The following is a 114765-nucleotide window of genomic DNA, read 5'->3' on the forward strand; positions in this document are numbered from 1 at the left end:
GCTGAGGGAGCGTGAACTTCTTCGGGGCACGGTGATGCCAGTAACGACGCACCGTCCGACGACCCAGCTCGTGGGCGGCAAGCAGCAACGCGATGGGAGACTTCGTCGTTCGCACCCACACCGTACGAAAACAACACTACCTACGGTTTAGCTAGCAACGATAAGATTTCTACAGAGCTAGTTTTGTCCCCTTCGCTCGTGTTTTTGGACAAAACGAATCGGACAGTATGGCGCCAAGCGGAGCCGCTTAGGCTGTCTCTCAGTTCACGGGACAGCGCCCTGCGGCGTTGGGTCGAAACTGCGCCAATTGGCATAGCGGTTGCTCCCTCTGCGGATCGTCCGATTGGTTTCCGCGAACTAAGGAGCCCAGCATGCCCCCCGCCTGGAGTGACAAAGACGAACGCCAGTACGAGCACATCAAGCAGAATGCTCAGCAGCGCGGCAAGAGCGAGGAACGTGCCGAAGAGATTGCCGCCCGCACGGTGAACAAGCAGCGGCGCAGTGAGGGCCGGACGCCGAACAAGACGACCCAAGGTACCGGCAACCCTAACACGGGGCTTGAGGACCGGACCGTCGACGAGCTCCGCAACCGCGCTGCTGAGCTGCAGATCGAGGGGCGGAGCAAGATGAACAAGCAGGAGCTGGTCGACGCGATCCGCAGTAAGAATTAGGGCCGCAGCGATTGCCGTGCTTCATGGGCAACGTGGCTAGGGGACCGCCTCGACCCAGACCATCAGCCCGTCGGTGGGGTTCATCTCAACCGTGCTGCCGCCGGGGACTTGCTTGCTCTTGCGGTGGCGCAGCAGCACGAGCGGCTGATCGGGTTCGACCGTGACGGTGCCGTCCGAACCGGCGACCCGGCCGCCCCAGCCGACGTCGGTCTTGCCCTCGAGCCACCCGGGAGGGTCAGTAAGGTAGCGCGTGGTGATCTGCCTGCCGGGCCCGTAGGTCAGCGCCCAGCGGTCCTGGCTCGCCTTGGCAAGCGCGAAGTTGAAGATGAAGGGCTCGCCGCCGGGCAGCGGCTGGCCACTGTTGTCGCGGAAGGGTTCGGCGTAGTGGACCCCGCCGGTTGGCATGCCCGACTCGGGGATCTCCGACGAGAGCGCCCAGGCGATCCGGTAGCGGCCGGTCGCGGGGAGCTGCAGCCGCCACCGCCAGACCATCGAGTCGTAGGCGGGCAGCTCGACCGCGTAGAGGTGGTCGTTGTCGGGGGCGTCGATGTAGTGCAGTTCGTTGCGGGCGGTGGTTAGTTCGGTCCGCACGCAACGGAGTTCGTGTGACGTCCGCCAGTGGGAGAGCGCAATCGCAACGATGGCCGTAACGAGCAGCAGGCCGCGGAGCGAGAAGCGGGGCGGGCCTCGGCGGACCGGGGGCGGGGTCGGTTCGGTTGGCTGCACGGCTTTCGGTCTGGCTGGGGATTAACCGCCAAGCTGGTGGTGGGCGGGGCAGGGGGGATGCCCCATAGTGTATGCGGGCGGAAGAGGCGGCGGGTACTCCGGGAGGGCGCCAGCACGGCGCAATATTTGCCTAGCTGTTGGCGTCTTGATACGATGATACGCTGGGGTTTTTGCGGCGGATGCGCGTCCCGTGGCCCAGCCCGGCGAGCCGTGAACACCACCTTGCCTTCCTAACTTCCCGGCGCGAAACGCGGTCCCTGGAGCGAGTGATGTTTGGTGAGTCCACCGAACGATGGAGTCTGCCGCTGGGCAGCTGGCGCGGGATCCCGTTGCGGCTGCACCTGTCGCTCTTGGTGGTGGCGGTGGTGGTGACCGCCACGACGGCCACCAGCAACCCGGTGGGCGGAGCGATCCTGTTTGGCGTGGTGCTGCTGAGCGCGATGCTGCATGAGGCCGCGCACCGCGTCGCGGCCTACCGCCTGCACGGCGCCACCCAGCCGTTGACGCTGACGCCCATCGGCGGGCTGCGGCTGCCGAGCGTGGCGTCCGACCCCGAGGCGCAGCTGCTGGTGGCGATGGTCGGCCCGCTGGTCAACCTGACGCTAGTAGTGATCTCCGCCGGCGCGTTGGCCTACACCACGAACAACCTGGCCGAGGTGTTCTCGCTCACGCTCCCGGCCGGGATGCTGACAGGCCCCCCAGCGGCCACGGCGCTCAAGTCCGCGCTGTGGGTCAACTGGCTGATGTTCCTGTCCAGCCTGATCCCCTGCTTCCCGTTCGATGCGGGCCCCGCGCTGCGGGCGCTGCTGTGGCCCATGCTGGGCCGCACGTCGGCCGATGTGTTCGTCGCCCAACTGGCGCGGGTGATCGGCTGGTCGCTGGTGGCGGCCGCGGTCATTGTGCTGCAGGCCGCCCCCGACTTGGCGGCGTTGGCTAGCACGCTGCTTGGCACGCTCGGCCTGCTGGTGGTCTGCAGTTCGCAGCACGAGCTGGCTCACGCTTCGCGAACGCCGGGAGTCGCGCTGAGCGGGTTGCTCGAGGGCGCCCCCCGCCCGGTTGGCGCTAAGCACGCGCCGTCGCGTCAGGCAGGCATCGCACTTGAATCCGCGCCGGACGAACAGTGGCGGCCGCAGGGCCTGCTGGCGGCCGACGAGGAGCTCGACCCGCTCGAGGGCCCCGAGGAAGACGAGGTGGTCGACGACATCCTCGCCAGGCTGCACACTCAGGGCGCCGAGGCGCTTTCCGAAGAGGACCGGCGGATCCTCCAGCGCGCCAGCCGACGGTACCGCCAGCGGCGGGGCTAAAAGGGTTGAGCCCGGACGCCGCCGGCCGCAGCACCGTCACCCCCCTCCCAACCGACAGGCCGAGCCGTCCGAAAGCGGTTCGGATGCCCGCCCGGCCCGGTGCCGCACACGCCGCGGTGTAGGCTTCTGATGGGTCCCACGGACGCGGACCCCGCCCCACCCCGCCACTTGTGCCGTCGTGCCTCGCTCTATTGCACCTCCCGCCGACCCCGCGCTCCCGGCCAGCAAGCCGCCGGGCACGCCCACGCCGTGGGCCGAGTCGCCGGACGTCGAGCCGCTGGTGCGGCGGCTGGAGAAGGCGTTCGGGCAGTCGTTCTTTGTGCTCGACACCGCCAACGACACCGTGCACCACACGTCGCCGGGCGATTTGCTGTTTGACGTGCACGCGCGGCTGCCGCTGTTCGACCAAGTGGCGCGGTCCGGCGTGCCGGAACTGGTCGAAGACTTCGCGCCGCTGATCACCCTGGCGGTCCCGCTCTACCTGAACGACACGCCGTCGGAGCGGGTGGCGGTCTCGACCTTCCTGACCACCACCGACTACGACGACCAGCAACTCGCCGCCGCCGCCCAGGCGCTCGGCGCCGCGCCGACCCAGGCCGCGGAGTGGGCTCTCGCCCGCGAGGCGTGGAACCCGCGGGGCGTGATCGAGCTCGCCAAGGCGCTCACCGTCGCCGCGGTGCAGAACGCGGTGGCCGCCGAACAGCGGGAGCGGATGGCGGAGGTCTCGTCGCACCTGCTGAGCACGTTCGACGAGCTGAACATGCTGCACCGGCTGACCGAGCGGCTGTCGATCGCCAGCTCCGAGGCCGAGCTCGGCAGCCAGGCCATCCAGTGGCTGGCCGACGTCGTGCCCGTCGAGGGCATCGTCATCGCCAACCTCCCCCGCGAATCGCACCGCGCCGACGCCGACGAGCAAACCCCGCCGCTCACCATCGCGCAGAGCTTCGGCCCCGCCCGGCTGTCGGCGGAGGACCTGCCCCCGCTGCTCGACCGCCTCGGGCCGCAGGCCCGGCACACGTGCGTCGTGCTGAACGCGACCGACACCGCCAGCGGCGACTGGCCGGCGCCTGGCGTGCGCCAGCTGATCTGCGTGCCGGTCCGCAACGGCGACCACACCCTCGGCTGGGTGCTGGCGTTCAACCACACCGGCGCCGACTCCGACCGGGCCTTCGGCACCGTCGAGGCCAGCCTGGTCTCGAGCGTGGCCGCCATCCTCGGCGTCCACGCGGGCAACTGCCGGCTGTTCGAGGAGCAGAAGGAGTTCTTCTCCGCGATGGTCCGCGCGCTCAGCTCCGCGATCGACGCCAAGGACCCCTACACGTCGGGCCACAGCGAGCGCGTCGCCGAGCTGTCCGTCTGCCTGGCCGAGGAGCTGGGCTGCGGCAAGGCCGAGGTCCAAACCCTCTACCTGGCCGGCCTGCTGCACGACATCGGCAAGATCGGCATCGAGGACCAGGTGCTCCGCAAAGTGGGCCGGCTCACCGAGGCCGAGTACGAACACATCAAAACCCACCCCGAGCTGGGACACCGGATCCTGCGGGGCATCAAGCAACTCGACGAGGTGCTGCCGATCGTGCTGCACCACCACGAGGCCTGGGACGGAACCGGCTACCCCGCCGGTCTGACCGGCGAGGAGTGCCCCCGCCTGGCCCGCATCCTGGCCGTGGCCGACTCGATCGACGCCATGGGCAGCGACCGGCCCTACCGCGCGGGGATGCCCGACGAGAAGCTCGACGAGATCCTCCACAGCGGTGCCGGCCGGCAGTGGGACGCCGAGGTGATCGACGCCGTGTTCCGCGTCCGCAATCAGGTCCGCGCCATCTGCCGGTCCGGCCATCCGCCCGCCACGCCCGCCTTCGCGCAGGCGTGGCACATCTAGGCCACGGCCGATTCCGCCGCCACGCGGCATCCGCCATACTCTACAGTATGGCCCGCCAAGAGATCCCCCGCGAAGACCTGCTGCGCGACGCACGGGCGTTGGTCGTGCGCGGCGAGCTGCGTGTGCAGGACCTCGCCGAGCACGTGGTGATCGGGTTCCGCGCGAACGGAGCGGCGAGCGTCTACTTCGGCGAGGACCCGGCGCTGCACTTCACCTCCGACTGCCGCCTGCGCCGCGCGTTCATCGACAACGACCTCTACAAGGCGGTCGACGCACGCCTGGTCCGCATGCGGCGGGTCCGCACCAAGGGCGAGGTGCAGCTGCAGAGCCGGCCGCTGACCGATACCGAGCAGCAGGAACTGCTCGACCAACTCAGGGCGCAGCTCACGCGGCTCGAGCAGTCGCTCGCCTCCCGCGCGTACACGCTGGTCGGCCAGATCCCCTCCGACGGCGACCTCCCCGCCCGCGCGCAGGGCTGGCTCAGCGCCGCCACTGCCCGACCGATCGCCGTCGCCGACAACCCCAACGCAGCCTAGCCGCGGCCCGACCGTGCCCAGGCCCGACCCCTCCTGGGATAGCTACTCCATCCGGCTCTCCTTTCGATTGTGCTGAATCGGTTCCGTCCGATTCGTTTTGTCCAAAAACACGAGCGAAGCGGACAAAACTCGGGGCCTATCTCTCCCTGGATTGTCGTAAGTGCTTTTCAGTTCATCAGTTGCTCGAAGCGCCCCCCAAAAGGCCGCCAGAGTTGTGTCCGATCGCGTCCGCACCAGGGGACCAATCGGACAACACGCCGCCGCCCGCCGCCACGCAAACCAACCGCGCAGCAGCCACCACAGGCGCCGCCCGCATTGAGCCCGCCCGCTGAAAGAGCACACCGCCGACCACCCCTCATTGGATCACAGCAGGTGGCCGGTTTCTACAAGAATCCGCGCCTGAGTTGGAACCATACAGCACCATTGCCGCGGAGCGACTAGCTGAGCCTCCGCCTAGACCCCGCGCAGGACGATGAAGCCGGTGCACTTTCGGGCGTCCCGAATCTGACCGAGATTGTGACAACCTCAGCGAGTTCGCTGCCGCCCTCCGGCGCCGCGGCCGATGCATCCTCAGCCCGATACAGCAGGCTCTTCGCTACCCACCACTATCCGACTACTCAACTGCAATCGAGTCGATAAAGGTGGCAGCAGCCTTCTTGAACGCCCGAGGTTCGCCTTTGGCCCGGCAGAGAGACTGCAAGCCTTGCAGCATGGCAAAAAATGTCATCGCGGCGTGCTTGGCATCTCCTTCGAAGTCGAGAGAACCTTCCTCTAGTCCTTGAGCGAAGATCATCTCGAAGCGCCCGATTGCTCCCTCGGCCGCTTTTCGCAATTCACCCGCCGCATCCTCTGAAAGCGAGTCCATCCCACCTCCCAGGGCCGCCATGAGGCAGGGTCGTCCTTCCTTCAGGCCGTCTTCAAAAATCTTGGCCACCGCTCGCAGTTTCTCGGGTGCACGAGCGTCTCTCTCGACGACTGCAGCGTACCTAGGCCCGTGTTTCGTGCTACAGCGGTCAATCAGCGCCAGAGTCAACTCCTCCTTGTTCTTGACGTGGTGGAAAAGACTCGGCTTTCGCAGGCCAACAGCGTCCGCCAGGTCCTGGAACGTCACGGCGTTTAGGCCGCGGCTCTGGACCAAGGATTCAGCTGCTTCGAGGATTTTTTCTTTCACGCAACAATCCTACCAACTGGTTGGTTGACAGGCAAGCGGCAAATGCGCATTCTACCTACCAGTTGGTAGACTCGGTGGGCTCGATGCCCGAAAGCCTTTGTATTCCCACGAAAAAGGAGGTCCCAATGGCCGCGACAGCAACTGCAGCAAGCCCGACGCTCAAGTCCGTGAATCCGTACAACGGCGAGGTCCTGAAGACTTACGACGAGATGTCACCTGAAGAAGTTGATGCCGCGATTGCGAAGGCCGATGAGGCGTTTCGCGAATGGCGCGAGACCAGCTTCGAGCATCGTGCTGGCGTTCTCCGTCGCGTCGCTGAGCTGCTTCGCGAGCGTCGCGAGGAACTGGCGACCATCATGACGCTGGAGATGGGCAAGAAGATTGAAGACGCACGCCCGGAGATCGACCTCTGTGCCACGATCTTCGACTACTACGCGGACAATGGTGAGAGAATTCTCGCTCCAAAGGAATACGACACGGCGGAAGGCAAAGGGACTCTCGTCAACCAGCCTCTGGGCATCGTTTACGGCATTCAGCCGTGGAATTTCCCATTCTATCAGCCGTCGCGCGTGGCTGCTCCGCAGTTGATGGCAGGCAACGTCGTTCTCACTAAGCACGCCTCGAACGTGCCGCAGTCTGCCGAGGCGTTTGACCAGTTGCTCAAGGATGCCGGAGTACCCGAGGGGGTGCATACGAATCTGCAACTCTCGGCTCGCAACGCCGGAAGCATTATTGACGACGACCGCGTCGTGGGCGTCGCCTTCACGGGGAGCAATAAGGGCGGCGCCGCGGTTGCCGAACAGGCCGGCCGCAACGTCAAGAAGACGGTGATGGAACTCGGCGGTGTTGATCCCTTCATTGTGCTTGACGACGCCGATATGGACGCCACCATCGAAAGATTTATGATCGGCAAACTGCTGTGCGCAGGCCAAATCTGCATCGCTGCTAAGCGGATAATCCTCGACGAATCAATCGCTGAAGAGTTCCTCAACCGCGCGACGAAGCGGTTCGCTGAATTGAAGCCCGGCGATCCATTGGATCAAGCTACCGGCTACGGCCCGGTCTGCAATGAGAAGGCCGCGATTCAGCTCGAAAAGCAGATCAACGATTCGGTCGCAGCAGGCGCCAAGATTCTCGTCGGTGGCAATCGTGACGGCGCGTTCATCGAGCCGACCATCATGACCGACATTCCGAAGGGATCTCCCGCAGACTGCGAAGAGCTGTTTGGTCCTGTCGCCATCATCCACATCGCCAAGGACGAGGAGGATGCAATCCGGATCGCGAACGACAGCGACTTCGGTTTGGGCGGCTCAGTCCACACCAACGACCTCGAACGCGGACGCCGTGTTGCGGAGCGGATTGAGTCGGGCACGTGCTTTGTCAATCAGATTTCGTGGACCTATGCCAGCATGCCGATGGGCGGCGTGAAGATGTCCGGTTACGGCCGTGAACTCGCAGACCTCGGCATCATGGAATTCGTGAACCAGAAGCTGATCAGCGTCTTCGACAAGGACCACACTTCTCTGTGAGCCGACTCAGCAGTTCGTAGCTCCAAGCTTGGCGGTCCACTGGCCGCCGAGCTTGGCAAGCTACCGAATCGTGGTACTGTCGCCTGAATCACCAGTCACCGATATCGCACAGGAGCAAACAAATGTCCGTCAAAGCCTATGCCGTCACGAGAGCCAAGGGAGTTTTTGAACCATTTGAGTTTGAACTTGGCGACATCGATCCTTACGAAGTGGACATCAGCGTCGAATCATGCGGCATCTGCCACAGCGATCTGAGCATGGTGGACGATGAGTGGGGTATGGCCCAATTTCCGCTCGTTCCCGGTCACGAGGTGATCGGGAAAGTGTCAGCCGTGGGCGATCATGTGACCCACGTGAAAGTCGGCGATCGTGTTGGCCTTGGCTGGCATGCCGGCTACTGCATGATGTGCGATGAGTGCATGGGTGGCGACCACAACCTCTGCTCTGACGCCAAGCCGACGATCGCTGGACGACATGGCGGCTTCGCCGATACTGTTCGTGCGAAAGCTCCCAGTGTCATCAAGATTCCGGACGCGCTTGATGCAGGCGAAGCGGGACCGCTGCTGTGTGGCGGGATCGCTGTCTTCAATCCTATGGTCCAAGCTGGGCTGTCTCCAACCGACAGCGTCGGCGTGATCGGTATCGGCGGACTTGGCCACATGGGCCTGAAGTTCGCTGCCGCGTGGGGTTGCCACGTCACCGCATTCACTTCCGAGTCCAAGCGTCAGGAAGCGCTCGACATGGGAGCACACGACACCATCAACTCACGCGACCCCGAAGCGATCAAAGCCGCAGCGGGCAGATTCGATCTCGTGTTGTCCACGGTCAATGTTCCCCTCGACTGGAACTCGGTCCTCGCAACCTTGAAGCCACGCGGTCGTCTGATGATGCCTGGTGCGGTCACCGAACCGCTCGATATCAATGTCCTGCCAGACATGATGTTCAAGCAGCTCTCGGTTGGCTCGTCGCCTGTCGGAGCACCAGTCGTCATCCGGCAGATGCTTGACTTCGCCGCTCGACACAACGTCGCCCCGGTCAACGAACACTTCCCAATGAGCAAAGTCAATGATGCATTTGAACGTCTACGAAGCGGCAAGGCACGCTATCGAATCGTCCTGGATCGCGAATAAAGCAAAAGAGAGATAACCATGAAGATTCTTGTTGCCGGATCGCGGGGAGCAGTCGGTCGATTCCTAGTCGACAAGCTAATCGTGAGCGGGCATGAAGTGACCGGGATCGTTCGTTCTGAATACCAGCGGGATGACCTGACGCAAACCGGCGCCCGCGCGGTCTTGGCAGACGTGACACGTACAGAAACTCTCGACGCCGCGGTGGCAGGACAAGATGCGGTCGTGTTCGCAGCGGGCTCCAAAGGAAAGGCGGTGGAAGCAGTCGATCGAGACGGCGCGATCCATCTCTGCAATGCTGCGAACAGCGCTGGAGTCCGTCGCTTCGTATTGCTCAGTTCCATCAACGCAGGACGGCCGGAGCAGGGACCGGAGAACCTGCGACGATATCTGCACGCCAAGCATGAAGCGGATGTGTATGTGGCAGCCAGCGGGCTCGACTACACCATCCTGCGTCCGGGCCATCTCAATGATGAGCCGGGCACAGCCAAGATCCAGACCGGCGACACTCTCAACGCCACCGATGCCCAAATCAGTCGCGAAGACGTAGCGGAAGTCATCGCCGCGTCGCTTTCGGAAGCAAGAACGGTCGCTTCGACGTTCGAGTTCATCAATGGTGAAACGCCAATCACCGACGCTTTGAAGAATTTATGAAACATTAAATCACCACAGGAAAAGTAATGCTTAAACCACAAGCAAAGGTCCCTGAGCTGACCGTTAAGACCGTCGGTGGTTCCGACTGGACGCTCAGCGAACAGTCACCGGAACACTTCACTTTCGTGTTCTTCTATCGCGGCTATCACTGCCCGATCTGCCGCAAGTATCTGGGAAGCATCGATCAACACCTCGACGAACTGTCGGCACTCGGCATTAACGCGGTCGCGATCAGCAGCGATTCCGAAGAACGCGCGACGCGCAGCAAAGAAGAATGGAGAATCGGTAACCTGCCGATCGGATACGGTCTCTCCATAGAAGATGCTCGCAAGTGGGGACTTTACGTTTCCAAGAGCATCAAGCCGGACGAACCCGAACTCTTCAGCGAACCGGGCCTTTTCATCGTGCGACCCGACGGCGAACTGTACGCCGCCTCGATTCAGACCATGCCGTTTACGAGGCCGAGTATCGAGGAGCTGATCGCGGGCTTCAAATACATCATCCCGAATAACTATCCAGGACGAGGGGAAGCGTAATCAAGAGGTTCATTCGCGAGGAACGATACCCGATGCTTTGGTAATATCGATGAACATCACGCAGATCCGAAATGCCACCGTTCTCTTGGAGATCGGCGATCATCGCATCCTCGTTGACCCGATGCTCTCGTCCCCTTCGTCGCTGGCGGGCTTCCGCTTGTTCCGCGGTCAGCGACGCAAGAATCCGCTCACCGCCTTGCCGGATGATGTAAACCAATTGATTGAATCGGCAACAGCGGTGCTCATCACGCACGAACACCCGGACCATTTGGACAAGTCGGGCATCGAGTGGATCAAGTCTCGCGGATTGAAGGTTTGGTGCAGCAGCGTTGATGCCCCGAATCTCCGACGCAAGGGATTGGATGCCAGAATCATCACAGAAGACTCCTGCGATCTATCGGTTGAAGTCGTTCCAGCCATTCATGGACATGGCATGATCGGATGGCTGATGGGCCCGGTCGCCGGTTACTACCTGGCTCACCCAAATGAACCAACGGTCTACATCACTGGAGACACGGTGTTGACAGACACGGTCAAGTCCGCCATCGAGAGACTCAGGCCCCAGGTGATCATCGCTCCGGCCGGGACGGCCAATTTTGGCATCGGCAAAGATTTGATGTTCAGCGAAGCCGAACTCATCGAGCTGGCGAAAATGGCTTCGGGACAGGTCGTCTTCAATCATTTGGAGGCCATCGATCATTGTCTTATGACTCGACTCAGGCTCAGGCAGATCATGGACGATGCAGGTTCCGGACAGCAGGTCTTCATTCCCGAGGACGGTGAACGATTAGAATTTGACTGTTCGTCAGACGCGCCGCCGGTTGAATTGCGAACATCATCGCAATCGACTCCGGGAATCCAGAAATGGCTGACAGCCAAGTTTGCTGGGACATAGCTCGGCTACAGTCGTCAGCGGGATCCGAATGGGACGCGCCGGGTGCTACTGCCAGCTCGCCTGGGAGTGTGAAGTGGGTACCGGGTTCGCACTGCCGGACAAGCCGGACAGTGGCACTCATCCATCGTTGCTAGCAATCGGAACCTTTAACACTGAATTCCAAACCGGCGTGGGACTTCAACGCCGCCAAGCGTGGCTGGTAGGTGCATCGGTCGAAAAAGCCAGCGCAGGCTTGAAGGCTACGTCTAGCTCGTCTAGCTGTGGCGCCGGGCGAATCGCCGCGGGTAGGATGGGGCGACCATAACCGTTCGCAAACATGAATGAACCGGCGCCCCGATACTCCCGTGGTAACGCTCCAGAAGCCCGCGCTGCGACATGAGGCGCCATTCCTGCAGGCGGTACGCAGGAGCCGGACGCTGCACCGCGGGTTCGCTTCGCCGCCGGCCAGCTCGGACGCGTACCGGCAGTACCTCAAGTCGCTGCGGAGGGAGAACCGCCTCGGCTTCCTCGTCACGTTGGAGGATGCAGGCGAACTCGTCGGCGTGGTCAACGTCAACGAGATTGTCCGCGGCGTGTTTCAGTCCGCCTACCTGGGGTACTACGCGTTCGTGCCGCACGCCGGCCAAGGCCTGATGCGACAAGGGCTCAGGCGCGTCATCGGGCGCTGCTTCCGAGACGAGAAGCTGCACCGACTGGAGGCCAACATCCAGCCCGAGAACGAGCGGTCCCTCGCGTTGGTCGCGGCGCTCGGCTTCGCGAAGGAGGGGTACTCTCCCCGGTACCTGAAGATCGGCGGCAAGTGGCGAGACCACGAGCGTTGGGCGATCCGCAGCGAGCAGTGGCGGTAGCCTGAGCGGGAACGACCTCGGCCGCGTCGTCGGTGGCTCGCTTGAATCACCACCCGCCCGCTGGCAATCGCCGACGCGCGCGGAGTCGGCGACTCGGCGTCAGACGCGCACGCGGCGTTTTTGACTTCCTCCGGCGAACTCGCTAGGCTCCGGAATGCTGCCTGGGGCGCCCACGTCCTCCGGAGGCTCATCATGAACCCGCTCGAGAGAGCCGCCCGCGGGCCGCGCGCGGCGCTGATGGCCGGGGCTTTACTGTCCGCTCTGTGGCCTCAACCATCCGTTGGGCTCGACTTCTCCTGGAGCGCCACGGCCGACACGCTCGACTGGTTTGGCGTCGACAACCCGGTCACCGGGAACAGCGGCTGGATCCTCCAACCCAACTTCCTCACGCCGCAGGCCCCCGACGGCGCCGACGACCGGGCGTTCATCAGCCTGGCCGGGAAGACGGTCACGCTCAGCCAGGCGAACACGGTGGGCGAGGTCACCCTCGGCGCCCAGCAGCTCAGCGCGCGGCTCAGGCTGCTGATCGGCGGGGCGGTCCTGACCGCGGTCGACGCGTTCACCATCGGTCCCGGCGGCGAGCTCGGCTTCCAGGGGGGCACGGTGGTTGTCGGCGGCGGCGCGCTCGACTCGCAGGGGCTGATCCACGGGGTCAGCAACATCGGCGTCATCGACGCCAGTGTGCTGAACCGGGCCACGGGCGTGGTGCGGGTGGACAACAGCGCCACGCTCCAGTTCGCCGGCCCCGGGACGACGGTCACCAATAGCGGCACGCTCGAGACCGTCGCGGGCGGGCTCATGACGTTCGCCGACGGCGTGGGCCTGGTGCTGGACGGCGGCACGGTCGACAACCAGGGCGCCGTTGAGATCGGCGACGGGCAGGTCGCGTTCGACGCGGGAGACAACACCGGCAACCCGCTGTCGCTCGTGGGCAGCACGCTCAGCATTGCCCCGACGGCGGGGCAGGGGGCGTTCGCGTTCAGCGGCGGCGTGCTGGTGGGCGACATCGCCGCCGGCCAGCTCGTGTCCCAGCAGGGTTCGCAGCCGCTGGTCACGCCCGACTCGTTCTCCAACGCGGGCGAGCTGCAACTGCGCGGCGACACCTTCGTGGAGTCCACGTTGACGGTGATGGGCGGGGGGGAGGTGCACAACACGGGCACGGTGCGGGCGGTCATGGCGCCGCCCCAGGGGAACCAGCGCCGGGTCAACGGCAGGATCGTCAACCAGTCGCAGCTGATCGTTGACCCGGGCGTGACGCTCACCGCGACGGCGGTCGCCAACTCGGCGGGCGTCACGGTCGGCGCGGGCGGCGCACTCGACCTTGCTTCGGAGGGGTCGAACGATGGGACCATGCTGTTCGTCGCTGGTTCCCAGATGCTGGTCGCCGCCAACGGCGCGTTCCACCACACGGCCGGCGCCACCACGCTGCACGGCGAGTGGCAGTTCGGCAACAACGCGACGCTCGACCACACAGGAGGGACCATCACGGGCGGGGGCGTCGTGCGGTTCGAGAACGCGCGGCTGAACCTGGCTCCCGGCGCGGGCGCGATGACGTTCGACTTCGAGGGCGGGACCTTCTCGGGCGACCTCGAGAGCGGGCAGACGCTGCGGCACTCGGGCGACTTCTTCCAACTCACCGCGCCCGACTCGCTGTTGAACGAGGGCGTGATCGAACTGGTCGGGTCGCGGCTCGCCGACACGCGGCTGGTGCTGCAGGGGGGCGCGACGCTGACCAACGCCGGGACTCTCCGCGTCGTGCCGGGCGGTTCCAACGGGCTGCGGTCGCGCGTCACTGGGACCATCGAGAACCAGGGCGCGCTGATCGTCGAACCGGGCGTGATGCTCACGACCACCGGGCTGGTGAACACCGGGTCGATGGAGCTGGGCGCCGGCGCCCAGCTGACCGTGAGCGGCGGCGTGTTCACCCAGCAGGCGGGGAGCATCGTCAACGGGGGCGTGACCGTGGTCGACTCCACCGTCAACTACGCGGGCGGCGACATCGTTGGCTCGGCGGTCCAGGTGGCCGGCGCGTCGTCGTTGAACCTCGACCCCGCCGCGACCGGCGTCGCCTCGTTCATTCACGGCGGCGCCAACATCTCGGGGGGCGTCGGCGCTAACACCAGCGTCACGCTCCAGGCGAACGTCATCGGCGTGCGGACCATCGTCTCGGCCGGTTCGTTCACCAACCACGGTGAACTGCGGTTCGACAACTCGCCGGGGGGCGAGGTCAACCTGCGGGTCGACGGGCTGGAGTTTGTGAACGAGCAAGGGGGAGTCGTCGCCGGCAACGGGACCATCACCCTCGCCGCGCCCGGCGGCCGGTACATCAACCGCGGAGTGCACAGCGCTGGCGCGTCGGCCGGTCAGATCGACGTGGCGGGCGATTTCGAGAACGACGCCACGGGGGTCTTCGCGGTCGAGATCGGCGGGCCCAACGCCGCCGACTACGACGTCACGATCGCGACGGGCGTGGCGACGCTGGCCGGCACGCTCGAAGTGAGCCTGATCAACGGGTTCACGCCGGACCCGACAGATGTCTTCACGCTGCTGGCAGCCGGGGCGATCAGCGGTGAGTTCGACAACGCCGCCAACGGCGCGCGGGTGGGGCTGTCGGGCGCCGCCGGGTCGTTTGTCGTCGAGTACGACGCCAGCACCGTGAGGCTGGTCGACTACCTCTCCGGCGCCATCACGTCCGGGCTGAGCGGAGACTACAACAACGACGGCGTTGTCGACGCCGCCGACTACACGCGGTGGCGAGACAACCTCGGGCAGCCCGCCGGCGCCCTGCCCAACGACTCCGACGGCGGCCCGATCGGACCGGCCCAGTACGCCACCTGGCGGGCGAACTACGGCGCCGCGGTCCCGACGCCGGTCGCCGCGTCCGCGCCCGAGCCCGCCGCGCTGCTGCTCGGCGCCGCCTGCGGGGTCCTCGTCGTGAGGTTGCGCTTCGCAACGGACGACGGGCGGAGGGTGATGCCGCGGCTGCTACCCGTCGATGGCGACCGCCGGTCCCGCCAACACCTCGGCTTCGCCCGCTGAAGAGCGGAGCCGCGTGCCCGGGTCGCATTGCTCGCGGCGGACGTACGCGAGCGCCAGCGGGGCCGCGAGGCGGTCGGAGTTGCACGCGGAGGTCACCACGCCGACCGGCTTCTCGTCGGCCGTCAGCTCGGCGCCGACGCCGGGCGGCGTAGAGCTTGAGAACTTCAGGCTCACCAGCTTGCGGTTCACGTGCCCCAGGGCGTCGATCCGCGCGACGGTCTCCTGGCCGAGGTAGCACCCCGTGGTGAAGCTGATCGCCTGGGCGTCGCGGTTCACCTCCTGCGGCAGCCGGCTGCTGTCCACGTCCACCCGGTCGAGTGGGAAGCCGCGCTCGATCCGCCACACCTCGAAGGCGGGCGCCGAGAGCCGCACCATGGTGTCCAGGCACGAGTCGTCCAAGCAGAGCCGCGCGCCGAGCGTGGGCGCCTCGAATAGCTCGCTGTCGGGGGGCGCCCCTTCGAGGAACAGCGTGGGGTAGGCCTCGCTGACCGCCAGCTCCAGGTCCTCGCGGATGTGGTACCGCTCGAGGTGGGCGGCCAGGTCCGCGGCGTGCGGCGAGGTGACGACCACATGCAGCGCGTCCGCGCCGCGGCAGACCAGGGTCGACGCCAGGATCTTGCCCTTCACGTCGGTGAAGAACGCCTCGCAGCACGCGCCCTCGGGCAGCTTCTTGATGTCGTTGGTGCACAGGTTGTGCAGGAACGAGGCGGCGTCGGGCCCCGTCACGCGCAGCGAGCTCCAGTCGGGCGTGTGGGACTGCATCAGGCCTCCTCGCGGTCGGTGATCTCGATATGCTGCGCGTGCTCCAGCAGCATCACGCGGTCGAACCGGTCGGCCAGCCGCTGCAGCTCGGCCGCGCCGCCGATCGGCGCCATGCCGAGGTCCTCGACCAGGTCGTCCCCGAGGCGGCTCATCAGGAACACCGGGCCCCGCGTCAGCGCGTCGGCGATCGCCCGCGCGGCGTGCGTGTCGGGGTGCGCGTCCTTGGCCAGACGGCGGAGCGTCTGGTCCATGTCGCCGGCGCCGCGGAGCCGCGCGAGCGACTTGCCGATCTTCTGGCCGAGCGCCGTGCAGATGGCCACCGGCGCGCCGGGGGCGGCGACCCGGTCGGCCGCGTGCAGCGCGCGGGCCACGTCGTCCCAGGTCTGGCGGTCCGGGTCGCCGGTCACGGTGGCGATGACCAGGTCGGCGTCCTGCTCGACGATGCGGACCCAGGCGCGGCGGGCGGCCTGGCTCGACTCGTGCTCGACCGCCTCGGGCTCGCCGGCGTACACGCCCGCCACGCGGTCGCCCTCGCCCGGCGCGACGCGGACCACCAGCGGCGCGCCGATGACCCAGCCCGCCTCGTTGGTGCGGTTGCGCCACCACTCGGGCCGCTCGTCGCCGCTGCCGCGCAGGGCGCGGACCGAGTCGATGTGGAAGAAAGCCGGGTACAGACCGTCGTAGGGGCCGCGGTTGGCCGGGTCGTCGGGCGTTGACGCCCGGGACACCGGGATCGTCAGGTCCGCCTCGAACAGCGCCCGGTTCAGCAGCAGCGAGACGTCGTCCTCGCGGGTGACGCCGGCGTAGCAGAGCTCGTTCTCGTCGGTCGGGTCGTGCCGCACCACGGCGACCGCCTCGTCGACCGCCTGGCGGACCCGCTTTGCGTCGGACTTGGCGGCGGCGACCAGCGTGATGCGCGCCGGCTCGACGCCCGCCTGCACGATCGCGTCGAGCATGCCCGACGCCACCGACGCCACGTCCGGGATGCCCTCGCCGAGCGCGACCGCCACGGTGTCGCCGGGCACGATCGAGTCGGCGATCGGCGGGAACTCCAGCGGCTGCTGCAGCGCCTTCGTCACGGCGGCGCGGGCGCGGTCGCCGGCCAGCGGACGGAGCGTCTCGTCCAGGCGGCGGGGGACGACGCACTCGCGGTCGAGCTCGATCGGCTCTCCGCCGGGGGCCTCGATCTGCAGGACGGTGGGCATGGTGGGGTGGCGTTGGCTGGGGTCGCGGGGACGGGCCGCGCCGCCGGCTGGGGCGCAGCCCGTCAATTTTCCCGCCCCCGGCGCCGCGGGTCAACGGGCCCCGCCGAGACGCTAGTCGAACCGGCCCGCGGTGTGCTAGGTTGTCCTGCCCTGCCTGGCGCCCACCAACGGCCCCCGGCGCCGCCCCCCGCAGGGGCGCCTGCGGGCCGATTCCGCACACCCCAACCGCACGTCTCCCGACCCCGAGGTACCCGCCATGTCCACCGTTTCTACCGACCAGATGAAGGCCTGGTGCGAGAAGATCGTCAAAGGCCGCGAGGCCGCGCCCGACCTGACGCTGGGCGACTACCTGGCGGCGGCGCCCTCGCTCGACTCGCTGGCCGATGTGCCCGCCGGCACGGTGGTGCTGGTCCGCGGTGACGTGGACGCCAAGCCGGGCGACAAGGTGGGCGAGGGCGACATCCGCCTCCGCTCGATGGTCGACACGCTCAAGCACGGCGTTGAGAAGGGGTGGAAGCAGGTGGTCTTCGGCCACATCGGCCGCAAGCCCGAGGGCTCGCTGGAGAAGGTCGCCGCCCGGCTGGGCGAGCTGCTCGGCCAGAACGTGCCGCTGATCAAGGACTGGGTCGACACCGACACGAACGAGATCAAGCTGTCCGCCGCCGAGGCGGTCAAGGCCGCCGACCCCGGGTCGGTGATGGTGCTGGAGAACACCCGCGCGTACGACATCGAGCGCGTGCTGTGGAAGGCCAAGGTCGAGGACCTGGACGCGCTGGCGCCCAAGCTGGCGGCCTTCGCCAACAGCATCGCCGAGCACCTCTCAACCGTCTACGTGAACGAGGCGTTCAGCGCCGGCAGCCTGGACGCGTCGAGCGTGGTCGTGCCGGCCGCGATGGACCGCGTGGCGCTGGGCAAGTACGCCGCCGGCGAGTTCAACGGCCCGATGCAGAAGTGCCTCAAGACCGACCTGGCCGTGTTCAGCGGCATCAAGATCGACAAGCTAGACGACATGGAGGCCATGATCGCCCGCGGCACGATCAAGCAGATCTTCGCGTCCGGATCGCTGGCGATGGCCATCCGCAAGGCGATCGGCGAACTCGACGGCAAGCCGGTCTCGCTGGGAGCGGCCGAGGACCCCGCCAACAGCAGCGAGCCGTGGTACATCCCGCCAGCCCGCGTGGCGCAGGCCAAGGAGATCGTGGCCGACGGACGCGAGAAGGGGATCACCTTCACCGTGCCGTGCGACTCGGTGGTCGAGGACGGCTCGGTCAAGGACGAGCTGTCGCCGACCGACCAGCAGCTGGACATCGGCCCCAAGTCGATCGAGGCGTTCAGCCAGGCGGTCGGCGCGTTCATCGAGCGGACCGGCGGCAAGGCCGTGGCGTTCCACAACGGCGTGTTCGGCGTGTTCGAGGACCCCAAGTTCGAGGCCGGCACCAAAGCCTGGATCCCCGAGCTGAAGCGGATGAAGGAGGCCGGCGTGGAGGTCTACGTCGGCGGCGGCGAGGGCGGCAAGGCGCTCGAGAAGTACGGCGAGGACGACTGGGTCACCCACTGCTTCACCGCCGGCGGCACCGTGCTCAACGCGCTGGGCAGCGAGCCCGTGCCCTACCTGGTGGCGCTGAAGCTGGCCGCCGATAAGTAGGCGAACCGCCAGCCGGCGAGCACAATCTCGCCAGTGCTGGGCACACTACGACGACACCTAAAGCCCCGGCAGCCATGCCGGGGCTTTTTCGTTGGCATTGCCAACAAGCGAGATCCCACCACTGCAGTCGCACACTCTTAGTAGCCGGGACCGCCCAGATCGAGGTCGCCCTCAGGCCAGTCGTTCCCGCCGGCGTACACCATCGCCACGTCGGCCCAGAACGGGTTGGCCTGCGGGTCCTCTGCCAGCGAGTTGTAGATGCGGTTGTCGATGACACGGGCGCCCAGCTTCTCGTAGAACGGCTGGTAGTCGCGGTAGTTCTGGAACAGCACGTAGGGGAATACGCCCTCATCCACCAACGCGAACGACGCCTGCACCACCGCAACGCCCAGGCCCTGACCCCGCCGGTCGGGCCGCGCACACACGCCGCCCAGGGCGCCAACCGTCACGGCATGGCCGGGCGCCCGGACCTCTCGGGGGACGAGCCCCGCGTGCGCGATCGGCTGCCCCTCCTCCAGCACGACAAACGCGCGGGGAAACTGCTGCGCGGGCCCGGCGTAAGACTTCCAGTCGTGCAGCAGCCCGGCGACACGTTCGTCGAACGTCTGGCTGGAGTCGGGCCACACGGAGCTGAGCAACCCGGCGAGCGACTCCGCCAGCGGCGGCTCCACGGATCGTAGATCAACGACTTGCAGGTCCGCGGGCATGTCTGGTCTCGACTCATCTCTTCGGGGAACAAGCCGCGCGGGGATTGACGGCCCCGAGCGGCTCGCCCAGTATTAGGCTCGCCGTGGGGGTTTGACAACCACGCGCCGCACAGGCTCTGCCCATCACTCAGGACGAGGAGTTATGTATGTCGCTAACCGTTCCCGCCCCCATGGTCCAGCAGGCGATCGAGGGCGAAGTCAGCGAGCAGGACTTTGTGGCCGTGATCCGCGAGTCGCTCCCCAACGCGTGGCGCATCGTGGAGTCGCTGGTTGAGCGGCGCAACGAAACCGGCTCCTCCCTCGAGGCGTTTGGCGCCGAGCCGATGGACGAGCCGACCCGCGGCGAGCTGCTGCGGATGCTCGCCGGCACCGCGATCCGGCGCGCCGTGGAGCGGCACTTCGGCGTCGAGCTGTTGTTCCAGAACTGCACCAACGTGGCGGTGTGCGAGCGCGGCCAGTCCGACTCGGCAGACGCGGCGGAGTTCACCTCGATCCGCAGTCAGATCCTCAATCAGAAGCCCGACCTGGTGATGTGCTGAGCGGCGGGCAGTCTGAGCCAGCACAGGAGGCCGCCATGGACCAACCCGCCACTCCGCTGCGCGACTCGCTGGCGGTAGAGAGGACCCGGCTGGCGAACGAACGGACGCTGCTGGCCTACCTGCGCACCGCCATCATGCTGGCGGCCACCGGGGCGACGCTGATCACCCTGTACGGCGATCTGGCCGTGCGGGTGGCGGCAGGTTGGACGCTGATCGCCGCGGCGGGTCTGACCGCCGCCACCGGGGTTTCCCGCTTCCGACGGGTCGCCCGCCGGTTGACCGGCGAGGGCTGATCGACGCAATCCGGGCGCCAAGACAACTCCGGCCGCGCGGCCCGCTGGTACACTAAGGGAGCGGCGCCACCCGGCTGCTCTTCTGCGTGACGGCCGCGCCCCGCCGTCCGTTTCTCCGCACCGCCCGCCACGACCATGCTGCACCCCCAACGGCTAGCGGCGCTGACACTGCTGCTGAACCTGCTCGGCTTCGCAGCCGCTTGCCCGGCTGCCGAGTACTACGTCGCCCCCACCGGCAGCGACGGCGCCCCCGGCTCGCTCGCCGCGCCGTTTGGCAGCCTGGCCCGCGCCCAGCAGGCGGCCGCGCCGGGCGACACGGTCTGGATCCGCGGCGGAGAGTACAACTTTGTAGCGGGGCAGGGCGCCAGCCAGAACGCGGTGCTGTTCAACAAGAGCGGCGCGCCCCGCCAACGCATCAACTACTGGGCCTACCCGGGCGAGACGCCCGTCTTCGACTTCAGCCAGTACCTGCCCACCGAACGCATCCGCGGCTTCAGCGTGCAGGCCGACTACCTGCACTTCCGCGGGCTGGAGCTCCGCGGGGTGCAGCAGACCATCACCAACGTGAACGAGTCGTGGGCGATCCGCGTGGAGGGGTCGGGCGGCGACTTCAACATCTTCGAGCGGCTCAATCTGCACCACAACGAGGGCCCCGGGCTGTTCATCGTCAACGGCGGCAACAACCTGGTGCTCAACACCGACTCGCACCACAACTACGACCCGGACCGCGGCGGCGAGAACGCCGACGGATTCGGCAGCCACAGCAACGACGACGGCAACGTGTTCATCGGGAACCGCGCCTGGGAGAACAGCGACGACGGCTACGACTTCATCAACTCCGAGGGCCGCGTGGAGCTGATCGACTCGTGGGCCTGGCGAAACGGCTACATCCCCGACACCAACACGCCCGCAGGGAACGGCGCCGGCATCAAGGCGGGCGGTTTCCTGCTGGACTCCAGCCGCTTCCCCGACCCCGAGGACGTGCCGACCAACCTGGTGCAGGGGAGCGTGGCGTTCGACAACCGCGTGCAGGGGTTCTACGCCAACCACCACCCGGGCGGCATCGACTGGGTGAACAACACCGCGTTCGACAACCCGCGCGGGTTCGACCTGCTGAACGATGTCGACGTCGAGAACTGGCCGGCCGACCACTACCTCCGCAACAACATCGCGTACGCCAACGGGACCAACCTGGCCAACGCCAACCAAGACCTGATCGACGACGAGGCCAACACCTGGAACCTGCGGATGGCTATCTCGCCGGCCGACTTCCTCAGCCTCGACCCGACCGGCGTCGACGGGCCCAGGCAGCCCGACGGCAGCCTGCCCGAGATCGACTTCCTCCGCCTGGCGCCCGGCAGCCGCCTGATCGACGCCGGCGAGGACGCAGGGCTCGACTTCTACGGCCTGGCGCCCGACCTGGGCGCCTTCGAGAGCGGCTCGCCCGGCGACTTCAACAACGACGGCCTCGTCGACGCGGCGGACTACACCGTGTGGCGGGACAACCTCGGCACGGTCTTCGGCCTGAGCGACTACCAGGTCTGGCTCGCCAACTACGGCGCCGGCGCCGATGGGGCATCTGGCGCGGCGCCCGAACCGACGGCGGCAGCGGTGCTGCTGGTGGCCGCCGCCTGCTGCGGCCGGCGCGCCACGCTTCGCCGCCGCAAGTAGGCCGATCCCACGACGCCGCTCACTCGTGCTCCGCCGCAGTGGCTGTCGCGTCCCGGCGGCGGAACAAGCCCCACCGCGGCCCCGCGCCGTTTGCCTCGGGGTCGGCCCGCATCTGCCGCTTGAGCAGCTTGGCCTGATCGGCGGAGACCTGGGCGAAGTCGACCGACCGGTCCGCCATCCACTGCATCACCGAGCTGATCACCAGCTCTTTGAGGTACGCAAACGAGAAGCCGCCGGTCAGCTCGGCCAGGGCGTCCAGCTCTTCGGCAGGCCAGCGGGTCTCTTCCGCGAGCCGCGCCTGCCAACCGGCAAGGAAGGTCCGCCGCTCGGCCTCGCTCGGCAAAGAGAAGTGGTACTTGCGGTCGAAGCGGCTGGGGCGGTTGATGATCGCCTGGTCGATCCGCTCGGGGTAGTTCGTCGTGGCGAGCACGATCAGGCCGTGGTTCCGCTCGAAGCCGTCGAGCTGGTTGAGGAAGAATGAGCGGTTCTCGGGGTTCACCAGCGCGTCCAGGTCCTCGAGCACCAGCACGCAGGGCCGCAGGCCGCGGGCGCGGTCGAAGATGTGCTTCCAGAGCTGCTCGGGCGTCCAGTAGTGGTGGGCCAGGCTCTGCACGTACAGGCTGGGCACGTCGAGCTCCTTGACCAGCGCCCGCACGCAGTGGGTCTTGCCGTTGCCCGGCGGCCCCACCAACAGGGCGCCGCGGCGCCATGCGATGCCGAGCCGGTTGTACTCTTCCTCCGACTCGAGGAACCGCCGGAAGTCGTCCCGGATGGTCTGCTTGAGGTCCTCGGCCAGCACCAGGTCGTCAAACGAGGCCGACTGCGTCGCGCGGTACAGCCCGCGGCTCCGCTGCCAATGGCCGTCGGAGAAAACGAGGATCGACTCGCCCGGGTGGTGCGTCTTCCGCTCCACGTCCAGGATGAACGCCCGCGCAAGGTCGGCGGTGTTGGCCACCACCCAGTCGCGGCTCTCATTGCCGCACCCGGTAGCCCACTCGACGTGCACCACGCGGAGCGTCTGATCGTTCCACAACACCCGCCAGACCGCCTGGTCGTAGGTGTTCTCTAGCTGGTCGTGGTCCTCGCCGCCCCAGATGCAGTAGCTGTCCGGGCGGGGCTGCGGCTCAACCTCCAGCTCGCAGTGCCCCAGCTCGGCGTACTCCTCGAAGTCGAGCCGGTTGGCCACCACCACCGCCCGCGGCGCGCCGTCGGCGACCAGCCGCTCGGTGATGCGGACCGGCAGCGCGGCCGGGTTGTCACCCAGCACATCGGTGAAGAAGTTCTTCTTGAGCAGCGGGTCGGACACGGGCGCGCGCCTCAGGGTGAGTAGGGGACCGACTGTCAGACACTGTTTCCGCGGACGGGTTCGGTATTATTGCCTGGCGAGGCCGGCTACCGCATCAGATGGTTGGTAAAGCCCGCCTCCACGAGCCGGCGCCACGCGGCGGTGATCTCGGGCGGGAATTCGTGTGGCGCCTGGTAGCCCAGGTCCGGGTACTTGAGGATGCGGTCGTAGTCGCCCGCCATCTCGTCGATCGTGCCGAGCACACCGACCGCCTGGGACGCGTCCTCCGGGAAGGACAGCGGCGGGGCGTCGACCATGGCCTCGACCTCGGGCCACTGCGCCGCCGCGGTGAGCTGCACCCGCAGCACCGAGTTTGGCTTGGTGACGAACGTGACCCGTCGCAGCTCGGGCATCATCCGGCGGACGAACTTGATGTTCTGGCCGAAGTTGGTCGCCTCGCGCTCCAGGCGGATCTGAGCCGGGTCAACGCCGGCCGCGACCGCCCGCTGGAGGAATACCTCGGCCTCCGGCTGCGACCACAGGTGGCGGGTCCAGTTGCCGGTGTTCCCCGACAGCACCAACAGCGGCGCCAGGCCCTCTTTGATCAGCCCGCACGCGTAGTCGCAGACCCGTAGGTCGTACGAGCAGCAGACCACCACCGCATCACTTGGGCCGCGTGCGCGGCCTGCGGAGAAGTGGTCCCAGAGCTGCTGGGCGGCGGTGATGGTGGGGGAGTGCATTGGTGTGGTTGAGGCAGTAGGGTGCGGCCGATAGGCCCACCATCGTTCGGTTCGCAATCTCGAATACGGTGGGCGTCCGCTACAATTCTATCCGTAGTTACATCTCCCTAGGCCATTCGGTACCCATTTCGTGTCAATGTCCCGTTTCCCTAGAGACCGCTATCAACCAGAGGAGTTTGTGACTGCCTTTGAGAACTTCTCAGCGGTCGCTGACTCAGACCCTCCGTATTATTCACTTGCGATAGGCGACGAGGCCATTGAGGTACACTTTCCGAATCGCTTCATGGAACCTCTAACACCGAGCGACATCTCTTTAGCACGGCGAGCGTTGGAGCATGTGCGACACATGGACAACCAGGTTCAGGACTTGTGTGAGAAAGATTCGAGGAGCCTTGACATCACGCAGTTCCTCTTCCGGATCGCGTACTTCTCTGTAAGGGAGGATCAAGTGTCGATCACTTATTGGGGAACCGAGGTAAACACCGAGTGGGACGCGATCTTTGAGAGAGGTGCCGATGGATCGTGGAGCCTACTCCACGGTTGACCAGCCGCAATGAGGGTCGGTAGACCAACGCCGTTCGATTGGCAATCTCGAATACGGTGGGCGTCCGCTTCGCTCCCGCCCACCCTACATTTTCCTTTGCTTGCTATTCAAATCTGCTCCACTCATCTCCGTACCACTCGGCGGCGTTGCCCCAATACTTGGAGTACTCACCAGCCCGAACATACCGATGAAAAGATGACCAGGGCCAGTCAATCACGCGGTCGACAAGGCCGTGCTTCAACGGGTTCACATGAACGTAGTCGATGCACCGTTTGAGATCCTCCTCATCTCGGCAGGAGTGCTCGTACCCGCGGCGTTGCCAAACACCACGTTCCCGCTTCGACTCTCGGCTGGCTGAGCGTGGTCCCTCTGCCCCTCCGGCGGCGAGCCAGCCGCGCGTGAAGCCGCCCTTGATCTGATTCCATCGAGTGGAAAAGTCGGCGTCTCCCGCCGGGAGCGTCATGACGCAGTGCAGGTGATCCGGAAGCAGTACGATTGCCTCGACCGCGAACGGAAAGCGTGCCCGCACAAGTCGGAACGAGTTCCTGAGAATCTGCCGCGCCGCGGGCTCCGTCAAGAAGCAACGCCTGTGGTGCGTGACAATCGTGAAGAAGAAGGTCCCTCCCGGCACGAATGCACGACGATAGTTGGGCATCGAATGGTAGGGGGTGGCCGATAGGCCCACCGCAGGTTGATTGGCAATCTAAAGTGTGGTGGGCGTTCGCTGCGCTGCCGCCGAACCTACGTTCTATTCCCACCAACGAGTTCCGCCAAGTATTCTCGACCTCAGGTGCTCACACGCGTCTGACTCTGAGTCAAACTCGCGTACCGTATTCTCTTCCCCACGTTCAAAGAAGTACGTTCTCCATCGCCCGCCTGCGCTTCGACTCAGACAGTAGGCTTCATCGGCATTAACGCCGTAGAGGCTAAAACACTGCGACGGCACGCCTGCCAATTCTAGTTCACGCCGCAGTTCGTCTCGTGTCATCGGTGCTGTAGGGTGCGGCCAATAGGCCCACCGATTCTGGATTCACAAGCCTGGGCGAGGTGGGCGTTCGCAGCGCTGCCGCCCACCCCACATAGTTTTGGTCGCTACCCCATCACCCGCGCCGCCTCTTCCGCCACAGCCTGAGCTTCCTTCGCCGTGGCCGCCTCGCAGAAGATCCGTACGATCGGCTCGGTGTTGCTGGCCCGGACCAGCAGCCACTTGCGTTGGTCTTCCCAGTCGAGCCGCAGGCCGTCGGTGTGGTCGGGGGCGGCGTCGGTGAAGTGCTTCTCTAAGGCGGACAGCGCAGCGGGGATCTGCTCGCGCGCGACGGTGACCTTCGCCTTGTGGATCGCGTAGCGGGGCAGTTCGTCGATCAGCTTGCTGAGCGGCTCGTCACGCGCGGCGAGCGCCTCGAGCACCAGCGCCATGCCGATGAAGCTGTCCCGCACCGGGCCGATGCGGGGGTCGATCACGCCGCCGTTCCCCTCGCCGCCCAGCACGGCCTCGGTCTGGTGCATCTTGTTGACCACGTTCGCCTCGCCGACCGCCGAGCGGTGGAACGGCACGGCGTGCTTCTCGGCGATGTCCTGCGTCATCCGGCTGGTGGAGCAGTTGGTCACTACTGGGCCCGGGTCCTGGGTCAGCACATGCTCGGCGCAGAGTGCCAGCGTGTACTCCTCGCCCACGTACCGGCCCTGCTCGTCGATCAACGCCAGGCGGTCGGCGTCCGGGTCCTGGCAGAAGCCGACCGCGGCGCCCAGCTCCGGGACTTTCGGCAGCACGCTGGCCAGGTTCTCGGCGGTCGGCTCGGGCGTGTGGGCGAACTGGCCGTCCGGCGTTTCGCCGAGCACGGTCACCTCGCAGCCGAGCACCTCCAGCAGCGGCCGCCCCAGCACCGCGCCGGTGCCGTGGTTGGCGTCCAGCAGCACGCGGAACTTTTTGGAATGGATCAGCGCGATGTCGACCGCGTCCTCGATCGCCACCAGGTGCGCGCTGACGGTGTTGTGGAGCCGCTCGACCTTGCCCGGCTCGGCCGCCGGCTTCGGCAGGTCGACCTTGTCCAGGAAGCGGCGGCGGACTTCTTCGCCCGCCTCGGCGGGGATCACGCGGCCCTCCTCGCTGAACAGCTTGATGCCGTTGTACTCCGGCGGGTTGTGGCTGGCGGAGATCTGGATGCCGCCGGCGCACTGCTCGCTGCGGACCAGGATGCCGGTGGTGGGCGTGGCCGCCGGCCCGGCGTCCAGCACCGGGCGCCCGACCGCGGTCAGCGCCGCGGCGATCGCCTCGGCGAGTTCCGGGCCGTGGCTGCGGCCGTCGCGGGTGATGACAATCGCCCCCGGCTCCAGGGTGCTAGCGAACGCGGCCGCGTACCGCGCGGCGATCTCCGGCGTGAGCGACTGCCCCACCACTCCGCGGAGGCCGGAAACACTGATGATCAACTCGTCCATGGGGGTCCTGTCGGGATGGCAAGGTAGGGCGATTGGGTCCTGATTGTCGCCCAGCGGGCCAGGCGGTTCAATCGTCGCTGGCGGGTCGGCGCCGGTCCTCCCTGTCCGCTGGCGTAGCGCGCGGACGCTCAATCCGCACAATCGGCGTGGTGGCTTCTACGCTGCCGGCGCGGCGAGTAAGGGCATTGTTACACGCCCGATTGGTAACATCTTCGCCGCCGTGGAAACAATTACAGCGGGGCTTGCCCGCAAACTCCGCCCAGCCGGCCAGGTCGGCTTGCCAATACCGTGCGGCGAGATTGTTGTTGGTTTTGGCGCCGCATTCGCATTAGCTGACATCAAGACCTCAGGATGAGGCCGATCAACTACCGCGAACGATCGCGACTGACTCGAATCCAAAGGACGGAACAATCATGGATGCCGGAATCCTCAGCTGCCTGTCAATGCTCGCCTTCCTGCTGGTAGACACCTACCGCAACGGCGCTTAATACACCGCGTTACCCCGCTCGCTCCACCCGCTCTCGCGACTCCAATTCCCTTCGCTGCGTCTCGCTTCGCTTCGGTCCACTTCGAAGCTCTTGCTGCTCCTTCCTTCGCGCACGCGGCCCCGCCCTTGTTGGCGGGGCCTGTGCGTGCGCGGACCAAGGTTTCTCAGCCCGCGGGTCGTCTTCTTCCCAGCAGCAGGGCCGCTACGGCTGCAAGCACGGCCGATGCCGGCTCGGGCGCCGTTCCCGCCGCGCTGGCCGCTTCGTCAACGGCGTTGTCCCGCCACACGGTGTAGTCCGCCGCGTCCACGACGCCATCGCGGTTGCCATCGGCGCCGACGCCCGCCAATGATGGCTGCTCCCCGTGCTGCTGCCGCCAGAACGCATAGTCGGCGGCGTCGACCAACCCGCTGTGGTCGTAGTCGCCCGGGTACGCCGAAGCCCACAGCGCCTCGGACGCGGGCGCAAGATCGTCGTACGCAACGCCGAGGTTGAAGAGGACGAGGAACGCTTCGCTCGGTTCGTACGCGTCGGACCGGAAGCGACCGAAGAACCCGTACAAGCCCGCGGGCGGGACCGGCGAGTAGGGCATGGCAAAGTTCACCAGCCCGTGGTTGTGGAAACCGGTCTCGCCGGCGACGGTGTCGGCGAGCGTGGCCTCGGCCGGCGGCGCGGTCGCGGCGCCGGGGAGGGCGGTGTACGAAGCGTCGGCCAGCAGCAGACCCAGCTCCGCGTCGGCGGGCGGCAGCTGGACCGTCCGGCTGGCGGCCGACCAGTAGCGGAGCGGCCGCGCGAGGTCGTCGTCCGCGCCCGGCGCGAGCACCTCCAGCGACAGGCTCGCGTCGTCCTGCATGCCGGTAATGTCGATGCCTGGCAGGCCCCACAGCAGGGTCAGGCCGAGACTGGGGTGCGAAAACGGCCCCTGCGGGTCGCTCTCCTCTTGCTGCTGGCCGAACACGAACGCTGGGTACCCATCCACATGGTGCGACACGTGCAGAGCGCCGTCGCCGACGGTCAGCTCGATCGGCGTGCCGTGCCCCGTCGCCCGGAGAGCGCCGACACCGAGGCACATCACCGCCGCAATGGTGACTTTCAATTCGAACATGCTGTGCTCTTTGCGGTTGCGTCAACGCGGCTGTGCGAAGTCGAACCCCTCGTCGATCCACTGCTGGATCGTGGCGTCGGGGATCGCCTCGACATGCCCGTCGACGTATAGGTAGTTGGAGGTCTGCTGGTGGTAGTCGGTCTGGATGTCCGCCCGCACGGCCTGCTCCACGAGACCCCACTGTCGGTTGAGTTCAGAGAACCACTGCGAAGCGTGCGCGTGGTCGTAGGCCGGGTCCGCTTTGCGGGCGCCGGCGCCCTCGAACGCGGCGAACGTCTTGCTGGTGGAGGGCACCTGGCGTAGGAACCGCGCCGCGCCCGGGACTTCCCGCGCGGTGAGGTAGTCGCTGAGCACGTAGGTGGTGGCGCGGGCGGCCAGCCGCTCGGTGGCCCGGGGGTCCTCCGGGCAGACCCGCACCGCGTCGACGTGTTCCATGTGGTCGGCGAGCGTGTCGACCCACGAACGACCGGCGCCGGCGTGGCTCCACTCCGGGAACTCGCCCTTGTGCAGGTCGCAGTGCTGCAGCACGGCAAGGCCGATCTGCCGCAGCTGGCTCTTGCAGGCGGCAGAGCGCGCGGTCGCCCGCGCGCTCTGCACTGCCGGCAACAGCAGAGCGATGAGAGCCGCGATGATGGCGATCACCACCAGCAGCTCAACCAGAGTGAACGCTCGCCTGGCGGGCATGGCCTAGCCCCGCCTGCGCCAGACCGGCGCGAGCAGCGTGATCGCCGCCAGCGCCGCCGTGGTGGGCTCGGGCACGGTGAAGTACTGCACCGCCCCCGCCGGAAGCCCGAGCGACGCCACGGCCTGGCCGACCTGATCGTTGGCGTTCTTGCTGAGCAGCAGGTAAATCGGGTCGGACGCCGCGATGGACGCGTCGCTCGAAGCGATCTGCAGCTTGGCGCGGTACAACCCGTCGGCCACGGCCGCGGCCGGGTCGACGCCGTCGCCGAGCAGCACGTGCGTCACGGACGCGTGCGCGCCGGTGCTGTACGCGTCCCCGATCGCAACCTCTGCGTCCCAGTCGGGCCCGCCGGTAACAGCGGCGTTGCCCGTGAGGCTGCCGGCGTTGGGGTTGCTGGTCCGCAGCGCCGCCAGCTCGACATCGCCGGCCGAGACAAACGCCCCGCCGTCCCACAGCATCAGTTCCTCCAGGAAGCTGATTGTCAGCGTCGAGTTGGTCGGGAAGGTCGCGCCCAGTCCATACGCCAGGCCCGGGCCGAACGGGTAGGCGCCGGAGTCGTCGGCCGTGGCCCGCCAGGAGGTGGGGAAGTCGGTGTCCAGCACGCTCGTCACCGGGATCACGTAGGCGGACTTCTCATCCGAGAGCGCCGAGTAGTCGTTCACCAGCACGCTGCGGGTCACGATCTGGCCGCCGTCGTTGGTGATCTGCAGCTGCGGGCCGTGGGCGGAAGCAGCCGCAGGGAGAGTCAGAATCGCTAGCGCAGCGCGCAGCAAGGTACGGATCTTCATGGGGTACTAATCTCAAAGAAGTGGCTTTATCGAAGGGCGGCGCCGCCGCGGTCACGCCAGCAAGCAGCGGCGCACGCGTACGCGGGTTCGCGCGAAGGCGCCCGCAGCGGCAACAAGAACGGACTAGACTCGCGGGTCCGGCCCTTCGGGCGGCGGGGTAGCCGGCGGCTCAGACAGGCCGCAGAACAGGGGCGCCGGCGGCGCGTCGGTTGGCCGGGTCGGCAACGCAGGTTCCTCGCCGGCCGGAGCGGGCGGCAGCGCTACGCTCAGCGACACCCACAGCGACAGCACGCCGTGGCACGCCAACGATCGCCAGCCGCGGGAATCATCGGCCGGCGTTTGGGGTTCCGGCTCCGCGGCCGGCGTTTTCTGGCAGCAGCAGCACTTCTTGGCCGGCGCCGCCTGCGGTTGGTCGGCCAGAGAGGGCAGGGCGGCCAGCACGGCGCCGTCCACGTCGGGCAGCCAGCGGCGGACGTCCAAGCCGGCGCACTGGGCCTGGTTCAGCACGTGCTCCGGCGGGCGGACATCCTCGCGATCGGCCCAGGCGATCCGCTCGGCGAGCGTGTGGCAGCAGCAGTTCGACCAGCAGACCGCGGCCGAGCGGCATCCGCAGCCGCACTCCTCGCACGGGAAGCGTTCGCCGGCGGCCCGGGGGAGCTGGGGTCCCCGCAGCGGCAGCCCCGTGGCCGCGACCGCGTAGGCGGCCAGCAGCAACGCGGCGGCAATCCGGCGGCAGCGGGGCGTGAGCATCGGGAGGGAACAACAGGCAGGGGAAACAGAACCGACCATTTTGCCTGATCCATTGGCCGGACGCGAGCCGGACCGCCGCGGCAGATTGTCACGCTTCGGGAGAAATCGCCACCTACCACGCGGACGCCAGCATTAGCACCGCCGGGCAGAGCAGGAGCAGCCACCCGCCGATCGCCACGAAATCGCCGGGCGTCTCCTGGGTGACGGTGGGGCGCGCGGCGCCGAATGAAACCCCAGTCAGCCGCCCCATCCCATCGCACCACCAGATGCACGCGATCGGGAACACGAGGAACCCAACGAGCCCGAAGACCGTCCGGCCATCGCCACTCAACCCGGCGATCAATAGGTATGCCCCCGCCACCAGGCCCGATAGCAGACGCGACCGCAAGAGATCACGTATCCAACGCCAACGGTTCGTCCGGCCAAGGTCGAGCGCCATCGCCTGCGCCAACGACTCCTCCGCGGCCGAAATCCCCCGACAGGCGACGATCTGCTCCAGCTGACCCGCCTCCAACCACACGCCACGGCATGCGCCGCACCGGTTGATGCGCACGCCGGAGTCGTGGGCGTAGTCGATCGACGCCATCTCGTCGCCGCACCGCGGGCAGGCAAGTTGCGGCTGCGCCTCTCGGGCGGGGCGTTCTTCTACGGACTCGATCCGCCGGATCAATGGACCCAGATCGCCGTCTGACAGCCAGAGGCCTCCGCAATGGATGCAACGGTGCACCTGCTGGCCGTGCAGGCGCTCTTCGCCGAGAGGGCAGTCGCAGGCGGGGCAATTCATCGTCGGTCGCCGCATTGGGGGAAGGCTAGAGCAAGTGTGTGGGCTCCATCGTCGGAGTCGCTTCTGAGCCGCGGGTGGTCGGAACGCTTCGCGGAAACAAACGCTCCTACGCAGGCTATCCGCACCTCCGCTGTAACAGTTGCCCGGATTCGCCGTTAGAGCATTGTCGGCCGGGGGGTCCGGCCGCTTCTAGGGCAGTTTTTACACGGGAGAGTAATGATGCAACGGGCAATTAGTTCTGTGTTCGTGCTGTGGTGCGCCATCGGGTTGGCTTCGGCGGTCGGCGGCGAGGAGCTGCGGACGGTGGGGTCGATGAGCACCCAGCGCGAGGTCGACGCGGTGGACCTTGAGCGCTACTTGGCGCCAGAAAAGCAACGCACGCCGTCCAAGACGCCGGTCTACAACCTGGAGCTCGTCGAAGACGACCCGCTCTCGGCAGTCGAGCCGGAATCCGAGTCGCAGGGCTCTCCGGCGCTGCTCTACTTCAACCCCTACGACAACGGCGACTCGATCATCAATGGCTTCCTCTGCGCCTACCTCAGCGACGAGATCTACGCCGACGGGCTCGGCTACAGCCAAGAATGGGAGGATGACTTCCGGCTGCGGCTGATGGCCGAGGGCGCCGAGGACGTTACCTTCGAGCACAACGCCACCTACGGCGCCGAGCTGGCCGCCGTCTGGCTGCCGGACGCGGTGATCATCGTCTGCCGCGGCAGCCACATGAACGGCTCCACATCGCAGCCGTGGCGGGACTGGATCGTTGACGCCGATGACGACGCCATCCAGCGGGAGATCGGCGGGTTCAAGTGCCACGTGCACGAGGGCGTGTGGAACGCCACCAGCAGCGTGTACACCTGGATCCGCGCCACCGCGCTCGTCGCGGCTTCGGATGGCAGGCGGGTCTGGCTCACGGGCCACAGCCTGGGGGCGGCCACCGCCACCATCGCCTCCGCCCGGCTGCACTACGACGACGGCGTCCCCGTGCAGGGCCTGCAGACCTACGGGTCGTTCAAGGTGGGCGACCGTGATTTCAAGAAAGTGGTGGAGATGCCGGGCGCCGACGGCGGCGGCATCAGCGAGTTCATCCAGCGGTGGGCGGTCAACGGCGACTTCGCCACCACGCTGTTCTTCCGCGACTTCGTCCCCTACAAGACCCGGCTGGGCGGTACCTACCGGTACTACGAGCACGTCGGACGCACGCACCAGATCACCCGCAGCGGCACCTTCGGCGCCGTCGACTGGGACGTGGACTTCGACACCGAGGAGAACACGAACATGTTCGCCCTGCCGGACTCGGTGCTGCCGCTCGGCGAGCACGGCGACTACTTCCCCGCCCTCCGCATGGAGATCCAGCGGCAGCTGTCCGCCCCCGCCGAGCAGGAGGTGCTGGACGACCTGTTGCGGCTCGAGTAGCCCACCCGTCAAACACGTGTAACGACGAGCCGGGGGCCGCGTTTCGCGACCCCCGGCTTCACTTTGCGCATGCCGACCGCCCTGATCTCTATCACGGCCGCCTACATGGGCGGGAAGTGGATCCGAGGGTGCCCCGGTGCGATCACTAGCAGCAGCGCGACCACGGGGACTGACGCGGCGACCGGCGCCAGGACCACGACCGGCCAGAACCACCACCGCACGGGGCGTCGGTGCTCGATCGGCACAAAGAGGTGCGCCGGCAGATAGACCAGCAGCCCGTACACCAGCGTCCACTGCGCGTACTGCAACGGGTTCGGTCCGGAGAACAGCGCCTCGTTGACAAACCCGGCGGCGCCGTAGCAGAAGAACGCGGCTAAGGGGGTGATCGCGTACCGCTTCATCAGCAGGCCCAGCATCACAAACTGGGGCACGAACACCACCACGCTGTGGTAGAGCACCACGTCGAGGTAGTCCGCCGACGCGGTGATGTAGACCTCGCCCAGCTTGGCGCCGAACAGCGGGGCGCAGTTGGTCATGGCGGTGGTGACCGCCTCCTCGACCAGCGCCAGGCCGACAGCGCCGGCGACAAACCACGCGACCACCAACGGCCGGGCGGCGGCGCCCCAGGCGGTGACGCGATCGCGGAACCGGATCGAGAGAAACCCCGCCCCCAGAATCCAGAGCAGGTTCAGCCCCCAGAGCATCTTAGCCAGGACGCCCAGCTTCGCGTTCTCGCCGCCGGCCAGCGTCAGGAGAGCCGTCACCCCGAACTGCCAGACCAGCAGCCCCACGACCACCGTCAGGCCAACCCGCCCGTGATGCTTGTAATTCTCTCCCATCCACCGCTCCGGAGGGGTAACGCAGCGTCCCCCGCGGAAACGCCCACTCTATCGGGTTGGCCAACCGATCACTGCGTCTACTATACGCACGACGGGCGGGCCCGCTACGCTGCCGCCAGACCGCCCCGAATGGCGGCGCCAGATCCGATTGGCGGCGGGGGCGTCCTGTTTGGTACAATCACAAGTGCCCATTTCGGGCGACAGACGCAGACCCCTACGGGGGCTCGCCGCGTCGTCGGCCGCGAGGCGCCCGCCCCTTATCTCTCTCCTCAGGCGTAAGATGGCATCCGGTACCTGTGTCCCCCGCTTGTTCCTCGCTTGTCTGGTGCGTTCGGCAGCCGGCGTCGCTGCGCTCGCCGCGACGGTCGCGGTCGCGGAAGAGGACGCTGCCGACCGGTTCCGCACACGCGTGCTGCCGGTGCTGCAAGAGAACTGCTTCGACTGCCACGGCTGGGGCGCGGAAGAGGGCGGACTCGCGCTCGACGTCGACCCGGCCGCCGGGGCCTTCCTCACCGACACGGAAACCTGGTGGAAGGTGCTCAAGAACGTCCGTGCGGGCGTGATGCCGCCGGAGGGCTACACCGCGCTCCCTGACGAGGCGAAGCAGAGCCTCGCCACCTGGGTGAAGTCGGACGTGTTCGGCATCGACCCCCACAACGTCGACCCCGGCCCGTCCGCCGTGCGGAGGCTCAACCGCTACGAATACGGCAACACCATCCGCGACCTGATGGGCATCGACTACAACGTGGAGATCGAGTTCCCGCCGGACGACTCCGGCTTCGGGTTCGACAACGTGGGCGACGGGCAGAGCCTCTCGCCGATGCTGGTGGAGAAGTACCTGCGCGCCGCCCAGTCGATCGTGGACCAGGCGGTGCCCACCGTCACGCGGGTGATCCAGCACCAGGAGTATCGGGGCCGCGACTTCCGCAGCGACGACGGATCGCGGCGGGGCGAACGGATGTCCGTCGACGACGAGGCGACCGTCACGCGGGCGTTCACCCTGGACGAGCCCGGCGCACATCGGGTGGTCGTCAACGCGATGGTGGACGGCTCATTCGAGTTCCACCCCCGCCGCTGTGTGGTGACGTTCTCCGTCGACGGACAGCAGCGGAGCCAGGCGGAGTACGGCTGGCAGGAGAAGCTGAAGATCGAACACGTGTTCGACGAGGAGTTCGAGGCGGGCGAGCACACGCTGACGTTCAGCGTCCGGCCGCTGCCGCTCGCCGAGGGCGATCAGGAAGAAGACGACTTCTCCAACGAGCCGCACCACGCCCACTACTTCGTGCGGTCGGTCAAGGTCGAAGGCCCGCTCGACCCGCCGAAGTGGCAGCGCCCGCCGAACTACCAGCGGTTCTTCACACGTGACCAGCCGCCGTCGGCGCCCGACGAGCGACGCGCCTACGCCGAGGAGCTGCTCGAGCGTTTCGCGGGCCGCGCGTTCCGCCGGCCGGTGGACGCGGCCACGGTCGACCGCCTGGCGGCGCTCGCCGAAAGCGTGTATTCACAGCCCGACAAGACGTTTGAGGCTGGCGTCGCGCACGCGATGGTGGCGGTGCTGGCCTCGCCCCGCTTCTTGCTGCGGGCCGACTTCCCGGCCGGGCAGCGGGTCGACAGCACCTACCCCCTCGTCGACGAGTACTCGCTCGCTTCGCGGCTGTCGTACTTCTTCTGGTCGACCATGCCGGACCAGGAGCTCACCGACCTGGCGGCCCGCGGGCAGCTGCGGGAGAGCCTGGACGCCCAGGTGGAGCGGATGCTCGCCGACGACCGCTCGCGGCGGATGGTCCGCGAATTCGTCGGCCAGTGGCTGCGGTCCCGCGACGTGGAGAACGTGTCGATCGACGCCCTGGCGGCGTTGGGGTTGAAAGAGGAGTACGACGAGATCCTGGAGGAGTTCCGCCGTAGTTTCCGCGGCCGCCGGCCACGGAACCGCGGCGCAAACGCCCAGTCACCAGAGGAGCAGGCCCGCGCGCGGGAGGTCCGCGAACGGTTCCGCGAGCTGCGCGAGGTGCGCGACACGTTTGACGGCGGCATCCGCCGCGCGATGCGCGACGAGACCGACATGACCTTCGAGCACATCGTCCGGGAAGACCGCAGCGTGCTGGAGCTGATCGACAGCGACTACACCTTTCTTAACGAGGACCTGGCGGATTTCTACGGCATCGACGGCGTGCAGGGGCGGCGGATGCGGAAGGTAACGCTCCCCCAGGACAGCCAGCGGGGCGGCGTCCTCACGCAGGGGACGATGCTCACGGTCACCTCGAACCCAACCCGCACGTCGCCCGTGAAACGCGGCCTGTTCATCCTCGACAACCTGCTCGGCGCCCCGCCCCCGCCGGCGCCGCCGGGGGTTCCCGAGCTGGAAGAGGCGGCGGAGAAGCTAGGCGAACAGCAGCCGACGCTCCGCGAAGTGCTGGCGCTGCACCGCGAGTCGGCCCTGTGCTCCTCGTGCCACGCCCGCATGGACCCGCTGGGCCTGGCCCTGGAGAATTTTGACGCCATGGGCAGGTGGCGCGATTTTGACAACGGTCGCCCGATCGATTCCTCCGGGAATCTTGTTTCCGGCGAAACCTTCGCGTCCGTGCAGGATTTAAAGACTATTCTGGCCACCTCCCACCGCCGCAGTTTCTACCGCTGCCTGACTGAAAAGCTGTTCACCTACGCGTTGGGCCGGGGGCTGGACTACTACGACGTGCACGCGGTCGACACGATTGTCGATGAGCTCGACGAGAACAACGGCAGGGTGGGCGTGCTGATCCGGGGGGTCGTCCGATCGGACCCGTTCCTCCGGCACCGGGGCGACCCCGCGGCGCGGGTATCCGCCCGCGACGACGATCAGCCTCCCGCAGCGACACGGTAACCAGCGAACCCGATTCAGGGGACGGAGCGATGAACAGGCCCCACGCACCCAACAGCAACGCGGCACCGACGATCGGCCGCCGCCGGTTCCTGCAGGGCGTCGGCGCGTGCGTCGGCCTCCCGCTGTTCGAGTCCCTGGCGGCGCGATCCGCAGTGGCAGCAGAAGCCACCGCTACGCCGGCGCTCGCGACAACCGCCAGCGGGGCGCCGCTCCGCATGGCGTTCATGTCGATCCCCAATGGCGTGCAGCAGGAGCACTGGTTCCCAACCGGCCAGGGGTCGGACTTCTCGTTCAACTCAACCATGAAGCCCCTCGAGGCGGTCAAGCAGCACGTGCAGGTGCTTACCGGCCTCGACCACGAACACGCCACGCCCGGGCCCGACGGCGCGGGGGACCACGCCCGCGCAAACGCCACCTTCCTCACCGGCCAGCGGGCGCGGAAGACCGCCGGCAAGGACATCTACGTCGGCGTGTCGGTCGACCAACTCGCCGCGCAGCACGTAGGGCACACGACCCGGTTCCGGTCCCTGGAGCTGAGCTGCGACGCGGTCCGCAACTCCGGCAGCTGCGACTCGGGCTACGCCTGCGCCTACCAGTACAACCTGTCGTGGAGCACGCCCACAACGCCGGTCACGCCCGAGCCGAACCCGCGGCTGGCGTTCGAGCGGCTGTTCGGCGGGGGCGCCCAGGGCCAGCGGGCGCGGAACTACCAGCAGCGGCTCGAGACCCAGCGGTCGCTGCTCGACTTTGTGCTGGAGGACGCGCGGTCCTTGAACCGCGAGCTGAGCGGGCACGACCGCCGCAAGCTCGACGAGTACCTCGCCGGCGTGCGCAGCATCGAGCGGCGGATCCAGAACTCCGAGCAGTTCGAATCGGTCGCCGACCCCGCCGTCGACACGCCGCCGGGCATCCCCCGCGACTTCGGCGCCCACATGGACATGATGTACGACCTGCTGGCGATGGCGTTCCAGACCGACTCGACGCGGGTCGGGACGCTGCTGCTGGCCTACGACGGGAGCAACCGCTCGTTCCCCGACCTCGGCATCAGCGAGGGGCACCACTACCTCACGCACCACCAGCGCAACGAGAAGTACGTCGAGTACATCGCCAAGATCGATCAGTTCTACATGCAGCGTTTCGCCCGCTTCCTGGAGAAGCTGGCGGCCACCGAGGACGTGGACGGCGCCTCACTGCTCGACAACTCGATGATCGTCTACGGCGGGGCTATCGCCAACGGCAACCGGCACACGCACGACAACCTGCCGGTGGTGCTCGCCGGCGGCGGCGGGGGCAGCCTCCGCCCGGGCCGCTACGTCGAACTCGACAGCCAGCCCATGAGCAACCTGTTCGTCAGCATGCTGAACAGCATGGGGGTCGGGGTCGACCGGTTCGGCGACTCCACCGCACAGCTGGCGGGCCTGTAGGACCGCCCAGGCGAGGGGTGCTCTCCCTACTCGGTCGGCTTGGCAGGCTCTGCGGGCTCGATCACGCTGGCGCGGATGCCGCCGGTGAAGTGGCCAAACACCGCGCCCCCCAGCGCCCACAGCCCGCGGCCCGGCGCGACGCTGCCGATGTCGCCGCCGATCTGGGCGCCCAGACGCGGCTCCAGCACGCGGCGGGCCTCCTTCCGCTCGGACAGGTCGCCGTTGGCGTCGACGTAGCGGTAGACCTCGTCCTTGGTGCGGGTGTCTTGCAGGAGCCCGACGATCGGCAGCGCGTTGGTCGACGCGTACACGCCCGGCGTCTCGCGTTGGCGGACGTCCTTCGCGTAGGCGGCCTGCTCCATGGCGAGCGCGGGGATGTCGGAGTACAGGTGCATGCTGTTGGTGAACGGGTTGTACCAGTCGCCGCCGAACACGCGGCCGGGGAACAGTGTGTAGCCCAGCGTGTAGACGCTGCCCACCGTGTACCGCCAGCCGGCGCCCAGCTCGTCGTTCTCGCGCAGGCGGCGCCACTCGCCCAGCGGGTCGTACTGGTTGACGCGGACCATCACCTCGTCGACGTCGTGCGCCTCGAGGAACTCGACCGCCTTCTCCTCGGTCTGCGGCGACACCTCGTGGCTGTCGACGCGGCGGTCCCAGAAGACCACCTTGGCCGGGATGCTCAGCACCCGTCCGACGCCGTCGATCACCGGCCGCGGCCGTCCCCGCTCGACCTGCACGGCCTGCTGCGGGGGTGGTTCCGGGGGCTCGACACTCGCGAACGGCGACGGCGCTTGAGCCGCGGCCTGCGCCGCGGACACGGCGACCAGCGCAACCGGGGCGAGCGTCCAGCAAGGCTTGAACGGATTCTTCACGGCTTCACCCTCCCGTGGCGAATGCGAGTCTGTGGGGGCGCAGGCCCGACCCGGAAGTCAGGCCGCGCGGGTTGGCGTGGCGCCGCGTGCTAGCAGTGCGCCCGCCGACTGGCAGGCCCGGCCGACGCACGGGGCGGCGTAGTGGAGATCGTTGGCAGGGACGCGTGCCCTCCCCGGGCGGGGCGGGCGGCTAGGTGGGCTTATAGCGGGATCGCGCCCGCGCGTCGACGCCAGTCGGCCGGCCGACAGAGTAGGCCGGACTCAAGCGGGACGCCACGCAAGCAGCCTGCTGGCGTCACCACTTCTCTTGGCCGGTGGTCGCCAGCACGGCGGACCACAGGTCGCGCTGCGGCTCCATCCGCTTCACCTGCCCCACCGACACCTTCAGCGGCACGTGCACCGGGCGGTTGTTCCACAGGCCGATGAACAGGTCGGTCTTGCCGGCCATGGCGGCGTGGACTGCGCAGCGGGCGAACATCTCGCACAGCAGGCTGTCGGCCGCGTTGGCGGTCACGCTGCGGATGTGGTAGCTGGGGTCGAGGTACTTGACCGACGCCGGCTTGCCCAGCTCCTTGAAGTGGTCGGTGATCGCGTGCTTGAGGAAGTGGCCGATGTCGCCCAGCCGGCGGTTGCCGGACTTGTCGAGCCCCTGCTCGTGCTCCAACAGGTCCTGCCCCGCGCCCTCGGCCACCACGATCACCGCGTGCCCGCGGGCTTCGAGCCGGCGCTCGAGCTTCGGCAGCAGCTCCTCCAGCGTGAACGGCACCTCGGGGATGAGCGCGAAGTTGACCTCGCCGCTGGCGATGGTGGCCGCCGCGGCGATGAAGCCCGCCTCGCGGCCCATCAGCTTGACCAGCCCCACGCCGCGGGGGGTGCTCTTGGCCTCGACGTGGGCGCGGTCGATCACCACCTCGGCCTCGGAAGCTGCCGACACAAAGCCGAACGAGCGGTAGCAGAACTTGATGTCGTTGTCGATCGTCTTGGGGACGCCCACCACGGCGATCTTCGCCCCGCGCCGCTCGACCTCCTGGGCGATCAGGTGCGCGCCCTTCTGCGTGCCGTCGCCGCCGATGGGGAAGAACAGGTTGACCCCCAGCTCCTGCAGGTAGTCGACCATCACGGCCGGGTCCTGCGGCCCCCGCGACGTGCCCAGGATGGTGCCGCCCTGGTGGTGGATCTGCGTGACCATCTGGTCGGTCAGCTCGATGGGCGGCTCGCCCAGCTCGGGGTTGAGCCCGAGGTAGCCGTCGCGGATGCCGAGGATCGACGGCACGCCGTAGTCGCTGTGCAGCTTGTAGTACAGGTTGCGGATGACGTTGTTCAGGCCGGGGCAGAGCCCGCCACAGGTGACGATCGCCGCGCGGCACTCGGCCGGGTCGAAGTAGAGCTGCTCGCGGGGCCCGGCCTTCTCGAATCCCAGCGGGTTGATCACCTCGTCGTGGCAGTACTCGATGTGGTACATCACGCGGCGGTCGTCGGGGACGAACGACCGTGGCCCCTCGTGCAGGTGCCGCAGCGGCGAGAGCCGCCTGCGGGGTCCGAGGGTCGAGATCCGCAGGTCTTCTTGCGTCAGCATGGCGGGCGGCATGGGGCGGGGGGACTCGGGCGCCTGGGCAGGGGAGCGTCCGAAGCAACCGCCGGGGCCGGCGCCCGCTCCCATCTGGCCGCAGGATAGCAGAGTCCGGGGCGGCCGTCACGCAGCGGCCCGGGGCTAGGCATGGCCACTAAGAGGCCGCCAACGACAGCCGCCGGTTTACTCCGGCCGGAGGCGCCGGGAGCAGCTACAATCGGGCTTCTCGACCAGTACCTCTGCCCGTGGAGTTGCCGTGCGATTCTCGCTGAAGGAACTTCTCCTGCTGGCCGGCGTGGTCGCCGTGGCGGCCGCGTCGTTGCCGGCCGCTTCGCGGATGGTCGCCAGCTGCTGGGTGACCGCGACCCTGATCGTCAGCGTTGCGGCGCTGGTCCGGGGCGTTGTGCTGACGGGCGACCGACGCGTCTTTGGGCTCGGCTTCTTCCTCTTCGCCGCCGCCTACGCGGTCGTGCTGACGACGGGGCAGAGCGGCGAGAGCACCCGGCACCTGATTTCGAACCGGGAACTCAGACCGGACACGGGGTTGCTGCTAACCACCCGTGCGGTCGAGCCCCTGAGGAACGCGCTGCAGTCGCGCCAGTGGTACGACGCCAACAACAACCTACTCGAATCGACCGACGATCCAGCACTGCGGGCCAGCTCGAACCTGGTTCCCCACACCGTCGACCTGATGATGGTCGCGCAGTGCCTGTGGACGCTGCTGCTGGGCTACCTGGGCGGCAAGTACGCGGTGTGGGTGTACTCGCGGCACGGTGGGCAGCAGGCGGCGTAGGACGCTGGGCCTTCTGGCTGCGGCGGGTTGCGGAAGCATCGCGGCTACGCCGCGCGTCCCACTCGCTACCGACGCCGGAGCGCCACGCACACGCCCGCGGCCAGCAGGCAGACCAGGCCCGATGGGCTGGGTGCGGCGGTCGGCGACGCGACGCCCGAGTTGGCGGTCGCGCCGTAGTTGGCCCGCCAGATGTCGTAGTCACCGGGGCCAAAGGTCGTGCCCAGGCCGTCCCGCCAGACGGTATAGTCGGCGGCGTCCACGACGCCGTCGAAGTTGAAGTCGCCGTCGAGCAGGTTGTTCGGGTCAACCGTGACGTCGAGGGTCAGGCTGTTGGCGCCGTAGTTGAGGCCGAAGTCGACGCCCTGCACGGTGGGGAACACCGGCGGGACGAACGCGCCGGAGATGCCGCCGTCGGCGTAGAGCAGCTCGATCGACTGGCTGACGCCGTAGTCGAAGCCGGGCTCGAAGTTGAGCATCAGCTCGCCGGCCAGGGTGGCGGCGCCGGCGACCTCGACCTGGGCGGCCGCGGCGGAGCCCTCGTCGGTGGAAAGGCCGAGCGCCAGCTGGCTGGCCGAGGTGAACGTAAGGTCGGAGAGGAACAGGGCGTTGCCGCGGGCGAGCACCGTGGTCGTGCCGTTGTCGGTGTAGGCGTCGTTGAACACGGCGACCGTCTCGCTGGCGACCACCACGTTGCCGTTATTGGTGACCTCGCCGTGGATGTTGTTGACGCCGTCGGCCGAGGCGATGACGCCGTCGTTGGTCAGGTTGGCGGCGAAGCGGACCGTGCCGTACTCGAGGGTGTAACGCCCGGTTGCGGCGTTGGAGTTGGCGCCCAGCAGGCGGAGCTCGCCGCCGGTGACGGTCACCGCGCCGGCGTTATTGAACGTGTTGTTGAAGTCGAGCCGCTGCCCCGGGTTCACCTCGACATCGCCGGTCGTGGCGACGTCCACCTGGCCGCGGACCACCCCGTGGCCACCCAAGTAGCCCGCCACATCCAGGTCGCGCACGTCGAGCGTGCCGTCGGACAGGTACAGGCGGCCCAGCACGCCGACCGTGGCCTGGGCGGTGCTCGTGTTGTCGGCGTCCACCAGGCCGCCGTTCGAGATGTGCAGTTCGCCCACGCCCGACCCGCCAACGTTGAAGTGGTGGCCGGACTGGAAGGTGGTGAACTGGCCGTCGACAATCATCAGCCCCGAGCTGCCGGCGCTGACGCCCAGCGTGACCACGCTGCCGGAGCGGGTGGTGCGCATCAGCGCGCCGCCAGAGACCGTCAGCTTGCCGTCGCCAGAGACGCCCACCAGCACGTCCTCGCCAAGCGTGGCGAAGGTGTCGGCGCCGTCGATCAGCACCTCGCCGATCGAGCCCGAGTTGCGGCCGATGGCCATGTCGCTGGAGGTGCTGGAGAGGTTGAGGGTGGCGCCCTCGGTCAGCGCGAAGTAGCCGTTGCCACGCCGGCCGACCTCGACCGCGACGTCGGAGTTGGCGCCGCCGTCGTTGAACTCAACCGCGGTGCCGGCGCCGCTCACCAGCAGCCGGCCGAAGAAGCCCTCGTCGTAGCCGACGAATACCTGGTCGTACTCCAGCACGCTGCCGCCGTCGACGGTGACCCGCGCCCGCGGGTCCACGTCTTCGGGGTCGTTGCCGACGCCGATGCGGAGCTCGGAGGACGGGTTGTTGGCGGTGACCGGGTCGGGCGTCACCTCGCCGGAGGAGGTGATCGCGGCCGCCGCGTCACGCGGCGCGGACCACAGGGCCAAACAGAGCAAAACCAGCCCGGCACGAGCGGACAACCAACCACCTGACATACGACTTCTCCTCCGGGCTAACAGGCCGCGCGCAAACAGATCCCCGCTTCCTCTCAGGGAAAACGCACAACCTTGATTGTAGCCTACATGACGATTGCCGCACTACCTTGGTTTCCGCGTCGGCGGAAACGCCACGGGGCTACTGCTTGCGGCCGTCCACCATCGGGCGGCCGATGCTGTGGTAGCAGTAGCCGCGGCGGGCCATCCGCTCGGGCTCATACAGGTTGCGGCCGTCGAACACGGCGGGGTCGCCCATCAGCTGGTACATCTCGGCGAAGTCGGGCGAGTGGTAGTCCTTCCACTCGGTCATGATGCACAGCGCGTCGGCGCCCTTAAGCGCGTCCATGCGGCCCTCGGCGAACTCGATCTTGTCGCCCAGTTCGGCGCGGACGTTGTCCATCGCCTCGGGGTCGTGGGCCACGACCTTCGCTCCTTTGGAGAGCAGCCAGTCGATCAGCACCAGCGCCGGCGCCTCGCGGATGTCGTCGGTGCGGGGCTTGAACGCCAGGCCCCAGACGGCGATCTTCTTGCCCGCCAGGTCGCCGCCGAAGTGCGCGTCGAGCTTCTGCGACACCACGTGCTTCTGCCGCTCGTTCACCTCGTCCACGGCTCGGAGCATCGCGGGGGTCAGCTCCTTGTCGACGGTCATCGACTCCAGGGCGCGGACGTCCTTCGGGAAGCAGCTCCCGCCGTAGCCCACGCCGGGGAACAGGAACGCGAAGCCGATGCGGCTGTCGTGGCCGATGCCGCGGCGGACGTCGTTGATGTCGCCGCCCATCTTCTCGCACAGGTTGGCCATCTCGTTGATGAAGCTGATCTTTGTGGCCAAGAGCGCGTTTGCGACGTACTTGGTCATCTCCGCGCTCTCGGGCGACATGACCAGGAACGGCTTCTCGGTCCGCAGGAACGGCTTGTAGAGCTGGTGCAGCACGTCGCCGACCTCGGGCCGGCGGACGCCCACCACCACCCGGTCGGGCTTCATGAAGTCCTCGATCGCGGCGCCCTCCTTGAGGAACTCGGGGTTGCTCGCCACGTCGCACTCCCGCCCGGTGAACTCCTTGAGCATGCCGAAGATGCGGGCGTTGGTGCCGACAGGGACCGTGCTCTTGGTCACGACCACGGCGTCCTCGCGGAGGCTCGGCGCGATCGCCTTAACGACCGCCCACATGGCGGACAGGTCGGCGGCGCCGTCGTCGCCCTGGGGCGTGCCGACCGCCAGGTAGACCACCTCGGCCGGGGCCACGGCGGCGGCCGTGTCGGTGGTGAAGTGCAGCCGCCCGGCCTCGGAGTTGTGGATCACCAGCTCCGACAGCCCGGGCTCGTAGATCGGCACCTCACCCCGCTTCAGGCCCTCGATCTTGGCCTCGTTGATGTCGATGCAGGTGACGTCGTTGCCGCTGTCGGCGAAGCAGGTTCCGGTGACCAGACCGACGTACCCGGTTCCAATGACCGCAATCTTCATAACTTGTCTCGAGGGCGCCAGGAGGGGGGTGAACTGGGGTGGGGGAAACCTCCAGTATTGCCAGCGGGCCCAGGTACGTCGAGCATCGACGGCCGCCGCCAGGGCCCCCGGAGGCCCCGCGGGACGCGTTGCGCCGGACGTAGGGGTCCCCCTAGTGGAAGTCCACCGCCCGCTTCGCGGCAAACCCTTATGCCGCGGCGGCGGGGTCCAACCCATCTTTCCGTGACGCCGGCGGCCGATTCGAAACGCCCGCTCGGTCCGCCCATCCGGGGCGGCCGGGCGGGGCCCCCGCCCATCGGCGCCCGCCGCGGCAGAACCGCTGCCGACCGAGCCGCCAGACACACCAAGTTCCAGGAGTCGATGCAATGCCTTCCAGCCTGTTCAAGAGCCGCCCCGAAAAAGCCACCCCCGACCCAACCGGCGGCCACGCCCAGGGCGACGCCACGGCCGTGCTGGAGGCCTTCGGCCGTTCGCAGGCCATCATTGAGTTCGAGCCGGACGGCACGATCGTCACCGCCAACGACAACTTCCTGGCGGTGCTGGGCTACTCGCTCAGCGAGATCCAGGGCCGGCACCACCGCATGTTTGTCGATCAAGCCGAGGCACAGACCGACGACTACCGCCAGTTCTGGCGCGACCTGGCCGCCGGACGCACCGCGGCGGGCGAGTTCAAGCGGTTCACCAAGACCGGCGAGACCATCTGGATCTCCGCCTCGTACAACCCGGTGCTCGACGATCAGGGCCAGGTCTGCAAGGTCGTGAAGATCGCCAGCGACATCACCAGCACCAAGCTGGCGAGCGACGACGCGAGCCGCCTGGCCAACATGGTCGCCAACATGCCGATCAACGTGATGTTCGCCGACCGCGACCTGGTCGTGCGGTACATGAACCCGGCTTCGCTCAAGACGCTCAAGCAGGTGGAGCACTTGCTGCCGGTGTCGGCCGACAACATCGTCGGGGCGAACATCGACATCTTCCACAAGAACCCGTCGCACCAGCGGGGCCTGCTAGCCAACCCGGCGAACCTGCCGGTGCACACCCAGATCAAGCTGGGCGAGGAGATCCTCGACCTGCTGGTGAGCGCCATCACCGACAAGGCCGGCGACTACATCGGCGCGATGGCCACCTGGAGCATCGTGACCGAGCAGGTCCGCACCCGGGCCGAGGCCGCCAGCGTCGGTCAGACGGTCGCCTCGAGCACCACCGAGATGGCCGCCACGATCGACGAGATCAGCAAGAGCGTCAGCCGCACGGCGTCGCTCGCCGCCGAGACCGAGAGCCACGTCCGCGATTCGTCGTCAGCCGCGGAGATGCTGCAGGAGAGCAGCAAGGCGATCGGCAAGGTGGTCGGCGTCATCCAAGAACTGGCCGACCAGACCAACCTGCTGGCGCTCAACGCCACCATCGAGGCCGCCCGCGCCGGCGAGTCCGGACGCAGCTTCGCCGTGGTCGCCAACGAGGTCAAGGAGCTCGCCCAGGAGACCGGCAACGCGACCCAGAGCATCGAGAAGAGCGTCGAGGAAATGCGGCAGCGGATCGAGCAGGTCACCCTCTCGACCCAGCAGATCACCGAGAGCATCGCCGAGGTCAGCGGCAACACCAACACGGTCGCCGCCGCCATCGAAGAGCAGTCCATCACCATGGGCGAGCTCAGCAAGACCGCCGAGGGGCTGGTTAAGCTGGCCGACCAGGCAAACAGCTAGCCAACCGCTCACGACGACAACCTCATCCCACCAGACCACCCCGGCCGCGAGGCCGGGGTGGTCTTTCTGTTGCGCACGGCTTGCATGGAGGTTGCGCAATCCGCAAGAGCTCACCCCAGTGGCGCCGGTTGTACGGCCGTTGACGGACGGGCCGCCGCACGAGGTCCGCAATGCCCGGCGGCTTACCGAAGCGCCGCCGCCGCCGACAGGCGGTAACCCACAATTGCGTCAACCGGCGATCGAGGACGGAAACCCTCACGCAGCCCAGAGACGCCATTGTGGCGTCCAGCGTACGGGACCCGACGCCACAGTATTGGGAGAGCGTACCCACCATGGCCACCAACCTGCTGATGAAGCGCAAGGCCGGGCGCCCAGAGCCCGTCGCCGCCGCCCCCAATAGCGACTCCCAGGCGGTCCTCGACGCGTTCAGCCTGTCGCAGGCGATCATCGAGTTTCAGCCGGACGGCACAATCGTCACCGCCAACGACAACTTCCTCGCCGTTCTCGGCTATTCGCTCAGCGAGATCCAGGGCCAGCACCACCGCATGTTCGTCGAGCCGGGCGAGGCCCAAACCGACGCCTACCAACAGTTCTGGCGTGACCTGGCCGAGGGTCGACCGAACGCGGGCCAGTTCAAGCGGTTCGCCAAAGACGGCAGCGAAATCTGGATCTCGGCCTCGTACAACCCGGTGTTCGACGAAGCCGGCAAAGTGGCCAAGATCGTCAAGATCGCCGGCGACATCACCGAGCTGAAGCTGGCCGGCGAGGAGGCCAGGCGGCTCGCCAACATGATCCGGCTGATGCCGTTCAACATCATGTACGCGGACGCCGGCAACGTCATCCGCTACATGAACCCCGCTTCGGAGCGGGGTTTGAAGGTCGTCGAAGACCTGCTCCCAATGTCGGTCGACCAGGTCGTCGGGTCGAGCATCGACGCGTTCCACAAAGACCCCTCCCACCAGCAGCGGCTGCTGGCCGACGAGTCGAAGCTGCCGATCTCGACCCAGATCAAGCTCGGCGAGTACGTCTTCGAGCTGATGGCCGTTGCGATCTCTGACGAGCAGGGCGCCCGGCTGGGATCGATGGCCGCCTGGCGCGACATCACCGAACAGGTCCGCACCCGTGAAGAGGCGGCCAGCATCGGCCAGACGGTGGCCGCAAGCGCCACGGAGATGGCCGCCACGATCGAGGAAATCAGCAAGAGCGTTGGACGCACCGCTTCATTAGCGTCCAACACCGAAGACCACGTGCGCGATTCTTCCGCCGCCGCCCAAATGCTGCAGGAGAGCAGCAAGGCGATCGACAAGGTGGTCGGCGTCATCCAAGAACTGGCCGACCAGACCAACCTGCTGGCCCTCAACGCCACCATCGAGGCCGCCCGCGCCGGCGAGTCCGGACGCAGCTTCGCCGTGGTCGCCAACGAGGTCAAGGAACTCGCCCAAGAGACCGGCGCCGCCACCCAGAGCATCGAGAAGAGCGTCGAGGAGATGCGGCAGCGGATCGAGCAGGTCACCCTCTCGACCCGGCAGATCACCGAGAGCATCGCCGAAGTCAGCGGCAACACCAGTACGGTCGCCGCCGCCATCGAAGAGCAGTCCATCACCATGGGCGAGCTCAGCAAGAACGCCGAAGGGCTGGTGAAACTGGCCGACAGGGCGAACGCCTAGTCAATCGCCCCGACATACCGATCGCCCCTCGAACCCTTCCCGCCGACCGGCTGGACGGGTTCTAGGGCGTAGCGCTACTACTCCGATTACTCCTGGGGGCAGGCCGTAAACTGTCGGTTTACTGCTGGTCAACCTGCCTCGTGCTGTCGTGCGCGACCCATCTTTGTGCGAGCCCTACCCCCCGCGGGAGTGGGTTGGGCTAGTCACTCAGGCGGACCGCGGCATCATGCCGCCCAGCACAACCGGAGTCGCAATCTATGTCTTTCGGCCTTCTCACAACCAATCCCTCTCACACCGAGTCACAAGTCGTCGCGAACGGGGCGCAAGCCACAATCGACGCGTTTAGCCGTTCGCAGGCGATTATCGAATTCGAGCCCGACGGCTCGATCCTCACCGCCAACGACAACTTTCTGGCGGTGCTCGGGTTCTCGCTGAGCGAGATCCAGGGGCACCACCACCGGATGTTCGTCGATCCGGCAGAAGCCGAGTCCGACGGTTACCGTCAATTCTGGCGTGACCTGGCAAACGGCAAGTCGGTCGCGGGCGAGTTCAAGCGCTATGCCAAAGACGGCAGCGAGGTATGGATCTCCGCCTCCTACAACCCGGTGCTCGACGACCAGGGTCAGGTCACGAAGGTCGTCAAGATCGCCAGTGACATCACCGAAACCAAGCGGTCCGCCCTCGACCAGCTAGCCGTGCTTGACGCGTTGGGCCGATCTCAGGCGTGCATCGAGTTCACGCCCGATGGCACCATCCTGAAAGCGAACGACAACTTCCTGGCCGCGTTGGGCTACCGGCTGGAAGAGATCCGCGGCAACCACCACCGCATGTTCTGCGACCCAGTGTATGCGCAGAGCCCTGAGTACGCCGACTTCTGGCGTGACCTGGCGTCGGGCAAGACCTCGGCCGGCAGGTACCCGCGGGTGACACAGGACGGCCGCACAATCTGGATCCAGGCGTCCTACAACCCGGTGCTGAACTGCTCGGGAGAGGTCGTCAAAGTCGTGAAGTTCGCGGCGGACATCACGCGAGAGGTTGAGGCCGAGATCCGGACCAAGCAGGACGCGGCCGACGTGGGCCGCAGCCTGGCGTCCAGCAGCACCGAGATGGCCGCCACGATCGAAGAGATCAGCAAGAGCGTGAGCCGCACCGCGTCGCTCGCGACCGAAACCGAAGGCCACGTGAAGGACTCGTCAGCGGCCGCCCAGATGCTGCAGGAGAGCAGCAAGGCGATCGATAAGGTGGTCGGCGTCATCCAGGAGCTGGCCGACCAGACCAACCTGCTGGCCCTCAACGCCACCATCGAGGCCGCCCGCGCCGGCGAGTCCGGACGCAGCTTCTCCGTGGTCGCCAACGAGGTCAAGGAGCTCGCCCGGGAAACGGGGGCCGCCACCCAGAGCATCGAGAAGAGCGTCGAAGAGATGCGTCAACGCATCGATCAGGTCACCCTCTCGACCAGGCAGATCACCGACAGCATCGCCGAGGTGCGCGGCAACACCAACACGGTCGCCGCCGCCATCGAAGAGCAGTCCATCACCATGGGCGAGCTTAGCCGCACCGCTGAAAGCTTGGTGAAACTCTCCAGCAACCCCGACGCCTAACGGCGCCTGGCAACCCACAGGCATCCACGGACCGAGGGCCCCCGACGATGTCGGGGGCCCTCAGGATGCCTGGGGTCTGCCGGCCAGCGCGGCAAGCGAAATCAGTCGCCGCCAGCCTGTTCCGGTGGATAGTGGTCATCCCACTTGCGCTCGTGCGGCGGGGAGAGCTTGCCGGCCTTCTTGGCGACCAGCATCGCGACCGTTGCGTCGCTGGTGACGTTCACCACGGTGCGGCACATGTCCAGCACGCGGTCCACCGGCAGGATCAGCGCGATGCCCTCAACCGGCACGCCCACCGCCCGCAGCACGGCGACCAGCATCACGATGCCGGCGCTCGGCACGGCTGCCGTTCCGACCGACGCAAGGATGGCCGTGAGCGCAACGGTGATCAGCTCGTTAAAGCTGAGGTCGACCGCGTACGCCTGAGCGATAAACACCGCCGCCACCGCCTGGTACAGGCTGGTGCCGTCCATGTTGATCGTGGCGCCGATCGGCAGCACAAAGCTCGCCACCTCCTCGTCCACGCCCAGGTGCTCCTCGGTCCGCTCCATCGTGACCGGAAGCGTGGCGGCGCTGGAGCTGGTGGAGAACGCCAGCAGCTGCGCCGGCGAGATCCCCCGGAAGAACGCCCCGTACGGCACGCCGGTAAAGAACCGCACCACCAGCGGGTAGAACAGGGTCACCATCGCCGTCAGGCCCACGAACACGCACAGGCAGTACTTCATCAGGGCGATGAAGATCGACCAGCTCTGCGTCTCGGCGACCATCGCGGCCATCAGCGCCAGCACGCCGATCGGCGCGTACAGCATGATCAGATCGATCAGCTTCAGCACCACCTCGTTGACCCCGTCGAAGAAGTCCTTAACCGGCTTCGCCTTGTCGGGCGGCGAAAGCAGCAGGCCCACGCTGAAGAACAGCACGAACACGATCACCTGCAGCATACTGCCGTTGTCCGCGGCGGCGGCCAGCAGGTTGGAGGGCACCAGGTCGACCAGCGGCTGGAGCGGGCCCATCTCGCTCTGCTGATTGGCCAGGTCGAGCTTGCTCTGAGCGGCGCCCTCGGCAGACGCGGCCAGCGACTCGCGGGTTTCCTGGCTGAGCCCCCGCGCCGGACCGACCACCGTGGCCAGCGTGAGCCCCAGGGTCACCGCGACCGCAGTGGTTAGCAGGTACAGCGCGATGGTGCGGCCGCCCATCGACGACAGCTTCGACAGGTCCTTCAGGTCGGTCACGCCCTTAATCAGCGAGGCCACAATCAGCGGCACCGCCACCAGCTTGAGCGCGTTGATGAAAATCGTCCCGAAGGGCTTAATCCAGTTCACCACCAGCTGCGCCCAGGTCCATCCCTGCAGCTCACCCGTCTCGTCGAGCCGCTGCCCGTTCCAGCCCCACGCGTCGAATAACACGGCCGCCACGCCGAGGCCTACGCCCACGACCATGCCGAGTAGGATCCGCCAGTGCAGGGGTAGGTTCTTCATCGCGAGCGTAACTCCTTTAGGAATACGGACCTGCCGCAGCCAGCATAGCGTGGGGAGCGGCACGTTTCACCGCCACCCCAAAACCCTCGACCGCGCAACTCGCCGCTATTTTCTCAATTACCCCAAGATACGCACCCCCGACAACCGATGGACTCAACTACGCAGACCTCCCATTCGCCGCCATCGTCCCCCGCCCAGCGCCGCCCCCGATGCCAACCGACGACACGCACCTCGATCCGCCAACGATCCTGATGCCCGTGCAGCCGACCGTCCCCCAGCCGGACGCCATGCCGGGCCCGGGCCTGCCTAGCGGTATGCCGGCCACGGTGGCGTTCGCCGGCGAGACGACGTTGTTCGAGCAGCGGATCACCTCGGTGCTGGCCGGAACAACGCAGGGGCTCCGGTACGACCTGGCCGACTTCTTCGTCCTGGACGACCGCACCGCCGAACTGCGGACGCTCGCTTCGACCGCCAAACGGCACGCCCGGCCGCGGCCCATCGAGGAGGCGCCCGGCGACCTGACCGCGCTCGCCGGCGAGGCGGTCGTGCTGGAGGACGACGAGCTCATGCCCGAGTTCGGAACGCCCCGTAAGTGCGGCGCCGCCGTCTGCGTGCCGGTGGCCAGCGACACCACCATCCACGGGACGCTCTGGCTTTACTGCCGAGAGCCCCGCACGATCAGCGACCCCGAGCTGCAGCTGGTGGAGATCGTCGCCGGCCGGCTGGCCGTCGAGCTCGAACGCCGCGAGCTGCTCAAGCCCAGGACAACGAGCGTGGCGAGCGTCACGCCGCCCGAGCCCGCCCGGCTGCTGCTTCCCACCGATGCGCTGCAGCTGGACGAGCTCGAGGTCGCCGGCCAGACCGACGCGACCCTCGCGCTGCACGACTGGCACACGCTGGCCGACGGCCGGGTGCTGGTCTACGCGGGCGCGTTTGTCGGTTCGCCCGGCGTGAAGGACGAGGAGTCCCACCTCACGCTGCAGGCCGCGCGGATCGCCCTCCGGTCACACGCCGAGACCGCCGTCAACGCGGGGCGGTTGCTCAACCGCGTGACAGACACCCTCTCCGAAGCCAGCCCGGGCGGCGCCGGGGTGTCGATCGCCGCGGCCGTGGTCGACCCCAACACGGGCGAGGGCTCTTACGCACTAGCCGGCGCCGCGGTTGCCATGCGGGTGCGGGCGAGCCAGCAGCAGGCCGATTCCACCGACGACCCGCCGGTCGGCTGGGACTCGGAGCAGCGGCACCGCACGGCGGCGTTCGAGCTCGAAATCCGCGAGCGGCTGATCCTCGCGGTCGGCGACCCCCGTCAGCTCGACGCGCGGCGCGCACGGCGGATCGTCAAGGTGTTCGCTGACGTCACGGCCGACAACCACCGCCGGATGGACGCCTGGCGGGCGATGGACGCCGCGGTCCGTCGGGCGGAGGCCGCCGGCGCGCCGTTCGATTCGGTCATTGCGCTGCGGCGAAAGTAGCTCGGCGCCGCAACGCCAGGCGCTGCTCAGCGGTCGCGCCGCATGGCGCGGTCGATCTCGCGCTGGGCGTCGTGCTTCTTGAGGGCCTGGCGTTTGTCGTAGTTCTTCTTTCCGCGGCAGATGCCCATCAGCACCTTCGCGCGGCCGGACTTGAAGTACATCTTCAGCGGCACCAGCGTCAGGTTCTTCTCGTACGCCTGGTTGGCGAACTTGTTGATCTCCCGGCGGTGCATCAGCAGCTTGCGACGCCGGCGGGGGTCGTGGTTCTGCTGGCTGTCGAAGGTGTACTCCTGAATGTCGCAGCCCATGAGCCACACCTCGCCACGGTCGACGCGGCCGTAGGCTTCGTCGAGTGACATGCGGCCCTCACGGAGGCTCTTCACCTCGCAGCCGGTAAGCACGATGCCGCACTCGAGGTGGTCCAGCACCTCGTACTCGTGCCGCGCCTTGCGGTTGTTGGCGATGAGCTTCTCGTTAGGATCATCGCCGGGCTTCGACTTTTTGTCTTTCTTGGCCGTGGCTTGGCCCTCCTCAATAGAAACCGGGCCGCGGGGATGCCCGCGGCCCGGGGGTGATTCGTGCTGATCAGCGTATGATTACCGGCCTCTGACTAGAAGCTGCCGTCCGCCAACGGCGGGGCCAGGCGGTAGTCGCTGATCGGCTGGGTGTTGTCGTTGTGGTTCGCGGGGTCGACGCACTTGCGGTTGTTCGGCGCCAGCAGCTGCTGGTACACGATCGGGTCGATCTGCGGGTTGATCGGCTGGGCGTGGCCGTCCGCAAACACGGTGTTGATCGTTCCGCTGGGGTGGCCGCTCGAGGGTCGAGCGTATGCCGGGGTGGTGGCCGGGAATTGAACCCCCACCTCCTCGCCGATCGGCGCCTGACGATTGATGTTCGACGGGTCGCTAAGGACCGACTCGTCGCGCGAGATCAGGTCGTTGGGTGCGGTTCCGCTACCGGTCATCCAGACCATGCCGAATTGCGCCTCGCCGAGTCCATTGGCGTCAACGCCCGCCCAGCAGTACTGGGGGTTCTTCTGGATGTTCTCGGCCAGCATGATCGTCATCGACGCGCCGTCCTGGATGTCGGTCGCTAGAACCTTCTCGTTCCCGAGAACGTGGTTCATGAAGAGTCCGTTGGCTTTGGTGTCGCCCGTGTTGGCGCCCGTAGTCGCGGGCCCGTAAAAGGTCTGCGACGAGTTGAAGTCCCACGCGCCGGTATTCGCGATGTAGCTAAGGCCCGCGTTGCCCTGCAGGGAGGTCAGCTCGGTGTCGGCGGGGCAGAGGAAAACGCTGACGGTGGGGATCTTGAAGCCGTTGCCCATTTCGGTGATCGCATCCCACATATCCTGCCGCTCCACATTGGGGGCGATCATCGCGGCCCAGCTGAACCGGGACTCTAACTTGTCGTTGCCGCTGCCGGCGCTGTCGCGCAGGGTCGACTCCGACAGAGCCGTGCCGTTGAAGTTGATCGTGGCGTACAGCGCCGCGGTCCGCTTCACCGGCTGCAGGTAGCCGGGGTACTTCTGCTTCTCAGTCTCGTAACCCGTTACCGCGAGACCGACCTGCCGGAGGTTGTTGGCGCACTGGGCCGTGCGGGCCGCGGCGCGGGCCGCCTGCACGGCGGGCAGCAGCAGCGCGACCAGCATGCCGATGATCGTGATCACGACCAGCAGCTCGACCAGGGTGAAAGCGTGGCGTTGACGGTGGTTCATGCCTCGAGGCTCCCAATGAATAAGCCGCAGTAGGCGGTCCGGCAGCGCCGGCGCAAGCAGGGCGTGGGTTGTTCCTAGGGCGGCCGCGAACGGGCCCTGTCTACCAGTATCGCCGAATCCCGCGAAAAAAGCCAGCAAGCCCCGCATCTTCCCGGGGCCGGCCGCCATCGCGTATTATCGATGTTTCCCCGCTCTTCTTCGCGTCCGGGCCCTTCCGCTATTCCCCAACGGCCAGGTGGGCAACGGGGCCAGGCGGGCCGGCCGATGCTGGCGGGCCCCACCCGGCCATTCGGCCGCTAGCTCAACCCCTCCGACCACTATGCCCAATCAGCTGACCGCCCCCCGCTTCGCCGCCATGAAGGGCGGGGACCGCAAGATCACGGTCCTCACCGCCTACGACTACACCATGGCCAAGCTGGTCGACGCTTGCGGGGTCGAGGGGATCCTGGTCGGCGACAGCCTGTCGATGGTGGTCCAGGGCCACCAGAACACGCTGCCGGTCTCGATGGACGAGATGATATACCACGCCGGCATGGTCGGCAGAGCCGTCAAGAACGCCCTGGTGATCGTGGACCTGCCGTTCCCCAGCTACCACCTGGGCCGGCACAAGGCGATCGACAACGCGGGCCGGATCCTCAAGGAAACCCGCTGCCAGGCGGTCAAGCTGGAGGGGGGCGTCGAGCAGGCGGACACCATCGCCGCGTTGGTGCAGGCGGGCATCCCCGTGATGGCCCACGTTGGGCTGCGGCCGCAGAGTGTCCACCAGCTGGGCGGTTACCGAGTGCAGCGCGACCGCGAGCGGCTGCTGGCCGACGCCCAGGCGGCCGAGCACGCCGGCGCCTTCGCGATGGTGCTGGAGTGCGTGCCGACCTCAATCGCCAGGGAGATCACCCAGAAGGTGTCGGTGCCGACCATTGGCATCGGCGCGGGCCCCGAGTGCGACGGGCAGGTGCTGGTCGTGAACGACGTGCTCGGCCTGACCAGCGAGTACGCGCCCAAATTCGTCAAGGCGTACGCCGACCTGAGCAGCTCCATCACCGACGCGGTCACGGCCTTCCGCGACGAGGTGCGGTCCGGGGCGTTTCCGACCGCCGAACAGTCGTACGAGTGACCGCCAGGCCCCGTTCTTCGCCGCCCGCGGAGCATTGTGAACCAGCCCAAAAACACCTAAAATACTGGGCTAACCCACTTCTCCCGCGAGGATGCTAGCGCGTGGCTGACGACGACCAAGAGACCCCAGCAGGCGGCCCCGGTGACGGATCATTGGAACCCGGGTTCGACCCGGTTGAGCAGGCGATCGCGCAGCGGCTGATCGACCTGCCCATCGAGGACGAGCTGAAGGACAGCTACCTGACGTACGCGATGAGCGTGATCGTCAGCCGTGCGCTGCCCGACGTGCGCGACGGCCTCAAGCCGTCGCAGCGGCGGATCCTGGTCGCGATGAACGACCTCAACCTCGGCCCCGGCGCGGCGCGGGTGAAGTGCGCCAAGATCTCCGGCGACACCAGCGGCAACTACCACCCGCACGGCGAGAGCGTGATCTACCCCACGCTGGTGCGCATGGCCCAGGAATGGAACATGCGCAACGTGCTGATCGACAAGCAGGGTAACTTCGGCAGCATCGCCGGCCTGCCGCCGGCCGCCATGCGGTACACCGAGGCCCGCATGTCGTCGGTGGCGTCGATGATGCTCGAGGACCTGAAGCTCGACACGGTCGACTTCATCCCCACCTACGACGAGCGTCACACCGAGCCGACCGTCCTTCCGTCGAAGTTCCCCAACCTGCTGGTGAACGGCTCGGGCGGCATCGCCGTGGGCATGGCGACCAGCATCCCGCCGCACAACCTGGGCGAGGTCTGCCGCGGCGTGATCGCGCTGATCGACAACCCCGAGATCACCATCCCGGAGCTGATGGAGCACATCCCCGGGCCCGACTTCCCGACCGGCGGCATCATCTGCGGCCGCTCGGGGATCCTCCGCGGCTACCAGACCGGCCGGTCGACCATGACCGTCCGCGCCCGCACCAGCATCGATGAGAGCGGCAAGCGCACGCGGATCCTGATCCACGAGATCCCCTACCTGCAGGCGCGGGACCGGGTGGAAGAGCGGATCGCGGCGCTCGCCAACGAGGGCAAGATCGCCGGCATCGCTGACGTGCGGAACGAGTCCGACCTCAAGGAGCCGGTGCGTCTGATCATCGACCTGAAGCGCGACGCCGACCCGGACATAGTGCTCAACCAGCTCTACAAGTACTCGCCGCTGCAGGACACGTTCAGCCTGATTTTCTTGTCGCTGGTCGACGGCAAGCCCCGCGTGCTGACGCTCAAGGAGATGCTGCAGGAGTACCTGCGGCACCGCGTGACCGTCATCCGCCGGCGGACCCAATTCCTCCTCGCCAAGGCCCGCCGCCGCAAGCACACGGTGCAGGGCCTGCTGCTGGCGCACGCCAACATCGACGAGGTGATCCGCGTCATCCGGGCCAGCAAGACGCAGCCCGAGGCCAAGCAGGCCCTGATGCAGATCAAGACGCCCGGTGCGCTGCTCAAGCGGGCGCTGGGCGACGAGGGCTTCGCGCAGTTCCAGGACGAGCGGGGCGTGGCCGAGGAGTACTCGCTCACGCCCGTGCAGGCCGACGCCATCCTCAAGATGACGCTCGGCCAGCTGGTGAACCTGGAGCAGGAGAAGCTGGCGGACGAGCACGCACAGCTGCTGACCGAGATCGGCGAGTACCTCGGCATCCTCGCCGACGAGGCCCGCATCTACGCGATCATCCGCGAGGACCTCGAGGCGCTCGCCAGCAGCAAGCACGCCGACGCCCGGCGCACGGAGATTTCGCACGCCGAGGTGGGCGACGTCGACATCGAGGACCTGATCGAGGAAGAGACGATGGTCGTCTCGATCAGCACGAACGGCTACATCAAACGCACGCCCGCCAGCACCTACCGCGCGCAGCGGCGCGGCGGCAAGGGCATCAAGGGCGCGACGGTCGCCGACGACGACCCGATCGAGCACCTGTTTGTCACCAGCACGCACCACTACCTGCTATTCTTCACGAACCTCGGCAAGGTGTACTGGCAGAAGGTCTACAACCTGCCGGAGCTGGCCCGCGACTCCAAGGGCCGCGCGGTGGTGAACCTGCTCAACCTGGCAGACGGCGAGCGGATCGCCGACTGCCGCGCGATCCGCGACTTCGACCTGCCCGACCACTCGCTGATGATGGCCACCCGCAACGGCCTCGTGAAGAAGACCGAGCTCAAGGCCTACAGCCGGCCGATGAAGACCGGCATCATCGCCATCAAGCTCAAAGAGGGCGACGAGCTGGTCGACGTGGTCGTGACCAAGCCGGGCGACGAGGTGCTGCTGGCGACCGCCGGCGGCATGGCGATCCGCTTCAACGAGGCCGACGCCCGCGCCATGGGCCGCAACTCCAGCGGCGTGAAGGGCGTGAACCTCGGCAAGGGCGACTCGCTGGTCGGCATGGTCGTGGCCGACCCCGACGCCACGCTGCTGACCGCCACCGAGCACGGCTACGGCAAGCGGACTCCGTTCGGCCCCAACGCCGCCGACGAAGAGCCGGAGGCGTCAGCCTCCGGAGGGGCCGCTCCCGAGGCTGACGCCCCGGGCTCGCCAGACGACGAGTCTTCTTCGTCGGCCCGCTACCGCACTCAGGGCCGCGGCGGCAAGGGCGTGCGGGACATCAAGACCACCGACCGCAATGGGCAGGTGATCGGCATCACGCGGGTCACCGACGATGACGAACTGCTGATGATGACCGCCCGCGGCAAGATCCAGCGGATCAAGGCGTCGGACGTCAGCACCATTGGCCGCAACACGCAGGGCGTGCGGATCATGGGCCTGGACGAGGGCGACTCGCTGACCGCCGTCGTCCGCGTGCCGGCCGAGGAGAAGGAAGAGGATGCCGTCGAGGTGGACGCCCCCAGCGAGTAGCCGCCCCGTCGGGAGCCGCGCCATGCCGACACCCCCCGCGTCGATCCGCCTTGAGCGGCCGGGCGACCCCGAGTCGATCCACGCGGTCCACGCCGCCGCTTTCCCGACCGACGCCGAGGCCCGGCTGGTCGACTCGCTCCGCGCCCGCGGCGAGCTGCGGTTGTCGCTCGTCGCGACGTGCGACGACGCGGTTGTCGGCCACATCGCGTTCAGCCCCGTGACGCTGGACGGCGCCGACCGCGGCGGGGTAGGGCTGGCGCCGGTGGCCGTGCTGCCCGAACAGCAGTCAAAGGGCCTGGGCGCCGCGCTGGTTACGGCGGGGCTGGGAGAGTGCCGCGCGGCCGGCGCCGGGTTCGCCGTCGTGCTGGGCGAGCCGGGCTACTACCGGCGGTTCGGGTTCCGCCCCGCGTCCGACTTCGGGCTGAGCAGCGTCTACGACGCGGGCGACGCGTTTATGGCGATCGAGCTCCGCGCCCAAGCCCTGGCGGGCGTCGCCGGGTTGGTGCGCTACGGCGCCGCGTTTGACGCGCTGTAGCGGTTGGCCCCTACCACAGTCCGGGGCCGCCTTCTTCCTGGGTGTCGAAGTCGCAGCCCACGTGGTAGCACTGCTCCCCCAGCCGGCGGCACCACCGCACACGAAGGTCGTACCACTGCGACTCGGAGATGATCAGCCGCGCCTGCTGCAGCGGCAGGAACTGCCGCGGGCTCAGCAGGCCCATGCCGTTGCGCGAGATGTCCCGGCAGTAGGCGCCCAGCAGCACCGGCTCCACGTCGCCGACGCGCAGCACCGCGGGCGTGCGGTAGTAGAACCGCCGGTGGCGGCGCCGCTCGTCGTACGCGGTGGGCATGATGCCCGACCGCTTGAAGTAGCTGTTTTCTTCGCCGGGGGGCAGTTGCGTCTCTTCGACGACCGACTCCCACAGCTCGGAGATCATCACAGCTGAAGCAATTGGCGCCAGCACTGCACCACCTCCTTCTCGAACTGCGTCCCCGAGCGTTCCTCGAGGTGGTGCATGGCTTCCTCCGGCGAGAACGGGGGCCGGTAGGGCCGGCGGCCGGTGAGCGAGTCAAACACGTCCACTACCGCCAGCAGTCGCGACCAGGGGTGGATCTCGTCCCGCACGGCGCCCACCGGGTAGCCCCGGCCGTCGACGTGCTCGTGGTGCTGGTAGGCCATCAGCATCTGCGGCAGGCTCAGCGACGTGGTGCTCAGCAGCTCCTCGTAACCCAGCTGCGGGTGCTTGCGGACCACCTCCATCTCGCGCGGCGACAGCGCCCCCGGCTTCCGGAGGATCTCCGCGGGCACGTGCCGCATGCCGATGTCGTGCAGCAGCGCGCCCAGCGCGATCTCGTCGAGCTGGGCCCTGTCGGTCACGCCGAGCTCCTCTGCCAGGATCAGCGAGTAGCAGCAGACGTTCGTCGCGTGGGTGAACGCGCTCTGGTCGTGGCGGGCGATCGCAAACACGCTCGCCGGGCTGAGGCTGCTGGTCTCGGCGAGCCTGACAAAGTGGTCGCTGATCCGCCGCGACGCGTTCACGAAGCGGGCCGGGTTGACCAGCGGGATGGTCGACTCGAGCGCGGCGGCCGCCGCCGTCTGCAGGATCGCGAACCGGTCGGTGTCCGGCACGTGGCAGCCGTCTTGGATCGTCTCAAGCGAGGCCAGCAGCTGCTCCGACAGCGTGTAGTAGTCCTTCGTGCGGACCAGCACCCGCCGGTCGATGGTGCTCAGCAGGCGCTCGACGCGGCTGTCCTGCACCGCCAGGCCCGACTCCCGGAACAGGAGCGGCGGCTCGCCGGGGGCGCCGAGCACAAACACGTCGACGTCCCAGCGGTTGAGCTGCCTCATCACCGCGGGGTGGATCGGCTCGTACCCGCTGGGGACGCGGGCCTGGGGATCGAGCAGCCCGCCTAACATGGAACTTGCACCGGCTGACGGCATGCGTCTGTGTCGAGTAGGCGTGGAACGAGGGGCGTCGCGGCTTCCGGGCGCGGCTCAAGATAAGCCTACGCCGCGGTTGTCGGCGGGGCCCGCCGCGGGACCCCAGATGCGCGGATCCCGACCCCCGGCCGGCCCCTGGCCGCTGCAACCGGCAAAGGCGGTCCCGGCGGCGTCGCTCTTAGACCGGGGCTGCGCCGCAGGCGGCCAGCGCGTCGCCGAACCCGCGGAGCGGGCCGCCGTCCGGTTCGGCGTCGAAGTCGCAGCCCCACAGGAAGCAGCCCGCCGACAAGCGGCGGCAGTGCCTCACCCGGAAGGCCAGCTCCCGCTGGTCCTTGAGCTGCAGCCGGCCCTGCTCGAGCGGCAGCGCGTGGCTCGGCGCGAGCAGCCCGACCCCGGTCTGCGACAGGTCGCGGCAGTACACGCCGAGCGTCTGGCCGGCGCGTCCGTCGAGCGCCGCGGCGGCCCGGCAGGCGAACTGCCGGCGGGGCCTGCGGCGCTGGTCCTCGCCGGCGACGCCGGCCGACCACGACTTGCTGGTCCGCTCGTCGATCTCGACCACCAGGTCGGCCCCGCCCCAGGGGTCGTCGCTCATTCCGCCGCTATGATCTTGCTCCAGCAATGGACCATCTCCTTGTCAAAGTGGGACCCCGCGTGGGCCTTCAGGTGCCGCAGCGCGACCTCCGAGGAGCAGGGGCGGCGGTAGGGGCGGCGGCCGGTCAGCGCGTCGAACACGTCGACCACCGCCAGCAGCCGCGCCCAGGGATGGATCTCTCCGCCGGTCAGACCCACCGGGTACCCGGCGCCGTCGACCCGCTCGTGGTGCTGGTAAACCATCATCAGCTGCCGCAGCGTGAGCGACGCGCCCCGCGCCAGGTCTTCGAACCCGTGCTGCGGGTGCATCCGCACGATCGCCAGCTCCGACTTGGTCAGCCGGCCCGGCTTGCGGACCAACGAGGGCGGGATGCGTCGCTTGCCGGAGTCGTGCAGCAACGCGCCGACCGCCAGCTCGTGCAGCTCGTCCGGGTCGGAGACGCCCAGCTCGGCCGCGAGCTGCAGCGCGTAGCAGCAGACGTTCGTCACGTGGGTGAATGTGTAGTGGTCGTGCCTGGCGACCGCGAACATCTCGGCGGGGGTCATGTCGCCGCACTGCAGCAGCTTGACCAGCACGCCGCCGACCCGCCGCGAGGCGCCGACAAACCGCTCCGGGTCGATCAGCGTCGACGCCAGCTCGACCTCGGCGAAGGCCGCGGTCTGCACCATCACAAACCGGTCGGCAGACGGGATCGACTCGTCCTCGACGACGCCGTCCAGGCTGTCGAGCAGGTGCTCCGACAGCTTCTGGTAGTCCGAGCTGCGGACCAGCACCGGGGTCTCGAGCGACTCGACCAACGCGTCGATGCGCTGCCCGTCCACCTCCACGCCTGAGCCGCGCAGCAGCACCGGCTTCCCCCCGTTGGCCCCGGCCAGGAACAGGTCCATGTCCCACAGCCCGAGCCGCACCAGCACCACCGGGTGCACCGGCTCGAAGCCGTCGGGGCACTGCATCGGCATCGCGATTGGGGTTCGCTGCGGCGTGGTAGCAGACATGGCGGGACCAGCGGCGGGAGGATTGATCGCCCGGCGGTCAGCTGGGCACTCAAACATACGCCTTGGCTGGCGGAAGACCGCCATCCGCACGTGACTCCTGCGGGATTTTGTGGCCGTCTGTAGCGGTCACGCCCCCCGAAACGGGCGGGTTCGCTACCTCGCGGCGCGCAGCATCACCCAACAGCACCAGCAAACCAGCCCGCCCCGGGCGGTCCACGCCACGGTGCGGATCCAGTTGGTCGCCACCAGGTACCGGTGCAGCCCCGGCTCGAACCCCGGCGACAGCCGCCCGTGGGTGGGTGCCTGCAGCGCGAACGTAGACACCCAGGCAACCGCCACCAGCGCCAGGCCGAGGACCGCCACCCAACGCGGCGTGCCCGGCGGGCGGTAGGCGATCATCGCCACGGCGGTCGCCAACTCGACGAGCATCGGCGGGATCACCACGATCCCCGTGCGCTGCTGGTGCGACCGCTCGTACGCCGAGAACTCCTGCTCGCCGACCCGGCCGAACAGCGGGTAGTGCACCACCTGCACGAACCAGATCACGCCGACCATGATCAGCGTCGACGCGAGCTGGAGCACGAACAGGGTGATGGCCATCGGCGGGGCGTCGCTAGGGCAGGGGGGTCCTCACACGTCATAGCGGTCGGCGCCGCGATGACCAGCCCGCGCCCGATGCTAGATCGTCGTCGAAGAGTACCCGCCGTCCACCACGATGTTCTGCCCGGTCACGAACGACGACGCCCGCTCCGACGCCAGCCACACCACCGCGCCGGCCAGCTCGTCCGCCTTGCCGAAGCGGGCCATCGGCGTGTGCCCGATGATCTGCCCGCCGCGCTCGGTGTAGCTGCCGTCCTCGTTGAACAGCAGCGCGCGGTTCTGGTCGGCCGGGAAGAAGCCGGGGCTGATCGCGTTCACGCGCACGCCTGTGGTGGCCCACTCGCGGGCGAGGAACTGCGTGAGGTTGATCACCGCCGCCTTGGCGGCCGAGTACGCCACCACGCGCGACAGCGGGATCATGCCGCTCATCGACGCAATGTTGATCATGCTGCCCTTGCCCTGCTTGACGAACCCCGCGCCGAACACCTGCGCCGGCAGCACCACGCCGCCCGACAGGTTGAGGTCGAACACGCGGTCCCACGCGTCGACCGGCAGCTTGCAGAAGTCGTCGCCCGGCTTCAGGGTGGCGTCGGGGTGGTTGCCGCCGGCGGCGTTGACCAGCACGGTCGGCTCGCCGAGCCCGCCGGCGATCGCGTCCCGCGCGGCCTGCAGGCTGTCCTTGTCCAGCGCGTCGGCGGCCTGGAACATCGCCTTGCCGCCGGCCGAGGTGATCCGCTCCACCCCCGCGGCGCCGCGCTCGGCGTTGCGTCCGACTACGGCCACCGCGGCGCCCGCCGCGCCCAGCGCGTCAGCCATCGCGCCGCCCAGCGCGCCCGTGCCGCCGATCACCACGGCGACTTCACCAGTCAGGTCAAACAGATCAGCAGCCACAGATGAATGCTCCGTGTCGAATGTGCGAACGAGAACGTTAGGGACGAGGCAGACGCCAAACCGAGCCCGTATTCTGCTACGCTGGGTAGATGGGGTCGACCCCTTTTGCGCGATTCGGCGTCCGGCGATCAACCAAGGGCGTGACGAACAACCTTTTATTTAGGAATCCAGCCGACATCGACGCGCACGCCCCGCCGGCGCGCGCCGAGACGCGGTTCCGCGCCGCCACGTGCCCACCCTCTCCCTGGACAACCTGAGCAAGACCTACCGCGGGGGCGTCGAGGCCCTGCGCGGCGTCACACTCCAGGCGCCCGACGGCCGGTATGTCGTGCTGGTCGGCCCCAGCGGCTCGGGCAAGAGCACGCTGCTGCGGCTGGTGGCCGGGCTCGAGCGCCCCACCACAGGCGGGGTGCTGCTCGACGGCCAGTCGATCGACCGCCTGCCGCCCCACCGCCGCGACGTGGCGATGGTGTTCCAGCAGCCGACGCTCTACCCCTACCTGACCGTCCGCCAGAACCTGGGCCACGGCCTCAAGCGGCTCGGCCTGGACCGCGCCGCCATCGGCACGCGCGTCGGGCACGCGGCCGCCATGCTGGGCGTAGTGCCGCTGCTGGATCGCCGGCCCCAGCAGCTCTCCGGCGGCGAGGCCCAGCGGGTCGCGCTCGGCCGGGCGCTCGCCCGCCGGCCCGGCGTGCTGCTGCTGGACGAGCCGCTCTCGAGCCTCGACGCCGCGCTCCGCACGCAGCTCCGCGGCGAACTCCGCAAGCTCCACGGCCAGCTCGGCGCGACCACGCTGCACGTCACGCACGACCAGGCCGAGGCGCTCTCGCTCGCCGAGCTGCTGGTGGTTGTGCACGAGGGCCGCATGCTGCAGAGCGGCCCGCCGATGAACCTCTACCACCGCCCCGCCAACCAGTTTGTCGCCGGCTTCCTCGGCAACCCGGGCATGAACCTGTGGCCCGGCCGGATCGAGGGCGGGCGCTTCGCCGCGGACAACGCCCCGCTGACCGCGCACGCGGCCGCCGATCACAGCGGCGCGGCCACGCTGGGCGTGCGGCCGGAGCGGCTGCGGCTGAACGAACCCGCCGGCGCGCCGCTCGGCGCCGGGCAGGTGACCGCCCTCGAGCCGCTCGGGCCCGACGCGCTGGCGCACGTCAGCATTGGCGCGCTGGCGGCCGTGGCCCGCGTGCCGCTGCCCTGCCGCCTGACGCCGGGCGAGGAGGTTTCGCTCACCGCGGACGCCGAGGACCTCCACTGGTTCGAGCCCGGCGCCGCAGGCGCACGGATCGAGTAGCAGGCGCCGGCGAGACGGCCGCATTGGCGGCGCCCCGACCGACCGCTTAGAATGGCCGCGTTGCCGCCCCCTCCCCGGGCCTTCCTCTGGAGCACTAGTCATGGCGTGGTTGTTTGAGCGTACCGTTGAGCTGGCGGCCTGGACGGCGATGTTCGCCGCGTGGTGCGCCGCCGGGATGATGGTCTACTGGCTGGCCTGCTGGGTCGCCACGCTGCAGACCGGGGCCGACCACAACCTGCTGAGCAACGCCGGCCACTACGCGGCGGTATTTGTCGGCTTCGCCGTGGCGCTCGGCGCGCTGGCGTGCGTGGACCGCTTCCTGTTCGACGCCGACGAGGCGTAGCGCCCCGCAAGCTACACTTGGGCGCCGCCCGTACCCGCCCCCCGCCGAGACCTCCCCCATGGCCCAACTCACCGAAAAAGACGCCGAAGACTTCATGCGGCGGTTCAAGCTGCTGATCATCGGCGGCGGCGTGCTGCTGGCCGCGGTGCTGCTGGGCGGCCTGCTGTACATGGACTCGCGGCTCGAGGCGGTCCGCGACGCGCTCCGCTTCCGCCAGCCGTCCGCGGTCGGCGAGGGCCCCGGCGACGCGATCACCATCGAGGCCAACCACACCACACTCAACGCGGCCGCCGGCCAGACGCTGTACGCGCCGGCGTACTCGCACGTCTACCACCAGGACGGCCGCTCGTACCTGCTGACCGTCACGCTCAGCGTCCGCAACACCGACCCGGACGGCCAGATCGTAGTGACCTCCGCCCGCTACTACGACACCGATGGCAAGCTGCTGAAGAACCACCTGGAGAAGCCGCTGCGGCTCGGCCCGCTGGCCACCGCCGAGTTCCTCGTCGAACGCGACGACAAGTCTGGCGGCAGCGGCGCCAACTTCCTGGTGGAGTGGGTCGCCGAGCAGCCGGTCAGCCCCCCCATGGTCCAGACCGTGATGATCGACACCCGCGGCCAGCAGGGCATCTCGTTCGCCTGCGACGCGCGGGTGATCAAGGAGGTCACCCCCAACGCCGACGGCGCCACCACCGACGCCCCGCCGCAGGGCTGACCGCCGGCGCAACCAACACCCATTCGCACAGGTTGTGGGCGGCGCAACTTTTGTCCCTTTTGGCGCTATCGATCCTTAGGGACAAAAGTCGGGCCACTCCGCGAGCCCTGAAGAGCGTTATGAGCTTGTATAGCAGTCTCTTGAGCCCCCCCTTCCGTTTGGGGCCGGCGACTTTTGTCCCCTGTGGCGCGCAATAGGGACAAAAGTCTTCGGCAGATCCGAACGCGGCAACGTCTCTATGACTGCTAGGACACGTTGAGGCCAACAGCCAGCAGCCTTGTGCTATCGAGGTGCGTGCCTTGAGCGCAACCCCCATTAGACCGCGCTAGGTGGCCGGTTTCAGTAAGTAAATGGGGGATCAATCGACGCGAAAAACGCCGTTAGGGCTGCCCGGCCTGGAACGCGTCGAGCGTTTCGGCGGCGATGCTACGCAGATTCGCAGCCTGGCTCCTCTCCCGCGAATGCTGCTGGAAGGCCGAGTCGGGTTGGTCGTCGATGCCGGGGCGGTAGTTCTCGGGAAGTCCGGCCGGCCACGGCGGGAGGGGCGCCCCGCTCAACTCCGCGACCTCATCAGCCACCGGCGCGGCGGCCGGCCCTAGCCTCCCCAGCAGCCGCAACGCGTAGTGTTGAGAATCGTAGTCGCCGGTACGGGCCTCGTTGACGAGGAGGTCAAGGAACCCAGGCAGCTTGGTCGACTGCCGCGTAGCCTCAGCGTCGACACTCAAGGCCGCGCCCAGCGCCCGCACCCGGACCCCTCGTGTCAGCGCCTCGTCCGCGGCCATCGCCAAGAGGTGCGGGCCGAACCGCGCGGCCTTCTTGCCATCCCTGACGTTCCGCAGGGCCTCGGCCGCCTCTCGCCTAACCCGTTCGTCGCCTTGCAGGTAGCGTTCAAGCAGCAGGTCCCCCGCTCGATCGGAGTAGCGCGACGCCTGCTTAGCAATCTGCCGATGCGCGGACCGACGCACCACGCCGTTCGGATCGTCGAGGAGCTTCTCGAACTCCTGTAACGTCGCCGGGTTGCTCCCTAGATCGTTGAAAACGCTCTCGTAGCTCCGCTGCCCTGACTCCCCAGCCGTGGCGAGGCGTTCTCTCAACGCCGGGACGACAGCCGCTCCGTACCCGACCAGGGCGCCCGCGGCCGTGGAAGGCAGCATCTGCCAGTAATAGCTCTCCCTTCGGCGTCGCTCCGCCTGCTGCGGACTCTCTGGGCCGGTGGCCGGCGCCGCCGCTGGCGCCGGCGTTCCGAGTACATCCAGCAGCGCGTCCCGCGCTTCGTCGGAATGAAAAAGGGGGTTTGCGAGCGCTCGGGCCGCCCGCTCCCGAGCCAGACTCTCAGGATCGTTCCGCAGCATGTCGACAAGGCGAGCCTCAATCCTCTCACTGCTGAACGTAGCGGCCGCCAGCCTCCTCGCGGTTCTCGCGCGTATCGATGGACTCTCATCCTGGAGCAGTGCGACTAGCTGCGGCTCGGCGTCCTGGCCGAGGATGACCAACGCCGTCATCATCATGCCTGAATCCACGAACGGGGCGTGCTTGTGGACGCCCCGCACCAGCGCGTCCGCCGCGCGGACGCGGGATGCAACCGGGAGCTGCTCGACACGGCGCGGCCCCATGCGAGTTAATGTAACCAGCGCTCCAAAGACCTGATCCTCATCCCCCAGCAGGGCGTCGAGCCCGGGGACCGCTGCCGCCGCCCGCGGACCGAGCGCGGCCAGCAGCTCTCCGAACGCGAGCAGCGGCGTTCCCCCGTCTATCTTCTCGAGCAGCGCGGGCATGACGGCATCGCCGCGTCCTACAAGCAGCCGCTGCGCTATCGTCTGGGCGTCCCGGTGGCCGTGGAGGAACCGGACCAGCAGCTCGCTGGTGGGGATGCTCGGGTCGTCCTCGATGTTGGTGGGGCGGGGCTCCTCGCCGCCGGCTTGCTCGACGAGCCACACGTAGGCGTCGACGGCGTAATTGATCGAGGCGGCCCGAACCGGCGTCACGCTCGACTGGTTGGCGAGGTCGGACCGAGCCCCGGCCGCTGCCAGCAGCTTGACAACCTCCAGATGCTGGTCGCCGCCCACGGCACGGTGCAGCGGCGTGTCCCCTTCTCGGTCGCCTCGGTTGGGGTCGGCGCCCGCTTCCAGCAGCACGTGGACAACCTCGGGGCCTCCCTGGACGGCCGCGGCGTGCAGCGGCCATTCGACCTCTGGGTCGGGATCGGCGCCTTCGCGCAGCAGGTACCGGACCAGCTCGGCGTGCCCCCCTTGGGCCGCCGAAGCGATCCCCGCACTGGGGTCGACGCCGGCGGCGACAAGCAGCTCCGCATTCTCAGAGATCCCCTGCCAGCAGGCGCACCGCAGCGCCTCCGGGTCGGCCTCCGCCCCGCTGGCCAGCAGCAGCTTCACGACCGCCGCACTGGCGCCCTCGGGATACCTGACCCCCGCGGCCTCTGCGAGCACCGACGGCTGCTTGGCGTGCCGGGCATTAACGTCAGCGCCCGCATTGATCAGCAGTTCGGCTATCGCCAGGCGCCCGCCCCGGGCCGCCGACTGGAGCGGGGTGTGTCCGTACTTGTCCGCAGCATTGGGGTCGGCCCCCGCGGAGATTAGCTCGCTGACCTTCTCGACATCGTCCAGGCCAGCCGCGTAGCGAAGATCATCCGAAAGACTTTGTCCGCCTTGGGCGGAGGCGACGCCTGCGGCAGCAAGTCCACCAATGATGCATAGAACTCGTGCGCCGAACATATATCTGTGCCTCCTTGCTGGACGTTGCTATCCGTGGCTAACCAACAGGCGACGGCCTCGACGCTGACGCCGCCGCGCCGCCGCGATCGCCAGCAGCCCGGCGCCGAGCGCGCCGGCGGCCGGCTCCGGCGCGGCGGAGGCCCCGGCGGCTGGGCCGCCCTGGCCAAAGTGGTCGCGCCACACCAGGTAGTCGCCCTGGTTGATTTGGCCGTCGCCGTTGCCGTCGGCGGGCAGGCCGGCGCCGGTCTGGCCCTCCGAGTCGCGCCACAGCGTGTAGTCGGCGGCGTCGACCACACCGTCCGCGTTGTAGTCGCCCGGCAGCGTCTGGCTGCTCTCCAGGAACGCCTGGATGCCGCCCAGGAACGCGTCGGCGATCTTGGCGGCGCCGGTCGCGTTGGGGTGGTAGAGGTCGCTCATGTCCGCGGGCGTGACGTAGCTCGCGACGTCCACAAAGCTGACCGACTCGCCCAGCTGCTGGTGCTCGGCGACCAGGCCCGGCAGCGCGGCGTTGAGCGCGTCGGTCGGCGCCTGCTTGCCGCTCTGGCGGTTGGGGATAAGGCTGCCGAGGATCAGGTGCGCGTCCGGCGCCAGGCCGTCGTCCGGGCTGACGATGCGCGTGATCAGGTCGCCGATCCGGTCGGGCGCCTGAGCGAGCTGCAGGTTGTCGATGACGTCGTTGGTGCCGATCATCAGCAGCACGATGTCCGGGTCGATCGGCGTGCGGCTGGGGGCGAGCCACGTGGCGATGTTTTCCGCCAGGCCGTTGCGCGTCGGCGAGATCGTGCCGTCGACCACCCACCCGGAGTGGCCCGAGTGGCGCTGCTGCCCCGCGGCGGTTAGCGACGCGGTCGGGTTGTTCTGGTGGTCGCCAACGAACAGCGTGTCGATGCCGGCCTGCTGCAGCTTCGTGTAGAGCGGCGCCCGGTAGCCGCCCGGCAGCGCGAAGCCGTCGGTGACCGAATCGCCGAGCGGCATGACCCGCAGCGTCTGGGCCACCGCCGCGCGCGGCGGGGTGGCCAGCCAACCGCCTAGCAGCATCGCCGCCACCAACAATCGTGAACCGACCGTAAGGCGCGTGCGCAGAGTTGCCGCTGTCGTTTGACGCATGGCCTGTTCCAAGTCGCGTGACGAGAGCCGCCGCCGGCGCGAGCCGAGCGCGGCGTGGGTGCGCTGAACAGCATCGGGTCAGCGCAGGACCGCCTTGCAGGTCATTATGGCCACCGGGCCGCCGGCAGCAAGCTGAGGGGCGGACGCCGCGGGCGGCGTGTGCCACCGCGCGTCGCGCCCGCTCCGCTACAATCTTCCCCATGGACCGACCGCGCATTCTCGTCATCGGCAGCTCCAACACCGACCTCACCGTCCGGCTGCCGCGGCTCCCCTCGCCCGGCGAGACCGTGCTCGGCGGGCAGCTCATGACCGCCGCCGGCGGCAAGGGCGCCAACCAGGCGGTGGCCGCCGCGCGGGCGGGCGGCGAGGTGACATTCCTGGGCCGCGTCGGGCGGGACGCCTACGGCGCTGCGGCGCTCGACGGACTGCGGGCCGAGGGGATCGACGTCGGTCGTGTCGTGGTGGATGACGAAGCGCCGTCCGGCGTGGCGCTGATCTTCGTCGGCGCGGAGGGCGAGAACATGATCGCCGTGGCCGGCGGGGCCAACGAGCGGCTGACGCCCGCCGACCTGGATGCGGCCCGCGGCTGCTTTGCGCAGGCGGACGTGGTGCTCCTGCAGCTAGAGACGCCGCTCGCCGCCGTCGAGCACGCCGTGCGGCTTGCGGCCGAAGAGGGCGTGCGGGTGATCCTCAACCCCGCGCCGGCCCAGCCGCTGCCCGACGACTTGCTGGCCGGCGTGGCGGTGCTGACGCCCAACGAGCACGAGCTGGCCCTCCTCTCCGGACGCAAGGTGGCCGACGAGACAGCGCTTGCCGACGCGGCGCGGGCGCTGCGTGATGGCGGCGCCCGCGCGGTCGTGGTGACGCTGGGCGACCGCGGCGTGTGGCTCGCCAGCGACGATGCCGACTCGCTCGTTCCAACACAGCCGGTCGCCGCGGTGGACACCGTCGGCGCCGGCGACGCCTTCAACGGGGCGCTCGCGGTGGCCATCAGTGAGGGCCGCCCGCTGGCCGACGCGGTACGCTTCGCCAACGCCGCGGCGGCGGTGTCCGTCACCCGGCACGGCGCGCAGCCCTCGGCGCCGACGCGGGAGGAGATTGAGCGCCAGCTGGCCGCGTCGGAGTAACCTTGCCGGTGGAACGTCCCGACACTGGGAAGAACCACCCATGCCGGTTAGTCTCTTGCGCAGCCGACGACTCTCACCCCACCCAGGATTAGCCTCCCGTGTCCCCCACGCACCTGCTATCGATCTGCCTGCTCGCCTGCGGCGGGGTGGCCGCCGCCGCGGCGCCGCGGCCGCTGCCCAACGCCCACGCCCACAACGACTACGAGCACGCCCGCCCGCTGGCCGACGCGCTGGACCACGGGTTCAACAGCGTCGAGGCGGACATCTACCTGGTGGACGGCCAGCTGTTGGTCGCCCACGACCGCGAGGACTGCCGCCCCGAGCGCACCCTGCGGGCGCTGTACCTGGAGCCGCTCCGCAAGCGGATCGAGGCGAACGGCGGCTCGGTGCACGCCGACACGCCCGACTTCACGCTGCTGGTCGACTTCAAGTCCGACGGCAAGGCGACCTACGCGGCGCTGCACGAGCAGCTGGCCGAGTACCGAACGATGCTGACGCGGGTGGACAATGGCCGGCGTGCTGCCGGCCCCGTGGCGGTCATCGTCAGCGGCAACCGGCCGATCACGATGATGGCGTCGCAGCGTTTGCGCTACGCCGGCGTCGACGGCCGCATCGACGACTTGTCGGGCCACGCGTCTAGCCACCTGGCGCCGCTGATCAGCGACCACTGGCCCAGCTACTTCAAGTGGACAGGGCAGGGTGAGTTCCCGGTGGAAGAACGCGCCAAACTGGCGCGGATCGCCGACCAGGCCCACCGGCAGGGCCGCCGCCTGCGTTTCTGGGCCACGCCCGAGAACGAGGCCGTGTGGCGCGCGCTCCGCACGGCCGGAGTCGACCTGATCGGAACGGACGACCTCGACCGTTTGCAGGCGTTCCTGGCTGCAGACAAGCCTGCCCAGGAAAAACCGTAGGCGGCGAGTTTGCACGGCGCGTCGCCCCCGGCTAACCTCACGGCAGGGACTCTTCGCGGAAACGCATCTCCTCTCAAGGCGCCACATGACGCGCAGTGGGCAACTCGCCGTGCTGATCTGGCTGGCGGCCGCCGCGAACGCGGCGGCGCAGGTAGTGATCAACGTGCCGCCCGACCCGGCGCCCACCGAGACCACCGGCGACACGACCGTCAACGTCCTGTCGGGCGGCGCGCTGGCCAACTCGTTCGACGCCAACGAGGGCTCGACCGTCAACGTGCAGGGCGGGTCGGTGGGGCACTACCTCGACCTGTTCTCGGGCGCCACGCTCAACCTGCACTCGGGCTCGGTCGGCGCCTGGGTCGACGCCAACGACGGCTCGACGGTGAACATCTACGGCGGTTTCGTCCACGACTCGTTCCAGGCTCGCTCCGGCTCGGTGGTGAACATCGAGGGGGGTGAGGTCGACCACTTCTTCCACGCCCACCCGGGTTCGACCGTGAATATCCGCGGCGGCGAACTCGGCATCGCCTTCGAGGCCCACGGGGATGCGGTCGTCAACCTGGACGGCGGATCCCTCGAAGCGTTCTCCGACATCTACGACCAGGTGGTGCTCAACATCAACGGCGGCGTCTTCCGGCACGGCGGTGGAATCGCCCCCGGCCTGGGGCTGCACGCGCACTCGGGCACGACGGTCAACCTCACCGCGGGCGGGGGATCGGTTTTCGACATGGAGGAGGATGTCGACTTCAACATGAGCGGCGGCTGGGTAGGGTCGGTCGCCGTGCCCAACGCGTCGGAGTTCAGCTTCTCCGGCGGCGAGGTGAACGGCGGCATGACCCTCCTGGCGGGCGGCGTCGCGCGGATGAGCGGTGGCGGCGCGAACCTGGGAGTCGAGATCGCCAGCGGCGGGTCGCTGTCGCTCAGCGGCGGCAGCATCGGCCAGTACTCACAAGTCGACCCCGGAGGCCTGCTCACGATCAGCGGCTACGACTTCCGCCTCGACGGGGCCCCCATCGCGAACCTCGACACGCCCGGCGCCGAGGCTCCGTTCGACGCGCCTACTGGGAGTGTGCTGTCGGGGGTGCTGGCGGACGGGTCGGCGTTCGCCTTCGACCTACGGTCTGGGGCGGACAAGATTGCCGCGGGCGCGCTGACGCTCGCGCGGCGCGAGACCCCATCCCTGCCCACCCTGGTCGAGGTGACCACGCCGACGCCCGACTTCTACGGCGTGGGCGCCGGGCGGGAGGTGCGGCTGCTGCCTGGCGGCGAGCTGCGACGCGGCTTCACCGCCGGCGTCGGCAGCGTGATCGATGTGCAGGGCGGGCAGGTGGGCGGCGGCTTCGACGCCGTCGGCGCCCACGTGGTGCAGACCGGCGGCCTGATTGGCGCCGGCGCCGAACTGCTCACCGGCGCCACGCTGGAGCTGCGCGGCGGCGCGGTCGAGGGGAGCATCGGCGTCCGCGCCGGGTCCACCGTGGTGATGAGCGGCGGCAGCATCGGCCAAAACGGAAACGCCCGTATCGAGGTAAGCAGCGGGGGAGCATTCCTGCTGACGGGCGGCACGCTGGGAGACGACGTTGATGTCGCCGCCGGCGCCGAGTTCCAGGTGCACGGCGCCGGCTTCCGGATCAACGGCCAACCGGTTGAGGGACTGGAGGCCGAAGGCGCCACGACCGGCGTAACGGTCCCGCCGGACGCGTTGTTCACCGGCGTGCTGGCCGACGGGTCGCCGTTCTCGTTCTGGAGCAGCGACGACTTCCGCGACACCGTGACGCTCCAGCGCGTCACGCCCCCACCGGCCGAGCCAACCACGTTCGAGTCGCCGGGGCAGGAGCCGCCGACCGGGCTGCGCGGCGGGCAGACGCTCGTGCTCTCGCCGGGCGGTTCGGCGCCCAACAGCTTCATCGCCGCCCACGGCAGCACCGTGCGGGTTGAGGGCGGCGTGATGGGCGGCAACTTCGAGGCGCTCGGCGCCGAGGTGACGGTCTCGTCCGGCAGGGTGGAGGGGGTCTTCGACGCGCTCGACGCAACGCACGTCACGATCGACGGGGGCGAGGTGACCGGCGTCAACGTGGCCTACGGCAGCACGCTCCTGCTATCCGCCGGCGCCATCACCGGCCGCATGGTCGCCAGCCACGACTCGCACGTCACGATCGCCGGCGGCACGAACATCTCCGGCGTGGGCGATGACGGGATGCAAGCGCAATCGGGCGCGACGATCGAGATCCTCGGCGGCGCGGTTGGCAACTGGGTTTCTGCCGACGCGGGCGGGCTGGTGCGGATCGCGGGGGGGACCGTCGGCCGCACGGTGCGGGGCGGGAGCCGGGCCGTGTGGTCCCGGAACGAATCGCGGGTCGTGATGACCGGCGGCGTGGTGCAGGCGTACGACTTCATCGCGGGCGTCGACTCGCAGGCGTGGCTGCTGGGCGGCGAGGTCCAGCAGCAGCTAGCCGTCGACCCCGGCGGCCGGTCCACGATGCTGGGCGGCCTGGTCGGCGGCCTCCGCGCCGCGGGCGTGGCGGCGCTGCACGGCGGCCGCGTGGCCGGCCCGACCCAGGTATCGGCTGGCGGGGAGCTGCGGGTCTTCGGGATCGAGTTCCTTGTTGACGGCGCGCCCGTGCCGGGCCTCGACGCGATGGGCGACAGCGTCACCCTCAACACGTTCACCGGGCAGCTCTTGCAGGCGGTGCTGAGCGACGGCACGCAGTATGAGCTCACGCTCGATCCATCCACGCCGCCCTCCGGCGACTGGGTGGCCGACGGCGCGGCGGTCCGCCTGACGCTCGCCGGCCTGTCGGGCGACTACAACGCCGACGGCGTGGTCGACGCGGCCGACTACACCGCGTGGCGTGACGCGGTCGGCAGCCAGGGCGCCGGGCTCCCCACCGACGGCGACATGAACGGCGCCGTCGACCAGGACGACTACCTCGTGTGGCGCAACAACTACGGCGCCAGCCTGGCGGAGCTGCTTAGCGGCGCGGCGGCGCCCGTCCCTGAGCCGGCGGCCGCAGCGCTGCTTGCGCTCGTTATCACGCTAGGCGGTAGCAGGCGGGGACGCGCCTCGCGGCGTGTCGCCATGGCGATGCTCGCTATTCCTGCAGCACCGTGACGTCCTCCAGCACGCCGGCCGACGTGAGCTTGGAGAAGCCGTAGGCGCCGTTCTTGGTGGCGTCGCCGGGGCGGGCGACCTCGCCGTTGAACTTGGCGAGCAGGATAAACCCGACGTTGGGCGTGGTGAGCCGCTTGAGCGCCGCGTCGATCGACTCGCCCTCCTCCAGCCAGATGGTCATGCCGGGCGAGTAGGTCTGACCGCGGCTGTAAACCTCGCGGCCGCCGACCAGCATGGCGATCTTGGTCTGGTACGGCGTGATGGTGCGGGTGATGACTTCGTCCCGCTTGCGGCGCAGCGAGCCCCGCGGGTTGGGGTCGATGTGGATCTCCTGCGACGGCAGCTGCTTGCACACCACGGTCACGACGATGTCGGCCGAGTCGGCGATCTCGAAGCCGGCGTCGCGCAGGTTCTGCTCGACGGCCGGGCGCACCTCGTGGCGGCGTTCGAGCCCCGGCGCCAGGTCCAGCGCCACCTCGACGGCGTCGCCCGGCCGCGCGACCAGCAGGTCCTCGGGCTCGCCCAGGCTGGCGGCGGTCTCGTGGATCGCGGGGTGCGACAGGCTGACCGACGCGACATAGGGAGCCTCGCGTCCGTGGGTGCGGGGGGCGAACCAGAGCCGGCCGTTGGCGACCCGCGTGGCCGAGCCGTGGGACGCGCGGCCGCCGATCTCGAACTCCCACAGCAGGATCCGCCGCCGCGGGTCGTACAGGTACTTGTGGTCGACCAGCAGGTACTCGCCAACCCACTCCAGCGTGTCGGCGAAGTGGATCTCCGGCCGGTAGAGCCGGCGGGTCAGTTCGCCGGAGGCGAGGTCCCAGGTCAGCAGCGCGCCGCCGCCGACCGCCGCCAGCGCGGTCTGATCGGGGCTGAACGCGATCGCGTCGAGCCGGACGGTCTGCTCAGGCAGCGGCAGCGTCCCTACATGCCGCCCGCGGGCGAGGTCGAACACCAGCAGCTCGCGCTGGTTCACCGCCGCGTACAGCCTGCCGTGCGGGCCGACCGCGGCGCCGAAGACGCCGTTCGCCTCCTTGGGCAGCGCGTACTTCGCCTCGGCTGTTTTCCAGTCCCACACGATGGGCGGCTTGAACATGTCGCCGCGGGTCATGACCAGGTCGGGGCCGAGGAACTGCGCGTGCTTGACGTCGGCCCCGCCGAAGTGGCCGCCGACCACGTAGGGCTGCCAGTGCGCGACCATCTCGGCCTCGCGGGCGCCGAGCCGGTAGACGTAGACGGTCGTCTCGTCGACCCTGAAGCCGTCGGCCCGGGCGAGCACAATCCCCTTCTCCAGCAGCGTGTCGAGCACGACCGACTCCGCCGGCAGCGCGATCGTGGCGCGGTGCTGGCCGCTGACCGGCGCCACGCAATCCAGGTACCACTGGGCATCGCCGCCGACCTGGCCGTGCTTGCGCTCGATCGCGAGCCGCTTGCCCGAGGCCGACAGGTGGATCCCGCCGTACTCCTCGAAGAACGCGTCCGAGCCGCGGATCTGGGGGAGGTCCACCGTCTTGGCGGAAGCCAGGGTGGGGGTCGGGGCGGCGTCGGACGGCGAGAACCGCCAGGACGCGTTCTTCCTCAGCGGGACCTGACGCAGGCCGCTGATGTCGGCCTGCAGCCGCGTGTCGGCCGCCTGCTTGGGCTCCGCCACGGCGAACGGGTTCTCTTCGTTCACCTCCTGCCCGCCGCTGGCGATGAATTGCTGGTCGGCCTCGCACAGCTTGGCGATCGGCACGCGCACGGTGCGGCCGTCGGTCCGCTTGAGCACCGCGGTCTGGCCCTCGACCGACTCGAGCGAAGCGCTGATGGTGAACCGGCCGGTGCTGTCCTGCCAGGTCCGCGGCGCCGAGGCGCCCATCCGCGCCGACCGCATCCGCACCGGGTCGGCCGGCAGCAGGAGCGACGCCAGCGCGCGCAGGCGTTTGGCGTCCGACTTCCGCAGCAGCGCGGGGACCAGGTCGGCCGGGTTCTCGATCTTCACGGTCGGGTAGTCGAAGCCCCCCTCGCCAATCAGCTCGGCCGCGGCCCAGACGCCGTTGTACTGGCAGTCGACGCGGTCGCCGATCTGGAAGCCGTCGGGGTTGATGGGCGACTTCGCGATCGCGTCTCCCCGGCGGCCGCGCGCCGACACTCTGCTCCGCGCCTCGAGCATGATGGTCCGCCCCGCGTCACGCGCCCGCCGCCGGATCGCGTCGGCGTCGAGCGCCGCCGGGTCCACCCGGATCTCGAGATTGCCCAGGCGGCGGTCCTTCGACACGATCCGGCCGAAGGTGAGCCCGTCGCAGAACCGGTCGAAGTCGTCGATCGGCGCGACCGCGATCCGGCCGTTCCGCATCATCACCCGGCACTGCTCCGGCGCGGCCAGCTGGATCAACGACATGATCATGTCGGTGGCCGAGGCGCCGCCGGGCCCGTGGTCGTCCGACATGAAGAACGCCTTGCCAGCGAGTTCCTCTTCCCCCATCGCCTGGAGCACGCCCTTGGCGACGTCCTTCGGGTCGGCCTCCTCCTCGCCCTTGAGTGAGTTGAGGTTGGTGATCTCGATCACCACGATGTCCTGCTGCGCGACGGCCGGGCGGGCGGCGGCGGCGAGCGTGAACGGCAACGAGGCCAACAGCATCCAGCGGAACAGGTGCATCAATCGACGGGCCTAGCTAGCGGGCGAGAGGGGGCGTGCGTCCGGTAGACCGATCTTAGCCTGCCTGCCGGCCGGCCGCAAAATCCGCGTCACAGCCCCCGCAGCCCGCACGGTCTAACCGGCGGCGGCCTGAGCCGCGGGCTCTTTCTTCTCTTCCGCCTGTTGCACCTGGTCGCCCGGAGCTTCGGCCTCCTCGGGCGGCTCGTAGCCGGTGTCCAGCAGCAGGTAGCCGGACCAGAAGAACGGGTGGTTGGCGGACGGCGGCTCGCCGCCGGCGTCGCGGAGCTTGAGCCGCGGCTCCTGGTAGGGGTCGAGCAGCGCCTCGCGGGCCAGCGTGACGCTGCGGCGCCAGGCCTCGACCGGGGTGGACTGCGTCCAGTCGGTGACGAACTCCTGCACCAGCTTCCGGTGGTTGGCGCCGCCGGTCTGCCAGCGGCTCATCAGGATGGTCCGCGCGCCGCTGGCCATCAGCCCGCACGCGGCGTGGAACACCTCTTGGCCGGCGGGCAGCGTGTCGCGTTTGCTGCGGCGGCGGCCGGCGGCCTTCAGCCCGTTCTCGGCGGCCGTGCGGAGCCCGGCCAGCACAACGCGCTCCGGGCCCTCGTAGGGCAGCCGTTGCCAGTCGGCCAGCGAGCCGCCGGTGTTGCGGTCGATCGGCATCGGCGACCATTCGTAGGGCGCCTCGCCGTCGAGCACGCTGTCGGCCAGCACCACGGCCGACTCGAACGCGCAGGAGAGGGTCGCCGAGGGGCCGGGCGCGGGCGCGTCGATGCGGGTCGGGCCGGCCACCACGCCGCTGATGCCGTCCCAGGTCATCTGGGCCATCTCGCGGGCCTCGTCGTCGCCGGAGACGTCGCCCATCACGATCGCCGTGTGCTGCACGGGCCGCAGCGGCGAGTTGTCGCCCCAGGCCAGGCCCATGGTGGGCGCGTAGCGCGGCATCACGGCGTCGGCGATCAGCTGCCGCTTGGTCGGCTCGCCGATCACCAGCGCGGCGAACGGCAGGTGCCACAGCGGCCCGTCGGGCACGATGACCAGCCGCTTGGTCTGCGTGAGGTCGAGGCGCGAGTCGGAGAGCAGCGCGTCGCCCAGCAGGGTCGCGACCTGCCGCCAGGCGTCGCTCGTGACGTCGTCGCCGCTGAGGGTCTTGCTGCTGCTGTAGTTGCCGATCGCGTTGAGCAGCTCGGCGACCTTGCCGCGGACGTCGTTCACGTCGGGCAGCCGCCAGTAGTGCTCGCCCTCCTTCACCAGCACGAAGCCGTGCAGCGTGTCGCCCATCTGGTGGAACACCAGCAGCGCGTCGCCGGGCTGCATGTGCTGGCGGAGGTCCTCCGCCGAGCGGCGGGGCGGGAAGGTCAGCGTGGAGGGCAGGCGGTGCAGCGCGATCTCGCTCAGCAGCACCTCACGGGCGACCGACTGTTTGTAGAGCTGGTTCAAGAGCCGCAGGTCGCGCCGCTCGGTGTCGCCGTCGAGCAGCGTCTTGGCGCCGACCAGCTCGCGGCGCTCGGCCGCGGCCTGCTCGGCCAGCGGCCGGTAGCCGGGCGAGCGGCCCTCGATGAGCTGCCGGTCCAGCCGCTGCGCCTTGCCGAGCCGGTCGCCGGGCGTCTCGAGCAGCGTCCGCAGCGCCTGCAGCCGGCCGCCCAGGGGCTGGTGGTTGTAGTAGCGGCGTCGTTTGGCCAGGTCGGTCGCGTAGAGCGCGTCGAGCGTCTCGCGGCGGGCCAGCGTGGCGGTGATCCAGCGGTCGAAGGCGGCCTCGTGGTTGGTCCGCAGCAGGCACATCGCGTCGAGCGGGTCGTAGGCCCAGTGCAGCGGCGCCGGGTCGGCCAGCATCTGCTTGTAGACGTCCACCGCCACCCGCGGCGAGAGGTCGCCCGAGTCGAAGCGCTCGTTCGCCAGCGCCAGCTGGAAGTTCGACAGCGATAGCTTGGCGTACCGCTGCAGCGACTTCTCCAGCGACTGGTCGCCCTCCTTCTTCTTGCCCGCCTGCAGCGAGACCATCGCCGCCAGGTAGTCGGCGTAGGGGCCGAGCCGGCCGTTGGCCACGTCCGACCGGCGGGGCAGGGCGGCGGCCACCAGCTTGGTCGCCTCGTCGGTGTTCCGGGCGATCGCCTGCTGCTCGGCCAGGATCAGCGTGGCCAGCGACGCGACGTGCGGCAGCCGGTCGCGCTGCGCCCACGCGGCCACCGCCGGCAGCGTGGGGTCAACGCCGGGGGTGGCGCTCGCCTGGCGGTGCACGTGCTGCAGCGCGATCGCGTCGGACAGCACGTCCCAGTCCTCATACGCGTAGGCGGCCAGCGCGGCCTCGGCCGCCAGCCGGGGCACGTGCTTGTCGTCCTCGGAGCCGAGCGCCAGGATCGCCTGACCCAGCAGCGCGGCGCCGGTCAGCTCGTGGTCGAACCGGCCGGAGAGCAGCTCGGCGCGGGCGAAGTGCGGGGCGGCCTCCAGCGGCTTGTGCACGCCCAGCTGAGCGTACCCCACCACCAGATCGGCCCAGGCCGAGGACCAGTGGTTGGGGGGCGCCAGGTTGCCCCGCGCGAAGGTGTCGGCCAGGTCGCGCGACAACGCGTCGTGCGGCCCCAGCGCGCCCAGCAGCTGGTTGCGGCGGCGCAGCGACAGCGCCGCGCACCGCATCACCTCCGCGACGTCGATCTTCCAGAACTGCGGCATCTGCACCGTGCCGCCGCGGTTGGCCACGTCGTTGTTGTTGAGCCGCCCGTAGCTGAACAGCATGGTCTCGGGCAGCCGGCAGTACACCGGGTTGCGCGCGGAGCGGCCCCACGGCGCGATCCGGCGGCTATTGTTGTCCGCCCGCGGGTCCTGGTTGAACCGGACCCGCAGCATCCAGTTGGAGTTGGCCAGCAGCAGCTCAGCGGCCCGGGTGAAGTCGGCCAGGGCGTCCTGGTTGAGGCCCATCTGGTAGAGCGCCTCGCCCCGCATCGCGTAGTAGCAGACCGAGTCGACCCAGCGGTTGGTCACCGTGCGGACGGCCGACCGCTGTTCGCGGAACATCGCCTTGGCGGCGTCGGAGTAGTCGCCCTCGTAGATCGCCTCGACCGCGAGGAAGTAGCTTGGGCCCGGGATCCCTCCCGATTGCGCGGCCGCCGGCCGCGGGGCCAGCGCCGCCAGGAGCAGCAGGCCAAGGGCGGCCTGCGCCACGCTGGGCGAGATCCTCTTCATCGGTTTCCCCGGGGAATAGCGGTTCCGGACGCGGCCAGGGCGGCCCAGTGGGCGACAGGAGTCAATTCTAGCACTCTGCCTCAAGCGGGACGAATCAACGGCGCCCGCCGCCGCGGCAACCGTCCCGACCGCGCCAGCCGCACCCCGCGGCGCTGGCGGCCGCCCAACCGGGCGTTCTGGGCCGCGTCAGGGGGTCGAATCGCCGCCGCCAGGTTTGCTCTCCCCGCGAGCGGCAAATATACTCAAGGGACGGAACCGCAAGCCCAGTCTGCGCTTGCACTTACTCGGACGGATTCGCTCGCCCCCGCCCCCGCACTGGGCCCCCCCACTGGGACCTGCCCGCGTGGGCCCCCATTCTGCCGTTCGAACCGCTATGCCAGTTGCCCAGCTCCACGCCCTCCCGAAGCGCGCCGCCTGCCTGGCTGTGCTGAGCGGACTGCTGTTCGCAGTCGACGCCACCGCCCAGTCTTCGGCCGACACACCGCCGCGGACCTTCGCGCCGGGCGTGCTGACCACGGTCCCCCCGGAGATCCTGCCGGGCGAGACCGCCAGCGTGCACCCGCTAGTGGAGATCCGGGCCGACCGTAAACTGGCCTGGCAGCCGGAGTACCTGGCCAGCAGCCAGACCCTGTACGAGCAGGCCGCCCACGCCCGCTTCACCCGTGACGTCTGGTGCCTGGAGTTCTCGTACAAGCCGCTGCGGCTGATCTGGGTGGACATCCCGCAGGCCAACGGCCGGCTGGAGCGGAAGCTGCTGTGGTACCTGGTTTACTCGGTCCGCAACACGGGCGAGGGGCTGGCGCCGGCCGAGGGCGCCATCAACGAGGAGGCCGCCAAGCCGACCGAGATCGGCACGGTGCGGTTCGTCCCCCACTTTGTGCTGCAGGGGCACGACCTGCAGGGGGGCCGCCGGCAGTACCGGGCCTACCTAGACAAGGTGGTTCCGGCCGCCATGGAGTCGATCCGCCGCCGCGAGGTGCCCGGCCGCAAGCTGCTGAGCACCGTCCAGATGGCCGAGACCCCCATCCCGCCGACCAAGGATGGCGACGACGCTATCTGGGGCGTGGCGATCTGGGAAGACGTCGACCCCGACATGGACTTCTTCAGCGTGTACGTGCAGGGGCTGACCAACGCCTACCGGTGGGAGGACCCGGACGGCGGCTTCCAGCCCGGCGACCCGCCGGGGACCGGCCGCAAGCTGGTTTCCAAGACGCTGCAGCTCAACTTCTTCCGCCCCGGCGACCGATTCCTGGAGCACGAGAACGAGGTCCGCTCCGGACCGGCCCCCGGCAAGGCCCAGCTGTACGGCGAGGGGGTGACCGAAGGGCTTGTCTACCAGTGGATCTACCGCTAAACTGCGGGGCTCACGGAAGCTGTGCGAGGGCTCCAGGCGGACCCTCGCCGGTTTATCGCAACCAGACAAGCTGCCCCCGGCCGGCGACCGCCCGGCCCGAAGCGGGGCGATTCGATCGGGAACCACCACCATGGCTCACAAAAAAGGTCAGGGCTCTAGCCGCAACGGCCGCGACTCGAACGCCCAGCGCCGCGGCGTGAAGAAGTACGGCGGCGAGCGCGTGATCGCCGGCAACATCCTGGTCCGCCAGCTCGGCAACAAGTTCCACGCCGGCCGCGGCGTCGGCCAGGGCAAGGACTACACCCTGTTCGCGCTGGTCGACGGCTCGGTCATGTTCGACCAGAAGGGCCGCCGCGTGAACGTCGTGGCCGAGGCCAACTAGGCGGCCCGGCCCGTAAAAGACCACACGAAGGGACGCGCCCGGCGGGCGTCGTCCCTTTTTGTTTGCGCTGCCAGCCTGCAGCTGCTTCTTTAGATTCGTCGCATGGCAGACATACTCAAGCCGCTTAACGACTACGCCACCAGGAACGGCGAAGTCGTCGATTGTTGGGAACAACTGATCTGCCCATGTGGTGACTCGCTCTTCCAACTCTACTCGGATGACAATGAGGGAGGAGCCTACTGCGTATGTCCACGATGTCGAACTGAGCACGATATAGAGAACAGCAGAAACTACGTCGTTTCGCTTGTCCGAAACGTTTGTAGCTGCAATTTCGAACTACTGGAAATCTACGTCGGAAAGAGTGTTTATCCTGATACCACCGAGCCCAAGTGGGTCTACGTTGGTGGGGCGTGCCCCCGCTGTGGTGTGATCGGTGTGTATGTGGACTGGCACGAGCGTTGAACCCTTAGCCGCATATCATTATCGCCACATCGAACCGTCCTGACTTCCACCTCTCCCCATCCCCCTTCCCCAATGTTTGTCGACCGCGTCCAGATCGAAGTCCAAGCCGGCCGCGGCGGTGATGGCTGCATGAGCTTCCGCCGCGAGAAGTACGTGCCCCGCGGCGGGCCCGATGGGGGCGACGGCGGCAACGGCGGCAGCATCATCGTGCAGGCGCAGGACGGCGTCGACAGCCTCAACTCGCTAGTGCACAAGAAGCACTGGAAGGCCCGCTCCGGCGTGCACGGCCAGGGCAGCACCCGGCACGGCGCCAACGCCGAGGACATGATCATCACCGTCCCGCCCGGCACCGTGGTGCGCGACGAGCAGCACGACCTGGTGCTCAAGGACCTATCCCAGGCGGGCGACTCGGTGGTCGCCGCCCGCGGCGGCAAGGGGGGCAAGGGCAACTGCCGCTTCAAGAGCTCCACCAACCAGGCGCCGCGCGAGTTCACCCGCGGCGAGGAGGGCGAGCACCGCCTGCTGACGTTCGAGCTGAAGGTGATCGCCGACATCGGCCTGCTAGGCAAGCCGAACGCCGGCAAGAGCACGCTGCTGAGCCGCGTCAGCCGCGCCCGGCCGGAGATCGCCGACTACCCGTTCACCACCAAGAAGCCCAACCTGGGCATCGTGCAGGTCGACCTGGACCGCTCGTTCGTGATGGCCGACATCCCCGGCCTGATCGAGGGCGCCGCCGCCGGCGCGGGGCTGGGTCACGAGTTCCTCCGCCACGTCGAACGCACCCGCGTGCTGATCCACCTGGTCGAGCCGACGCCGGTCGACGGCACCGACCCGACCGAGAACTACCGCGCCATCCGCCAGGAGGTCGAGCAGTACGACACCGACCTCGCCGGCCGGCCGGAGATTATCGCGGTCAGCAAGGCCGAGCTGCCCGACGCCGCCGCGGTCCGCGACCTGCTGGCCGAAGAGACCGGCAAGGAGGTGATCCTGTTCTCCTCGGTCACCGGTCAGAACCTCGACAAGCTGCTCGCGCGGGCGTTCGCGGTGCTGCAGGAAGAACGCGAGTAGGGCGCCCAGACTTTGGCCGAAGGCCATGTTCACCGTAGTCTAGGGCCCCACCCTAGACCGGCTTCGTGGCTCACCCCAGCTGGCTGAAGGCCGAAATCAACGCGACCGCGGCCGGCTGAGTCTGGACTTCAGCCAAACCTTTCACATCGCTCGAAGTGATTTAGCGGCTGCGGCTGCTATGCAAGTCTGAACCCAAGGGACACTTCAGCCCCCACATGGGCTCCGCCTTGCCCCTCTGCCCATGACCCCGCGAGATGCTGACACGCGAAGCGGAAGAGCTTGATGAGCGCTGGCAGCGATCAATCCTGCGCCGCATGTTCGCCTCCGACAGGAGAAAAGCACAGCTCCTTGCTGGCCGTCTGGTCGATGATCTGCCGCTTCACATGCGAGTAGACGATCAGCATTGAAACGCACATGCAGAGTAAAAGAGCCCCTGCAACAACCGCCATGAACAGGGCTTCAACCGAGTAGGGTGTGCCGACAGCGCCATTGAGCATGCTGGCTATTAGCGGAATGCACCCGATGCACGCGAGGACGGATGCGACCTGCCCAACTGTGAGGCAAAAAACCTGAAACGCTACGAATCTCGAAACCGTTAACTGCGGATACTTTGCCAGCTCTGTTGATTCGATATCGGACGGTATGGCGACGATGTCATTTACAGTAAGCCCTTTGCTTTCTGCTTCTTCCCGAGCCGCCTGCTCAGACGCAGCACGGCTCACTAGTGTTTCCTCACCATTCACGTTGTCGCGAACAATTACCCAGTACGCCATTGCTTCAACTGCCTATCGTGAGTGATGGACGCGGTGTTGTTGTGACACACTTAAGTGCGATCCGGGCTGTAACGTCTGGCGACCGCGGTGGCGAACAGACGCGCTGATAGGCTCACAGTAGTCACGATGGGCAGGGCATGGAAGCCGCAGCGAGCAACGCCTTGCGAAGCATCTGGCCGGAAAGACTCCGACGCCTTTCTGGGGACTCCAGCGACAATATTGACGTTGGCGTCCGCTACCCGGCCACCAGCACGGTCGCCACGGCCTGGCCCATCAGGTTGTAGTTGAGCTTCAGCACGGCCCGCTTGTCGGTGGGCGTCAGCTCGGCCGCGACGTTCACCGGGCAGTTGGGGTCGGGCGTCTGGAAGTTGAGCGTCGGCGGGACTACGCCGCGCTCCAGCGCGGCGAGCGTCATCGCCAGCTCGACCGAACCGCCCGACGCGCCGGTGTTGCCGATGAACGACTTGGGCGCCGTAACCGGCGCGTCGCCCACGGTGGCGCGGAGTGCCTGGGCCTCGACCTGGTCTTGCTCCACCGAGCCGCCCGAGTGGGCGCTGACGAACGCCAGCTCTTCGGGAGTGATACCGGCCTGCTGCAGGGCGGCCTCAACCGCGTTGCGGATGGCGGCGCCGGCCGGCGGGCGACCGGGCAGCACCGCCTCGTTGCGAACCGCGACCGAAGCCACGCGGGCGATCGGCCGCACGCCGCGGCGTCGGGCGTGGTCCTCGTTCTCCAGCACCACCACCGCGGCGCCCTCGCCACACACGGCGCCGGTCCGGCCCTTGTCGAACGGGCGGCAGGCCTCGGCCGGTTCGACGCCTGCGGACCAGGCCGCGGCGCCCTCGCGCCACAGCGGGTCGAGCTGGTTGAGCCGGCTGCTGCTGGCGCCGATGAACATCAGGTCGGTCGCGCCGCGGGCGATCATCGAATCGGCCTCGGCCAGGGCCATCAGGCTCGAGGCGTCGCCGTGCGCGATGGTGTTGGTGGGGCCGCGGGCGTCGCGGCGGATGCCGGTGTGGCAGGCCGACATGTTGGGCAGGTACTTGAGCATCCACAGCGGGAACAGCTCGCGCATGCCGGCCGGGCCCCACTGCTCGTAGTCGAACTCGCCGTTCTCCTTCAGGCACGCCTGATACGACGGCTCCAGCTCCTCCGGCGGGCAGTACATCAGCCCGGCGCCGAACACCACGCCCATCCGCTCGGGGTCGACCGGGGTGTCCTCCAACCCGGCGTGGTCCCAGGCCTGTTCCCCGGCGGCGAAGGCGAGCTGGATTTCGCGGGCCATCACCTTGAGGCTCTTGCGCGGCTTGACCCACTGCTTGGGGTCAAAGTCCTCTTCACAGATGATCCCGCCGAACGGCGCGGGCCAGTCGGTGGCGGCCATCCGCTCGTGGACGCGCACGCCGGATCGGCGCTGGTCGATCGCCGACCAGACCTCTTCGCGCCCCACGCCAATGGGGCACGCGACTCCAAACCCTGTGATGACAACGTTTTGCAAGGACCAATCACCCCGTGCCGGCAGTCGAAAGAACGGCTCTGGACGCCGAGAAACTCCTCACGCCCAGAGCGCGGAGCCCGCCTACTCAGGTCATCGGGATCTGGCCGCCCGACCTGAAACGGGGCTCGCGGAGCGCCGACGATTCGCGTCGGGCCCGACAAGGCGATTGCGCAGTTTAGCCAGCCGCCCGCATCGTCTCTAGCCTCCCAGGCGTTGAATCCGGCGCCCCCCGGTGCGTACTCTGAAGGGAACAGGCTAAGGGCTCTAGGCAGTTTAGGACGATTCCAATGAAGCGTCGAACCGCACTCCGCCAGAACCCGAACGGTCAGACCAACATGCAGCTCCCCCAGACAGGCACGGCCGCGTGGCCGACCGAGGGCGCGGTGGTCGTGCCGCCGCGAACCGGCCGCCCGACCCCCGAACGCGAGCCCCAAGCCGAGCCGCAGCCACAGCGCCCAGCCGCCGGCCCGGGGTTCTCGCTGGCCCAGGCGCGGACGATAGTCGGCCAGCGGTTCCAGCCGAAGCCGTGGATCTACTGGACCGACCTGCTGGCGAGCTGGGCGGTCGGGATGCTCGCGTACCAGCTGGTCTGCCAGCCGACGATCGGCTGGGGCGAGGCCGCCGTGACGCTCGGCTGGCCGGCGCGGGTCGCGTGCTTCTTCCTGTCCAGCATGCTGATCTACCGCTGCGGGCTGTTCATCCACGAGCTGACGCACATCCCGGAGGGCCAGTTCGTCGCGTTCCGCAAGGCGTGGAACCTGATGTGTGGGATCCCGTTCCTGATCCCGTCGTTCGTGTACCTGACGCACGTCGACCACCACCGGCGGCGGCACTACGGCACCCAGCACGACGGCGAGTACCTGCCGCTGTCGCACCGCTCGCCCTGGCACATCGTGGGCTACCTGGCGCAGAGCCTGATCATCCCGGTCCTGGCGGTGGTCCGGTTCGGCGTGCTGACGCCGCTGACCTGGTTCAACACGCCGCTCCGCCGGTGGGTGATGACCCACGCGTCGAGCATGGTGATCGACCCCACGTACCTGCGCCCGTACCCGACCGCCAAGGCGCTGCGGCTGATCCGCCGGCAAGAAGCGCTCACCTTCCTGTACATTGTGGCGGCCGCCGTGCTGCTGTACCGCGGCGCCTTCCACGACGGCGTGGTGAGCCCGTGGGTGCTGCTGCAGGCGTACCTGACCGGCGTGTTCGTGGTGACGGTCAACGCGGTGCGGACGCTCGGCGCCCACCGCTGGCACAACGACCAGCACGACGAGATGACCTTCGTCGAGCAGATGGTCGACAGCGTCACGTACGACAATCCTCGCTCGCTGCCGTGGCTGTGGGCGCCGGTGGGGCTCCGCTACCACGCGCTGCACCACATCTTCCCGTCCATGCCGTACCACGCGATGGGCGCCGCGCACCGGCGTCTGATGGCCGAGCTCCCGGCCGACTCGCCGTACCGGCTGACGGTCGCCAAGTCGCTGTGGGACGAACTGTCCGGCCTGTGGCGCCGCGCCGCCGAGAGCCGCCAAGCCGCCTAGCCCACACGGCCCTCGATCGTCCGCGCTACCGCCACGCCAACCGCAACCCGACGCGTAAGCGAGGGCGCTCCACGGAGCGGATCGAGTGGCGTCGAGAAGGGGCGAAACCGCGTCGGTCGATGAAGCCGGTGCTGGTTTTCCGAGAGCCAGTGACCTCCTAAGAGGGGTCACACCTTTGTACTCACCGAACTCTGTTAGAATGCGTCGAACCAGGTGAAGCCAAGTTGAGTCGCCGGTGCCCTGAGAAGGCTTGTTGGCAGTTCGTGAAGTGCAACGCGAAGTCGATCGACATTCGAATGGCCGCACCACCCTCCTATGATCATCTGAGCGATGAAGTCGCCGCCGCTCTGGCAGCTCACTACTGTCAGTGGGTCGCTGAGCACCCCACAGACGACATCTATGCTTACGTGGTATACGCGACTTCCCTCGTGTCGACGATCGCAGTCTCGGTATTGACCGAACAGGGCCTCAAGCAGGTTGCTTCTGAATACAAGACCAAGCACGGGTACGATGAACCGCTTGATCAGCTGGAACGCGATCTCCGATGGTCCGTAGCAGATACCCCATATTGTGGGGACTTACAGGAGGTTTTCGAGTCAGTCAACGAGCGGCTTCACTCTATGGTCGCCTACGTCGATGCGCTGGATGTCGAAGACCCCGCTTTCTCGACGCATATTGACACGCTTTACGACACCCTTGTTGTCGCATTGAATCAAGTTCGGCACAGACAGTTAAAGGATGAAGTCCGACCTTTGCTCTACGTCGATTTCGGCGACATGAGCGACGAGGAACGGCTCTGGTTCATCAGACAGTGCAATGCCCCGAACGTAGTTGAATGGTATCGGTCATCAATCGAACCAGCGGGCTAATAAGGTCACGGAATTCATCAGCTGCGAGACATCGACGCTAATTCGGTCCATCCGTTCGCGTGCACAGGTGGCGTCGCCCTTGGTCGCGAATCTGCACCAGCGTGAGACACCGGCCCCCGGTACTATGGCCCACCGAATCTGAACAGGGACCGTCGATTTTCAATGCGCCGGGTGCCACTGGCTATGCCAGTGCTTCAAGTGTCGATGCGCGTTCCCTAAACTGCACTGGCCGAGCCAGTGGCAACCGGCGTAGAGAACCCGCGAAACCGCACCGGTCGATGAAGCCGGTGCGGCTGGCGCATTGAACCTCCTGCCACTAGCGTGGGTCATTCCCAAAGGACAGTTGGTGCTAGACTGAGCCCATCCGTCCCCGTTCGGCGAGAGAGAACGCTCTAGCGATGAGACTTGCCATCGGGCGGCTGGCGCCCGGAATGGGCAAGGACTTGGCGATGACACAACTAGAACGAGGTAGATCGATGCGCACTCCCCACCGCGTTTTTTCCCTAGCGACGCTAGCCGTTGTGCTTTGTCTGTCGCCGAAGTTCCTGCTCCAGGCTCAGGCGCCGAAGGTATCGATTGGCGATGCGGCCAAGCTGTCCGAACTCAAGCTGTTTTCCGCGGCCTATGGGTACGACACGGAGTATTTGGAGGCGCTGCTCGCCAAAGCACCCGGCGCCTACCGGGCTATCGAACCGGCTCAGGAGATGTCGTCGTACCGTAAGGACCTGCCGCTCGATGCTCACTACGTCGCGCGGATAGCCACCATGCAGGTCGAGGATTGCGGTCCCTGCACGCAGCTCAACCTCCGGATGGCGATCGAGGCGGGCGTCGAACACGAGCTGCTCGATACCTTGATTCAGAGCCCAGAGAAGCTGCCCCAGCCGCTTCAGGATATCCGTAACCACGCCCGAGCCGTGACCGGCGCCGGAGAGCTTGACCCGGCGTGCGTCGACCGGCTCCGTGCCCACTACGGCGAGGGCGCGTTCTTAGAACTCGCGGTGGTGATCACCGGCAGCCGGATCTATCCAACCCTCAAACGAGCGATGCTCAAGAACGAGAGCTGCATTCTTGGCGACTTGAAGTACTGAGTCAGACGGGAAGAAATGGGGCCTAGCCAGCCTAGGGGCGGGTGTCGCTAGAGACGGCCCACAGCTGCTTCACTTCATGTATTTCTCGAAGAACGACAGCACCTTCTCGGGGTGCCGCCCGAAGTGGTTGTAGCCGTCCTTGAACCGGTGCGGCGTGTTCTCGATCCAGAACAGCTCCTTCTCCTCGCTGCCGAGCAGATCGAACGTCCGCTGCGCGTCTTCCGGGTTCCGGGTCCAGGCGTCTTCCAGCACCTGGACCATCAGCACCGGCATCTTCACGCTAGCCGCCCAGTGGTGCGGCGTCATCTCGGCCGCGACGAAGCCGCCCATATTCAGCAGCTCCAGGTCGATGAGTTCCTGGTACTACCGGATGCCCTGGAGCTCGGAGAAGGCGTCGTAGATCGCCGACATCGAGACTACCATCGGGCTGCACATGCAGGCGACGTTCTCGAACAGCTCCGGGTAGCGGTGGATCGCGTGGTACTGCGAGTTGCCTCCCATGCACTGGCTGTAGAGTCCGACCCGCATCTTGGACAGCTGCGGGTGGCTGTCGACGTACTTCTTCACGCCCACGCAATCACGCCACTCCCAACACCCGATGCCGCTCAGCCCGCCGTTCGCGGCGCCGCTGTTCCCGTGGTTGCGGATGTCGTAGGTCAGCACGTTGTACCCGGCGTCGGTCAGGTGCTTGTACTGGATGACGAAGTCGATCTCCACCGCGTCGAAGCCGCTCCAGGGCTCGCCAAGGTGCCCCGGGAACCCCGCCCGGCACATGGGCAGCGCGTGATTGAAGACGATCAACTTGTCGCTCTCACCCCCTTGGCGGGGATGTACCACGCTTCCAGGGGCGTGCCGTCATCCGAAGCGATGTAGAGGTCGTGCCACCCGGTCATGCCGTAGTCGTCGGGCGTCTTGTGGAGCACGCTGCGGAGCGGCCGGACGATGTTCGCGAGCCCCTTGACCTTGGCGTGGTCCTCTGGGGAGATGGTCTCGAGCTGCTGCAGGGCTTTGTCCATCCGCTGCTGGCGTACGGCGTCGCGCGTCGATTCTACCGGTACCGCCGCGGTGACGCAGCCACCGGCCGGCCTGTTTGCTGGGCGCCGCACCGGTCGTTCTCACGGCGGGGACCGCCGTGCTACAGAGGTGGGAGGACCCGCTCCTGCCGCCAGGCGCCGCTGGCTACGCCAGTGCTTTAAGAGTCGACGCGCGTCCTTCAAACCGCACTGGCCAAGCCAGTGGCGCCCGGCGTAAGCGATGGCGTTCCACGGATCAAATCCAGTTGCCGTAGAGAAGGGGCGAAACTGCGTGGGACGATGAATCCTGTGCAGGTTGGGAATTCCTATTTTCGCTCGCTACGACCGAATACAATGCCGCTAAGTGGCTCAGACGAGCCCCAACGGCAGTTTCGATACACTTGACCACGAGGCTTTGTGATGGTCGTTCTTCCATTCTCGGAGCCCGCACGAAAAACGATGCGATACGCAAGCCAGGAGGCCTTGCGACTTAAGCACGAGTACATCGGGACAGAACACATCCTACTGGGACTTATTAGAGAGGAAAGTGGCGTCACTCCTGATATGCTGAACAAGGTTGGTCGTGACCTCGGCAAAGTACAAGCGGAGGTCGAAAACTGGGTATTGGCAGGGGCAGAAGAAGTCACAAAGTGTCGTCTCCCCCGAACCCAAAGAGCAGACAAAGTCTTGAACTATGCGGACAAGGAGGCCCAGAGCTCTGGCTGCGATTTTGTAGAGGCGGAACACATTCTCTTGGGGCTGTTACGGGAGCCGCACGGAGTAGCTCATTGCGTACTGGTCGGACTAGGACTTAGCGTCGACAACGTACGTGATGAGGTAGCAACCATTCTTCGCAACCGCAGGTGACACCTACCCGCGAGCTGGCTGGAGCCAAAACGCACCGGCGTGATACTCCTACGCAGGCAACACCTCCACGCAGCCGCTTGAGCTCTCTCGCATTCTGCCGGCCACCGCAAACGCCGCCTACGGCCCCCAACCACACCCCGAAAACTGCCCCCTCCTAACCTGCACAGGATTCATCGTCCTGTGCAGGTTAGAGCGTGATACAATACGGCATGCAATCGCCCACCCCAAATGAAATTGGACTAGCAGAGGCCCTCGCTGTCGCTGAGGGTCGAGTGATGCCAACCCTGAATGAAGGCGACGCGAAGATGCTCGCGTTGATTCTTCAAGACGGCGAATGCACAGCCGAGATTTCGGACTCCGCGTTTTCGGTACAGTACTCGTGGCTACGGAAATTGCGTCCGTCGACCTACTTCAAGAGTCTGGCACCGGGGGTCGTTGGGCGTCTAATGCAGCTAGGGGGCGTGGACGGCATAGATGGCGAAGCAACTTTCCGAGTAGGCCCGGGCTCAACGGGCACTGGGCGGTATGTATTTGACTTTGACCAGAAATGGGTTCGCATTCGCCGGGAACAAGAGCGGATCCTCATTCTTGTTCGTGACAATCGTAAAGGCTTGAACGAGAAAGTCCCACAGCCTTCCTATGAGGAAGCTCGCTGCGGACGCTGCAACGGGGTTTTGCGAACGCCCCTTGCCAAGCAATGCCTCAATTGCGGCTACGATTGGCACTAGGCGTTCTAGCTGCGTCGAAGTGAAACTCCTACGCAGGCAACGCCTCACGCCTAGCCACCCCCAACGCCGCATCGAGGGCGCCAGCCCCCAACCTGCACAGGTCGATGACGCCGACGCAGCCAAGAACTTACGTGTGGCCGCCTCGCGCTGCATTCAGGTGCCACGCCGCCAACTCCCATTCTGGATCATTCTCGATGCGGTAGTCGAACGGTCGCGGCTGTGTTTTCTCGGCAATCATATTACTCAGGTACGCGTGAGGCGGCGTGGGTTCGTAAACACGATAAATCAGTTCTCTTGTTCGATTCCACGTAATCCTCGCTAGAAACAACGCGTTCGGCTTCTTTAAATCGCCGCCCTTAAAGACTGAATCCAGAGCATCTCCGAATGGATCGACAATCTCTCGTTCTGCTTCCGATGGCATCCCATTCTCGATGAGGTCTTCGAAGATGACCATTAGTGACAGATGCCAAGCGAACACCGCTTTCGGTTCGAAATCGCACAGCGACTCATTGATCACGCCAATCCCGGGTAGGTCGTTCTGTACAAACTCGACTAGCTGGTAGTTTTCCTTCGGAATGCTCACGCGGTAGTCGGTCATGGATAGCAATTCCCGTGAAAGTGCGAATCGATAAAATCCTGTCAACTGCCTATGGTCCGACCCATTTCTGCGGCGTTTGGAGATGGTCGCCGGGCGCCACTGGCCTAGCCAGTGGGGCCCGGCGTAAGCGATGGCGTTCCACGGATCAAATCCAGTTGCCGTAGAGAAGGGGCGAAACTGCGTCGGACGATGAAGCCTGCGCAGTTTCGGCTCGCGAGTTCCTGGACAAGCATGTCACTCCGTTCTGCTTACGCTAAAGGATAGGCCGTCTGCTCAACGGCACTCCGCAGGCGATGCACTGGAGCGTCCTCGTTTAGCTGCTGAAGCTGGGCGACAGACACTGGCTTGTGGCCGAATACGTGAGCGACAATAAGGGTATCGACCTCAACGTTGTAATTGCATGCGAGCCACTCCGCAAACCCATCTACGCCCAAGAGTAGTCTCGACAATAACTCAGTTGAACCATCTGGGTCTTTGCCTTCTGGGTAGTCGATGTCCCCTGTTTCCCACTGAGCTTCACCAGATAATCGCCAAACAACGAAGGTAGTGTTTGGCATGTCAAACGCTGGTTCATTAAGCGAGGACTGGAAATCAATCGGAACATTGTCGAGAAGCTTTGGCCACAATGCGGGAGGATGAGTGCGATGCGGCGTCATCGCCGTTTCGTGACCGAAGCCCTTGATAAAGCACCCAGCGCTAGTGAAGTGGACGAACAACTCATCCCCCGAGCCATTCTTCACAGCTCCAACCTGCTGGTGCTTCGTCCACATTGGATAGTAGGCGAAATTCGGCTCGCCGTATTCGATGTCGAATACGGCTGTCAGTGCGGCCATCTCCTGCATACGCAGTCGAAGGTCGGCCGGGCTCGGTAGTTCTGCTAGGTTGCGAGTGGATATCATGACAATCGACTTGGTTATGATGTATCTGTAGCCTATCGCGTGCTGCCGCGACATGGAACTTCGGCCATGATTTCGAGGCTTGCTATCCTGCACAAGCGGCGTCGCCCTGGGTTACGAATTTGCACCGGAGTGAAACTCCTACGCAGGGAACGCCTCACGCCTAGCCACCCCCAACGCCGCATCGAGGTCGCCAGCCCCCGACCTGCACAGGTCGATGAAGCCTGTGCGCGTTTGCACCTCCCGCGTCTGACGACGGCCCAGCGTCATAGAATTAAAGTACGGCGACCCCCTAGCTGTTTTCAACCGACCATGAGCATCACTGTCGAGTACCTATTCAATTCCGCCCTCGCGTTTGACTCGCTCGTAGACCTACTCAATGACAAGCTAGGCCTCTGCTTCGCTCCGTACAATGGAGACTCGGCGGACCAATACTGCCGACTCCTCGGAATGGAATTGTCGCTTCACAGCTGCCATGGCTTGGTAAACGATGGCGAATGCAGATTTGAGGACTACGCGTATCAGATTGAAACACGGACGCCTGTTTGCGATGGAGACCTTCGTGTGGTTCAAGTCGAGTTAATGGCAATGCTTGCGTACACCATGCATCGACGCCTAAATGTGCTGTCCGGTCTCCTGACCTTTGATGTTCAGTGTGCTCTTGCCCGCTACCGGACGACAGAAACCGGTTGGTATGATGAGCTCTCCTGCTCGCCAGTCACCTTCCCCCAACACTTGGTCACAATTCGAGACAGAATCACACGTGCGGGCTGGGAAGCCTAACTTGCACAGGATTGAAACTCCTGCGCAACGGGCAGCACCAACATTCGCCCGATCGATGCTTGCCGGCTGGTGCACCTTGGAGCGGGCGCAGATCACTGCCACACTTCGCTCAGGCCCGACCGGCTGGCCTCACGGCGGGGACCGCCGTGCTACCGAGGAGAGGTGGGCGGAGCCGCCCCACGGCTACACGAACTGCGCGAGGTAGTTGACCAGGTCGGTCCGTGACACGATGCCGACCACCTCGGCGCCGCTCACCACCGGGGCGCGCTGGACTTTGGTCTCGCGGAACAGCTCGGCGATGCTCTCGATCGAGTCGTCCTCGGACACCGTGACCGACTCCTTGGTCATGTGGCGGGCCACCGGCGAGTCCATCACGCCGGGGTCGGTGAACGCGGTCAGCAGGTCGTACTGCGAGACCATGCCCTGCAGGAACCCGGCCGAGTCGATCACCGGCAGGCCCGCCAGCTCGTGGTGGGCCAACAGGGCGATCGCCTCGCGCATGGTGGCGGTGTCGTGCACGCCACGCACGGTGCGGCTCATGAGGTCTTTGGCGGTCGCCATGCTGGGCATCCTGATTCACGGGGGGCGGGTCGGCGGCGTCCCCTCCGCTGGCGGGGGCACGCTGCAAGCCTAGCCTGCCGCCCGCCGCGGCGCGGCCGCTGACGGGAATCCGTCGGCGGGGCGGCGGCCTCTGCCGGTAATCAGGCCTCGAGCGATTCCCACCGCTCGTACGCTGCGGCAAGCTGCCCCTGCAGTTCGGCTTCCTCGGCCTGCTTGTCGCGGATGACCCTGGCGTCCTGCTGGTAGAACGCGGGGTCGGCCATCTGCTCGTGCAGCGCGGCGATGCCGGCCTCGAGCTTCTCGATCTTGGCCGGCAGCGACTTCAGCTCCCGCTGATCGTTGTAGGAGAGCTTCTTGCCGCCGGTCGAGGGCTTCTCGGTCTTGGGCTTGGCGGCGGGCTGGCCCTGAGCCGCCGTGGCGGGCGGGTCGGCCGGCTTGCGCTGGCGGAGCCAGTCGTCGTAGCCGCCGTCGTACTCCTTAACGCCACCCGGCTCGAACACCAGCGTGCTGGTCACCACGTTGTTGAGGAACGCGCGGTCGTGGCTGACCACCAGCAGCGTGCCGGAGAAGTCGATCAGCTTCTCCTCCAACAGCTCGAGGGTCTCGGCGTCGAGGTCGTTGGTCGGCTCGTCCAGCACGATGATGTTGGCCGGCTTGCTGAACAGCTTGGCCAGGAGCACCCGGTTCCGCTCGCCGCCCGACAGCAGCTTGACCGGCGTGCGGGCGCGGTCGGGCGTGAACAGGAAGTCCTGCAGGTAGCCGATGATGTGCCGCGAGACGGTCTTGCCGTCGGGCTGCGCGACGTTGATGGTGTCGTAGCCGTCGCCGATGTTGTCCTGGACGGTCCGCTCTGGGTCGAGCTGGTCGCGGAGCTGGTCGAAGTACGCCAGCTGCAGGTTGGTGCCGAGCTTGACCGCGCCCTCGGTGGGGGCCAGCTCGCCCAGCAGCACCCGCAGCAGGGTGGTCTTGCCGGCGCCGTTGGGCCCGATGACGCCGACCTTGTCGCCCCGCATGAGCGTGGTGGTCAGGCCCTCGAAGATGGTCTTGTCGCCGTAGCGGAACGCGACCCCGTCGGCGTCGGCCACCAGCGCGCCGCTGCGGCCGGCCTCCTGGATCGCGAGGCGCGACGTGCCGAGCTTCTCGCGCCGCACGCTCCGCTCCACCCGCATCTGCTTGAGCGCGCGGACGCGGCCCTCGTTGCGGGTGCGGCGTGCCTTGATGCCCTGGCGGATCCACTTCTCCTCCTCCGCCAGCCGCTTGTCGAACAGCGCGTTCTGCTTCTCCTCGGCGGCCAGCGCCTGCTCCTTGCGGAGCAGGAACGCGTCGTAGTCGCAGGACCAGTCGAACAGCTGCCCGCGGTCGATCTCGAGGATGCGGGTCGCGAGGCGGCGGAGGAACTCGCGGTCGTGGGTGACGAACAGCAGCGTGGCGCGCCAGCCGGCGAGGAACTGCTCCAGCCAGTTGATGGCGTCGATGTCCAGGTGGTTGGTCGGCTCGTCGAGCAGCAGCATGTCGGGTTGGCCGACGATCGCCTGCGCGAGCAGCACCCGCCGCTTCATGCCGGAGGAGAGCGCCTCGAAGCGGGCCGCGGGGTCCAGGCCCATCCGCGAGAGCGTGGCGTCGACCGCCTGGTCGGCCTCCCACGACTCGACGTGGTCCCCCAGCCCCCGACGCACCACCGCCGCGATGTCGCTCTGGATGTCCTGCGGCACGTCCTGGCGGAGCTGCGCGACGCGCGTGCCCGGCGCGAGCACGACGTCGCCGTGGTCGGGCGCGAGCTGGCCGCTGAGCAGCCGCATCAGGGTGGTCTTGCCGGCGCCGTTGCGGCCCAGCAGGCCGATGCGGTCGCCGGGCTCGATGACGCAGTTCACCTCGTCCAGGAGCGGCGGCCCGCGGAAGCCAATCGTGACGCTGTTGAGCTGGATCTGGGGCATTCGAAAGGGGAAATGGGAAAGGCGAAAGGGGGGTCGTGGAAGGCGGTGTCGGCTGTTGGTCGCTACCGGTTTGTTACTGAAACCGGCCACCCCGCGCGGTCAAATGGGGGTGCGTTTCTTGGTGTACCTAAGGCCGGCGGGTGGGGGGACCGCTGCGCGCGGTAGGTGCGGGGCGGATCTTCGGAGGCCGGTGTCCGATCGGCGCGCCCAAAAACGGACAAAACCCCCGCCGCCCCGTGGGGAGCGAATCAATGTAACGGCATTATCTCAAAGCACTTACAGAAAAACAGGGCGGAAATACGCCCCGAGTTTTGTCCCCTCCGCGCGTGTTTTTGGACAATACGAATCGGACAAAACTCCCCCCAGAGCCGCGCAGGGGGTGCGCTAGGGTGGCGGGGGCGCTCCGCGGCAGCGGAAGCCCCCGCGGGTTACGGACAGCCGGCTGGTACGTCGCCGGGGCTTCCCTGCGAGAGCGCCCCCGGCGCCCCCGCTTTGGGGTCACGTCGCCCTTAAGGCAGCACCCAGGCCAGCGCGCCGATGACCGGCGCGGCGTCGCCGCAGACGGAGAACTCCAGCCGGTCGAGGTTGCGGAAGCCATCGAGCGCGTGCTCGCGGTACGACTCCTCGGCGGTCAGCCGGTAGCGGTCGCGGAGGTCGGACACCAGGTCGCACACGCCGCCGCCGATCACCAGGCGGTCGTAGTCGCCCAGGTAGTTGACGCTCAGCATCGCCAGGCCGAGCGCGCGGGCCTGGTCGTCGAACAGCTGCACGGCCAACGGGTCGCCGCCGGCGGCCAGCTCGCGGAGCTGCTTGGCCTTGTCCTTGGCGGTGCCGGACGCGGCGTTCAGCGGGTGGTCGGCCCACTCGGTGAGCGACAGCCGGTACTCGAGCTGGTGGGTGAGCGCGGTGAGCGAAACGGCCGACTCGGCCGTGGACATTGCGTTGCCGACCTGGAGCTGGCGGTCGTGCTCGTAGCGGAACGCGTACTCCGGCAGCAGGATGTGGCCCACGTGGCCCGCCCGGCCCTCCTTGCCGCGGAGCGGGTTGCCCTCGACCACGGCGCCGCCGCCGAAGCCGGTGCCGACGATCACCATGAACAGCGAGTGCAGGTCCTCGGCGGGGAGCTGGTTGGCGGGCGCGCCGTCCCAGCTTAGCGAGCGGTTGCGGATGGCGAACTCGCCGAGCGCGGCGGCCTGGCCGTCGCCGATGTAGCAGACCTCCAGCCGCGTAGTGACGGCGCGGTACGCCTCCTCCAGCCGCTCGCGGATGGGGAAGCGGTCCCACTGCTTGGGGTCGAGGTTGGGCGTCTTGAGGAGCACGCCGTCCTGCGTGGCGGGGCCGGGCGTGGCGAGGCCAACGAACGGCACGTCCTCCAGCGTGGCGCCCAGCTTGTCCAGCTCGAGCGACGACTGCCGGACGATCGCCGCGATCACGGCGGCCGGCCCGTCCTGGGGCGCGGTGGGGAACTGCTCGCTCACCGCCACGACGTTGCGCTGCTCGTCGCCGATGGCGAGGGTGCTGGTGGTGCCGCCGATATCGACGCCGATAAAGTAAGTCATCAAGGGCTGCCTGCCACGGCCGGGGAGGAACGCCGGCCGACCTGAAAGGGGGGAAAGAGCGAGAGGCCGTCAGTATCGCGGCCGCCGCCCCGCGATGCAATCGCCTACCGCGTGGGCGACCACTCCATCGGCCCGCCCTGCGGCGACGCCGCTTTGGGGGCGGGCGGCGCCGGCAGGGGCGCCGCCTCGTGCGTGGCCAGGCGGATCTTGTTGGGCTCTGGCGCGTGGTCGGATTGACGCCAGCCCGAGTCCGCGCCGGCGCCCGTCTGGGCTACCGACGAGCGGCTGCTGGCGCGCCAGTCGCCGGCGGTGGGCGCCGGTTCGTTCCCGGCGATCGCGGCCTCGTCCAGAGCGTCGGGCGCGGGGGCGTCGGCGAGCAGGGCCTCGTCGATGCTCGCCAGCCGCCCCAGCACCAGCAGCGACTGCTCAAGCACCTTTTGATCGTGCGGCTGATTCACCAGCCGAACCCACAGCTCGAGCTCCCGGTCCTGCGGAACGCCGCCGGGCAGCACCACCGCCAGGTCGAGCACCGGCTCGGCCGCATCGGGCCGCCACGACGCGGCGACCTCGGCGGAGGAGAAGTCCCAGCGGGCCAGCTTCTCGCCGTCGGCGCCGTTGGTCGGGTCGATCAGCATCAGCGACGCCTGACCGGTGAACGGCGCCGGCTGGCCGAGCAGCGTGCGGGGACGGATCAGCGCGACCAGCGTCGGCTCGCCGGTCTCGAGCGCCGGGCCGGCGTAGCTCTCCACGGCCAGGCTGCCGAGCGGCTCCGCCGGCAGGGAGGGGCCGTCGTGGGTGGGGGCGAAGGGGGGCGTCTCGCCGAGCTGGCCGAGCGGCGGCAGCTCTTCGGCCGGCCCGTACCGCGAGCCGGGCTCGGCCGGCGCGGTCGGCTCCGCCGCGGGGATGTCCAGTGGCGGGATGTCGATCGGCGGGGCGGACTCCGGCGCCGTGCCCCGGGGGGCGGGCGCCGTTGGCCCGTTGTCGAGCGGCGGGGGATCGATCGGTGGCGGGTCGATCGGCGGCGCAGCCGCGGGCTCGCCGAGGTCGATCGCCGGCACGTCGATCTCGGGGACCTCGTCCTCCTCAGCGGGGGGGTCCAGCGGCCGCAGACCAAAGTCGTCCTCCTGGGCGGGGCCATCCAGCAGGCTCCGCGGGGCGCCGGGCGCCGGGCGCGGCGCCGCGTCGGGCTCGCCGGCCTGTTGGCGCAGCTCGTGCATCTCGGCGCGGTACTGGCGGATCAGGCCCTGGTACTCCTGGATGCAGTCCTCCAGGCGGTAGATCTCGTCTTCCTGCAGGCGGAGCTCGCGGAGGTAGATGTCGCGGTGCGCCTGCTGGTTGTTCTGGCAGCCCACCAGGCACAGCACCGGCGCAGCGACCAGCAGGCGCAACACGGGCGCGCAGATCGACTGGCGTCGGTGGGGTCGGGGGCGGTCCATACGGCGGTAAATAGGAAATCCGCCGTCGGCCGTCAATGCGGAGCGGGGTGGGGTGCCAGCACCGTCGACGAACACCCTGTCTGGGTGATTCGTGGTGCTAGCGGAACCGCGGCTCCTCGACCTGCTCACCCTCGAGCTTCTTGTAGTCGCGCACCCAGATGTTGCGGAACCGCACCGGGTTGCCGTGGTCCTGCAGGCGGATCGGCAGCCGGTCGGGGTGGGCGGTGTACTTGGGCACGCTGTCCCAGGCGGTCTTGCCCGCCAGCTCGGTGTGGTTCTGCACCAGCACGCCGTTGTGGATCACCGTCATGTACGCCGGGCTCTTCAGCGAGCCGTCCGAGTGGAACCGCGGCGCGGTCCAGATGATGTCGTACGAGTTCCACTCGCCCGGCGGGCGCATCGCGTTGACCATCGGCGGCTGCTGCTTGTAGAGCGCGCCGGCCTGGCCGTCGAAGTACGTGGGGTTCTCGTACGAGTCGAGGATCTGCACCTCGTAGCCGTTCCCCTCGGACTGCGAGGCGAAGTACACGCCGCTGTTGCTGCGGCCCTGACCCCGGCCCCGGACCGGCGTGGCGGCGGACCACTCGATGTGCAGCTGGCAGTCGCCGAACGACTCGCGCGTCACGATCGCGCCCCGGCCGGCGATCAGCACGCCGTCTTCCACCTTCCAGTTGTCCGCGTTGTCGAACGCCGACTTGCTGGTCCCGTCGAACAGCACCATCGCGTCCGACGGCGGGTCGGTGTCCTTCTCGCCCGGGGTGACCACCGGCGGCTCCGGCCACTTGATGCCGGGCAGGTACTCGCTGCCGCAGGCGGTGAGCTGGGTGAGCAATCCAACGGCGACAACACAAGCGACGAGGCGGGTCTTCATGGCGAGGAGCAAACGGGGTGGCGGGGCGGAATGGGGTGAACCCAGATTATGGCCGCGCGGCCCGCGAGTCTCAACTTGATTCGGCACACCCCGCCTAGCACCCGCTATTTGCGGGGCGTCGTCCAGCGTTCCCGCCTACTCCGAGTCCGCGTCGCCGTCCTCCGGCTCGCCGACATCCACCTGCGACCAGTCGATCTCGGCGATCTCCTGCTTCAGCTTCGCGAGCGTGTTCTGCGCGACCGGCAGGTCCTCTTCGGACACCATCACCTGCACCCAGCCGGGCGCCTCGGCCTTGAAGCCGGCGGTGTAGCCGCCCACCGCGGTCGACTTGATGCCCTCGCTCTCGAGGGCGCCCACGACGATCATCGCCTGGGCTTCGGTGGGGAGGGAAACAAGCGGCTCAATGTGTTCGGTCGGGTTGTCCATGGCACGTCGGCAATTGGAGATGAGAGGTTCGTCAGCGGGAAAGCCCGCCGCCTGCGGATCCTCCGGGGTAACCGGCTTCATTGTACTACGCATCAGGTCCGCAACCAGGAATAGCCCTCCGATTATCGCGCCCACGGCGTAACCCACAAATGCCAGGCCAGCGCCATTGATGAGGGCGAGCGTCAAGAGCTCGTCGCCCACGTAGCCCCAGCCCGCGGAAACCAGCGTGGACACGACCCCGATGGCCGCTCCCACCGCGCACGAAGCGGCGCGGGGCGACTCGCCGCCGAACAACAGAGCCTGCCCGGCCCCGACCAATAGGAAGAAGAGCCCCGTGACTACCGCCGCCTCCGGGGGCCAATGCAGGGCGCGCATTGCCGCGAAGAGCAGGCTGAAGCCAAGCGTGGCCACGAGCATGGTCCACAGATCGTACCGCCGCGGCACGCAGTACACCCTCTCAGCCGAGCGGACCCGAACGGCGGGAAGGCCATGCCCGACATTAACGGGCCTCGGTGGCCTCGGGTGATTCACGATCGTGGGCGCCTGGGGGACCGGCTGATAACCCCGCCCGCCGACGGGCAATTAGCTAAACAGCTCGGGGATCACCTTGCCGCCGTTGGCGATCTTCATCGGCCGGCCGTTGCCGGACGTGAAGGTGGTCTGCAGCGAGATCCCCAGGCCCTTGCAGACGCTGGCCATCAGGTCCTCGGCGGAGTAGGGCTCGGTCACCACGCGGCTGCCGTCGGCGTTGGTCTCGCCGATCGCCAGGCCGCCGTTCAGGCCGCCGCCGCCCACCACGGCGCTCCACGCCCGGGCGTAGTGGTCGCGGCCGGTGCGGTCGTTGATCCGTGGGGTGCGGCCGAACTCGCCCATCCAGATCACCACCGTGTCTTCGAGCAGGCCCCGCTCGTAGAGGTCCTCCATCAGGGCGCTCATGGCGGTGTCCATCTGCGGCAGCTTGGTCTGGAGCGTGTCGAAGCAGTTCTGGTGCAGGTCCCACCCGCCGAAGCCTACTTCGATGAACGGCACGCCCGCCTCGACCAGCCGGCGGGCCAGCAGGCAGCCGCGGCCGAAGCCCGTGTTTCCGTAGCGCTCGCGGATGTTCTGCGGCTCGCTGTTGACGTTGAACGCGGCCATCTGGTCGCTGGAGAGCAGCGAGCGGGTCTTCTCGAGCACCCGGGCGTGCTCGGTGGCCGAGCCGCCACGGCGCTCGTTGATAAACCGCTGCTCGATCGTGTCCAACAGCGCCAGCCGCTGGGCCATGCGGCGGTTCTCGATCTGCATCTCGAGGTTCCGCACGCGGCCGTTGGAGTCGACCTGGAACGGCGCGTAGCTCATGCCCAAGAAACCCGGGCCGGCGCTGGCGCCGCCGATCGATACGAAGGGCGGGATCTCCAGGTCCTTGGCGAACGGCTCCAGCTCGTGCGCCACGACCGAGCCGTAGCTGGGGTGCTCGATGTTGGGGTTGGGCACGTAGCCGGTGTGCATGTAGTAGGTGCCGCGGCCGTGGTCGGCCTCGCGGGTGCTCATGCTGCGGACGATCGACAGCTTGTCCATGTGGCTGGCCATCTGCGGCAGGTGCTCGCAGATCTGGGCGTTGCCGGCCGTGCCGATCTGCGTGAACGGACCAGAGGTCGGCGCGCCGGGCTTCTGGTCCCAGATGTCGATGGTGGGCGGCCCGCCGCCCATCCACAGCAGGATGGCCGACTTGTGGTTGCGGCGCATCGCCTCGGCGCCCGCCTGCAGCGAGCGGGTCATCGCCAGCGCCGGCCCGGCGAACGCCGCCGCGCCCGCCATGTGGCTCATGAAGTGCCGGCGGCTCATTCCGGTGGGGGTGGCGAAGCGTTGCATGGGATGCCTCGTGGAAGTACCGAGAGGTGAGTGGGGTGAGCGCGCCCGGCGCCCTCTGCTACGACTCAAACAATCACTAGTGATTCAAAATAAACTCGTTGGTGTTCAGCAGCGCCCACCAGACGTCCTGTAGCGCGGCGGGCACGTCGCCGCCGCGGGCGGCCAGGATCTTGTTGCTGATGGCCAGCTCGTCGCGGTCCGGTTCGCGGGCGAGGGCGGTCAGGTAGAGCTGCTCGATCTTCTGAGGGTTGCTCAGCGAGTTGTTCATCGCGACGTCGTGCAGGAAGCTGCCCGGCTTGCACTCGGTGGCGCTGCGGATCAGCCCCCCGTTCATCATCATCAAGGCCTGCGGGATGGAGCCGTTGAACGTGGTCGCCTCGCCGTTTTCGTCGTTGCCGAAGGCGGTGTTGAACTGCGCCAGCCAGCGCTGCTTGCGTTCTTCACGCTCGGCGTAGCTGAGGCTCTCGTCCGCCTTGGTGGCCACGAGCAGCGACTCGTACAGTTGCTCGGCCTGCATCTGCCGCAGGTAGAAGTGGCTGAATTTGGGACGCGCGCCCAGCGAAGGGTCGTCCGACGCGTTGTCGCGTGTGGTGCGGCTGCTGAGCGCGTAAGGCTCGGATAAAACCATCCACCGCATCAGCTGCTTCACGTCGAAGCTGGTGGATCGGAAGTCCGTGGCTAGCGCGTCGAGCAGGTCGGGGTGCGAGGCCGTGTTGTGGGGGCCCATGTCGTCGACCGGCTTGGTAAAGCCGTAGCCGAAGAAGTGCGACCACATCCGGTTGACCATCGCCCGCGGGAACAGGTCCGACGCAGCGATCAGGTCGGCCAGTTCCTCGCGGCGGTTGATGTCTGACAGGTAGCCGCTGTCGCCGAAGTCCTCGCCCTGGTCCGCGTGCAGGCTCACCAGCGAGGTGCCGTCGACAAACACCGGGTAGGCGACCTTCAGCTTGCCGTTGCGGAGCTCGTAGTACAGCTCGGCCTTGGCAGGGTCGCCCCCCTCGCCGGCGAAGTCGCGGTCGACAATCCGCGCGTAGCGGCTGTTGTCGTTGCCGCGGTTCCGCAGCACCCGCGTCTGCCGGAAGAATGCGTTCATCTCCCAGAACTGGTTCTGCTTGTACTCGTTGAATGGGTGGTTGTGGCACTGCGTGCACTGGACGGCCATTCCGAGGAAGATCTGCGAGGTCTTGGCGGTGGCCTGCACGCCGTTCTCGGCCATCTTGTCGGCCAGGAAGTTGGCGGCGCCGTTGTAGTCGTCGTCGCCGGGGCGGCAGCTGCCGGTGGCGGTCACCAGCTCGCGCATCACCTGGTCGTACGGCTTGTTCTTCTGGAACGAACGCCGCAGGTACTGCTGCATTCCTTCGCGATTGACCAGCGAGTTGTTGTCCACCCCGCCGGTGCGACCCACTAGCAGGTTGGTCCACACCGTAGTCCAGTTGCGAGCGAACTCGGCCAGGTACTCGTCGCCCAGCAGGCGGTCGACCAGCCCAACCCGCTTGTCCTTGGAGCGGTCGCGGCGGTACTCGTCGAGCTCAGCGACCGTTGGGATCCGACCGATGAGGTCTAGGTAGACGCGTCGGCACCACTCCTCGTCGGTCGCCCGCTTGGAAGGCGATACGCCCGCGTCCTGCCAAGCCGCCTCGATGCGTTGGTCTATCAGCCGAGACTGCGTTGGGATGGGGTCGGGGGCTGCCTCGCGGGTTGCCGCGTGCAAGGCGGGAGAGAGTGTTAACGAAGCGACCGCGGGTCCCAGAACCAAGAGCAATGAGGCCGTGGGTTGTCGATGCACTGCGTTCGACCCGTTAGAGAGTAGGAGGAGCAACCGCTGCCGGAGCAAGCCGGCCGCCACTCCCTGACGCCCGACCCAGCAGCACTCTGAATCGTACCCGGCTATACCAGCCAAAGCGAAGTCTTCTCCTGTCCGTTGCGGGTAAAACGACGGACCATCTGAGTAGATTCGCCGGCCGATTGCCGGTTTCTTGCGATCCGAAAAGAAATCGGACGATTTCTCTCAGATCGGGTTTGGGCGGGGTTCCGACCCACCCAAAAGGTGTTTTATTTCGCAACATATGTTGCGTTTTGAAACACCCAAAACGCAACAGGCGAGCCGCAACTGACTATGAAGTCGAGTGTGCGGCTCGCCTTGAAAGTTTGGAACCACTCAGAGGATTGGCAGCTCGGGGAGGGACAAGCTGCCCGTAACCTCTTCTCGTTCCATGGGTTCCAACTTCGGGTTGCGTCTTCCTCTGCCTCTTCTTCTTCTCTTCCGACCCCTCGTTCTCTGTTCCGGCCCCGGTCGATGCCTCTTCGTCCGTAGCCAAGGGTCGTCTGATGCCTAAAGACATACGCAAGCAGTGTGCCAAAACACAACTGCACACTCCCGAAGATCCGCATCTTCAGCAACTGCACGTCATCGGTGTGACGTCAATTGATATCGGGGCGATGACACTCATCCGGCATTCCCACGGCATGATCACGTGACCGTAATGTCATTAAAACGTTTATGGCAAACACTTTACGACCCGATGTGCCGGATCCGGCACGCCGCTCGCTCTTAGATATGGCCAGCAAGAGGGTCGCCGCGGGCTGCGACATCCTTCCAATGAGTCCGGACGCCTTTCCCGTGGGGCGTCGTTAGGGAGAGCAACGATGTTCAAGAAAATCGCCATCGCCGTCGCGTTTGCCGGGGCACTGACTGTAGGGAGCCTAGCCACTACCGAGGCCCAGGCGTGGCACCACCGCCACTACCATGGCCCCCCCGGCGGCTACTACGGCGCACACAACGTGCAGCGGATCTACCACCACGGACCGTACGCCCACCGGTCTCACATCCGGTCGGTGTACTACGGTGGACCGCGGTACTACGGGCCCCGCTACGGAGCACGCTACGGGGGCTACTACGGCGGACCCGCCGTGCGGCTATCGATCGGCTTCTAGCCGCTAGTCGGAAAATCTGAGATGACGCACCGGGCGGGGGCCTTACAGCCCCACGCCCGGTTGTTTTTGGCCACCGATCGTGCCTTTATTCGACAACGTCGACGGTACCCGGAACCGCTTGTCACCCCCACCTCAGGCTCTATACTGTTCGTGCCTAAGGCGTTTGGCAGTAAGCAATTGCCGCCCCGAAGGGGTCCAATGGGAACGCCGTTGTCGCGGCCGGGACTCTACCGCCCGCCGCGGTTTCTCCGGGTGTTGTTCTGTCTCTTGGTGGGAGCACATTGGTGGCTGATTCTTCGTTGTCGTTTCTCCAGCGCCATGAGTTCCTGATCCGACGGCTGCACTCGCTCTCGGGCCTTGTCCCGGTGGGCGCCTACATGTGCGTCCACCTGCTGACGAACGCCAGCATCCTGAACAGCGCCGAGACGTTCCAGAACAACGTCTACACGATCCACTCGCTGGACAAGGCGCTGCCAATTGTGGAGTGGCTGTTCATCTTCCTGCCGATCATCTTCCACGCCGTGATCGGCGTGGTGATCATCAAGGGGGGGCTGCCGAACAACAGCAACTACAAGTACGGCCCCAACTGGCGGTACACCCTCCAGCGGGCGACCGGCATGATCGCCTTCGTGTTCATCTTCCTGCACGTGTTCCACCTGCACGGCTGGTTCCACGGCGAGGCGTGGCTGGAGTTTGCCCGGTCGGTCGGTGGCGCCAGCTTCAGCCCATTCAACGCGGCCAGCACGCTGAAGGTGGCGATGAGCGGCTTCGTGGTGCCGGTGCTGTACGCCATCGGCGTACTTTCGTGCGTGTTCCACCTGGCCAACGGCATCTGGACGATGGGCATCACCTGGGGCGCGTGGACCACTCCCAAGGCGCAGCAGACGGCGCTGGGCATCTGCTCCGGGTTCGGCGTGCTGCTGGCGATCGTCGGCATGAGCGCGCTGTGGGGCGCCGCGAACCCCGAGACCTACACCGGCGAGACCTCGGTCGAGGCGATCCGCGAAGTCGAGGATCAGATGTACGAGGCCCGGGTCGAGATGGGCATGGTCGGCCCCAACGAGCACAAGCGTTACCACGAAGTGGTGAAAGAGACCGAGCAAACCGAAGAGTAGCAGCCCCCGCGGCCGCCCGACCGGCCCGCCAATCGCTGAACACGGCGGCCACCCCGCGGGGGGCGGCCGCCGTCGCCCTGATGCTGAGAAGGAAGATTCTGATATGGCAGAGCAACGCGTCCTTGTTGTCGGCGGCGGACTGGCCGGGCTGGCGGCCACCATGAAGCTGGCCGAACTCGGCATCAAGGTCGACCTCATGAGCCTGACGCCGGTGAAGCGGTCGCACAGCGTCTGCGCGCAGGGCGGCATCAACAGCGTCAACGACCTGACCCGGCAGCAGGGCGACAACGAGTGGAAGCACCTGGACGACACCGTCTACGGCGGCGACTTCCTGCAGCACCAGCCGCCGGTCAAGGAGATGGCCTACTGGGCCCCGCGGATCATCAACCTGCTGGACCGCCTGGGCGTCCCCTTCAACCGCACCGAAGAGGGCTCGCGCGACCAACGCCGCTTCGGCGGCACGCTCTACAAGCGCACCGCGTTCGCCGGCGCCACCACCGGGCAGCAGCTGCTCTACGCGCTGGACGAGCAGGTCCGCCGCTGGGAGGTCGAGGGCCTGGTCACCAAGTACGAGGGGTGGGACTTCCTCCGCCCCGTGGTGGACGACAACGGCCACTGCCGCGGCGCCGTCGCGCAGAACCTGGTCACGATGGAGATCCGCTCGTTCCGCGCCGACGCGGTGGTGCTGGCCTCAGGGGGCTGCGGCCTGATCTACGGCCGCAGCACGATGAGCATGGCCTGCAACGGCGGCGCGGTGAGCCGCGCCCTGCAGCACGGCGCCCGCTACGGCAACGGCGAGTTCATCCAGGTGCACCCCACCGCCATCCCGGGCGCCGACAAGCTGCGGCTGATGAGCGAGTCCGCCCGCGGCGAGGGCGGCCGCGTCTGGGTGCCGCGCAAGCCTCAGGACCCGCGCCCGCCGCGGGACATCCCGGAGGGCGACCGCTACTACTTCCTGGAGGAGCGGTATCCGACCTACGGCAACCTGGTGCCCCGCGACATCGCCACCCGCGAGATCTTCAACGTCTGCGTGAACGAGGGGCTGAGCGTCGAGGGCGACAAGCAGTGCGTATACCTCGACCTGACGCACATCGAGCGGAGCGAGCTGGACCGCAAGCTGGGCGGCATCCTCAACATCTACGAGAAGTTCACCGGCGAGAACCCGCGTGACCTCCCGATGAAGATCTTCCCCGCGGTGCACTACTCGATGGGCGGCCTGTGGGCCGACTACGCCCGCACCACCGACGGCGGGCTGGACCCCAGCAACCCGCGCAACCAGCAGACCGACGTCCCCGGCCTGTACGCCATCGGCGAGTGCGACTACCAGTACCACGGCGGCAACCGCCTGGGCGCCAACTCGCTGCTGTCGTGCATCTTCACCGGCCTGTTCGTCGGCCCTTGCATCGAGAGCCACCTGAATTCGCTGAAGGGCTCCGCCGGCGACGAGCGGTTCGACTCGCTGCTGGCCGGCGCCAAGTCGGCCGAAGAGTCGATCGAGAAGGAGATGATCTCCGGCAGCGAGCCGGGCGGGGAGAACCCCTACCTGATCCACCAGGAGCTCGGCCTGGAGATGACCAAGGCCGCCACCGTGGTCCGCGACAACGACCAGCTCACCGCCGCCATCGGCAAGGTGAACGAACTCTGCGAGCGGGCCAAGAACTGCTCGCTGTCGGACACCGGCGCGTGGACCAACCAGAACATCACCTACACCCGCGCCCTGCGGGACATGTTCCCGGTCGCCAAGGCGATCCTCAAGGGGGCCTTGGCCCGCGACGAGTGCCGCGGCGCCCACTACAAGCCGGCCTTCACCATGCCCGGCGTCGAGGCCGATGACCCGGCCGAGCGCCGCCGCCAGGCCGAGGCCTGGTGCGACGCCTTCGAGGCCAAGAACGACAAGTGGCTCAAGAGCACGGTCGCCACGTTCGACGCCAGCGGCGAGCCGACCCTCAGCTACGAGGAGGTCGACACGTCGCTCATCCCGCCGCGTCCCCGCCTGTACGGGCTCGTAGGCGCCGAGGTGATCGAAGAGGTATGGAAGGAGCGGCAGAAGGCCAAAGACGCCGCGAAGCAGCCGGCCGCGGTCTAATCGGCAGAGCGGCCTTTAGTAGCCGACGGATTACATCCGTCGGACTGCCCCGCTTGCGAACGCCAACAACGGGTTCTCCGACGGATGTAGTCCGTCGGCTCAGGGTACGCACTCTCAGTGAGAACCATGGCCGCCAGTGACGATGAGAACCCGTACCGGTCACCGCGTACCGTCGCCGAAGCGGAGCCACTTTTCTACTGGGGCTGGCGATCCATCCCCGAGCTCCGCGACCTGTCGCGGAAGGATCGGGGTCGGGTTTGGCGTCGATGCGCCCTTAAAGGCTTTCGCCACTGGCAGGTCTGGGCCGCTTGGGCGGCAATGGTCGCGGTCATGATCGGAATCCCGAATGCCGCTACGAAATTGGTAGGCCGCGGAGCATTCGCACCGGTGATTATCGCGAGTGTGATTTGCGGAGGGCTAGGAGGCTGGCTGTTTGGTCAGGTACTCGTCCGCTGCGTACGGCCATATCTCGCCGATGAGATCGCGAAGCGAGAATCGGCCGTAAGTTAACTTTTGGCCTTCAGCCAAGTAGCGGCTACGACGCCTTCTTGGCCCCGCCCTGCATCGCTACCTGCTGGTCGCTTTCGTTGCAGGGCTCGCAGTTGATGTAGTAGTAGACGTCGCGGTACTGGACGACAGGCTTCAAGTAGTACAGCTTGACCTTCGCCTTGCAGGGGTAGAGCTGCTTGACGGTTTTGGTGCCGCGGGTCTCGATGCAGCGGCCGTCGGCGCACTCCTTGTCGGTGAAGCACTTCTCGCTGACAAAGCACTTCTGCACCACCGCGTCGGTCGTGTAGTGCTCCTTTACGTAGCCCAGGCAGGGCTCCTTCACGCACACCACGCAGTCCTGGTCGATGTCCGGGTGCGTCGGCTTCTGGAACGACCGCCACACCTTGCACGCCTCGCCCGGGCTCTTGCCGTGGCAGGTGCAGTCCAGGCACGAGGGCGGCACGGCCAGCTCCTCGATCCAGCCGTGGGGCTCGTCATCGCAGAGGGGCAGCCAGGGGTTCTGGATGCTGTTGTACTGCACCAGCCGCGAGGCCTCTTCCTCGGTCGGCTCGGCGGCGGACGGGAGGTCGGAGTCGTCCTGCTCGTCGATCGCCGGCGCGGCGAGCTCCTCCACGGCGCCGCCCTCGGAGTCGTCCGTGCCGCGCCCGCGGGGGCCCGGGTCGGTGAACAGGTCGTCCGGCTGCTCAACCTCCGGCTCGCCCATCTCCGGGCCGCCCATCAGGCCTGGGGGCAGCGGCTGCGCCAGCGCGGCGCCGCTCCACAGACCACACACGAGGACAACCGACAACAGCAGGCGGGTGGGGGAAATCAACATAGCAGGCTCCGGTCCGGCGGGGGCTCGCGGCGCTTGGGGGAGGTTGCGTCCGGGCAACACTCGCCGCCCGGCGCTGTTGCGAAAACGCAACACCCCAACCGTGCGCGACGCCGGGGCAAAAGCAAACGCCTGGGCAAGAGATTCCGCCTCGCGGGCGCCGGGCGAGGGTGGCGGCGCCGGTCCTGCCGGTTGTGCCGCTACGCGTCCGGGCTCTGCGGGTCTGGGCTCTGGTCGGTGGTCTGCCGGTCGTAGATGGGCAGCGGGAAGTCGGGCTCGATGGTCCGGGTCGCCAAGTAGGCCCGCTCGAGCTCCTCGACGATCTCCGGGCGGTCGGCGGCCAGGTTGTGCGCCTCCTGCGGGTCGTCCGCCAGGTTGTAGAGCTCCCACTCCTTGGGCTGCTTGCGCTTCAGGTCCCGCCGCAGGGCCTTCCAGTCGCCCTGGCGGACCGCGACCATGCCGCCGTAGCCTCCGAACTCCCAGATCAGCGGCGCGCCCCGCTCGGGCGCGGTCCCGCCCCGCAGCAGCGGAGCGAGGTCGATCCCATCGAGCGGCTGTTCGGCTTCCGCCGGCGCCGACGCGACCGAGGCGAGCGTCGGGAACCAGTCGGCAAAGTAGCTGGGCAGGTCGGTCGTCGCGCCCGCGGGCGTCACGCCGGGCCAGCGGACGATGCAGGGCGACCGCAGCCCGCCCTCGTAGACCGAACCCTTGTAGCCCCGCAGCCCGCCGGTGGATTCGAAGAACCCGCACGCCGCCCCGCCGGTGAAGAACCGCGGGTCGCCGCCCGGCATGGTCGGGCCGTTGTCGGAGGTGAACACCACCAGCGTGTTATCGGCCAGGCCGAGCTTGTCGAGCTCCGCCAGCACCACGCCGACGTGGTCGTCCAGGTGCGAGATCATCGCCGCGTACGCCGCGCGGGGGCGGGGGTGGGGCAGGTAGCCGTTCTCGCCCCGGTACGGGCCGTGGCCGGCGTCCCATTCCTCGGGGTAGCGGTCGACCCACTCCTGCGGCGGGTGCATGGCGAGGTGCGGCTCGACAAACGGCAGGTACAGGAAGAAGGGCTTTGATCCGCGGTTGCGGAGGAACTTGACCGCCTGGTTGAGGATCATGTCGGGGGCGTAGTTCTCTGCGCGGTAGTCGTCGGCCAGCACCTCCCCCTCGGGCTTCCGGTCGCGGCCCGGGATGGGATAGTTGTTGATCCGCACCTCACGCTCGTTGCTGTCGAGGAACAGCGGGAAGTAGCTGTGGGCGTTGCGTTGGCAGTTGTAGCCGTAGAAGCGGTCGAATCCCTTCTTGATTGGCGAACCGCTCGTGTTCGCCGGGCCGAGGCCCCACTTGCCGAACGCGCCGGTCGCGTAGCCCTGGCAGCGCAGCAGCTGGGCGATGGTGGTCACGTCCGACGTGAGCGGCCACTGCCCGGGGAAGACCCGCCCGCTGCCGGCGTCGCGGTTGTCGCGGACCTCGGCGTGGGCGCCGTGCTGGCCGGTCATCAGCACGCAGCGGGCCGGCGCGCAGACCGGCGCTCCGGAGTAGTGCTGCGTGAAGCGGAGCCCCTCGGCCGCCAGGCGGTCGATGTGGGGCGTGCGGATCTTCTGCTGGCCGTAGCAGCCCGCCTCGCCGTAGCCGAGGTCGTCCGCCATGATGAACACGATGTTCGGCGGCGTTTTGGCGGCCAGCGCGGCGGAGGACAGGAACAGCAGCAGCGCGGAAACGGCCAGTTCGGTGCGGTTGGTCATCACGGCGGCTCGGCTCGAGGAGGTGGCGTGAGCCTAGAGCATGAGCCAACCGCCGCCAGCGATCAACCTTTTTAACCTTACAGCTTCGCGACCCACCGCAAGAAGTTGGCCTGCAGCACGTCGAGGTCTTCGCCGAAGGCGTCGGTGAAGTACGCCACCCGCTCGGCCGCCGAGAAGGCGCTGTAGACCGGCCGGTCGGCGGTGGCGCGCAGGTGGCGGGTGTAGTCGCGGGGGCGGGTCTCGCTGAGGTAAAACGACAGCGCCCACGCCTGCGCGTACGCGGCCCCTGTATTGCGCTTGAACGGCTGGTCGGACGCCACGAACTCGCGGAGCGTGAACGGCGGCTTCTTGTCCGTGGCGTGCCGGCGGAACTCGCGCAGGTAGCCGTAGTTGACGCGGTTGGCCCGCTGGTCCGACCCGCTGGGCCGCCACACTCCGCGGGCCTCGAACAGCGTGGCCAGGCCCTCGGGCACCCAGTAGGGCGGCGGGCTGGTGCGGCTGTGCACGCCCAGGTTGAAGGCCACCTGGTGGGTCGCCTCGTGGATGATGGTCGACGAGTTCTCCGTCCAGTCCTGGTCGGGGTCGCCGCCGGTGATGTCGTACAGGCAGACGCGGTTGGTGCCGTGGCTGTAGAAGCCCAGCGAGTTGGGCAGCAGCTTCGCGCCCGACTTGCGGACGTGCGACTCGTACTCCTGCTTGTTGCGGAACACGACCGCCACCAGCGGGAAGTCCGGCTGCCGCACGTGGAAACCACGCACGCGGATGTAGCTGACGAACGCGCCGTAGATCTGCTCGAACCGCTCGGTCCAGGCGCTCCGCTCGCCGCGCGGGTGGACCACCACGTAGTGCTGCGTGGTCGAGATGTCGAACCGGCGGTCGAACTCCTCGCGGAGCTGACGCGTCATCTCCTGCTCGTCGAACCCCTTGAACCGGGGCGCGGTGCGCTTGGCCTCCTTGGCCCGGCGGGGGTCGAACTCGTACAGCTGGCCGTCGCGTGACAGCAGCGTCATGACGCTGTCGGTCCAGTCGAGCGGCCGGCCCTCGATCCGCCGCCCGTCGACCACAGCGCTGAACATAAACTCCGCTGCCGCGGCCGGCGCGGTCAGCAGCAAGAAGCAGGCGAGTGCAGCCAGTGTTCGGGGCGACTTCATAGGATGAACCGGTTCCTCCAGGCGGCGGTCGCCGCGCGAAGCGCCCGTCCGAGCCGGGACGCATTGGGCCTTAAATCAAACCTAGCCCAGCTTTCGTCCGCCCGCGGACGACCCGGCGGGCCGTATCGATTAAACTGGCTGTCAGGAAACCCCTGGTCCTAGGATGCCACGCCATGACGCGCCGCCTGTGCCTGCTGATCCTCGCCGCTGCAGCGGCCGCCGCGCCCTGTGCCGCCCCCGCCCAGTCAACCGGGGCCGGCACGGCGACCGACGCGACCGCGGCGCCCCAGGCGGAGGGCCGGCTGGGCGAGGAGGTCGACGCGCTGGTCGGTGAGCTGATCGCCCCCAGCGCCGACGCCCGGGCCGACGCCCGCGAGCGGCTGCTGGAGCTGGCCGGGCCCACCGCCAAGCGGGCCGAGCGGGTGCTGGAGCTGCTGCCCAAAGCGGGCGAGACCATGCCGCCCGCGCTGGCCAACCAGCTGAACGACCTGCGCGTAGAGATTGAGAAGCGGGTGGCCGAGAGCGCGATCTCCGAGTCGCACGTCGCGCTGGACGTGGCCGACGCGCCGCTGGCCAAGGTGCTGGCCGCCATCGAGCTGCAAACCGACAACCGCCTGCTGGACAACCGCGAGCAGTTCGGCCAGCAGGCCGAGGCGCGGGTCGTCACCGCCACGTTCACCGGCCTGCCGTTCTGGGAGGCGGTCGACCTGGTGCTGGACCAGGCGGAGATGGACGTCTACGCGTACTCGGGCGACGACTCGCTGGCGCTGGTCAACCGCGACGAGGGCCGCGGCCCCCGCCTGGGCACCGCCAGCTACGCCGGGCCGTTCCGCGTCGAGGCGACCTCAATCACCGCCACCCGCAGCCTCCGCCAGCCGGACCAGAAGTCGATGAACGTCGAGCTGGAGGTGGCCTGGGAACCGCGGCTGCGGCCGATCGCGCTGTCCCAGAAGCTGTCTGAGGTGATCGCCACGAACGAGAACGGCGAGCGACTGCCGCTGCAGCAGCCCGGGCAGAGCATCGACCTGGAGCTCTCGTTCGGCAACCAGGCGACCGAGCTGCGGCTGCCGTTCCAGCTGCCGCCGCGCGACACAACCACCATCGCCACGCTCCGCGGCACGATGGAGGTGCTGGCGCCGGGCCGCGAGGCGGAGTTCCGCTTCGAGGACCTCAAGGCGGGCCGCCAGGCGATCACCAAACGCAACGGCGGCGTGACCGTCACGCTAGCCGGCGTGCAGAAGAACGGCGCCGTGTGGGAGGTGCACATGCGGCTGCGGCTGGACCAGCCCGGCGAGGCGCTGCGGTCGCACCGCGGCTGGGTGTTCGACAACAAGACGTTCCTGCTCGACGAGAACGGCGAGGAGATCGACCACGCTGGCTTCGAGACCACCCTGCAGACCGAGGAGGAGATCGGGCTCGCCTACCTGTTCGACCACGAGCCCGGCGTCGAGGGCCTGACCTGGGTCTACCGCACGCCGAGCAGCGTGCACCGGTTCCCGGTAGACTACGAGCTGAAGGACCTGGAGCTGCCGTAGGCGGATCGTGTGCCCTACGGCTTTCTCCGCTCTTACTCTTCCACCCAGCGAACTTCAAATCCGTGTTCTGCCACGGCTTGTACGATCGCATCCACTCGGTCGCCGGGAACGCCAATGAGCACCGGCGGACTGTATTTGCGAGCGAATTTCAGAATCGCGTAGTTTCGACTGCTGCTCGGCCGCCGCCCCACAATCTCAGCGAGCTCTCGCC

96 protein-coding genes are annotated in these 114765 nt (G+C 67.7%); 46 read left to right on the forward strand and 50 right to left on the reverse strand.

Annotation, left to right across the window (positions count from 1 at the left end; all coding sequences use genetic code 11):
- Positions 1–371: 371 nt before the first annotated feature.
- On the forward strand, positions 372–671 hold the full coding sequence (locus KOR34_RS19385) for a Rho termination factor N-terminal domain-containing protein (RefSeq protein ID WP_146567318.1): 300 nt from the start codon (positions 372–374) through the stop codon (positions 669–671).
- A 36-nt stretch (positions 672–707) separates the two neighbouring features.
- Here KOR34_RS19385 and KOR34_RS19390 read toward each other — a convergent pair whose 3' ends face one another.
- Positions 708–1397: a hypothetical protein gene (locus KOR34_RS19390; protein WP_146567320.1), complete on the reverse strand. Its 690-nt coding sequence runs from the start codon at positions 1395–1397 to the stop codon at positions 708–710.
- A gap of 269 nt (positions 1398–1666) precedes the next feature.
- On the opposite strand from KOR34_RS19390, the gene KOR34_RS19395 reads away from it, so the two are divergent.
- The 3 genes from KOR34_RS19395 (at position 1667) to KOR34_RS19405 (ending at position 5116) form a co-directional block, all read left to right on the forward strand.
- Complete coding sequence (locus KOR34_RS19395; protein ID WP_146567322.1) at positions 1667–2701, forward strand: metalloprotease; 1035 nt, start codon at positions 1667–1669, stop codon at positions 2699–2701.
- A 178-nt stretch (positions 2702–2879) separates the two neighbouring features.
- Positions 2880–4580: an HD-GYP domain-containing protein gene (locus KOR34_RS19400; RefSeq protein WP_146567324.1), complete on the forward strand. Its 1701-nt coding sequence runs from the start codon at positions 2880–2882 to the stop codon at positions 4578–4580.
- Between the two features lie 47 nt (positions 4581–4627).
- The gene (locus KOR34_RS19405; protein ID WP_146567326.1) at positions 4628–5116 is read left to right on the forward strand and encodes a hypothetical protein; all 489 of its coding nucleotides are present in this window, start codon (positions 4628–4630) and stop codon (positions 5114–5116) included.
- Between the two features lie 613 nt (positions 5117–5729).
- Here the strand turns inward: KOR34_RS19405 and KOR34_RS19410 are convergent.
- Positions 5730–6287, reverse strand: a complete 558-nt coding sequence (locus KOR34_RS19410) for a TetR/AcrR family transcriptional regulator (protein WP_146567327.1) — start codon at positions 6285–6287, stop codon at positions 5730–5732.
- 125 nt (positions 6288–6412) lie between these two features.
- Between KOR34_RS19410 and KOR34_RS19415 the strand changes: the two genes are divergently transcribed.
- From KOR34_RS19415 to KOR34_RS19445, 7 genes are all read left to right on the forward strand, one after another.
- Complete coding sequence (locus KOR34_RS19415; RefSeq protein WP_146567329.1) at positions 6413–7816, forward strand: NAD-dependent succinate-semialdehyde dehydrogenase; 1404 nt, start codon at positions 6413–6415, stop codon at positions 7814–7816.
- A gap of 122 nt (positions 7817–7938) precedes the next feature.
- On the forward strand, positions 7939–8946 hold the full coding sequence (ahr, locus tag KOR34_RS19420) for an NADPH-dependent aldehyde reductase Ahr (RefSeq protein ID WP_146567331.1): 1008 nt from the start codon (positions 7939–7941) through the stop codon (positions 8944–8946).
- Positions 8947–8964: 18 nt separating this feature from the next.
- Positions 8965–9597: an SDR family oxidoreductase gene (locus KOR34_RS19425; protein WP_146567333.1), complete on the forward strand. Its 633-nt coding sequence runs from the start codon at positions 8965–8967 to the stop codon at positions 9595–9597.
- Between the two features lie 26 nt (positions 9598–9623).
- Entirely contained in the window at positions 9624–10133 is a 510-nt protein-coding gene (locus KOR34_RS19430; protein ID WP_146567335.1) for a peroxiredoxin-like family protein, read from the forward strand.
- 49 nt (positions 10134–10182) lie between these two features.
- Complete coding sequence (locus KOR34_RS19435; RefSeq protein WP_146567337.1) at positions 10183–11028, forward strand: MBL fold metallo-hydrolase; 846 nt, start codon at positions 10183–10185, stop codon at positions 11026–11028.
- Positions 11029–11372: 344 nt separating this feature from the next.
- Positions 11373–11876, forward strand: a complete 504-nt coding sequence (locus KOR34_RS19440; RefSeq protein ID WP_197531598.1) for a GNAT family N-acetyltransferase — start codon at positions 11373–11375, stop codon at positions 11874–11876.
- 192 nt (positions 11877–12068) lie between these two features.
- On the forward strand, positions 12069–14915 hold the full coding sequence (locus tag KOR34_RS19445) for a beta strand repeat-containing protein (RefSeq protein WP_146567341.1): 2847 nt from the start codon (positions 12069–12071) through the stop codon (positions 14913–14915).
- On the opposite strand, the gene ygfZ is transcribed toward KOR34_RS19445, so the two are convergent.
- Positions 14862–15677, reverse strand: a complete 816-nt coding sequence (gene ygfZ, locus KOR34_RS19450; protein WP_146567343.1) for a CAF17-like 4Fe-4S cluster assembly/insertion protein YgfZ — start codon at positions 15675–15677, stop codon at positions 14862–14864. The genes KOR34_RS19445 and ygfZ overlap by 54 nt on opposite strands.
- On the reverse strand, positions 15677–16882 hold the full coding sequence (locus KOR34_RS19455; protein ID WP_146567345.1) for a lactate racemase domain-containing protein: 1206 nt from the start codon (positions 16880–16882) through the stop codon (positions 15677–15679). Before KOR34_RS19455 ends, ygfZ begins: the two co-directional genes overlap by 1 nt.
- A 256-nt stretch (positions 16883–17138) precedes the next feature.
- Here KOR34_RS19455 and pgk point away from each other — a divergent pair, with 256 nt between their 5' ends.
- Positions 17139–18527 (forward strand): phosphoglycerate kinase, encoded by a 1389-nt coding sequence (gene pgk / locus KOR34_RS19460; protein ID WP_146567347.1) that lies wholly within the window; start codon positions 17139–17141, stop codon positions 18525–18527.
- 137 nt (positions 18528–18664) lie between these two features.
- On the opposite strand, the gene KOR34_RS19465 is transcribed toward pgk, so the two are convergent.
- Complete coding sequence (locus KOR34_RS19465; protein ID WP_146567349.1) at positions 18665–19234, reverse strand: GNAT family N-acetyltransferase; 570 nt, start codon at positions 19232–19234, stop codon at positions 18665–18667.
- Positions 19235–19380: 146 nt separating this feature from the next.
- On the opposite strand from KOR34_RS19465, the gene KOR34_RS19470 reads away from it, so the two are divergent.
- The 3 genes from KOR34_RS19470 to KOR34_RS19480 all read left to right on the forward strand — a co-directional run bounded on the left by KOR34_RS19470 (position 19381) and on the right by KOR34_RS19480 (position 21737).
- Positions 19381–19773: an SCO5389 family protein gene (locus KOR34_RS19470; protein WP_146567351.1), complete on the forward strand. Its 393-nt coding sequence runs from the start codon at positions 19381–19383 to the stop codon at positions 19771–19773.
- Between the two features lie 35 nt (positions 19774–19808).
- The gene (locus tag KOR34_RS19475; protein ID WP_146567353.1) at positions 19809–20066 is read left to right on the forward strand and encodes a DUF202 domain-containing protein; all 258 of its coding nucleotides are present in this window, start codon (positions 19809–19811) and stop codon (positions 20064–20066) included.
- A 135-nt stretch (positions 20067–20201) separates the two neighbouring features.
- A complete protein-coding gene (locus KOR34_RS19480; RefSeq protein WP_146567355.1) occupies positions 20202–21737 on the forward strand; it encodes a right-handed parallel beta-helix repeat-containing protein in 1536 nt (511 codons plus the stop codon).
- 19 nt (positions 21738–21756) lie between these two features.
- Here KOR34_RS19480 and KOR34_RS19485 read toward each other — a convergent pair whose 3' ends face one another.
- Together KOR34_RS19485 and KOR34_RS19490 are read right to left on the reverse strand one after the other, a co-directional pair.
- Complete coding sequence (locus tag KOR34_RS19485; RefSeq protein WP_197531599.1) at positions 21757–23043, reverse strand: AAA family ATPase; 1287 nt, start codon at positions 23041–23043, stop codon at positions 21757–21759.
- Positions 23044–23129: 86 nt separating this feature from the next.
- A complete protein-coding gene (locus tag KOR34_RS19490) occupies positions 23130–23762 on the reverse strand; it encodes a YdcF family protein (protein ID WP_146567359.1) in 633 nt (210 codons plus the stop codon).
- A 178-nt stretch (positions 23763–23940) separates the two neighbouring features.
- Between KOR34_RS19490 and KOR34_RS19495 the strand changes: the two genes are divergently transcribed.
- Complete coding sequence (locus KOR34_RS19495; protein WP_146567360.1) at positions 23941–24306, forward strand: hypothetical protein; 366 nt, start codon at positions 23941–23943, stop codon at positions 24304–24306.
- A gap of 103 nt (positions 24307–24409) precedes the next feature.
- Here KOR34_RS19495 and KOR34_RS19500 read toward each other — a convergent pair whose 3' ends face one another.
- The 7 genes from KOR34_RS19500 to KOR34_RS19530 all read right to left on the reverse strand — a co-directional run bounded on the left by KOR34_RS19500 (position 24410) and on the right by KOR34_RS19530 (position 31339).
- Complete coding sequence (locus tag KOR34_RS19500; RefSeq protein ID WP_146567362.1) at positions 24410–24961, reverse strand: REP-associated tyrosine transposase; 552 nt, start codon at positions 24959–24961, stop codon at positions 24410–24412.
- A 437-nt stretch (positions 24962–25398) separates the two neighbouring features.
- Positions 25399–26742 carry a phosphoglucosamine mutase gene (glmM, locus tag KOR34_RS19505; RefSeq protein WP_146567364.1) on the reverse strand — a complete coding sequence of 448 codons (1344 nt, stop codon included), beginning with the start codon at positions 26740–26742 and terminating at the stop codon, positions 25399–25401.
- A 651-nt stretch (positions 26743–27393) separates the two neighbouring features.
- Positions 27394–28332, reverse strand: a complete 939-nt coding sequence (locus tag KOR34_RS19510; RefSeq protein ID WP_146567366.1) for a hypothetical protein — start codon at positions 28330–28332, stop codon at positions 27394–27396.
- Between the two features lie 21 nt (positions 28333–28353).
- Positions 28354–29016 carry a DUF1559 family PulG-like putative transporter gene (locus KOR34_RS27585; protein WP_146568039.1) on the reverse strand — a complete coding sequence of 221 codons (663 nt, stop codon included), beginning with the start codon at positions 29014–29016 and terminating at the stop codon, positions 28354–28356.
- A gap of 3 nt (positions 29017–29019) precedes the next feature.
- Positions 29020–29805 (reverse strand): hypothetical protein, encoded by a 786-nt coding sequence (locus tag KOR34_RS19520; RefSeq protein ID WP_146567367.1) that lies wholly within the window; start codon positions 29803–29805, stop codon positions 29020–29022.
- A 123-nt stretch (positions 29806–29928) separates the two neighbouring features.
- Positions 29929–30555 (reverse strand): hypothetical protein, encoded by a 627-nt coding sequence (locus tag KOR34_RS19525; RefSeq protein ID WP_146567370.1) that lies wholly within the window; start codon positions 30553–30555, stop codon positions 29929–29931.
- Positions 30556–30667: 112 nt separating this feature from the next.
- Positions 30668–31339, reverse strand: a complete 672-nt coding sequence (locus KOR34_RS19530; protein WP_197531644.1) for a TFIIB-type zinc ribbon-containing protein — start codon at positions 31337–31339, stop codon at positions 30668–30670.
- Positions 31340–31558: 219 nt separating this feature from the next.
- On the opposite strand from KOR34_RS19530, the gene KOR34_RS19535 reads away from it, so the two are divergent.
- Positions 31559–32752, forward strand: a complete 1194-nt coding sequence (locus tag KOR34_RS19535; protein ID WP_197531600.1) for a lipase family protein — start codon at positions 31559–31561, stop codon at positions 32750–32752.
- A gap of 101 nt (positions 32753–32853) precedes the next feature.
- On the opposite strand, the gene KOR34_RS19540 is transcribed toward KOR34_RS19535, so the two are convergent.
- Positions 32854–33591 carry a hypothetical protein gene (locus KOR34_RS19540; protein ID WP_146567375.1) on the reverse strand — a complete coding sequence of 246 codons (738 nt, stop codon included), beginning with the start codon at positions 33589–33591 and terminating at the stop codon, positions 32854–32856.
- Positions 33592–33871: 280 nt separating this feature from the next.
- Here KOR34_RS19540 and KOR34_RS19545 point away from each other — a divergent pair, with 280 nt between their 5' ends.
- Together KOR34_RS19545 and KOR34_RS19550 are read left to right on the forward strand one after the other, a co-directional pair.
- The gene (locus KOR34_RS19545) at positions 33872–36451 is read left to right on the forward strand and encodes a DUF1592 domain-containing protein (protein ID WP_146567377.1); all 2580 of its coding nucleotides are present in this window, start codon (positions 33872–33874) and stop codon (positions 36449–36451) included.
- Positions 36452–36480: 29 nt separating this feature from the next.
- Positions 36481–37875 (forward strand): DUF1552 domain-containing protein, encoded by a 1395-nt coding sequence (locus KOR34_RS19550; RefSeq protein WP_146567379.1) that lies wholly within the window; start codon positions 36481–36483, stop codon positions 37873–37875.
- Positions 37876–37901: 26 nt separating this feature from the next.
- Here KOR34_RS19550 and KOR34_RS19555 read toward each other — a convergent pair whose 3' ends face one another.
- Together KOR34_RS19555 and KOR34_RS19560 are read right to left on the reverse strand one after the other, a co-directional pair.
- On the reverse strand, positions 37902–38747 hold the full coding sequence (locus tag KOR34_RS19555) for a hypothetical protein (protein WP_146567380.1): 846 nt from the start codon (positions 38745–38747) through the stop codon (positions 37902–37904).
- 295 nt (positions 38748–39042) lie between these two features.
- Positions 39043–40323 (reverse strand): ATP-dependent 6-phosphofructokinase, encoded by a 1281-nt coding sequence (locus KOR34_RS19560; protein ID WP_146567382.1) that lies wholly within the window; start codon positions 40321–40323, stop codon positions 39043–39045.
- A 250-nt stretch (positions 40324–40573) separates the two neighbouring features.
- Here KOR34_RS19560 and KOR34_RS19565 point away from each other — a divergent pair, with 250 nt between their 5' ends.
- Positions 40574–41110, forward strand: coding sequence for a hypothetical protein (locus KOR34_RS19565; RefSeq protein ID WP_146567384.1), 537 nt, complete (start codon positions 40574–40576; stop codon positions 41108–41110).
- A 65-nt stretch (positions 41111–41175) separates the two neighbouring features.
- Here KOR34_RS19565 and KOR34_RS19570 read toward each other — a convergent pair whose 3' ends face one another.
- The gene (locus KOR34_RS19570) at positions 41176–42915 is read right to left on the reverse strand and encodes a hypothetical protein (protein ID WP_146567387.1); all 1740 of its coding nucleotides are present in this window, start codon (positions 42913–42915) and stop codon (positions 41176–41178) included.
- Between the two features lie 139 nt (positions 42916–43054).
- Positions 43055–44377 carry a UDP-glucose dehydrogenase family protein gene (locus KOR34_RS19575; RefSeq protein WP_146567389.1) on the reverse strand — a complete coding sequence of 441 codons (1323 nt, stop codon included), beginning with the start codon at positions 44375–44377 and terminating at the stop codon, positions 43055–43057.
- A gap of 365 nt (positions 44378–44742) precedes the next feature.
- Between KOR34_RS19575 and KOR34_RS19580 the strand changes: the two genes are divergently transcribed.
- From KOR34_RS19580 to KOR34_RS19590, 3 genes are all read left to right on the forward strand, one after another.
- Positions 44743–46080, forward strand: coding sequence for a methyl-accepting chemotaxis protein (locus KOR34_RS19580; protein WP_146567391.1), 1338 nt, complete (start codon positions 44743–44745; stop codon positions 46078–46080).
- A 332-nt stretch (positions 46081–46412) separates the two neighbouring features.
- Positions 46413–47747 carry a methyl-accepting chemotaxis protein gene (locus KOR34_RS19585; RefSeq protein ID WP_197531601.1) on the forward strand — a complete coding sequence of 445 codons (1335 nt, stop codon included), beginning with the start codon at positions 46413–46415 and terminating at the stop codon, positions 47745–47747.
- Between the two features lie 257 nt (positions 47748–48004).
- Positions 48005–49348: a methyl-accepting chemotaxis protein gene (locus KOR34_RS19590; protein WP_146567394.1), complete on the forward strand. Its 1344-nt coding sequence runs from the start codon at positions 48005–48007 to the stop codon at positions 49346–49348.
- Between the two features lie 101 nt (positions 49349–49449).
- On the opposite strand, the gene KOR34_RS19595 is transcribed toward KOR34_RS19590, so the two are convergent.
- Positions 49450–50826, reverse strand: coding sequence for a dicarboxylate/amino acid:cation symporter (locus KOR34_RS19595; protein WP_146567397.1), 1377 nt, complete (start codon positions 50824–50826; stop codon positions 49450–49452).
- A gap of 209 nt (positions 50827–51035) precedes the next feature.
- Here KOR34_RS19595 and KOR34_RS19600 point away from each other — a divergent pair, with 209 nt between their 5' ends.
- Positions 51036–52298: a SpoIIE family protein phosphatase gene (locus KOR34_RS19600; RefSeq protein WP_146567399.1), complete on the forward strand. Its 1263-nt coding sequence runs from the start codon at positions 51036–51038 to the stop codon at positions 52296–52298.
- Positions 52299–52324: 26 nt separating this feature from the next.
- Here KOR34_RS19600 and smpB read toward each other — a convergent pair whose 3' ends face one another.
- A complete protein-coding gene (gene smpB / locus KOR34_RS19605) occupies positions 52325–52834 on the reverse strand; it encodes an SsrA-binding protein SmpB (RefSeq protein ID WP_146567401.1) in 510 nt (169 codons plus the stop codon).
- A 74-nt stretch (positions 52835–52908) separates the two neighbouring features.
- Positions 52909–54012, reverse strand: coding sequence for a DUF1559 family PulG-like putative transporter (locus KOR34_RS19610; RefSeq protein ID WP_228714709.1), 1104 nt, complete (start codon positions 54010–54012; stop codon positions 52909–52911).
- 319 nt (positions 54013–54331) lie between these two features.
- Here KOR34_RS19610 and panB point away from each other — a divergent pair, with 319 nt between their 5' ends.
- From panB to KOR34_RS19625, 3 genes are all read left to right on the forward strand, one after another.
- Positions 54332–55123: a 3-methyl-2-oxobutanoate hydroxymethyltransferase gene (gene panB / locus KOR34_RS19615; RefSeq protein WP_146567405.1), complete on the forward strand. Its 792-nt coding sequence runs from the start codon at positions 54332–54334 to the stop codon at positions 55121–55123.
- A 251-nt stretch (positions 55124–55374) separates the two neighbouring features.
- Positions 55375–57960 carry a DNA gyrase subunit A gene (gyrA, locus tag KOR34_RS19620; RefSeq protein ID WP_390620801.1) on the forward strand — a complete coding sequence of 862 codons (2586 nt, stop codon included), beginning with the start codon at positions 55375–55377 and terminating at the stop codon, positions 57958–57960.
- A 22-nt stretch (positions 57961–57982) separates the two neighbouring features.
- The gene (locus KOR34_RS19625) at positions 57983–58495 is read left to right on the forward strand and encodes a GNAT family N-acetyltransferase (RefSeq protein WP_146567407.1); all 513 of its coding nucleotides are present in this window, start codon (positions 57983–57985) and stop codon (positions 58493–58495) included.
- Between the two features lie 10 nt (positions 58496–58505).
- Here KOR34_RS19625 and KOR34_RS19630 read toward each other — a convergent pair whose 3' ends face one another.
- The 6 genes from KOR34_RS19630 to KOR34_RS19660 all read right to left on the reverse strand — a co-directional run bounded on the left by KOR34_RS19630 (position 58506) and on the right by KOR34_RS19660 (position 62977).
- Positions 58506–58922 carry a PilZ domain-containing protein gene (locus KOR34_RS19630; RefSeq protein ID WP_146567409.1) on the reverse strand — a complete coding sequence of 139 codons (417 nt, stop codon included), beginning with the start codon at positions 58920–58922 and terminating at the stop codon, positions 58506–58508.
- Positions 58895–59899, reverse strand: a complete 1005-nt coding sequence (locus tag KOR34_RS19635) for an HD-GYP domain-containing protein (RefSeq protein ID WP_146567411.1) — start codon at positions 59897–59899, stop codon at positions 58895–58897. The genes KOR34_RS19630 and KOR34_RS19635 overlap by 28 nt, the downstream gene beginning before the upstream one ends.
- A 178-nt stretch (positions 59900–60077) precedes the next feature.
- Positions 60078–60491, reverse strand: a complete 414-nt coding sequence (locus KOR34_RS19645) for a PilZ domain-containing protein (RefSeq protein WP_146567413.1) — start codon at positions 60489–60491, stop codon at positions 60078–60080.
- A complete protein-coding gene (locus tag KOR34_RS19650) occupies positions 60488–61486 on the reverse strand; it encodes an HD-GYP domain-containing protein (RefSeq protein ID WP_197531602.1) in 999 nt (332 codons plus the stop codon). The genes KOR34_RS19645 and KOR34_RS19650 overlap by 4 nt, the downstream gene beginning before the upstream one ends.
- 153 nt (positions 61487–61639) lie before the next feature.
- Positions 61640–62086: a hypothetical protein gene (locus tag KOR34_RS19655; RefSeq protein ID WP_146567417.1), complete on the reverse strand. Its 447-nt coding sequence runs from the start codon at positions 62084–62086 to the stop codon at positions 61640–61642.
- A 78-nt stretch (positions 62087–62164) separates the two neighbouring features.
- Entirely contained in the window at positions 62165–62977 is an 813-nt protein-coding gene (locus KOR34_RS19660) for an SDR family oxidoreductase (RefSeq protein WP_146567419.1), read from the reverse strand.
- Between the two features lie 229 nt (positions 62978–63206).
- Between KOR34_RS19660 and KOR34_RS19665 the strand changes: the two genes are divergently transcribed.
- The 3 genes from KOR34_RS19665 to KOR34_RS19675 all read left to right on the forward strand — a co-directional run bounded on the left by KOR34_RS19665 (position 63207) and on the right by KOR34_RS19675 (position 65329).
- Positions 63207–64271, forward strand: a complete 1065-nt coding sequence (locus tag KOR34_RS19665; protein WP_146567421.1) for an ABC transporter ATP-binding protein — start codon at positions 63207–63209, stop codon at positions 64269–64271.
- Between the two features lie 100 nt (positions 64272–64371).
- Entirely contained in the window at positions 64372–64614 is a 243-nt protein-coding gene (locus KOR34_RS19670) for a hypothetical protein (RefSeq protein ID WP_146567423.1), read from the forward strand.
- 58 nt (positions 64615–64672) lie between these two features.
- Entirely contained in the window at positions 64673–65329 is a 657-nt protein-coding gene (locus tag KOR34_RS19675; protein WP_228714711.1) for a DUF3124 domain-containing protein, read from the forward strand.
- 380 nt (positions 65330–65709) lie between these two features.
- On the opposite strand, the gene KOR34_RS19680 is transcribed toward KOR34_RS19675, so the two are convergent.
- Together KOR34_RS19680 and KOR34_RS19685 are read right to left on the reverse strand one after the other, a co-directional pair.
- On the reverse strand, positions 65710–68058 hold the full coding sequence (locus KOR34_RS19680) for an ankyrin repeat domain-containing protein (protein WP_146567425.1): 2349 nt from the start codon (positions 68056–68058) through the stop codon (positions 65710–65712).
- A 27-nt stretch (positions 68059–68085) separates the two neighbouring features.
- Positions 68086–69165: a GDSL-type esterase/lipase family protein gene (locus tag KOR34_RS19685; RefSeq protein WP_146567428.1), complete on the reverse strand. Its 1080-nt coding sequence runs from the start codon at positions 69163–69165 to the stop codon at positions 68086–68088.
- Between the two features lie 200 nt (positions 69166–69365).
- On the opposite strand from KOR34_RS19685, the gene rbsK reads away from it, so the two are divergent.
- From rbsK to KOR34_RS26850, 3 genes are all read left to right on the forward strand, one after another.
- The gene (rbsK, locus tag KOR34_RS19690; protein WP_146567429.1) at positions 69366–70292 is read left to right on the forward strand and encodes a ribokinase; all 927 of its coding nucleotides are present in this window, start codon (positions 69366–69368) and stop codon (positions 70290–70292) included.
- A gap of 98 nt (positions 70293–70390) precedes the next feature.
- The gene (locus tag KOR34_RS19695; RefSeq protein WP_146567431.1) at positions 70391–71203 is read left to right on the forward strand and encodes a phosphatidylinositol-specific phospholipase C/glycerophosphodiester phosphodiesterase family protein; all 813 of its coding nucleotides are present in this window, start codon (positions 70391–70393) and stop codon (positions 71201–71203) included.
- 85 nt (positions 71204–71288) lie between these two features.
- The gene (locus KOR34_RS26850; RefSeq protein WP_197531603.1) at positions 71289–74312 is read left to right on the forward strand and encodes a hypothetical protein; all 3024 of its coding nucleotides are present in this window, start codon (positions 71289–71291) and stop codon (positions 74310–74312) included.
- Here KOR34_RS26850 and KOR34_RS19705 read toward each other — a convergent pair.
- Both KOR34_RS19705 and KOR34_RS19710 read right to left on the reverse strand, forming a co-directional pair.
- Positions 74293–76947 (reverse strand): SHD1 domain-containing protein, encoded by a 2655-nt coding sequence (locus KOR34_RS19705; protein WP_146567433.1) that lies wholly within the window; start codon positions 76945–76947, stop codon positions 74293–74295. The genes KOR34_RS26850 and KOR34_RS19705 overlap by 20 nt on opposite strands.
- A gap of 114 nt (positions 76948–77061) precedes the next feature.
- Entirely contained in the window at positions 77062–80124 is a 3063-nt protein-coding gene (locus tag KOR34_RS19710; protein ID WP_146567435.1) for a CHAT domain-containing protein, read from the reverse strand.
- 373 nt (positions 80125–80497) lie between these two features.
- On the opposite strand from KOR34_RS19710, the gene KOR34_RS19715 reads away from it, so the two are divergent.
- The 3 genes from KOR34_RS19715 (at position 80498) to obgE (ending at position 83390) form a co-directional block, all read left to right on the forward strand.
- Entirely contained in the window at positions 80498–81478 is a 981-nt protein-coding gene (locus KOR34_RS19715) for a hypothetical protein (RefSeq protein ID WP_146567437.1), read from the forward strand.
- 130 nt (positions 81479–81608) lie between these two features.
- The gene (gene rpmA / locus KOR34_RS19720; protein WP_146567438.1) at positions 81609–81860 is read left to right on the forward strand and encodes a 50S ribosomal protein L27; all 252 of its coding nucleotides are present in this window, start codon (positions 81609–81611) and stop codon (positions 81858–81860) included.
- A gap of 534 nt (positions 81861–82394) precedes the next feature.
- Complete coding sequence (gene obgE, locus KOR34_RS19725) at positions 82395–83390, forward strand: GTPase ObgE (protein WP_146567440.1); 996 nt, start codon at positions 82395–82397, stop codon at positions 83388–83390.
- Positions 83391–83689: 299 nt separating this feature from the next.
- Here the strand turns inward: obgE and KOR34_RS19730 are convergent, their stop codons facing one another.
- On the reverse strand, positions 83690–84163 hold the full coding sequence (locus KOR34_RS19730; RefSeq protein ID WP_146567442.1) for a hypothetical protein: 474 nt from the start codon (positions 84161–84163) through the stop codon (positions 83690–83692).
- A 235-nt stretch (positions 84164–84398) separates the two neighbouring features.
- Positions 84399–85661 carry a beta-ketoacyl-[acyl-carrier-protein] synthase family protein gene (locus KOR34_RS19735; RefSeq protein ID WP_146567444.1) on the reverse strand — a complete coding sequence of 421 codons (1263 nt, stop codon included), beginning with the start codon at positions 85659–85661 and terminating at the stop codon, positions 84399–84401.
- A 287-nt stretch (positions 85662–85948) separates the two neighbouring features.
- On the opposite strand from KOR34_RS19735, the gene KOR34_RS19740 reads away from it, so the two are divergent.
- From KOR34_RS19740 to KOR34_RS19750, 3 genes are all read left to right on the forward strand, one after another.
- The gene (locus KOR34_RS19740) at positions 85949–87196 is read left to right on the forward strand and encodes a fatty acid desaturase family protein (protein WP_228714712.1); all 1248 of its coding nucleotides are present in this window, start codon (positions 85949–85951) and stop codon (positions 87194–87196) included.
- 296 nt (positions 87197–87492) lie between these two features.
- Positions 87493–88065 carry a DUF4303 domain-containing protein gene (locus tag KOR34_RS19745; protein WP_146567446.1) on the forward strand — a complete coding sequence of 191 codons (573 nt, stop codon included), beginning with the start codon at positions 87493–87495 and terminating at the stop codon, positions 88063–88065.
- A 476-nt stretch (positions 88066–88541) separates the two neighbouring features.
- Positions 88542–89153, forward strand: a complete 612-nt coding sequence (locus KOR34_RS19750; RefSeq protein WP_146567448.1) for a hypothetical protein — start codon at positions 88542–88544, stop codon at positions 89151–89153.
- Between the two features lie 69 nt (positions 89154–89222).
- Here KOR34_RS19750 and KOR34_RS26855 read toward each other — a convergent pair whose 3' ends face one another.
- The 3 genes from KOR34_RS26855 to KOR34_RS26865 are packed head-to-tail and all read right to left on the reverse strand — an operon-like array spanning position 89223 to position 90169.
- The gene (locus KOR34_RS26855; RefSeq protein WP_197531604.1) at positions 89223–89483 is read right to left on the reverse strand and encodes a hypothetical protein; all 261 of its coding nucleotides are present in this window, start codon (positions 89481–89483) and stop codon (positions 89223–89225) included.
- 33 nt (positions 89484–89516) lie between these two features.
- On the reverse strand, positions 89517–89954 hold the full coding sequence (locus tag KOR34_RS26860; protein ID WP_197531605.1) for an alpha/beta hydrolase family protein: 438 nt from the start codon (positions 89952–89954) through the stop codon (positions 89517–89519).
- Entirely contained in the window at positions 89951–90169 is a 219-nt protein-coding gene (locus KOR34_RS26865; RefSeq protein ID WP_197531606.1) for a hypothetical protein, read from the reverse strand. The genes KOR34_RS26860 and KOR34_RS26865 overlap by 4 nt, the downstream gene beginning before the upstream one ends.
- Before the next feature lie 456 nt (positions 90170–90625).
- Between KOR34_RS26865 and KOR34_RS27590 the strand changes: the two genes are divergently transcribed.
- Both KOR34_RS27590 and KOR34_RS26870 read left to right on the forward strand, forming a co-directional pair.
- Positions 90626–91033 carry a Clp protease N-terminal domain-containing protein gene (locus KOR34_RS27590; RefSeq protein WP_197531607.1) on the forward strand — a complete coding sequence of 136 codons (408 nt, stop codon included), beginning with the start codon at positions 90626–90628 and terminating at the stop codon, positions 91031–91033.
- 275 nt (positions 91034–91308) lie between these two features.
- Positions 91309–91761, forward strand: coding sequence for a hypothetical protein (locus tag KOR34_RS26870; protein WP_197531608.1), 453 nt, complete (start codon positions 91309–91311; stop codon positions 91759–91761).
- A gap of 127 nt (positions 91762–91888) precedes the next feature.
- Here KOR34_RS26870 and KOR34_RS19765 read toward each other — a convergent pair whose 3' ends face one another.
- From KOR34_RS19765 to KOR34_RS19810, 10 genes are all read right to left on the reverse strand, one after another.
- Positions 91889–92359 carry a DUF695 domain-containing protein gene (locus KOR34_RS19765; RefSeq protein ID WP_146567451.1) on the reverse strand — a complete coding sequence of 157 codons (471 nt, stop codon included), beginning with the start codon at positions 92357–92359 and terminating at the stop codon, positions 91889–91891.
- Between the two features lie 248 nt (positions 92360–92607).
- Complete coding sequence (locus tag KOR34_RS19770; protein WP_197531609.1) at positions 92608–93201, reverse strand: hypothetical protein; 594 nt, start codon at positions 93199–93201, stop codon at positions 92608–92610.
- Positions 93202–94221: 1020 nt separating this feature from the next.
- Complete coding sequence (locus tag KOR34_RS19775) at positions 94222–94599, reverse strand: CBS domain-containing protein (protein WP_197531610.1); 378 nt, start codon at positions 94597–94599, stop codon at positions 94222–94224.
- Between the two features lie 140 nt (positions 94600–94739).
- Positions 94740–96533 carry an ATP-binding cassette domain-containing protein gene (locus KOR34_RS19780; RefSeq protein WP_146567457.1) on the reverse strand — a complete coding sequence of 598 codons (1794 nt, stop codon included), beginning with the start codon at positions 96531–96533 and terminating at the stop codon, positions 94740–94742.
- 509 nt (positions 96534–97042) lie between these two features.
- Entirely contained in the window at positions 97043–98092 is a 1050-nt protein-coding gene (locus KOR34_RS19785; RefSeq protein ID WP_146567459.1) for an ROK family protein, read from the reverse strand.
- 104 nt (positions 98093–98196) lie between these two features.
- Positions 98197–99528: a hypothetical protein gene (locus KOR34_RS19790; protein WP_146567461.1), complete on the reverse strand. Its 1332-nt coding sequence runs from the start codon at positions 99526–99528 to the stop codon at positions 98197–98199.
- A 97-nt stretch (positions 99529–99625) separates the two neighbouring features.
- Positions 99626–100399 carry a 3-keto-disaccharide hydrolase gene (locus KOR34_RS19795; protein ID WP_146567463.1) on the reverse strand — a complete coding sequence of 258 codons (774 nt, stop codon included), beginning with the start codon at positions 100397–100399 and terminating at the stop codon, positions 99626–99628.
- Between the two features lie 135 nt (positions 100400–100534).
- The gene (locus KOR34_RS19800; RefSeq protein WP_146567465.1) at positions 100535–101242 is read right to left on the reverse strand and encodes a hypothetical protein; all 708 of its coding nucleotides are present in this window, start codon (positions 101240–101242) and stop codon (positions 100535–100537) included.
- 165 nt (positions 101243–101407) lie between these two features.
- Positions 101408–102676 carry a DUF1501 domain-containing protein gene (locus KOR34_RS19805; RefSeq protein WP_228714713.1) on the reverse strand — a complete coding sequence of 423 codons (1269 nt, stop codon included), beginning with the start codon at positions 102674–102676 and terminating at the stop codon, positions 101408–101410.
- 76 nt (positions 102677–102752) lie between these two features.
- Positions 102753–104387: a DUF1549 and DUF1553 domain-containing protein gene (locus KOR34_RS19810; protein ID WP_146567467.1), complete on the reverse strand. Its 1635-nt coding sequence runs from the start codon at positions 104385–104387 to the stop codon at positions 102753–102755.
- 617 nt (positions 104388–105004) lie between these two features.
- Between KOR34_RS19810 and KOR34_RS26875 the strand changes: the two genes are divergently transcribed.
- The 4 genes from KOR34_RS26875 to sdhA all read left to right on the forward strand — a co-directional run bounded on the left by KOR34_RS26875 (position 105005) and on the right by sdhA (position 108811).
- Positions 105005–105154, forward strand: coding sequence for a hypothetical protein (locus KOR34_RS26875; protein WP_197531611.1), 150 nt, complete (start codon positions 105005–105007; stop codon positions 105152–105154).
- A gap of 168 nt (positions 105155–105322) precedes the next feature.
- Positions 105323–105610 carry a hypothetical protein gene (locus KOR34_RS19815; protein ID WP_146567469.1) on the forward strand — a complete coding sequence of 96 codons (288 nt, stop codon included), beginning with the start codon at positions 105323–105325 and terminating at the stop codon, positions 105608–105610.
- Between the two features lie 284 nt (positions 105611–105894).
- Positions 105895–106725 carry a succinate dehydrogenase cytochrome b558 subunit gene (locus tag KOR34_RS19820; protein ID WP_146567471.1) on the forward strand — a complete coding sequence of 277 codons (831 nt, stop codon included), beginning with the start codon at positions 105895–105897 and terminating at the stop codon, positions 106723–106725.
- Positions 106726–106828: 103 nt separating this feature from the next.
- Positions 106829–108811 carry a succinate dehydrogenase flavoprotein subunit gene (gene sdhA, locus KOR34_RS19825; RefSeq protein WP_146567473.1) on the forward strand — a complete coding sequence of 661 codons (1983 nt, stop codon included), beginning with the start codon at positions 106829–106831 and terminating at the stop codon, positions 108809–108811.
- A gap of 535 nt (positions 108812–109346) precedes the next feature.
- On the opposite strand, the gene KOR34_RS19830 is transcribed toward sdhA, so the two are convergent.
- The 3 genes from KOR34_RS19830 to KOR34_RS19840 all read right to left on the reverse strand — a co-directional run bounded on the left by KOR34_RS19830 (position 109347) and on the right by KOR34_RS19840 (position 113019).
- Positions 109347–110135 (reverse strand): hypothetical protein, encoded by a 789-nt coding sequence (locus KOR34_RS19830; RefSeq protein WP_146567474.1) that lies wholly within the window; start codon positions 110133–110135, stop codon positions 109347–109349.
- 197 nt (positions 110136–110332) lie between these two features.
- A complete protein-coding gene (locus KOR34_RS19835) occupies positions 110333–111868 on the reverse strand; it encodes an arylsulfatase (protein WP_146567476.1) in 1536 nt (511 codons plus the stop codon).
- 77 nt (positions 111869–111945) lie between these two features.
- Positions 111946–113019 (reverse strand): DUF1570 domain-containing protein, encoded by a 1074-nt coding sequence (locus KOR34_RS19840; RefSeq protein WP_146567478.1) that lies wholly within the window; start codon positions 113017–113019, stop codon positions 111946–111948.
- 173 nt (positions 113020–113192) lie between these two features.
- On the opposite strand from KOR34_RS19840, the gene KOR34_RS19845 reads away from it, so the two are divergent.
- Positions 113193–114554: a hypothetical protein gene (locus KOR34_RS19845; protein WP_146567480.1), complete on the forward strand. Its 1362-nt coding sequence runs from the start codon at positions 113193–113195 to the stop codon at positions 114552–114554.
- Positions 114555–114765: the final 211 nt, after the last annotated feature.

It is taken from the genome of Posidoniimonas corsicana, assembly GCF_007859765.1.
Taxonomy (GTDB): domain Bacteria; phylum Planctomycetota; class Planctomycetia; order Pirellulales; family Lacipirellulaceae; genus Posidoniimonas; species Posidoniimonas corsicana.

What these genes read in the sequence shown, in the direction of transcription:
- KOR34_RS19795 (WP_146567463.1), bottom strand. Translation starts at nt 100,399, where the DNA reads ATGAAGACCCGCCTCGTCGCTTGTGTTGTCGCCGTTGGATTGCTCACC.
- KOR34_RS19550 (WP_146567379.1), top strand. Translation starts at nt 36,481, where the DNA reads ATGAACAGGCCCCACGCACCCAACAGCAACGCGGCACCGACGATCGGC.
- KOR34_RS19775 (WP_197531610.1), bottom strand. Translation starts at nt 94,599, where the DNA reads ATGGCGACCGCCAAAGACCTCATGAGCCGCACCGTGCGTGGCGTGCAC.
- KOR34_RS19435 (WP_146567337.1), top strand. Translation starts at nt 10,183, where the DNA reads ATGAACATCACGCAGATCCGAAATGCCACCGTTCTCTTGGAGATCGGC.
- KOR34_RS19835 (WP_146567476.1), bottom strand. Translation starts at nt 111,868, where the DNA reads ATGACCAACCGCACCGAACTGGCCGTTTCCGCGCTGCTGCTGTTCCTG.
- KOR34_RS19650 (WP_197531602.1), bottom strand. Translation starts at nt 61,486, where the DNA reads ATGTCTGCTACCACGCCGCAGCGAACCCCAATCGCGATGCCGATGCAG.
- KOR34_RS19670 (WP_146567423.1), top strand. Translation starts at nt 64,372, where the DNA reads ATGGCGTGGTTGTTTGAGCGTACCGTTGAGCTGGCGGCCTGGACGGCG.
- KOR34_RS19425 (WP_146567333.1), top strand. Translation starts at nt 8,965, where the DNA reads ATGAAGATTCTTGTTGCCGGATCGCGGGGAGCAGTCGGTCGATTCCTA.
- KOR34_RS19840 (WP_146567478.1), bottom strand. Translation starts at nt 113,019, where the DNA reads ATGAAGTCGCCCCGAACACTGGCTGCACTCGCCTGCTTCTTGCTGCTG.
- ahr (WP_146567331.1), top strand. Translation starts at nt 7,939, where the DNA reads ATGTCCGTCAAAGCCTATGCCGTCACGAGAGCCAAGGGAGTTTTTGAA.
- KOR34_RS19610 (WP_228714709.1), bottom strand. Translation starts at nt 54,012, where the DNA reads ATGAACCACCGTCAACGCCACGCTTTCACCCTGGTCGAGCTGCTGGTC.
- KOR34_RS19655 (WP_146567417.1), bottom strand. Translation starts at nt 62,086, where the DNA reads ATGGCCATCACCCTGTTCGTGCTCCAGCTCGCGTCGACGCTGATCATG.
- rpmA (WP_146567438.1), top strand. Translation starts at nt 81,609, where the DNA reads ATGGCTCACAAAAAAGGTCAGGGCTCTAGCCGCAACGGCCGCGACTCG.
- ygfZ (WP_146567343.1), bottom strand. Translation starts at nt 15,677, where the DNA reads ATGCAGTCCCACACGCCCGACTGGAGCTCGCTGCGCGTGACGGGGCCC.
- KOR34_RS19580 (WP_146567391.1), top strand. Translation starts at nt 44,743, where the DNA reads ATGCCTTCCAGCCTGTTCAAGAGCCGCCCCGAAAAAGCCACCCCCGAC.
- KOR34_RS19625 (WP_146567407.1), top strand. Translation starts at nt 57,983, where the DNA reads ATGCCGACACCCCCCGCGTCGATCCGCCTTGAGCGGCCGGGCGACCCC.
- KOR34_RS19575 (WP_146567389.1), bottom strand. Translation starts at nt 44,377, where the DNA reads ATGAAGATTGCGGTCATTGGAACCGGGTACGTCGGTCTGGTCACCGGA.
- rbsK (WP_146567429.1), top strand. Translation starts at nt 69,366, where the DNA reads ATGGACCGACCGCGCATTCTCGTCATCGGCAGCTCCAACACCGACCTC.
- KOR34_RS19815 (WP_146567469.1), top strand. Translation starts at nt 105,323, where the DNA reads ATGTTCAAGAAAATCGCCATCGCCGTCGCGTTTGCCGGGGCACTGACT.
- KOR34_RS19480 (WP_146567355.1), top strand. Translation starts at nt 20,202, where the DNA reads ATGCTGCACCCCCAACGGCTAGCGGCGCTGACACTGCTGCTGAACCTG.
- gyrA (WP_390620801.1), top strand. Translation starts at nt 55,375, where the DNA reads ATGAGCGTGATCGTCAGCCGTGCGCTGCCCGACGTGCGCGACGGCCTC.
- KOR34_RS19525 (WP_146567370.1), bottom strand. Translation starts at nt 30,555, where the DNA reads ATGCTCACGCCCCGCTGCCGCCGGATTGCCGCCGCGTTGCTGCTGGCC.
- KOR34_RS19455 (WP_146567345.1), bottom strand. Translation starts at nt 16,882, where the DNA reads ATGCCCACCGTCCTGCAGATCGAGGCCCCCGGCGGAGAGCCGATCGAG.
- KOR34_RS19570 (WP_146567387.1), bottom strand. Translation starts at nt 42,915, where the DNA reads ATGTCAGGTGGTTGGTTGTCCGCTCGTGCCGGGCTGGTTTTGCTCTGT.
- KOR34_RS19750 (WP_146567448.1), top strand. Translation starts at nt 88,542, where the DNA reads ATGCGCACTCCCCACCGCGTTTTTTCCCTAGCGACGCTAGCCGTTGTG.
- KOR34_RS26865 (WP_197531606.1), bottom strand. Translation starts at nt 90,169, where the DNA reads ATGGACAAAGCCCTGCAGCAGCTCGAGACCATCTCCCCAGAGGACCAC.
- KOR34_RS19590 (WP_146567394.1), top strand. Translation starts at nt 48,005, where the DNA reads ATGTCTTTCGGCCTTCTCACAACCAATCCCTCTCACACCGAGTCACAA.
- KOR34_RS19595 (WP_146567397.1), bottom strand. Translation starts at nt 50,826, where the DNA reads ATGAAGAACCTACCCCTGCACTGGCGGATCCTACTCGGCATGGTCGTG.
- KOR34_RS26870 (WP_197531608.1), top strand. Translation starts at nt 91,309, where the DNA reads ATGCCAACCCTGAATGAAGGCGACGCGAAGATGCTCGCGTTGATTCTT.
- KOR34_RS19675 (WP_228714711.1), top strand. Translation starts at nt 64,673, where the DNA reads ATGGCCCAACTCACCGAAAAAGACGCCGAAGACTTCATGCGGCGGTTC.
- obgE (WP_146567440.1), top strand. Translation starts at nt 82,395, where the DNA reads ATGTTTGTCGACCGCGTCCAGATCGAAGTCCAAGCCGGCCGCGGCGGT.
- KOR34_RS19800 (WP_146567465.1), bottom strand. Translation starts at nt 101,242, where the DNA reads ATGCTCGTGGCCACGCTTGGCTTCAGCCTGCTCTTCGCGGCAATGCGC.
- KOR34_RS19465 (WP_146567349.1), bottom strand. Translation starts at nt 19,234, where the DNA reads ATGCCCGCGGACCTGCAAGTCGTTGATCTACGATCCGTGGAGCCGCCG.
- KOR34_RS19540 (WP_146567375.1), bottom strand. Translation starts at nt 33,591, where the DNA reads ATGGGAGAGAATTACAAGCATCACGGGCGGGTTGGCCTGACGGTGGTC.
- KOR34_RS19545 (WP_146567377.1), top strand. Translation starts at nt 33,872, where the DNA reads ATGGCATCCGGTACCTGTGTCCCCCGCTTGTTCCTCGCTTGTCTGGTG.
- KOR34_RS19765 (WP_146567451.1), bottom strand. Translation starts at nt 92,359, where the DNA reads ATGACCGACTACCGCGTGAGCATTCCGAAGGAAAACTACCAGCTAGTC.
- KOR34_RS19770 (WP_197531609.1), bottom strand. Translation starts at nt 93,201, where the DNA reads ATGCAGGAGATGGCCGCACTGACAGCCGTATTCGACATCGAATACGGC.
- KOR34_RS19560 (WP_146567382.1), bottom strand. Translation starts at nt 40,323, where the DNA reads ATGCTGACGCAAGAAGACCTGCGGATCTCGACCCTCGGACCCCGCAGG.
- KOR34_RS19405 (WP_146567326.1), top strand. Translation starts at nt 4,628, where the DNA reads ATGGCCCGCCAAGAGATCCCCCGCGAAGACCTGCTGCGCGACGCACGG.
- KOR34_RS19530 (WP_197531644.1), bottom strand. Translation starts at nt 31,339, where the DNA reads ATGAATTGCCCCGCCTGCGACTGCCCTCTCGGCGAAGAGCGCCTGCAC.
- KOR34_RS19685 (WP_146567428.1), bottom strand. Translation starts at nt 69,165, where the DNA reads ATGCGTCAAACGACAGCGGCAACTCTGCGCACGCGCCTTACGGTCGGT.
- KOR34_RS19430 (WP_146567335.1), top strand. Translation starts at nt 9,624, where the DNA reads ATGCTTAAACCACAAGCAAAGGTCCCTGAGCTGACCGTTAAGACCGTC.
- KOR34_RS19395 (WP_146567322.1), top strand. Translation starts at nt 1,667, where the DNA reads ATGTTTGGTGAGTCCACCGAACGATGGAGTCTGCCGCTGGGCAGCTGG.
- KOR34_RS19415 (WP_146567329.1), top strand. Translation starts at nt 6,413, where the DNA reads ATGGCCGCGACAGCAACTGCAGCAAGCCCGACGCTCAAGTCCGTGAAT.
- KOR34_RS27585 (WP_146568039.1), bottom strand. Translation starts at nt 29,016, where the DNA reads ATGCCCGCCAGGCGAGCGTTCACTCTGGTTGAGCTGCTGGTGGTGATC.
- KOR34_RS19635 (WP_146567411.1), bottom strand. Translation starts at nt 59,899, where the DNA reads ATGCCGTCAGCCGGTGCAAGTTCCATGTTAGGCGGGCTGCTCGATCCC.
- KOR34_RS19475 (WP_146567353.1), top strand. Translation starts at nt 19,809, where the DNA reads ATGGACCAACCCGCCACTCCGCTGCGCGACTCGCTGGCGGTAGAGAGG.
- KOR34_RS26850 (WP_197531603.1), top strand. Translation starts at nt 71,289, where the DNA reads ATGACGCGCAGTGGGCAACTCGCCGTGCTGATCTGGCTGGCGGCCGCC.
- KOR34_RS19715 (WP_146567437.1), top strand. Translation starts at nt 80,498, where the DNA reads ATGCCAGTTGCCCAGCTCCACGCCCTCCCGAAGCGCGCCGCCTGCCTG.
- KOR34_RS19385 (WP_146567318.1), top strand. Translation starts at nt 372, where the DNA reads ATGCCCCCCGCCTGGAGTGACAAAGACGAACGCCAGTACGAGCACATC.
- panB (WP_146567405.1), top strand. Translation starts at nt 54,332, where the DNA reads ATGCCCAATCAGCTGACCGCCCCCCGCTTCGCCGCCATGAAGGGCGGG.
- KOR34_RS19510 (WP_146567366.1), bottom strand. Translation starts at nt 28,332, where the DNA reads ATGTTCGAATTGAAAGTCACCATTGCGGCGGTGATGTGCCTCGGTGTC.
- KOR34_RS19745 (WP_146567446.1), top strand. Translation starts at nt 87,493, where the DNA reads ATGGCCGCACCACCCTCCTATGATCATCTGAGCGATGAAGTCGCCGCC.
- KOR34_RS19490 (WP_146567359.1), bottom strand. Translation starts at nt 23,762, where the DNA reads ATGCACTCCCCCACCATCACCGCCGCCCAGCAGCTCTGGGACCACTTC.
- KOR34_RS19600 (WP_146567399.1), top strand. Translation starts at nt 51,036, where the DNA reads ATGCCAACCGACGACACGCACCTCGATCCGCCAACGATCCTGATGCCC.
- KOR34_RS19645 (WP_146567413.1), bottom strand. Translation starts at nt 60,491, where the DNA reads ATGAGCGACGACCCCTGGGGCGGGGCCGACCTGGTGGTCGAGATCGAC.
- KOR34_RS19500 (WP_146567362.1), bottom strand. Translation starts at nt 24,961, where the DNA reads ATGCCCAACTATCGTCGTGCATTCGTGCCGGGAGGGACCTTCTTCTTC.
- KOR34_RS27590 (WP_197531607.1), top strand. Translation starts at nt 90,626, where the DNA reads ATGCGATACGCAAGCCAGGAGGCCTTGCGACTTAAGCACGAGTACATC.
- KOR34_RS19535 (WP_197531600.1), top strand. Translation starts at nt 31,559, where the DNA reads ATGCAACGGGCAATTAGTTCTGTGTTCGTGCTGTGGTGCGCCATCGGG.
- KOR34_RS19740 (WP_228714712.1), top strand. Translation starts at nt 85,949, where the DNA reads ATGAAGCGTCGAACCGCACTCCGCCAGAACCCGAACGGTCAGACCAAC.
- KOR34_RS19445 (WP_146567341.1), top strand. Translation starts at nt 12,069, where the DNA reads ATGAACCCGCTCGAGAGAGCCGCCCGCGGGCCGCGCGCGGCGCTGATG.
- KOR34_RS19705 (WP_146567433.1), bottom strand. Translation starts at nt 76,947, where the DNA reads ATGCACCTGTTCCGCTGGATGCTGTTGGCCTCGTTGCCGTTCACGCTC.
- KOR34_RS19730 (WP_146567442.1), bottom strand. Translation starts at nt 84,163, where the DNA reads ATGGCGTACTGGGTAATTGTTCGCGACAACGTGAATGGTGAGGAAACA.
- KOR34_RS26855 (WP_197531604.1), bottom strand. Translation starts at nt 89,483, where the DNA reads ATGGGCGGCTTCGTCGCGGCCGAGATGACGCCGCACCACTGGGCGGCT.
- pgk (WP_146567347.1), top strand. Translation starts at nt 17,139, where the DNA reads ATGTCCACCGTTTCTACCGACCAGATGAAGGCCTGGTGCGAGAAGATC.
- KOR34_RS19520 (WP_146567367.1), bottom strand. Translation starts at nt 29,805, where the DNA reads ATGAAGATCCGTACCTTGCTGCGCGCTGCGCTAGCGATTCTGACTCTC.
- KOR34_RS19790 (WP_146567461.1), bottom strand. Translation starts at nt 99,528, where the DNA reads ATGGACCGCCCCCGACCCCACCGACGCCAGTCGATCTGCGCGCCCGTG.
- KOR34_RS19585 (WP_197531601.1), top strand. Translation starts at nt 46,413, where the DNA reads ATGGCCACCAACCTGCTGATGAAGCGCAAGGCCGGGCGCCCAGAGCCC.
- KOR34_RS19780 (WP_146567457.1), bottom strand. Translation starts at nt 96,533, where the DNA reads ATGCCCCAGATCCAGCTCAACAGCGTCACGATTGGCTTCCGCGGGCCG.
- KOR34_RS19805 (WP_228714713.1), bottom strand. Translation starts at nt 102,676, where the DNA reads ATGCAACGCTTCGCCACCCCCACCGGAATGAGCCGCCGGCACTTCATG.
- KOR34_RS19710 (WP_146567435.1), bottom strand. Translation starts at nt 80,124, where the DNA reads ATGAAGAGGATCTCGCCCAGCGTGGCGCAGGCCGCCCTTGGCCTGCTG.
- glmM (WP_146567364.1), bottom strand. Translation starts at nt 26,742, where the DNA reads ATGGACGAGTTGATCATCAGTGTTTCCGGCCTCCGCGGAGTGGTGGGG.
- KOR34_RS19845 (WP_146567480.1), top strand. Translation starts at nt 113,193, where the DNA reads ATGACGCGCCGCCTGTGCCTGCTGATCCTCGCCGCTGCAGCGGCCGCC.
- KOR34_RS26875 (WP_197531611.1), top strand. Translation starts at nt 105,005, where the DNA reads ATGCCTAAAGACATACGCAAGCAGTGTGCCAAAACACAACTGCACACT.
- KOR34_RS19680 (WP_146567425.1), bottom strand. Translation starts at nt 68,058, where the DNA reads ATGTTCGGCGCACGAGTTCTATGCATCATTGGTGGACTTGCTGCCGCA.
- KOR34_RS19470 (WP_146567351.1), top strand. Translation starts at nt 19,381, where the DNA reads ATGTCGCTAACCGTTCCCGCCCCCATGGTCCAGCAGGCGATCGAGGGC.
- KOR34_RS19830 (WP_146567474.1), bottom strand. Translation starts at nt 110,135, where the DNA reads ATGTTGATTTCCCCCACCCGCCTGCTGTTGTCGGTTGTCCTCGTGTGT.
- sdhA (WP_146567473.1), top strand. Translation starts at nt 106,829, where the DNA reads ATGGCAGAGCAACGCGTCCTTGTTGTCGGCGGCGGACTGGCCGGGCTG.
- KOR34_RS19785 (WP_146567459.1), bottom strand. Translation starts at nt 98,092, where the DNA reads ATGACTTACTTTATCGGCGTCGATATCGGCGGCACCACCAGCACCCTC.